The sequence below is a fragment of the Lentzea sp. NBC_00516 genome (assembly GCF_036346835.1).
Taxonomy (GTDB): Bacteria; Actinomycetota; Actinomycetes; order Mycobacteriales; family Pseudonocardiaceae; genus Lentzea; species Lentzea sokolovensis.
The window spans coordinates 4012857-4124664 of record NZ_CP107840.1 but is presented as its reverse complement, the minus strand read 5'-3'; the positions used below and the strand labels follow the sequence as shown (position 1 = coordinate 4124664).

General features: G+C 69.9%; 119 protein-coding genes and 3 pseudogenes (2 of these 122 only partly in view). 75 read left to right on the top strand and 47 right to left on the bottom strand.

Annotation, left to right across the window (positions count from 1 at the left end; genetic code table 11):
* The 4 genes in view from alaS to OG205_RS18250 are tightly spaced (at most 2 nt apart) and all read left to right on the top strand, a layout consistent with a single transcriptional unit that may run on beyond the window.
* On the top strand, positions 1–2431 hold the 3' portion of the coding sequence (gene alaS, locus OG205_RS18265) for an alanine--tRNA ligase (protein WP_330277442.1). Its footprint begins 239 nt before the window's first position; 2431 of the gene's 2670 nt are visible here — the last part of the coding sequence; the start codon falls outside the window, past its left edge; the stop codon is at positions 2429–2431.
* Positions 2418–2906 carry a Holliday junction resolvase RuvX gene (gene ruvX, locus OG205_RS18260; RefSeq protein ID WP_330277441.1) on the top strand — a complete coding sequence of 163 codons (489 nt, stop codon included), beginning with the start codon at positions 2418–2420 and terminating at the stop codon, positions 2904–2906. The genes alaS and ruvX overlap by 14 nt, the downstream gene beginning before the upstream one ends.
* Positions 2903–4132 (top strand): endolytic transglycosylase MltG, encoded by a 1230-nt coding sequence (gene mltG, locus OG205_RS18255; RefSeq protein WP_330277440.1) that lies wholly within the window; start codon positions 2903–2905, stop codon positions 4130–4132. Before ruvX ends, mltG begins: the two co-directional genes overlap by 4 nt.
* A gap of 2 nt (positions 4133–4134) precedes the next feature.
* Positions 4135–4959, top strand: a complete 825-nt coding sequence (locus OG205_RS18250; RefSeq protein WP_330277439.1) for a shikimate dehydrogenase — start codon at positions 4135–4137, stop codon at positions 4957–4959.
* 204 nt (positions 4960–5163) lie between these two features.
* Here OG205_RS18250 and OG205_RS18245 read toward each other — a convergent pair whose 3' ends face one another.
* Genes OG205_RS18245 through OG205_RS18230 form a run of 4 tightly spaced genes read right to left on the bottom strand, consistent with a single transcriptional unit; the run spans position 5164 to position 8415 of the window.
* The gene (locus OG205_RS18245; RefSeq protein WP_330277438.1) at positions 5164–5991 is read right to left on the bottom strand and encodes an SCO6745 family protein; all 828 of its coding nucleotides are present in this window, start codon (positions 5989–5991) and stop codon (positions 5164–5166) included.
* 14 nt (positions 5992–6005) lie between these two features.
* The gene (locus OG205_RS18240; RefSeq protein ID WP_319973257.1) at positions 6006–6401 is read right to left on the bottom strand and encodes a hypothetical protein; all 396 of its coding nucleotides are present in this window, start codon (positions 6399–6401) and stop codon (positions 6006–6008) included.
* On the bottom strand, positions 6398–7744 hold the full coding sequence (locus OG205_RS18235; RefSeq protein ID WP_330277437.1) for a sensor histidine kinase: 1347 nt from the start codon (positions 7742–7744) through the stop codon (positions 6398–6400). Before OG205_RS18235 ends, OG205_RS18240 begins: the two co-directional genes overlap by 4 nt.
* Positions 7741–8415: a response regulator transcription factor gene (locus OG205_RS18230; protein ID WP_330277436.1), complete on the bottom strand. Its 675-nt coding sequence runs from the start codon at positions 8413–8415 to the stop codon at positions 7741–7743. Before OG205_RS18230 ends, OG205_RS18235 begins: the two co-directional genes overlap by 4 nt.
* A gap of 57 nt (positions 8416–8472) precedes the next feature.
* Between OG205_RS18230 and OG205_RS18225 the strand changes: the two are divergent.
* Positions 8473–9009: pseudogene (locus tag OG205_RS18225) on the top strand (phosphatase PAP2 family protein); the annotation flags it as partial.
* Between the two features lie 198 nt (positions 9010–9207).
* Here OG205_RS18225 and OG205_RS18220 read toward each other — a convergent pair.
* The 3 genes from OG205_RS18220 to OG205_RS18210 are packed head-to-tail and all read right to left on the bottom strand — an operon-like array spanning position 9208 to position 11581.
* Positions 9208–9474, bottom strand: a complete 267-nt coding sequence (locus OG205_RS18220; protein ID WP_330278183.1) for an HPr family phosphocarrier protein — start codon at positions 9472–9474, stop codon at positions 9208–9210.
* Between the two features lie 29 nt (positions 9475–9503).
* Positions 9504–10829, bottom strand: a complete 1326-nt coding sequence (locus OG205_RS18215) for a PTS transporter subunit EIIC (RefSeq protein ID WP_330277435.1) — start codon at positions 10827–10829, stop codon at positions 9504–9506.
* Positions 10826–11581 carry a GntR family transcriptional regulator gene (locus OG205_RS18210; RefSeq protein ID WP_330277434.1) on the bottom strand — a complete coding sequence of 252 codons (756 nt, stop codon included), beginning with the start codon at positions 11579–11581 and terminating at the stop codon, positions 10826–10828. Before OG205_RS18210 ends, OG205_RS18215 begins: the two co-directional genes overlap by 4 nt.
* 116 nt (positions 11582–11697) lie before the next feature.
* Between OG205_RS18210 and OG205_RS18205 the strand changes: the two genes are divergently transcribed.
* The 7 genes from OG205_RS18205 to aroQ all read left to right on the top strand — a co-directional run bounded on the left by OG205_RS18205 (position 11698) and on the right by aroQ (position 16205).
* Positions 11698–11934, top strand: a complete 237-nt coding sequence (locus OG205_RS18205) for a glucose PTS transporter subunit EIIB (RefSeq protein WP_093588084.1) — start codon at positions 11698–11700, stop codon at positions 11932–11934.
* Entirely contained in the window at positions 11931–12386 is a 456-nt protein-coding gene (locus OG205_RS18200) for a PTS sugar transporter subunit IIA (protein ID WP_330277433.1), read from the top strand. The genes OG205_RS18205 and OG205_RS18200 overlap by 4 nt, the downstream gene beginning before the upstream one ends.
* Before the next feature lie 119 nt (positions 12387–12505).
* Positions 12506–12958, top strand: a complete 453-nt coding sequence (locus OG205_RS18195; protein ID WP_330277432.1) for an A24 family peptidase — start codon at positions 12506–12508, stop codon at positions 12956–12958.
* A gap of 13 nt (positions 12959–12971) precedes the next feature.
* On the top strand, positions 12972–14171 hold the full coding sequence (gene aroC, locus OG205_RS18190; RefSeq protein ID WP_330277431.1) for a chorismate synthase: 1200 nt from the start codon (positions 12972–12974) through the stop codon (positions 14169–14171).
* The gene (locus OG205_RS18185; protein ID WP_330277430.1) at positions 14168–14674 is read left to right on the top strand and encodes a shikimate kinase; all 507 of its coding nucleotides are present in this window, start codon (positions 14168–14170) and stop codon (positions 14672–14674) included. Before aroC ends, OG205_RS18185 begins: the two co-directional genes overlap by 4 nt.
* The gene (gene aroB, locus OG205_RS18180) at positions 14671–15780 is read left to right on the top strand and encodes a 3-dehydroquinate synthase (protein WP_330277429.1); all 1110 of its coding nucleotides are present in this window, start codon (positions 14671–14673) and stop codon (positions 15778–15780) included. The genes OG205_RS18185 and aroB overlap by 4 nt, the downstream gene beginning before the upstream one ends.
* Positions 15777–16205, top strand: a complete 429-nt coding sequence (aroQ, locus tag OG205_RS18175) for a type II 3-dehydroquinate dehydratase (RefSeq protein ID WP_319973247.1) — start codon at positions 15777–15779, stop codon at positions 16203–16205. Before aroB ends, aroQ begins: the two co-directional genes overlap by 4 nt.
* Here aroQ and OG205_RS18170 read toward each other — a convergent pair.
* Positions 16166–16402 carry a hypothetical protein gene (locus OG205_RS18170; RefSeq protein ID WP_330277428.1) on the bottom strand — a complete coding sequence of 79 codons (237 nt, stop codon included), beginning with the start codon at positions 16400–16402 and terminating at the stop codon, positions 16166–16168. The genes aroQ and OG205_RS18170 overlap by 40 nt on opposite strands.
* A gap of 85 nt (positions 16403–16487) precedes the next feature.
* On the bottom strand, positions 16488–17243 hold the full coding sequence (locus OG205_RS18165; RefSeq protein WP_330277427.1) for a Long-chain-fatty-acid--CoA ligase: 756 nt from the start codon (positions 17241–17243) through the stop codon (positions 16488–16490).
* 31 nt (positions 17244–17274) lie between these two features.
* On the opposite strand from OG205_RS18165, the gene OG205_RS18160 reads away from it, so the two are divergent.
* Both OG205_RS18160 and OG205_RS18155 read left to right on the top strand, forming a co-directional pair.
* On the top strand, positions 17275–17652 hold the full coding sequence (locus OG205_RS18160; protein WP_330277426.1) for a VOC family protein: 378 nt from the start codon (positions 17275–17277) through the stop codon (positions 17650–17652).
* 40 nt (positions 17653–17692) lie between these two features.
* Entirely contained in the window at positions 17693–18301 is a 609-nt protein-coding gene (locus OG205_RS18155; RefSeq protein ID WP_330277425.1) for a hypothetical protein, read from the top strand.
* Here the strand turns inward: OG205_RS18155 and OG205_RS18150 are convergent.
* Positions 18285–18695 carry a B-4DMT family transporter gene (locus tag OG205_RS18150; RefSeq protein ID WP_319973243.1) on the bottom strand — a complete coding sequence of 137 codons (411 nt, stop codon included), beginning with the start codon at positions 18693–18695 and terminating at the stop codon, positions 18285–18287. The genes OG205_RS18155 and OG205_RS18150 overlap by 17 nt on opposite strands.
* A 35-nt stretch (positions 18696–18730) precedes the next feature.
* Here OG205_RS18150 and OG205_RS18145 point away from each other — a divergent pair, with 35 nt between their 5' ends.
* The 4 genes from OG205_RS18145 to OG205_RS18130 all read left to right on the top strand — a co-directional run bounded on the left by OG205_RS18145 (position 18731) and on the right by OG205_RS18130 (position 21459).
* Entirely contained in the window at positions 18731–19807 is a 1077-nt protein-coding gene (locus tag OG205_RS18145) for a M24 family metallopeptidase (protein WP_330277424.1), read from the top strand.
* Between the two features lie 31 nt (positions 19808–19838).
* Positions 19839–20408 carry an elongation factor P gene (efp, locus tag OG205_RS18140; protein WP_330277423.1) on the top strand — a complete coding sequence of 190 codons (570 nt, stop codon included), beginning with the start codon at positions 19839–19841 and terminating at the stop codon, positions 20406–20408.
* Entirely contained in the window at positions 20408–20827 is a 420-nt protein-coding gene (gene nusB, locus OG205_RS18135) for a transcription antitermination factor NusB (RefSeq protein WP_330277422.1), read from the top strand. Before efp ends, nusB begins: the two co-directional genes overlap by 1 nt.
* A gap of 95 nt (positions 20828–20922) precedes the next feature.
* Entirely contained in the window at positions 20923–21459 is a 537-nt protein-coding gene (locus OG205_RS18130) for a hypothetical protein (RefSeq protein WP_330277421.1), read from the top strand.
* On the opposite strand, the gene OG205_RS18125 is transcribed toward OG205_RS18130, so the two are convergent.
* Entirely contained in the window at positions 21456–22097 is a 642-nt protein-coding gene (locus tag OG205_RS18125; protein ID WP_330277420.1) for an HD domain-containing protein, read from the bottom strand. The two genes, OG205_RS18130 and OG205_RS18125, sit on opposite strands and share 4 nt — an antisense overlap.
* Positions 22098–22109: 12 nt before the next feature.
* Positions 22110–22814, bottom strand: coding sequence for an SDR family oxidoreductase (locus OG205_RS18120; RefSeq protein WP_330277419.1), 705 nt, complete (start codon positions 22812–22814; stop codon positions 22110–22112).
* Positions 22815–22902: 88 nt separating this feature from the next.
* On the opposite strand from OG205_RS18120, the gene OG205_RS18115 reads away from it, so the two are divergent.
* Positions 22903–23712 (top strand): sigma-70 family RNA polymerase sigma factor, encoded by an 810-nt coding sequence (locus tag OG205_RS18115; RefSeq protein ID WP_330277418.1) that lies wholly within the window; start codon positions 22903–22905, stop codon positions 23710–23712.
* A gap of 84 nt (positions 23713–23796) precedes the next feature.
* Positions 23797–24522, top strand: coding sequence for an RNA polymerase subunit sigma-70 (locus OG205_RS18110; protein ID WP_330277417.1), 726 nt, complete (start codon positions 23797–23799; stop codon positions 24520–24522).
* Between the two features lie 82 nt (positions 24523–24604).
* Here the strand turns inward: OG205_RS18110 and bldD are convergent, their stop codons facing one another.
* Positions 24605–25093, bottom strand: coding sequence for a transcriptional regulator BldD (gene bldD / locus OG205_RS18105; RefSeq protein ID WP_030471611.1), 489 nt, complete (start codon positions 25091–25093; stop codon positions 24605–24607).
* Between the two features lie 257 nt (positions 25094–25350).
* Between bldD and pyrR the strand changes: the two genes are divergently transcribed.
* From pyrR to OG205_RS18040, 13 genes are all read left to right on the top strand, one after another.
* Entirely contained in the window at positions 25351–25923 is a 573-nt protein-coding gene (gene pyrR, locus OG205_RS18100) for a bifunctional pyr operon transcriptional regulator/uracil phosphoribosyltransferase PyrR (RefSeq protein WP_030481810.1), read from the top strand.
* The gene (locus OG205_RS18095; RefSeq protein ID WP_330277416.1) at positions 25920–26852 is read left to right on the top strand and encodes an aspartate carbamoyltransferase catalytic subunit; all 933 of its coding nucleotides are present in this window, start codon (positions 25920–25922) and stop codon (positions 26850–26852) included. The genes pyrR and OG205_RS18095 overlap by 4 nt, the downstream gene beginning before the upstream one ends.
* Complete coding sequence (locus OG205_RS18090) at positions 26849–28129, top strand: dihydroorotase (RefSeq protein ID WP_330277415.1); 1281 nt, start codon at positions 26849–26851, stop codon at positions 28127–28129. The genes OG205_RS18095 and OG205_RS18090 overlap by 4 nt, the downstream gene beginning before the upstream one ends.
* The gene (locus tag OG205_RS18085) at positions 28126–28632 is read left to right on the top strand and encodes a PH-like domain-containing protein (protein WP_330277414.1); all 507 of its coding nucleotides are present in this window, start codon (positions 28126–28128) and stop codon (positions 28630–28632) included. The genes OG205_RS18090 and OG205_RS18085 overlap by 4 nt, the downstream gene beginning before the upstream one ends.
* On the top strand, positions 28629–29741 hold the full coding sequence (carA, locus tag OG205_RS18080) for a glutamine-hydrolyzing carbamoyl-phosphate synthase small subunit (RefSeq protein ID WP_442916791.1): 1113 nt from the start codon (positions 28629–28631) through the stop codon (positions 29739–29741). Before OG205_RS18085 ends, carA begins: the two co-directional genes overlap by 4 nt.
* Positions 29741–33043, top strand: coding sequence for a carbamoyl-phosphate synthase large subunit (carB, locus tag OG205_RS18075; protein ID WP_330277412.1), 3303 nt, complete (start codon positions 29741–29743; stop codon positions 33041–33043). The genes carA and carB overlap by 1 nt, the downstream gene beginning before the upstream one ends.
* Positions 33040–33852, top strand: a complete 813-nt coding sequence (gene pyrF / locus OG205_RS18070) for an orotidine-5'-phosphate decarboxylase (RefSeq protein ID WP_330277411.1) — start codon at positions 33040–33042, stop codon at positions 33850–33852. The genes carB and pyrF overlap by 4 nt, the downstream gene beginning before the upstream one ends.
* Positions 33853–34144: 292 nt before the next feature.
* Positions 34145–34462: an integration host factor, actinobacterial type gene (mihF, locus tag OG205_RS18065; RefSeq protein WP_330278182.1), complete on the top strand. Its 318-nt coding sequence runs from the start codon at positions 34145–34147 to the stop codon at positions 34460–34462.
* Complete coding sequence (gmk, locus tag OG205_RS18060) at positions 34459–35055, top strand: guanylate kinase (protein ID WP_442916790.1); 597 nt, start codon at positions 34459–34461, stop codon at positions 35053–35055. Before mihF ends, gmk begins: the two co-directional genes overlap by 4 nt.
* 3 nt (positions 35056–35058) lie before the next feature.
* Positions 35059–35337, top strand: a complete 279-nt coding sequence (gene rpoZ, locus OG205_RS18055; RefSeq protein WP_045313812.1) for a DNA-directed RNA polymerase subunit omega — start codon at positions 35059–35061, stop codon at positions 35335–35337.
* Between the two features lie 38 nt (positions 35338–35375).
* The gene (coaBC, locus tag OG205_RS18050) at positions 35376–36584 is read left to right on the top strand and encodes a bifunctional phosphopantothenoylcysteine decarboxylase/phosphopantothenate--cysteine ligase CoaBC (protein ID WP_330278180.1); all 1209 of its coding nucleotides are present in this window, start codon (positions 35376–35378) and stop codon (positions 36582–36584) included.
* Between the two features lie 37 nt (positions 36585–36621).
* Complete coding sequence (gene metK, locus OG205_RS18045; protein WP_319973231.1) at positions 36622–37824, top strand: methionine adenosyltransferase; 1203 nt, start codon at positions 36622–36624, stop codon at positions 37822–37824.
* A 115-nt stretch (positions 37825–37939) separates the two neighbouring features.
* Entirely contained in the window at positions 37940–40804 is a 2865-nt protein-coding gene (locus tag OG205_RS18040; RefSeq protein ID WP_330277410.1) for a hypothetical protein, read from the top strand.
* On the opposite strand, the gene OG205_RS18035 is transcribed toward OG205_RS18040, so the two are convergent.
* Positions 40791–41276: a calcium-binding protein gene (locus tag OG205_RS18035; protein ID WP_330277409.1), complete on the bottom strand. Its 486-nt coding sequence runs from the start codon at positions 41274–41276 to the stop codon at positions 40791–40793. The two genes, OG205_RS18040 and OG205_RS18035, sit on opposite strands and share 14 nt — an antisense overlap.
* 113 nt (positions 41277–41389) lie before the next feature.
* Between OG205_RS18035 and OG205_RS18030 the strand changes: the two genes are divergently transcribed.
* The 4 genes and pseudogenes from OG205_RS18030 to OG205_RS46805 all read left to right on the top strand — a co-directional run.
* Positions 41390–43336 (top strand): phosphocholine-specific phospholipase C, encoded by a 1947-nt coding sequence (locus OG205_RS18030; protein ID WP_330277408.1) that lies wholly within the window; start codon positions 41390–41392, stop codon positions 43334–43336.
* A gap of 10 nt (positions 43337–43346) precedes the next feature.
* Positions 43347–44552, top strand: coding sequence for a hypothetical protein (locus OG205_RS18025; protein ID WP_330277407.1), 1206 nt, complete (start codon positions 43347–43349; stop codon positions 44550–44552).
* Positions 44553–44582: 30 nt separating this feature from the next.
* Positions 44583–44885 (top strand): annotated as a pseudogene (locus OG205_RS46810) (primosome assembly protein PriA); the annotation flags it as partial.
* Positions 44886–45662: 777 nt separating this feature from the next.
* Positions 45663–47273, top strand: a pseudogene (locus OG205_RS46805) (primosome assembly protein PriA); the annotation flags it as partial.
* 4 nt (positions 47274–47277) lie between these two features.
* Here OG205_RS46805 and OG205_RS18015 read toward each other — a convergent pair.
* Positions 47278–47745, bottom strand: a complete 468-nt coding sequence (locus OG205_RS18015; RefSeq protein WP_330277405.1) for a hypothetical protein — start codon at positions 47743–47745, stop codon at positions 47278–47280.
* Positions 47746–47810: 65 nt separating this feature from the next.
* On the opposite strand from OG205_RS18015, the gene ggt reads away from it, so the two are divergent.
* The gene (gene ggt, locus OG205_RS18010; protein ID WP_330277404.1) at positions 47811–49580 is read left to right on the top strand and encodes a gamma-glutamyltransferase; all 1770 of its coding nucleotides are present in this window, start codon (positions 47811–47813) and stop codon (positions 49578–49580) included.
* 97 nt (positions 49581–49677) lie between these two features.
* On the opposite strand, the gene OG205_RS18005 is transcribed toward ggt, so the two are convergent.
* The 3 genes from OG205_RS18005 to OG205_RS17995 are packed head-to-tail and all read right to left on the bottom strand — an operon-like array spanning position 49678 to position 52017.
* Complete coding sequence (locus OG205_RS18005; RefSeq protein WP_330277403.1) at positions 49678–50196, bottom strand: DinB family protein; 519 nt, start codon at positions 50194–50196, stop codon at positions 49678–49680.
* A 10-nt stretch (positions 50197–50206) separates the two neighbouring features.
* Positions 50207–51424: a hypothetical protein gene (locus OG205_RS18000; protein ID WP_330277402.1), complete on the bottom strand. Its 1218-nt coding sequence runs from the start codon at positions 51422–51424 to the stop codon at positions 50207–50209.
* Positions 51424–52017, bottom strand: coding sequence for an RNA polymerase sigma factor (locus OG205_RS17995; protein ID WP_442916824.1), 594 nt, complete (start codon positions 52015–52017; stop codon positions 51424–51426). The genes OG205_RS18000 and OG205_RS17995 overlap by 1 nt, the downstream gene beginning before the upstream one ends.
* A gap of 129 nt (positions 52018–52146) precedes the next feature.
* Here OG205_RS17995 and OG205_RS17990 point away from each other — a divergent pair, with 129 nt between their 5' ends.
* The 12 genes from OG205_RS17990 (at position 52147) to OG205_RS17935 (ending at position 60970) form a co-directional block, all read left to right on the top strand.
* Positions 52147–52296 carry a hypothetical protein gene (locus OG205_RS17990; protein WP_330277400.1) on the top strand — a complete coding sequence of 50 codons (150 nt, stop codon included), beginning with the start codon at positions 52147–52149 and terminating at the stop codon, positions 52294–52296.
* A gap of 46 nt (positions 52297–52342) precedes the next feature.
* A complete protein-coding gene (gene def / locus OG205_RS17985) occupies positions 52343–52891 on the top strand; it encodes a peptide deformylase (protein WP_330277399.1) in 549 nt (182 codons plus the stop codon).
* 2 nt (positions 52892–52893) lie between these two features.
* Positions 52894–53817: a methionyl-tRNA formyltransferase gene (fmt, locus tag OG205_RS17980; RefSeq protein WP_330277398.1), complete on the top strand. Its 924-nt coding sequence runs from the start codon at positions 52894–52896 to the stop codon at positions 53815–53817.
* Positions 53818–53926: 109 nt separating this feature from the next.
* Complete coding sequence (locus tag OG205_RS17975) at positions 53927–55378, top strand: RsmB/NOP family class I SAM-dependent RNA methyltransferase (RefSeq protein WP_330277397.1); 1452 nt, start codon at positions 53927–53929, stop codon at positions 55376–55378.
* A gap of 118 nt (positions 55379–55496) precedes the next feature.
* Positions 55497–55973 (top strand): AAA family ATPase, encoded by a 477-nt coding sequence (locus tag OG205_RS17970; RefSeq protein WP_330277396.1) that lies wholly within the window; start codon positions 55497–55499, stop codon positions 55971–55973.
* A complete protein-coding gene (locus OG205_RS17965; RefSeq protein WP_330277395.1) occupies positions 55970–56467 on the top strand; it encodes a flavoprotein in 498 nt (165 codons plus the stop codon). The genes OG205_RS17970 and OG205_RS17965 overlap by 4 nt, the downstream gene beginning before the upstream one ends.
* A gap of 26 nt (positions 56468–56493) precedes the next feature.
* A complete protein-coding gene (gene rpe, locus OG205_RS17960; protein ID WP_330277394.1) occupies positions 56494–57159 on the top strand; it encodes a ribulose-phosphate 3-epimerase in 666 nt (221 codons plus the stop codon).
* A gap of 14 nt (positions 57160–57173) precedes the next feature.
* Positions 57174–58157, top strand: coding sequence for a bifunctional diaminohydroxyphosphoribosylaminopyrimidine deaminase/5-amino-6-(5-phosphoribosylamino)uracil reductase RibD (gene ribD, locus OG205_RS17955; RefSeq protein WP_330278179.1), 984 nt, complete (start codon positions 57174–57176; stop codon positions 58155–58157).
* Positions 58158–58165: 8 nt separating this feature from the next.
* Positions 58166–58786, top strand: coding sequence for a riboflavin synthase (locus OG205_RS17950; protein WP_330277393.1), 621 nt, complete (start codon positions 58166–58168; stop codon positions 58784–58786).
* Complete coding sequence (locus OG205_RS17945; RefSeq protein ID WP_330277392.1) at positions 58783–60045, top strand: bifunctional 3,4-dihydroxy-2-butanone-4-phosphate synthase/GTP cyclohydrolase II; 1263 nt, start codon at positions 58783–58785, stop codon at positions 60043–60045. Before OG205_RS17950 ends, OG205_RS17945 begins: the two co-directional genes overlap by 4 nt.
* On the top strand, positions 60042–60539 hold the full coding sequence (gene ribH, locus OG205_RS17940; RefSeq protein WP_330277391.1) for a 6,7-dimethyl-8-ribityllumazine synthase: 498 nt from the start codon (positions 60042–60044) through the stop codon (positions 60537–60539). The genes OG205_RS17945 and ribH overlap by 4 nt, the downstream gene beginning before the upstream one ends.
* Positions 60539–60970 (top strand): PH domain-containing protein, encoded by a 432-nt coding sequence (locus tag OG205_RS17935; RefSeq protein ID WP_330277390.1) that lies wholly within the window; start codon positions 60539–60541, stop codon positions 60968–60970. The genes ribH and OG205_RS17935 overlap by 1 nt, the downstream gene beginning before the upstream one ends.
* On the opposite strand, the gene OG205_RS17930 is transcribed toward OG205_RS17935, so the two are convergent.
* Both OG205_RS17930 and OG205_RS17925 read right to left on the bottom strand, forming a co-directional pair.
* Entirely contained in the window at positions 60967–61392 is a 426-nt protein-coding gene (locus OG205_RS17930) for a DUF1761 domain-containing protein (protein ID WP_330277389.1), read from the bottom strand. The genes OG205_RS17935 and OG205_RS17930 overlap by 4 nt on opposite strands.
* Before the next feature lie 122 nt (positions 61393–61514).
* Positions 61515–64331, bottom strand: a complete 2817-nt coding sequence (locus OG205_RS17925; RefSeq protein WP_330277388.1) for an aconitate hydratase — start codon at positions 64329–64331, stop codon at positions 61515–61517.
* Between the two features lie 209 nt (positions 64332–64540).
* On the opposite strand from OG205_RS17925, the gene OG205_RS17920 reads away from it, so the two are divergent.
* A complete protein-coding gene (locus OG205_RS17920; protein WP_330277387.1) occupies positions 64541–65083 on the top strand; it encodes an EF-hand domain-containing protein in 543 nt (180 codons plus the stop codon).
* On the opposite strand, the gene OG205_RS17915 is transcribed toward OG205_RS17920, so the two are convergent.
* A complete protein-coding gene (locus tag OG205_RS17915) occupies positions 65080–65490 on the bottom strand; it encodes a hypothetical protein (RefSeq protein ID WP_330277386.1) in 411 nt (136 codons plus the stop codon). The two genes, OG205_RS17920 and OG205_RS17915, sit on opposite strands and share 4 nt — an antisense overlap.
* A gap of 19 nt (positions 65491–65509) precedes the next feature.
* Here OG205_RS17915 and OG205_RS17910 point away from each other — a divergent pair, with 19 nt between their 5' ends.
* The 3 genes from OG205_RS17910 to OG205_RS17900 are packed head-to-tail and all read left to right on the top strand — an operon-like array spanning position 65510 to position 69638.
* Positions 65510–66220 carry an ABC transporter ATP-binding protein gene (locus tag OG205_RS17910; RefSeq protein WP_330277385.1) on the top strand — a complete coding sequence of 237 codons (711 nt, stop codon included), beginning with the start codon at positions 65510–65512 and terminating at the stop codon, positions 66218–66220.
* Positions 66217–66849, top strand: coding sequence for a hypothetical protein (locus tag OG205_RS17905; protein WP_330277384.1), 633 nt, complete (start codon positions 66217–66219; stop codon positions 66847–66849). The genes OG205_RS17910 and OG205_RS17905 overlap by 4 nt, the downstream gene beginning before the upstream one ends.
* The gene (locus OG205_RS17900; protein WP_330277383.1) at positions 66849–69638 is read left to right on the top strand and encodes a BTAD domain-containing putative transcriptional regulator; all 2790 of its coding nucleotides are present in this window, start codon (positions 66849–66851) and stop codon (positions 69636–69638) included. The genes OG205_RS17905 and OG205_RS17900 overlap by 1 nt, the downstream gene beginning before the upstream one ends.
* On the opposite strand, the gene OG205_RS17895 is transcribed toward OG205_RS17900, so the two are convergent.
* The 3 genes from OG205_RS17895 to OG205_RS17885 all read right to left on the bottom strand — a co-directional run bounded on the left by OG205_RS17895 (position 69558) and on the right by OG205_RS17885 (position 72915).
* On the bottom strand, positions 69558–70859 hold the full coding sequence (locus tag OG205_RS17895) for an FAD-dependent monooxygenase (RefSeq protein WP_330277382.1): 1302 nt from the start codon (positions 70857–70859) through the stop codon (positions 69558–69560). The genes OG205_RS17900 and OG205_RS17895 overlap by 81 nt on opposite strands.
* Before the next feature lie 83 nt (positions 70860–70942).
* Positions 70943–72466 (bottom strand): proline-rich domain-containing protein, encoded by a 1524-nt coding sequence (locus OG205_RS17890; RefSeq protein ID WP_330277381.1) that lies wholly within the window; start codon positions 72464–72466, stop codon positions 70943–70945.
* Positions 72463–72915 carry a hypothetical protein gene (locus tag OG205_RS17885; RefSeq protein ID WP_330277380.1) on the bottom strand — a complete coding sequence of 151 codons (453 nt, stop codon included), beginning with the start codon at positions 72913–72915 and terminating at the stop codon, positions 72463–72465. Before OG205_RS17885 ends, OG205_RS17890 begins: the two co-directional genes overlap by 4 nt.
* A gap of 18 nt (positions 72916–72933) precedes the next feature.
* On the opposite strand from OG205_RS17885, the gene OG205_RS17880 reads away from it, so the two are divergent.
* From OG205_RS17880 to OG205_RS17870, 3 genes are all read left to right on the top strand, one after another.
* Positions 72934–73743 carry an SIR2 family NAD-dependent protein deacylase gene (locus OG205_RS17880; protein WP_330277379.1) on the top strand — a complete coding sequence of 270 codons (810 nt, stop codon included), beginning with the start codon at positions 72934–72936 and terminating at the stop codon, positions 73741–73743.
* A gap of 9 nt (positions 73744–73752) precedes the next feature.
* Positions 73753–75267 (top strand): class I adenylate-forming enzyme family protein, encoded by a 1515-nt coding sequence (locus OG205_RS17875; RefSeq protein ID WP_330277378.1) that lies wholly within the window; start codon positions 73753–73755, stop codon positions 75265–75267.
* Positions 75268–75411: 144 nt separating this feature from the next.
* Positions 75412–76734: an NlpC/P60 family protein gene (locus OG205_RS17870; protein ID WP_330277377.1), complete on the top strand. Its 1323-nt coding sequence runs from the start codon at positions 75412–75414 to the stop codon at positions 76732–76734.
* A 43-nt stretch (positions 76735–76777) separates the two neighbouring features.
* On the opposite strand, the gene OG205_RS17865 is transcribed toward OG205_RS17870, so the two are convergent.
* Complete coding sequence (locus OG205_RS17865) at positions 76778–77287, bottom strand: GNAT family N-acetyltransferase (protein ID WP_330277376.1); 510 nt, start codon at positions 77285–77287, stop codon at positions 76778–76780.
* 14 nt (positions 77288–77301) lie between these two features.
* On the opposite strand from OG205_RS17865, the gene OG205_RS17860 reads away from it, so the two are divergent.
* The 4 genes from OG205_RS17860 to OG205_RS17845 are packed head-to-tail and all read left to right on the top strand — an operon-like array spanning position 77302 to position 79085.
* Positions 77302–77835 carry a TetR/AcrR family transcriptional regulator gene (locus OG205_RS17860; RefSeq protein ID WP_330277375.1) on the top strand — a complete coding sequence of 178 codons (534 nt, stop codon included), beginning with the start codon at positions 77302–77304 and terminating at the stop codon, positions 77833–77835.
* The gene (locus OG205_RS17855) at positions 77832–78473 is read left to right on the top strand and encodes an epimerase (RefSeq protein ID WP_330277374.1); all 642 of its coding nucleotides are present in this window, start codon (positions 77832–77834) and stop codon (positions 78471–78473) included. The genes OG205_RS17860 and OG205_RS17855 overlap by 4 nt, the downstream gene beginning before the upstream one ends.
* Positions 78470–78859 (top strand): hypothetical protein, encoded by a 390-nt coding sequence (locus OG205_RS17850; RefSeq protein ID WP_330277373.1) that lies wholly within the window; start codon positions 78470–78472, stop codon positions 78857–78859. Before OG205_RS17855 ends, OG205_RS17850 begins: the two co-directional genes overlap by 4 nt.
* Before the next feature lie 55 nt (positions 78860–78914).
* A complete protein-coding gene (locus tag OG205_RS17845; protein WP_330277372.1) occupies positions 78915–79085 on the top strand; it encodes a hypothetical protein in 171 nt (56 codons plus the stop codon).
* Here the strand turns inward: OG205_RS17845 and OG205_RS17840 are convergent.
* From OG205_RS17840 to OG205_RS17825, 4 genes are all read right to left on the bottom strand, one after another.
* Positions 79082–79636: an isochorismatase family protein gene (locus OG205_RS17840; protein WP_330277371.1), complete on the bottom strand. Its 555-nt coding sequence runs from the start codon at positions 79634–79636 to the stop codon at positions 79082–79084. The genes OG205_RS17845 and OG205_RS17840 overlap by 4 nt on opposite strands.
* Positions 79637–79709: 73 nt before the next feature.
* Positions 79710–80612, bottom strand: a complete 903-nt coding sequence (locus tag OG205_RS17835; RefSeq protein WP_330277370.1) for a GlxA family transcriptional regulator — start codon at positions 80610–80612, stop codon at positions 79710–79712.
* Positions 80609–81157 (bottom strand): cysteine hydrolase family protein, encoded by a 549-nt coding sequence (locus OG205_RS17830; RefSeq protein WP_093588544.1) that lies wholly within the window; start codon positions 81155–81157, stop codon positions 80609–80611. Before OG205_RS17830 ends, OG205_RS17835 begins: the two co-directional genes overlap by 4 nt.
* 195 nt (positions 81158–81352) lie before the next feature.
* Positions 81353–81694: a DUF2203 domain-containing protein gene (locus OG205_RS17825; protein WP_330277369.1), complete on the bottom strand. Its 342-nt coding sequence runs from the start codon at positions 81692–81694 to the stop codon at positions 81353–81355.
* 27 nt (positions 81695–81721) lie between these two features.
* Between OG205_RS17825 and OG205_RS17820 the strand changes: the two genes are divergently transcribed.
* A complete protein-coding gene (locus OG205_RS17820) occupies positions 81722–82594 on the top strand; it encodes an aldo/keto reductase (protein ID WP_330277368.1) in 873 nt (290 codons plus the stop codon).
* Here the strand turns inward: OG205_RS17820 and OG205_RS17815 are convergent.
* A complete protein-coding gene (locus OG205_RS17815; RefSeq protein ID WP_330277367.1) occupies positions 82581–83324 on the bottom strand; it encodes an ABC transporter permease in 744 nt (247 codons plus the stop codon). The genes OG205_RS17820 and OG205_RS17815 overlap by 14 nt on opposite strands.
* Positions 83321–84229: an ATP-binding cassette domain-containing protein gene (locus tag OG205_RS17810; RefSeq protein ID WP_330277366.1), complete on the bottom strand. Its 909-nt coding sequence runs from the start codon at positions 84227–84229 to the stop codon at positions 83321–83323. Before OG205_RS17810 ends, OG205_RS17815 begins: the two co-directional genes overlap by 4 nt.
* A gap of 77 nt (positions 84230–84306) precedes the next feature.
* On the opposite strand from OG205_RS17810, the gene OG205_RS17805 reads away from it, so the two are divergent.
* The 5 genes from OG205_RS17805 to OG205_RS17785 all read left to right on the top strand — a co-directional run bounded on the left by OG205_RS17805 (position 84307) and on the right by OG205_RS17785 (position 88531).
* On the top strand, positions 84307–84990 hold the full coding sequence (locus OG205_RS17805; protein WP_330277365.1) for a TetR/AcrR family transcriptional regulator: 684 nt from the start codon (positions 84307–84309) through the stop codon (positions 84988–84990).
* Positions 84987–85517, top strand: coding sequence for a molybdenum cofactor guanylyltransferase (mobA, locus tag OG205_RS17800; protein WP_330277364.1), 531 nt, complete (start codon positions 84987–84989; stop codon positions 85515–85517). The genes OG205_RS17805 and mobA overlap by 4 nt, the downstream gene beginning before the upstream one ends.
* A gap of 61 nt (positions 85518–85578) precedes the next feature.
* Positions 85579–86628, top strand: coding sequence for an AAA family ATPase (locus OG205_RS17795; protein ID WP_319973182.1), 1050 nt, complete (start codon positions 85579–85581; stop codon positions 86626–86628).
* 59 nt (positions 86629–86687) lie between these two features.
* Entirely contained in the window at positions 86688–87569 is an 882-nt protein-coding gene (locus tag OG205_RS17790; protein ID WP_330278178.1) for a DUF58 domain-containing protein, read from the top strand.
* Positions 87566–88531 carry a VWA domain-containing protein gene (locus tag OG205_RS17785; RefSeq protein ID WP_330277363.1) on the top strand — a complete coding sequence of 322 codons (966 nt, stop codon included), beginning with the start codon at positions 87566–87568 and terminating at the stop codon, positions 88529–88531. Before OG205_RS17790 ends, OG205_RS17785 begins: the two co-directional genes overlap by 4 nt.
* Here the strand turns inward: OG205_RS17785 and OG205_RS17780 are convergent.
* Both OG205_RS17780 and OG205_RS17775 read right to left on the bottom strand, forming a co-directional pair.
* A complete protein-coding gene (locus tag OG205_RS17780; protein WP_330277362.1) occupies positions 88516–89049 on the bottom strand; it encodes a dihydrofolate reductase family protein in 534 nt (177 codons plus the stop codon). The genes OG205_RS17785 and OG205_RS17780 overlap by 16 nt on opposite strands.
* Before the next feature lie 85 nt (positions 89050–89134).
* Positions 89135–90103: an SDR family oxidoreductase gene (locus OG205_RS17775; protein WP_330277361.1), complete on the bottom strand. Its 969-nt coding sequence runs from the start codon at positions 90101–90103 to the stop codon at positions 89135–89137.
* 120 nt (positions 90104–90223) lie between these two features.
* Between OG205_RS17775 and OG205_RS17770 the strand changes: the two genes are divergently transcribed.
* A complete protein-coding gene (locus OG205_RS17770; RefSeq protein WP_330277360.1) occupies positions 90224–90787 on the top strand; it encodes a TetR/AcrR family transcriptional regulator in 564 nt (187 codons plus the stop codon).
* A gap of 45 nt (positions 90788–90832) precedes the next feature.
* Here OG205_RS17770 and OG205_RS17765 read toward each other — a convergent pair whose 3' ends face one another.
* The 7 genes from OG205_RS17765 to OG205_RS17735 all read right to left on the bottom strand — a co-directional run bounded on the left by OG205_RS17765 (position 90833) and on the right by OG205_RS17735 (position 97722).
* Complete coding sequence (locus OG205_RS17765; RefSeq protein WP_330277359.1) at positions 90833–91696, bottom strand: TAXI family TRAP transporter solute-binding subunit; 864 nt, start codon at positions 91694–91696, stop codon at positions 90833–90835.
* Positions 91693–92997, bottom strand: a complete 1305-nt coding sequence (locus OG205_RS17760; protein ID WP_330277358.1) for a sensor histidine kinase — start codon at positions 92995–92997, stop codon at positions 91693–91695. The genes OG205_RS17765 and OG205_RS17760 overlap by 4 nt, the downstream gene beginning before the upstream one ends.
* Positions 92998–93657, bottom strand: a complete 660-nt coding sequence (locus OG205_RS17755; RefSeq protein ID WP_093588014.1) for a response regulator transcription factor — start codon at positions 93655–93657, stop codon at positions 92998–93000.
* 186 nt (positions 93658–93843) lie between these two features.
* Positions 93844–94266, bottom strand: a complete 423-nt coding sequence (locus OG205_RS17750; RefSeq protein ID WP_330277357.1) for a hypothetical protein — start codon at positions 94264–94266, stop codon at positions 93844–93846.
* Position 94267: 1 nt separating this feature from the next.
* A complete protein-coding gene (locus OG205_RS17745; protein ID WP_330277356.1) occupies positions 94268–94687 on the bottom strand; it encodes a hypothetical protein in 420 nt (139 codons plus the stop codon).
* A 1-nt stretch (position 94688) separates the two neighbouring features.
* Positions 94689–95111 (bottom strand): hypothetical protein, encoded by a 423-nt coding sequence (locus tag OG205_RS17740; protein ID WP_330277355.1) that lies wholly within the window; start codon positions 95109–95111, stop codon positions 94689–94691.
* A gap of 28 nt (positions 95112–95139) precedes the next feature.
* Positions 95140–97722, bottom strand: a complete 2583-nt coding sequence (locus OG205_RS17735; protein WP_330277354.1) for an FAD-binding and (Fe-S)-binding domain-containing protein — start codon at positions 97720–97722, stop codon at positions 95140–95142.
* A 108-nt stretch (positions 97723–97830) separates the two neighbouring features.
* On the opposite strand from OG205_RS17735, the gene OG205_RS17730 reads away from it, so the two are divergent.
* The 3 genes from OG205_RS17730 to OG205_RS17720 are packed head-to-tail and all read left to right on the top strand — an operon-like array spanning position 97831 to position 100427.
* Positions 97831–98535, top strand: a complete 705-nt coding sequence (locus OG205_RS17730) for a beta-ketoacyl-ACP reductase (protein ID WP_330277353.1) — start codon at positions 97831–97833, stop codon at positions 98533–98535.
* 46 nt (positions 98536–98581) lie between these two features.
* Entirely contained in the window at positions 98582–99349 is a 768-nt protein-coding gene (fabI, locus tag OG205_RS17725) for an enoyl-ACP reductase FabI (protein WP_093588011.1), read from the top strand.
* Positions 99350–99401: 52 nt separating this feature from the next.
* Positions 99402–100427 carry a ferrochelatase gene (locus OG205_RS17720; RefSeq protein WP_330277352.1) on the top strand — a complete coding sequence of 342 codons (1026 nt, stop codon included), beginning with the start codon at positions 99402–99404 and terminating at the stop codon, positions 100425–100427.
* On the opposite strand, the gene OG205_RS17715 is transcribed toward OG205_RS17720, so the two are convergent.
* The 4 genes from OG205_RS17715 to OG205_RS17700 all read right to left on the bottom strand — a co-directional run bounded on the left by OG205_RS17715 (position 100424) and on the right by OG205_RS17700 (position 105000).
* Positions 100424–101749 carry an extracellular solute-binding protein gene (locus OG205_RS17715; RefSeq protein WP_330277351.1) on the bottom strand — a complete coding sequence of 442 codons (1326 nt, stop codon included), beginning with the start codon at positions 101747–101749 and terminating at the stop codon, positions 100424–100426. The genes OG205_RS17720 and OG205_RS17715 overlap by 4 nt on opposite strands.
* Positions 101746–103548, bottom strand: coding sequence for a vWA domain-containing protein (locus OG205_RS17710; protein WP_330277350.1), 1803 nt, complete (start codon positions 103546–103548; stop codon positions 101746–101748). The genes OG205_RS17715 and OG205_RS17710 overlap by 4 nt, the downstream gene beginning before the upstream one ends.
* Positions 103549–103716: 168 nt before the next feature.
* Positions 103717–104514, bottom strand: a complete 798-nt coding sequence (locus OG205_RS17705) for a hypothetical protein (protein ID WP_330277349.1) — start codon at positions 104512–104514, stop codon at positions 103717–103719.
* A 60-nt stretch (positions 104515–104574) separates the two neighbouring features.
* A complete protein-coding gene (locus OG205_RS17700) occupies positions 104575–105000 on the bottom strand; it encodes a hypothetical protein (protein ID WP_330277348.1) in 426 nt (141 codons plus the stop codon).
* Positions 105001–105155: 155 nt separating this feature from the next.
* Between OG205_RS17700 and OG205_RS17695 the strand changes: the two genes are divergently transcribed.
* The 3 genes from OG205_RS17695 to OG205_RS17685 are packed head-to-tail and all read left to right on the top strand — an operon-like array spanning position 105156 to position 108834.
* Positions 105156–106547, top strand: a complete 1392-nt coding sequence (locus OG205_RS17695; RefSeq protein WP_330277347.1) for a sigma 54-interacting transcriptional regulator — start codon at positions 105156–105158, stop codon at positions 106545–106547.
* Positions 106544–108472 carry a vWA domain-containing protein gene (locus OG205_RS17690; protein WP_330277346.1) on the top strand — a complete coding sequence of 643 codons (1929 nt, stop codon included), beginning with the start codon at positions 106544–106546 and terminating at the stop codon, positions 108470–108472. The genes OG205_RS17695 and OG205_RS17690 overlap by 4 nt, the downstream gene beginning before the upstream one ends.
* A gap of 2 nt (positions 108473–108474) precedes the next feature.
* On the top strand, positions 108475–108834 hold the full coding sequence (locus OG205_RS17685; protein WP_442916789.1) for a hypothetical protein: 360 nt from the start codon (positions 108475–108477) through the stop codon (positions 108832–108834).
* Here the strand turns inward: OG205_RS17685 and OG205_RS17680 are convergent.
* Together OG205_RS17680 and OG205_RS17675 are read right to left on the bottom strand one after the other, a co-directional pair.
* Entirely contained in the window at positions 108822–109313 is a 492-nt protein-coding gene (locus OG205_RS17680) for a DUF4240 domain-containing protein (protein WP_330277344.1), read from the bottom strand. The genes OG205_RS17685 and OG205_RS17680 overlap by 13 nt on opposite strands.
* Before the next feature lies 1 nt (position 109314).
* A complete protein-coding gene (locus OG205_RS17675) occupies positions 109315–109851 on the bottom strand; it encodes a DUF4240 domain-containing protein (RefSeq protein ID WP_330277343.1) in 537 nt (178 codons plus the stop codon).
* Between the two features lie 76 nt (positions 109852–109927).
* On the opposite strand from OG205_RS17675, the gene OG205_RS17670 reads away from it, so the two are divergent.
* On the top strand, positions 109928–110740 hold the full coding sequence (locus OG205_RS17670) for an SCO6745 family protein (protein ID WP_330277342.1): 813 nt from the start codon (positions 109928–109930) through the stop codon (positions 110738–110740).
* Here the strand turns inward: OG205_RS17670 and ctaD are convergent.
* Positions 110737–111808, bottom strand: the 3' portion of a protein-coding gene (ctaD, locus tag OG205_RS17665) for an aa3-type cytochrome oxidase subunit I (RefSeq protein ID WP_330277341.1). 689 nt of this gene lie beyond the right edge of the window; the window shows 1072 of its 1761 coding nt (coding positions 690–1761); its start codon lies off the right edge, out of view; it ends in the stop codon at positions 110737–110739. The two genes, OG205_RS17670 and ctaD, sit on opposite strands and share 4 nt — an antisense overlap.

The following is a 111808-nucleotide window of genomic DNA, read 5'->3' as shown; positions in this document are numbered from 1 at the left end:
CCTCACGTTCTTCCAGATGGCCGGCAACTTCTCGCTCGGCGACTACTTCAAGGAAGACGCCATCCGGCTGGCCTGGGAGCTGATCACCAACTCCCAGGACGCCGGCGGCTACGGCTTCGACCCCGAGCGCATCTGGGTCACGGTCTACGAGACCGACGACGAGGCCATCGAGCTGTGGCAGAAGGTCGCCGGCATGCCGCTGGAGCGCATCCAGCGCCGCGGCGTCGAGGACAACTTCTGGTCGATGGGCGTCCCCGGCCCGTGCGGCCCGTGCTCGGAGATCTACTACGACCGCGGCCCCGAGTACGGCAAGGAGGGCGGCCCGGTAGTCGACGAGGACAGGTACCTGGAGATCTGGAACCTCGTCTTCATGCAGAACATCCGCGGCGAGGGTGGTGCCAAGAAGGACTACCCGGTCATCGGTGAGCTGCCGTCGAAGAACATCGACACCGGCATGGGCGTCGAACGCGTCGCCTACCTGCTGCAGGGCGTCGACAACGTCTACGAGACCGACCTGGTCCGCGCCGTCATCACCAAGGCCGAGGAGCTCTCCGGCCGCAAGTACGGCGCCAACGAGGTCGACGACATCCGCTTCCGCGTGATCGCCGACCACGCCCGCAGCGGTGTGCTGCTGGTCGGCGACGGTGTCACGCCCGGCAACGAGGCCCGCGGGTACGTCCTGCGCCGTCTGCTGCGCCGCATCGTCCGTTCGTCGCGCCTTCTCGGCGTGAACGAGCCGGTGCTGCAGCAGTTCGCCGAGGTCGTCCGCGACTCGATGGGCGAGGCCTACCCCGAGCTGGTCAGCGGGTTCGCCCGCATCCAGCAGGTGCTCAAGGCCGAGGAGGACACGTTCCTGCGCACGCTCGACGCCGGTTCGCGGATCTTCGAGGGCGCTGCCGCCGAGGTGAAGTCCGACGGCCGCGCCACGCTGCCCGGTGACAAGGCCTTCCAGCTGCACGACACGTACGGCTTCCCGATCGACCTCACGCTGGAGATGGCCTCCGAGGCCGGCCTGTCCGTGGACGAGGACGGGTTCCGCAAGCTGATGGCCGAGCAGCGCGCCCGCGCCAAGGCCGACGCCGCCGGCAAGAAGACCGGCCACGGCGACCAGTCGGTGTACCGCGAGCTGCTGGAGCAGGGCCCGACCGAGTTCACCGGCTACACCGAGCTCGCCTCCGAGGCCACGCTGCGCGGCATCGTGCACAACGGCGCTCGGGTGAAGTCGGCTCGCGAGGGCGACATCGTCGAGGTCGTGCTGGACCGCACGCCGCTCTACGCCGAGTCCGGTGGCCAGGAGTCCGACGCCGGCACGATCGTCACGGCCAACGCCGAGCTGGAAGTGCTCGACGTGCAGAAGGTCGCCCGCAAGCTGTGGGTGCACCAGGTGCGCGTGAAGTCCGGTGAGGTCAGCGAGGGCGAGCACGTCGAGGCCCGCGTCGACCCGGAATGGCGCGTCGGTGCCCGCCAGGGGCACTCGGGCACGCACGTCGTGCACGCCGCCCTGCGTCACGTGCTCGGCCCGTCGGCCCTGCAGAGCGGTTCGTACAACAAGCCCGGCTACCTGCGTCTCGACTTCGCCTGGACCGGTGGCCTGTCCACCGAGGCCAAGAGCGAGATCGAAGAGGTCTCGAACCTCGCCGTGCGCAGGGACCTGCCGGTCAGCATCGTCTACACGGACATGGCCGGTGCCCAGGAGCTGGGTGCCGTCGCCCTGTTCGGCGAGACCTACGACGAGACCGTGCGCGTCATCGAGATCGGTGGCGAGTGGTCTCGTGAGCTGTGCGGTGGCACCCACGTCGAGCACTCGTCGCAGATCGGCCCGATCACCCTGCTGGGTGAGTCTTCCGTCGGTTCCGGCGTGCGCCGCCTGGAGGCCTACGTCGGCATCGAGGCCATGCGGTTCCTCGCCAAGGAACGCGCCATCGTGCAGAACCTCTCCGACATGCTCAAGGTCGGCTCCGAGGGCCTGCCCGAGCGGATCGAGTCGCTCGTCGAGCGCCTGAAGTCCGCCGAGAAGGAGCTCGAGAAGGTCCGCGCCGCCGAACTGCTGGGCAACGCCGGCGCCCTCGCCGACAAGGCTCTGGACATCCGCGGGCTGTCGCTCGTGGCCCTGGGCCTGGAGGGCGTGTCGGGCAACGACCTGCGCACCCTCGGCGGCGAGGTCCGCAACCGCCTGGGCAACAGGCCCGGTGTGGTGGCCCTGTTCTCGGTCGACGGCGACAAGGTCAGCTTCGTGGTGGCCACCACGGCCGCCGCCCGCGACCTGGGTCTCGCCGCCGGCAAGCTCGTCCCGGTGTTCGGCCCGGCCATCGCCGCCCGTGGTGGCGGCAAGCCGGACCTGGCCCAGGGCGGCGGTACCAACCCGGCCGGCGTTCCCGACGCCATCACGAACCTCACCAACGAACTGGACAAGGTGCTTGAACAGCGCTGATTCCACTGATGTCGGCGACCCGGGCCTCGGCAGGAGGCTCGGCGTCGACGTCGGATCGGTTCGCGTGGGTGTATCCCTCAGCGATCCATCGGCATTTCTGGCGACTCCGCTGGTTACCCTGCAGCGTGACGAGAAGCGCGGCTCGGACCTCACCGAGCTCGTACGTCTCGTGGCCGAACATGACGTCGTAGAGGTCGTGGTCGGCTTACCCAAGACATTGGCCGGTCGGCACGGCCCCGCAGCGGAGGCGGCGACCGCGTACGCTGCGGCCCTGGCCGGCCGCATCGCCCCGGTGCCGGTGCGCCTGAGCGACGAACGACTGACGACGGTTGTGGTGAGCCGAGTGCTGGCACAGCGCGGTGTGAAGGGCAAGAAGCAGCGTGCCGTGGTCGACCAGGCCGCCGCTGTCGAGATCCTGCAGTCTTGGCTGGACGCACGGGCACGGGTTGTGTCCGCCCGAAAGGACGAGGTGTGAGCGGCGACGATCTCGGGTTGTTCACCGACCCCGAAGTGGACGAGCGACGCCCGCTGAAGCGTGACCGCAGCCGGGACAACGCCCGTGCCAAGGCGAAGAAGCGCAAGAAGACGGTCCTGTGGCTCGTCGTGGCGCTGATTCTCGCCGTCGGCATGGGCGGTGCCTACTACGGTTACCGCGAGCTGCGCGGCATCGGCTCGTTCGACGACTTCGCCGGTACCGGTGAGGCCGACGCCATCGTCGAGGTCCAGGACGGCGACGTGGTCAGCAAGATCGCGTCGACCCTGTACGACAACGGCGTCATCGCCTCCGCGCGCGCCTTCACCGAAGCCAGCAAGACCGACGCCCGCGTGACGTCGATCCAGCCAGGCTTCTACCTGATGAAGACGAAGATGTCGGGCCAGAACGCGGTGGCCCGCATGATCGACCCGAAGACGCGCGTCCCGGCCGTCCAGGTCGTCGGTGGCCTCAAGCTCACCGACATCCAGGCCAACGGCAAGACCGTCAAGGGCATCTACTCCCTGCTGGCCGACGCGAGCTGCACGGAGAAGGACGGCGCCAAGGTGTGCCTGACCGGCGACGAGATCAAGGCCGCCGCGGAGCAGACCGACCCGGTCGCCCTCGGCGTTCCGGACTGGGCACTCGCCGACGTGAAACGTGCCGAGCCGCAGCACCGCCTCGAAGGCCTGATCATGCGCGGCGTCTACCAGGTCAAACCGGGTGTCAGCGCGGTCGAGCTGATCCGCGGCGTCGTCGTGTCCTCTGCCCAGAAGCTGCAGGGCGCCGGCATCCCCGGCGGCACCCTGAACACCGGCTTCCGTCCCTACGAGGTCCTGGTCATCGCCTCGCTGATCGAGAAGGAGGCCATCGAGAAGGACTTCTCGAAGGTCTCGCAGGTCATCTACAACCGCTTCAAGGTGAAGCCGAAGCCGATGGCCCTGCAGTTCGACTCGACCATCAACTACAAGAACAACCAGCCCCACATCCGCACGTCCGACGCGGACCGCGATGCGAACGGGCCGTACAACACCTACATCAACCAGGGTCTGACGCCGACCCCGATCGGCTCGCCGTCGCAGCAGGCGATCGCCGCCGCGATCAAGCCGGAGGGCGGCGACATCCTGTACTTCGTGAAGTGCCAGACGGACGGCACGTCGTGCTTCGCGAACACGTTCGACGAGCACAACGCGAACGACCAAAAGGCACAGAGGGACGGCGTCTACTAGTGGTGCGCAAGGCCGCGGTGATCGGTTCGCCGATCGAGCACTCCCTTTCTCCTGTGCTGCACAACGCCGCGTACGCCGCTTTGGGCCTCGACTGGGAGTACACGCGCCTGGAGTGCTCCGAGGCCGAAGTTCCCGCTCTGGTCGCCTCTCTGGGGCCGGAGTGGGTCGGCCTCTCGTGCACGATGCCCACCAAACGCGCCGCGCTGGCGTTCGCGTCCGTCGTGACCCCGCGGGCTTCGGCGGTGGGGGCGGCGAACACGTTGGTGCGCAACGGTTCCGAGTGGCACGCCGACTGCACCGATGTGGACGGCGTGGTCGGCGCGTTGCGGGAGAAGGGCTTCTCCAGCGGTTCGCACGGCCTGGTGCTCGGCGCCGGTGGCACGGCGACGGCCGCCCTGGCCGGGTTCGCCGCGCTCGGAATCACCTCCGCTTCCCTTGTAGTGCGCGATCTTTCTCGTGCGGGAGAGGCCCTGGAGACCGCGTCCAGGGTCGGCGTCACCGTCGAGGTCCTGGAACTGTCCTCTGTGGACCTAGGTATGCTGGCCGGCGCGTCGGACGTGGTGGTGTCGACGGTGCCCGCCGAGGCCACCGTGCCGCTGGCCGCCGACCTGGCCCGTGCGCCCTACGTGCTGGACGTGATCTACCACCCGTGGCCCACGCCGGTCGCCGCGGCCGTGGAGGCGTCCGGGACGCGGCTGGCCACCGGGCTGGACATGTTGCTGCACCAGGCTTTCGGACAGGTGGAGCAGTTCACCGGGAAGTCCGCGCCGCAGGACGTCATGCGGTTGGCGCTCGACGCCGCGCTGACGGCCCGCGCCCGCGCGTAACTTTCGTCTTGATCTTGGCCTGTTCGATTCCGGTGTGCGCGGGGCCCGTGGTTGCCTACGGCTGACTCGTTGGCTGCGGGCGATGTGCCACTCGGCCGGAGCCATCGCATGCCGGTGTTCCTCACCTTGGGAGGGCCGGTCGGTGGGACGCACGGCCTACGGCCGCCGTTGCGTCCCGCCTCTTTCCAGGACGATCCGTTGACGTCACTGCGATCCCGCGGCGACCAGCTTCGCGGTGATGGGGCCGAGCTCGGCGACCAGCTCGTCGAGTTCGGCGGGGGAGAGGGCGTCGTAGGGAGGCGCGGCGAGTTCGTCGGTGAGGGCCTCGATGCCTTGCTGGGTCTCGCGACCGGCGTCAGTGAAGTGGCCTTCTGCGTCGAGGAGACCGCGTTCGCGCAAACCGCCCATGACCGCGGCCAGTCGCTTCTTCGGCAGGTGGTGGATGCGCCCGAACGTCTCCGCCGGGTGGATGCCCATCGCGAGCGCGGAGAGCACGTGGGCCTCGGTGCCGCCGATCCGTGCGCCGACGAGAGCGACGATGTGCCCGTCACCGCGGTGCTCGCGCAGCAGGGTCGCGGAGTGCCACAGGCGGGCGACCGGGTCGCTGGGCACCGGAAGAGTGCGCATGGCGGCGTACATCACCCGACCTTCCAGCGGCGCGCTCGTCGCGGCCTTGGTGGTCAGGTCGGCGGCGCGCACCAATCCGGGGGAGCCGGCCAGCTGCTCGCCGAGGATCCGCCGCAGGGAGGCCGCGCTGCCCCGTTCCCGTGCGGCGACCGACGCCTCGGGCGGGATCGTCTCCCACGCGCTCGGGATGTGCCGCGCGGCCTCGCCGTCGGCGAAGTTGTAGAACGCCGCGTGCACGACCTCCGCCGGCACCCGTCCCAGCGGCGCGGCACGGCTCGCGAAGTAGCCGTCCCAGTAGGTGCGGTGGCCGAGTGCGGCCAGCTCCTCGCCGCACTCGCGAGCGAAGAAGGTCACCAGGCAGATCGGCTCCAGGAGCTCGACCATGCGACGGGCGGTGTGAGCCATGACCGACATGATGCCTACGGGCAGTTCTCGTCGGGGAGCGACTCGACTCCCGCGACCTTCGCGCGGCTCGCCAGCGCCGTGCAGTGCACCTGGAACACCGCCCACTTGGACGTCGGCGGCTCGATGCCCTCCGGCATCACGATCACGTTCAGCACGGCGACCGCCTTGTCGTTCGTGGTGGGCAGCTCGGTCACCAGGCCGAGCTTCTTCTCCTCGTCGGTGAGCCCGGCCAGCAGCACGTTCATGGCCGTCGTGATGTCGACGGTGCCGGTGTAGTCGCGGGTCCGGCGCACCAGGCCGTCCCGCTGCGGCGTCACGAGGTAGATGGTCAGCGTGTGCGACGAGACCGTCGGCGCCTCGGCCCCGGTGAGGATCGAGGTCGGGCGGATGCCGCAGGCCGTGAGGGTCACCAGGGCAAGCGCAAGGTGAAGACCGCGCCACCCGAGGGCGCGTTGGCCGCTTCGATGGTGCCGCCGTGCAGGCGTGCGTTCTCCCATGCGATCGCCAATCCCAGTCCGCTGCCCTCGGAACGGGAGCGGGCCGTGTCTGCCTTGTAGAAGCGGTCGAAGATGTGAGGCAGGGCCTCAGGCGAGATACCGGGGCCGCGGTCGGACACCTCGATCACACCCGGCCGCACGCTGACGCGCACCGGCACGCCGCCGTGCTTGAGCGCGTTGCCCACCAGGTTGGCCACGATGACGTCCAGCCGGCGGCGGTCCACCCGGCCCACCACGCCCTCGGGCAGGTAGGCCTGGACGGACGCGGCCCAGCCGCGGGCGGCCAGCGTGTCGCGGACCGCCGTGCCGATGTCCCAGTCGTCCAGTTCCAGCAGGTTGCGGCCCTCGTCGAAGCGGGAGATCTCCATCAGGTCGTTGACCAGGCGGGTGAGCTTGCGGGTCTCGGCCGACACCAGCCTGGCCGCGACGGCCGTGTCGGGCGGCAACGTGTCCGCGTCCTCGTCCAGGACGGCGGTCACGGCGTTCATCGCGGTCAGCGGCGTGCGGAGTTCGTGGGACACGTCGGCGACGAAGCGGCGGGACGCGGCCTGGGAGGCTTCCAGCTGTTCGGCGGCGCGGTTGAACGTGCGCGCCAGGTCGGCGAGTTCGTCCGAGCCGCGATCGTCGACGCGGGTGTCCAGCCGGCCGGACCCCAGTGCTCGGGCGGCGGTGCCGAGGCGGCGGACGGGACGCAGCACGCCGCGGGCGGTGAAGAGCGCGAGCCCCAGCGCCAGGGGCAGCACCAGGCTGACGCCCACCCAGGCGGCGGTCGAGAAGCTGTCGATGGCGGTCTGGGGGCCTCTCAGGTACAGCAGCGACCACACCTCCACGCCGGTCGGATTGCCGTCCGCGCGCAGCAGCGGGATGCCGATGACGACGTACGGGTCGGTCAGGTCGGTGCGGCGCTGCCAGAGGGTCGTCCTGCTCGTCTTGAGCAGCTCGCGCATCTCGGCGGGGATGAACGCCGGATCGGGACCGGTGCTGGAGCGCAGGCCCTCGTACAGCACGACCCCCGAGCCGCGCAGGTACGTGCCGAACTCGTCCAGGTCCCGCTGCGCCGGTGGCACGGTCAGCCGGGGCGCGTAGTCGCGGACGTCGTGCACGAGCGGGTTCATGAAGTTGTCCTGCGCGTCCGCGAGCAGCAACGTGCGGGCGGTCGCATAAGAGGCGCCCGCGGCTCCCACCGCGCCCAGCACCGTGAGGAGCAGGAACGCGGCCATGAGCCTCGGGCGCAGGCCGCGGAACAACGACCTCATCGTGGGCCGAAGCGGTAACCGAAGCCGCGCACGGTGTGGACGTAGCCGGGGTCGGAGGGCACGTCCTCGATCTTCGCGCGCAACCGCTGCACGCACGCGTCGACGAGCCGCGAGTCGCCGAGGTAGTCGTGCTCCCAGACGGCTTCGAGGATCTGCTGGCGGGTCAGCACGCGGCCGGGGGTGCGGGAGAGTTCGAGCAGCAGCTTCAGCTCGGTCGGGGTCAGCGCGACCTTCACGTCGTTCTTGAGCACCTGCAGGCCTGCCCGATCGATCACCAGCGAGCCGTGGCGTTCGAGGCTGGACGGCTCGGCGACGGTCCGCCGCAGCACGGCGCGGATGCGGGCCTCCAGCACGCGCGGTTCGACGGGCTTGACCACGTAGTCGTCCGCGCCCGCCTCCAGGCCCGCGACCACGTCGAAGTCGTCGCCGCGCGCGGTGAGCATGATGATCGGCACCTCGGCGTGCGTGCGCATCCGGCGGCACGTCTCGAAGCCGTCGATGCCGGGCAGCATGATGTCGAGGACCACGATGTCGGGGCGGGACTCGCGCAGTCTCTCGACGCCTTCCTCGCCCGTTCCCGCCGCCCGGACGTCGTGTCCCTGCCGGCGCAACGCCAGTCCGAGTCCTTCACGCACCGCGGGGTCGTCCTCGACCAGCAAGACCATCGCCACGAGATCCATTATCGGCAGGAGACGGCATCGGCGCCGCTTCTGTAGCGGAACCATGACATGCCGTGGACGTTCCCATGGAGCGGCGCGCGGACTCTCGAAGACATGGCCGGAAGCTTGCTGGGATTCCTCTTCACGTACTTCGCGCTGGTGTGGACGTCGTTCGGGCAGAAGGCGGAGAACGCCGCGTTGCCCGAGTTGTCGCTCCAACGCTCGTGGGCGTCCAACGTGGACATGGCGATCCTCGTCGCCGCTGTCCTCGTGATTCTCCTCGCACGCAAGAAGTCGCTGACACCGTTGCTGCTGCTCGGCGGCTCGGTGCTGGGCGCGCAGGTGCTGAAGCTCTACGTGCTGGTGCGGCCGCCGCTGGACGACGACGCCGTGCTGGTGCACAACAGCTTCCCGAGTGGACACACGACGGCCGCGGTGGCGTCGGTGATCGCGGTGACGATGGCGGTGCCCAAGCGGTTCGCGCTGGTCGTGGCGGTGCCGGGGGCGATCGGCGCGGGGGCGGTCGCGGCGGAGACGGTGTCGCTCGGCTGGCACCGGTTCAGCGACACGCTCGGCGCGGCTCTGCTGGTCTCGACGCTCGCGTTCCTGTTGCTGCGCAAGTGGACCGCGGGACTTGTCGTGCCGCCCGTGCTGGCCGTGGGCGGGGTCTGGCTGATGGTGAGCTACCCGCAGGCCACGCCGCCGACCTTGGCCGGCGTCGTGACCGCGGGTGTCGTGCTGCACTTCGGGTGGGTCGTGAGTGGTCTCGGTCATCGGGGCGACCAGGACCACTCACGACCCGGCTCACTCGTCGTGATCGGTGGTGATCAGTTCGGCGATGGCGTCCAGAGCGGCATCCGCTCCGTCCCCATCGGCGCTGAGCACCACCTCGTCACCATGCATAGCGCCCAGGGTCATGAGTCCCAGGACACTCGCCGCGTCAACGGCTTCGCCGCCGTCCTTGCTGATGGTGACCGTCACCGGTTGGTCGGCGGCGGCCTTCGCCAGCAGTGCGGCAGGCCGGGCGTGCAGTCCGACCTTGCTGGCCACGGTGACCCGTCGCTCGGCCATGATGGTTCCTCCCGGTAGAACTGGTTGTGCTACTGCTGTTCGTTCGTGGCGCGCTTCTCGCGCACCGCGGTGTCGCGCACCGCAGTCTCGCGCACGGCGGTGTCACCGCTGCTGCCGACGACACTCTCGTCGGCCTCCGGCGACTCGTCATCTTCGCGGCCGGGCGTCTTCAGGTTCCACTTCGTGATGACGAAGCGGAACAGGAAGTAGTAGATGGCCGCGTAGACGAGACCGATCGGGATGATCAGCAACGGCCTCGTCGCGATGTTGAAGTTGAGCAGGTAGTCGATCACACCCGCGGAGAAGCCGAAACCGTCGTGCACACCCAGCGCGTTGGTGATCGCCAGCGACGTGCCGGTGAGGAACGCGTGGATGACGTACAGCGGCCACGCGACGAACATGAACGCGAACTCGAGCGGCTCGGTGACACCCGTGATGAACGAGGTGAGCGCGGCCGAGCCCATGATGCCGGCGATGATCTTCTTCTGCGACGGCTTGGCGGTGTGGATGATCGCCAGCGCGGCCGCGGGGAGCGCGAACATGAAGATCGGGAAGAAGCCGCTCATGAACGTGCCGGCGGTCGGGTCGCCCGCGAAGAACCTCGGGATGTCACCGGTCTTGGTGGCGCCGTCCACCTGGTACTCGCCGAAGACCTGCCACATGAACGTGTTCGGGATGTGGTGCAGACCCAGCGGGATGAGCAGGCGGTTGATCACGCCGTAGACGCCGGCGCCGAGGATCGTGCTGCCGGAGACGGCCTCGCCGACCGCGGTCAGACCCTTGTCGAACCACGGGTAGATGAGGCCCATGACGACCGCGACCGGGATCATGACGGCCGCGACGATGATCGGCACGAAGCGACGGCCACCGAAGAACGCCAGGTACGGCGGCAGCTTGATGCGGTGGTACTTCTGCCACAGAACGGCGGAGATCAGGCCGACCACGATGCCCGTGAGCACCGAGTAGTTGATCTGCTCCTGCTTGGCGGGATCCTCGGCGAGAGGAAGCACCATCGGAGACATGGCCTTGAACACGGCCTGGGTGACGACGAAGCCGACCACGGCGGAGAGTGCGGTCGAACCGTCACCACGGCGGGCGAAGCCGATGGCCACACCCACGGCGAACAGCAACGGCAGGTTGCTGAACAGGGCGTCGCCCGCACCGCCGATGACGGCGGCGACCTTGTTCCAGCCCAGGCCGTCCTTGCCGAGCAGGTCAGGCTGACCGAAACGCAGAAGAATCGCGGCGGCGGGCAGTGAGGCGATCGGCAGCATGAGGCTGCGGCCGAATCGCTGCATACCGGCCAGGCCCTTGAACCCGCGACCGCCTGTCGCCTCTGGGGCGCTGGCGCTCATTTGGTACCTCCCTTGGCGGAGTTAGGTCCGGAACCCGGGACGGTCCGGTCCAGTTGCATGGTCACCTGGTAGAGATCGCCCCGGTACCAGGAGGTCACGTCTTCGCAGGGCCGCCCGTCGGAGCTGGCGACCCTCCTGAACACGAGGAGCGGGCTGCCCTTGCGGACGTCGAGCGCCTTCGCGGTCTCCGCGTCGGCGGTCTCGGCCCACACGGTCTGCCGCGCGTGGTCGAGCTGAATTCCGTACCGGGTCGCGATGATCTCGTAGATCGATCCGGTCAGGTCACATCGGTCGAGCTCGGGAAGCATGTGCGGGCTGTACCAGCCGGCCTCGAGCGCCAACGGTGCCCCGTCGGCCTTGCGCAGCCGCACGACGCGGTACGCGTACTCGTCGGCCTCCAGGCCCAGTGAGGCCTTCGAGCCCGGTGCCGCCTGGGCGCAGCTGATCACCTCGGTGCTGGGTTCGACCCCGCGCGCCTTCATGTCCGAGGTGAACGAGGCCAGGAAGAGCTGCAGGTCGTAGCGCCGCTTGGCGGTGAACGTCCCGCGTCCCTTGGCCCGCGTGAGCAGGCCTTCCGCGACCAGCTGGCCGACCGCGGCCCGCACGGTGATTCGAGAGACTCCGTACCGCTCGGCGAGGTCGCGCTCCGACGGAATGGGTGAGCCGGGAGCGAGTTCCTGCTCGGCCAGCCGTCGCAGGATCTCCCGCAACTGCGCGTGCTTGGGCTTGGGCCCGTCCACGATCTCGTTCACTCGACTCACCTCCCTCGTCGCTAGTGGTACTTTCCGGTCTAGACCAGTTGGTGCGGGAGAATGCTCCGCGCACCGAGCGGGTGTCAACCGCTGTTACGGGAACGAGAGGTACGAACGTGGCTGACGAGAAGGCTCAGAAGATCCTCGCCGCGCTGGGCGGACGGGACAACATCGTCGAGATCGAGCCCTGCATCACCCGTCTGCGGTGTGAGCTCGAGGACGGTTCCGTCGTGGACGAGAAGGCCCTGAAGGCGTTGGGAGCACACGGAGTCATGCGCTCCGGCAACGTCGTCCAGGTCGTCGTCGGACCCGAGGCGGACACCATCGCGTCGGACATCGAGGACCTCCTGTGAGCCTCCGCGTCGGCAGCCCGGTCGCAGGCCGGGTGGTCGCGCTCTCCGCGGTTCCGGACCAGGTCTTCGCCGAGGCGATGGTCGGCCCCGGCGTGGCCGTCGAGCCGCTTCGATCGAAGTCCGATGTGGTTTCGCCGCTCGACGGGACCATCGTGACGCTGCACCCGCACGCGTTCGTGGTCGCCAACGGTGACGGGGCGGCCATCCTGGTCCACCTCGGCATCGACACCGTGAAGCGCAAGGGCGAGGGCTTCGAGCTGCACGTCGTCAAGGGCGAGCAGGTGCAGGCCGGTCAGCGGATCGTGACGTGGGACCCGGCCGAGGTCGAGGCGGCCGGGTTCGCGCCGATCTGCCCGGTGATCGCGCTGGACGCGTCCGCCGAGGTGCTGGCCGACCTCGCGCTGGACGCCGACGTGGCGGCGAACGACACCCTGTTCGACTGGTCTCGCTGAACCGCTGTTCCGGGCGTTCTCCCAGCCCTTTCTGAGGCACCGTGAAGCCTGTGCGTGAACGGACCGTTCACGACAGGCCGAAATTTGTGCCAGGTCGTGCCGAGCAGGACCGTGGTGTCATGACCACGGTCCTGCTCGCGTCTGCGCTGGGTTCCCTGTGGACGGTCGCCGCCGTCCTGGACGCTCCACCCTCGTCGTTCCTGCTGGCCTGGTTCGGCATCGTGCTCGCCATGATCGATCTGCGGCACCACCGGTTGCCGGACGCGCTGACCCTCCCGTTGGGCGCCGCGCTGTTGCTCCTGCAGTTCCACGGGCTGGGAGCGGCGGTGCTCTCGGCGCTCGTCTTCGGTGGCGCGCATCTCGCCGTCCGGCGCTTCCGGCCCGCGCTCATGGGCGGCGGGGACGTCAAGCTCGCGTTCGGCCTCGGCGCGGTGCTCCCGCTGCCGTCCCTCTTACCTGCGGCGATCCTGTCCAGCGCGGTCACGCTCGTCGTCGCCGCGTTCAGACGCAGCCGTGCCGTGCCGCACGGACCGGGGCTGCTGGCCGCCACCTGGGCGTTGACGACGCTGTGAAAGGATTGTGAACGTGCTGCGCTGGATCACCGCTGGAGAGTCACACGGCCCCGCTCTCGTCGCCGTCCTGGAGGGCATGCCCGCCGGAGTGGAGGTGACCACCGAGGACCTGGTCGCCCAGCTCGGGCGCCGCAGGCTCGGTTTCGGTCGCTCGCCCCGCATGGGCTTCGAGCAGGACGAGGTCGAGATCCTCGGCGGCGTGCGCCACGGCAAGACCCAGGGCGGTCCGGTCGCGGTCACGATCGGCAACTCCGAGTGGCCCAAGTGGCAGACGGTCATGTCGCCGGACCCGGTCGACCCGAGCCTGCTCAAGACGACAGGCCGCAACGAGGCCCTCACCCGCCCGCGCCCCGGTCACGCCGACCTGCCGGGCATGCAGAAGTTCGGCTTCGACGAGGCCCGTCCGGTGCTGGAGCGCGCCTCCGCCAGGGAGACGGCCGCCCGCACGGCGCTGGGCACGGTTGCACGGCAGTTCCTGCAGCAGTTGCTCGGCGTGCAGATCCTCAGCCACGTGGTGTCCATCGGCAAGGCCGTGACGCCCGAGGACTCCGCGCTGCCGACGCCGGACGACCTGCCCGCGATCGACGAGTCGCCGGTGCGCTGCTTCGACGCCCGCGGCACCGACGCGATGGTCGCCGAGGTGGAGGCCGTGCAGAAGGCCGCCGACACCGTCGGTGGCGTGATCGAGGTGCTCGTCTACGGACTGCCGCCGGGCCTGGGCTCGCACGTGCACTGGGACCGCCGCCTCGACGCGCGCCTGGCCGCCGCTCTCATGGGCGTGCAGGCCATGAAGGGCGTGGAGATCGGCGACGGCTTCACCTCGGCCCAGCGCTGGGGTTCGCAGGCGCACGACGAGATCGACCGCGGCAGCGGCCCGGTCGGCGTGACGCGCCGCTCGAACCGCGCCGGTGGCCTCGAGGGCGGCATCACCAACGGCGAGATCCTGCGGGTCCGCGTGGCGATGAAGCCCATCTCGACGGTCCCGCGCGCACTGGCCACTGTGGACGTTCGCACCGGTGAGGCCGCCACCGCGATCCACCAGCGTTCGGACGTCTGCGCCGTGCCGCGCGCCGGTGTCGTGCTGGAGTCCGTGGTGGCGCTGGTGCTGGCCGAGGCCGCGCTGGAGAAGTTCGGCGGCGACTCGCTCGACGAGACGCGCCGCAACGCCCACGCGTACCTCAAGGCCCTGGAAGCCCGCTGGGAGGGCATGTGAGCCCGCGCTACGTCGTGGTCGGCCCGCCCGGCGCGGGCAAGACCACGGTCAGCGAACTGCTGGCGGCACGCCTGGGCCTGCCGTTCCGCGACGCCGACGCGGACATCGTCGCGCTGGCCGGCAAGCCCATCTCGGACATCTTCACCGACGACGGCGAGACCGTTTTCCGTGCCATGGAAGAGGAAGCGGTCGCCAAGGCGCTGGTCGAGCACGAGGGCGTGCTGGCGCTGGGCGGGGGAGCCGTGCTGTCCGCGGCGACCCGCGAGCGCCTTCAGGAGCACACCGTCGTGTTCCTGAACGTGGGCATGGCCGAGGGCGTGCGCCGCACCGGGCTGTCGTCCTCGCGGCCGTTGCTGTCCGGCATCAACCCGCGCGCCACGTTCAAGGCGCTGCTCGACGCGCGCCTGCCGCTGTACCGCGAGGTCGCGACGATCGAGGTCCTGACGGATTCACTGGACCCGGAACAGGTCACCGACGCGGTGATCGAGGGAGCTGAAGCATGACCGAGCCCGTGCGCATCCGGGTCGCCGCGGAGAAGGCCTACGACGTGGTGATCGGCCGCGGCCTGCTCGGCGACATCGTCGAGTTCCTCAAGACCACGGCGAAGATCGCGATCGTCCACCAGCCGACGCTGGCCGAGACGGCGAAGGTGCTGGTCGACGAGCTCAAGGCGGTGGGCGTCGACGCGCACCGCGTCGAGGTCCCCGACGCCGAGGACGGCAAGGACCTGGCCGTCGCCGGCTTCTGCTGGGACGTGCTGGGCAAGATCGGCCTGTCGCGCTCCGACGTCGTCGTGGGCCTGGGCGGCGGCGCGGTCACGGACCTCGCGGGCTTCGTCGCGTCCACCTGGATGCGCGGCGTGCGGCTGGTCAACATCCCGACGACGCTGCTCGGCATGGTCGACGCGGCCGTCGGCGGCAAGACCGGCATCAACACCGACGCCGGCAAGAACCTCGTCGGCACGTTCTACGAGCCGGACGCCATCTTCGTCGACCTCGCGACGCTGGAAACGCTGCCGCGCAACGAACTCATCGCCGGCATGGCCGAGATCGTGAAGGGCGGCTTCATCGCCGACCCGGTCATCCTCGACCTGATCGAGGCCGACCCCGCGCTCGCCCTCGACCCGACCGGCGAGGTGCTCGCCGAGCTGGTCCGCCGCAAGATCCAGATCAAGGCCGACGTCGTCACCACGGACCTGCGCGAGTCGAACCTGCGCGAGATCCTGAACTACGGCCACACCCTCGGCCACGCCATCGAACGCCGCGAGCGCTACCGCTGGCGTCACGGCGCCGCCATCAGCGTGGGCCTCGTCTTCGCCGCCGAACTGGCCCGCCTCACGGGCAGGCTGGACGACGAGACGGCCGACCGCCACAAGCGCGTGCTGCAGCTGCTCGGCCTGCCGACCTCCTACGACCCGGACGCCCTCCCGCAGCTCATGGAGGGCATGAAGGTCGACAAGAAGAACAAGGCGGGCGTGCTCCGCTTCGTCGTCCTCGACGGTCTCGCCAAGCCCGGCCGCCTCGAAGGCCCGGACCCGTCCCTGATCGCCGCCGCCTACTCGGCCGTCGCCGCCGAGCCGACCACCGGCTCCGGAAAGGTGCTGTTGTGAGGGTCCTCGTCCTCAACGGTCCGAACCTCGACCGCCTCGGCACCCGCGAGCCGGACGTCTACGGCCGCACCACCTACACCGACCTCGTCGACCTGTGCGTGGCCGAGGGCAAGGAACTCAACTTCGAGGTCGAGGTCCGCCAGACCGCCCACGAGGGCGAGATGGTCGCGTGGCTGCACGAGGCCGCCGACGCCTCGATCCCCGTGGTCCTCAACGGCGCCGCCTGGACGCACTACTCGATCGCGGTCCGCGACGCGTGCTCGCAGCTCACCGCGCCGCTGGTCGAGGTGCACATCTCGAACATCCACCAGCGCGAGGAGTTCCGGCACCACAGCGTCATCTCGGCCGTCGCGAGCGGCGTGATCGTGGGCCTGGGCGTCGAGGGCTACCTGCTGGCACTGCGCTGGCTGGCGCTCAAGAGGTAGCTCCAGCCCAGCAGGACCACGGCGGTGAGCGCGGTCGCGCCGAGGACGACAGGCTCGATGGTGCTCGCGCCGAGTCGCGGGCGTGCCGCGGTCGTTGTGAACTGGAGATCCCCGTTCACGTTGTGCACCTGCACGACCGCGCCTCCTCTCCGGACGTCGCCCGAGATGTTGTCGCGCGTGCGGGAGTTGTCGGTCATGACCGCCCTCGGTCCGGGATTCGCGGTGGGATGTCCAGGACGCTAGCGGCGATCTCGCTGCCAGATGCCACCAGCTGATCGTCAATCAACGAGCAATAAGTGGACATTCCGCATTCGGGTGGCGCATCCAGAGGTTCGTCTCCTCGTAGAGCCCCTGGTCGCGCTCCCGGTCGATCCTGACGAGGTCCAGCCCGCCCGCGACGACGTAGCGGCCGGTCTGCGGGAACACCATGCCCGTCCACCGCTCCCACTGCGCGACGGTGCCGGTCACGACCATCGACCGGGGCGCCGGTCCGAGGATCGTGGCGCCGAGCCGCTGGTGGGTGCGGATCCACGGGTCGAGGTGCAGGCCGTCCTCGCGGGTCCACCGCTGGAAGTCCTCCATCGGCGTCAGCGGGTAGGTCGCCTTGAGCGTCGGCCGGACCGGCACGATCACCCGCGCGAGCCCGTCGTCCGCCGCCCGTTCGCGCAGGCCGGTGAGCACCTTCCCCGCCAGCCCGCCTCCGGTGCGGTCCGTTCGCACGGTCGCGGCCACGACGCACAGGGTGTCCGGCCCGATCCCGGCCTCGTGCTCGGTGACCGCCGCGACCAGGGCACCGTCGTAGCCACCGTCGGGCAGCGTCTCGCCGTTCCAGCTCAGCGCTACCGCGGTCGCCCGCGCGAGCACCGTGTCGTCGTCATCGAGCAGCAGCACGTCGTAGCGCGGGAAGTACTCCGCCACGGCGTCGCGGTGGGTCGCCGGGATCTGGCCGCGCAGGACGAACGGTGGCCAGCCGTCCCGGAGCGAGGCCTGGGCAGGGCCCTGGAGGTCGGGCCGCCCGCCGTTCGAGACGATCTTCACGAGCCGATCGTAGGAGCCAGGGGAGCCCGGAATGCTGCATCACGTCGAACTGTGGGTGCCTGATCTCGCCCGCGCCGAGGCCACGTTCGGGTGGATCTTCACCGAACTGGGCTGGACCGAGCACCAGCGCTGGAGCGCCGGCGTCAGCTGGAAGCTCGGCGAGACCTACGTGGTGGCCGAGCGGTCCCCGGCCATGACCGGCCCGCACGACCGGATGAAGGCGGGCCTCAACCATCTCGCCCTGCACGCCGGCACCCGCGAGGACGTCGACCGGCTGACCCGGGAATCCGAGGCGCACGGGTGGAAACTCATGTTCGCGGACAGGCATCCTCACGCGGGAGGAGCGGACCACTACGCGGCGTTCCTGGAGAACGAGGACGGCTTCGAAATCGAGCTCGTGGCCGCCTGAAGACGCCTGGTAACCATCTGAACGTGTCAAGATGCTGATCGTGCCGAGACTGTGGATCGCCGCGTTCGCACTGCTCCTGGCCGGCTGTGCCACCGCGCCGGAGCCCGCGCCCGTCAGCAGCGAGACGACGACGGCCGGAGGCGAGCGGCTGTCCGATCAGGACCTGCAGGCGAAGTGGTGGACGTGGGCGGCGTCGAGTCCGGAGAACCGCAACCCCGTGGTCGACGACACCGGGCAGTGGTGCGCGGAGAACCAGCCGCAGGACGTGTGGTTCTTCGCCGGCACGTTCGGCGGCACCGTGGACCGCAGGTGCCGGGTGCCTGCCGGTCGCCCGCTCGCCGGTCCCGCGATCACCCTCGCCTCCACGGACGCGAACTGCACGACGTTCATGGCCGCGGCCAAGGGCTCGGTGACCCTCGACGGGCAGCTGATGGAACTGCGCCGGATCGCGCCGGTCGCGATCACCTACCAGGCCGCGCCCGACAACGTGGTGGGGCAGCGCGAGGGACGCGTGCCGGCGCAGGGTTGCGGACTGTGGGCGTGGATCCCGCCGCTCAATCCTGGTGAGCACGAGCTGCTGGTCAAGGGCGAGTCGGGCACCTTCAGCAGCTCTGCGCGCTACCTGCTCCTCGTCAGCTCCTCGGACTAGCCGAGTCCTTGCCGACCAGGAACCCGCCCAGCAGCATTCCCAGCCCGGCGGGCGCGAGCACGAGCAACGCCGTGAACGCCGCTCCGCCCGTCAGCGCCACCCACAGCGCCTCCTGCCCGGTCTGGTCGACCAGCAACGCCGACCCGATCACACCCAGCGCGCCCGCGAACGGGCCCGCGATCAGCGCCGCGATGAACCACTGCATGCCGCGCCCGTCCATCTCGCGCGCCGTGTCGACGGCGCCCCAGATGACCGCGGCGGCGATCAGCAGCCCGATCGCGATCGGGCGGACCGAAGAGGCTTCGGGGCTGCGCACGCCCACGGCCGCCACGCCGGTCTGCACGGCTCCGTGCAGGAGCCCCATCCACAACGCACGGACGAACCAAGGACGCATGCGGACAGCTTAGGACTGGCCGTACGCTGCGAGACATGTCGTCGTACGCCGCACGCCGAACCGCCCTCCGTCAGGAGCTCCAGGCCACGAACCTGGACGCGCTGCTCGTCACGAACCTGTTGAACGTCCGGTACCTCACGGGGTTCACCGGATCGAACGCCGCCGTCCTGATCGACGCGGCCGGCGACGACACCACGGTGTTCTGCACCGACGGCCGTTATCTCACCCAGTCGGCGAAGCAGGTGCCGGACCTGGAACGGCTGATCGACCGGCCGTGCGACACCGCGCTGGCCCAGCGCGCGAAGGGCAGGCTCGGGTTCGAGAGCCACCAGGTGACGGTCGACGGCCTGGACGAGCTGACCGCGGCCGCGGGCAAGGCGGAACTGGTGAAGTCCGGCGGCCTGGTCGAGAAGCTGCGGCTGGTCAAGGACGAGGTCGAGATCGAGGCGCTGCGGATGGCGTGCGCGGCGGCGGACCGCGCCCTCGGGGCGTTGATCGGCCACGGCGGGCTGCGTGCGGGCCGCACCGAACGCGAGGTCGCGCGCGAGTTGGAGAGCCGCATGCTCGACCACGGCGCGGAGGGCCCCTCGTTCTCCTCGATCGTGGCGTTCGGCGCGAACTCGGCCGTGCCGCACCACTCGCCGACGGACGCGACCCTGCACGTGGGCGACCTCATCAAGCTCGACTTCGGCGCACTGGTCGACGGCTACCACTCCGACATGACCCGCACGCTCGTCCTCGGCAGGCCCGCGGACTGGCAGCGCGACCTGTACGACCTGGTCGCGCGGTCGCAGGCGGCGGGCCGCAACGCGCTCACGCCGGGCGTGCGGGTGAGCGACGTCGACCACGCGTCCCGCGAGGTGATCGAGAAGGCCGGGCACGGAAACGAGTTCCTGCACGGCCTCGGCCACGGGGTCGGGCTGGAGATCCACGAGGCACCGGCGTTGTCGAAGGCGGGTGCCGGTACACTTTCGGCCGGTATGGCGGTCACCGTCGAGCCCGGCGTCTACTTGTCGGGGCGGGGCGGGGTCCGCATCGAGGACACCCTCGTGGTCCGCGAGAGCGGGCCGGAGCTCCTCACCCTGACCACGAAAGAACTCGTGGTCGTCTGACATCCCCGTCCTACACAGGAGAAATCCCACCGTGGCCACCACGAACGACCTGAAGAACGGCCTGGTGCTGAACCTCGACGGCCAGCTCTGGACCGTCACCGCGTTCCAGCACGTCAAGCCCGGCAAGGGTGGCGCCTTCGTGCGCACGACCCTCAAGCACGTGCTGACCGGGAAGGTCGTCGACAAGACCTTCAACGCGGGCACCAAGGTCGAGACCGCCACCGTGGACAAGCGCGGCATGACCTTCCTGTACAAGGAAGGCACCGACTTCATCTTCATGGACGGCGACACCTACGACCAGATCCCGGTCTCGGCCGAGACGGTCAGCGACGCCGCGAACTACCTGCTGGAGAACCAGGAGGCGATGGTCGCCACGCACGAGGGCGTCCCGCTGTTCATCGAGCTCCCGACCTCGGTCGAGCTCATCATCGAGCACACCGACCCCGGCCTGCAGGGCGACCGCTCCACCGGCGGCACCAAGCCCGCCCGCCTGGAGACCGGCGCCGAGATCCAGGTCCCGCTGTTCGTCACCACCGGCGAGAAGATCAAGGTCGACACCCGCGACGGCCGCTACCTCGGCCGCATCAGCGACAAGTCCTGATGGGTGCTCGGAGCAAGGCCCGCAAGCGCGCGGTCGACTTCCTCTACGAAGCCGACCTGCTGGGCAGCGACGCGGTGACGTTGCTGGCCTCGCGCGTCGGGTCTCCCGACGTGCCGCCGGTGAACGACTACACGGTGACGCTCGTCGAGGGCGTCACCGCACACCGGTCGCGCATCGACGACCTCATCTCGGAGCACGCCGAGGGCTGGACCCTGCAGCGCATGCCGGCGGTCGACCGCGCGATCCTGCGCCTCGGCCTGTACGAGCTGCTGTGGGCGACCGACGTGCCGGACGCGGTCGCGATCGACGAGGCCGTGGAGCTCGCCAAGGGCCTGTCCACGGACGACTCGCCGCGGTTCGTGAACGGCGTGCTTGGCCGGATCGCGGTCATCGCGGACCAGCTGCGCGCCGTTCTGTAAGTACTGCCACCGCGGGGGTCACATCAACGATGTTGATGTGACCCCCGCGGTTTTGGCATTGGACGTCATACGAGCGCTGCCCCAGGCTTCAGGTCATGAACCTGCAGACCTTCCTCGACGACGTGGCGTCGATCGTGGCCGCCTCCGACGACCAGCACGAGATCACCAAGCGGGTCGCGGACCGGCTGTCCGCGTTGCTGGACAGCGGTTACCGCCTTCCGCCCGAACTCACCCGCCCGTCGCCCGACCACCACGTCAACTACCCGCTACACCTCGCCTCCGGCTGGTGCGTCGCCGTCGTCGTGTGGGCGCCAGGTCAGCGCACGCCCGTGCACGGCCATGAGACGTGGGGCGTCGTCGGCATCTACTCCGGCGCCGAACGCGAGATCCGCTACGCCAAGCCCACCGGACCAGGTCCCCTGGTCGAGCTCGGCGAGCAGGTCTTCCGGCGCGGCGAGGTCACCGTGTGCTGCACCACCGACGACGATGTTCACTCGGTCGTGGCGGAGTCCGACGAACCGACCATCGGCATCCACGTCTACGGCGCCGACATCGGCACCATCGAACGCCGCCGCTACGACCCGGCGACCGGTGAGGTGCAGTGGTTCGCCGGCGGCTGGCACACCCCTTAGGACCGCGCCCAGCCCCGCCGCTCGCCCTCGTTGATCAGTTCCAGCGCCGCTTCCCAGAGCTTTGTCGAGCCCTCACCGATCACGGCCTTGCGCCCGCGCACGGCCTCCGCGGTCACACCGGGCGTCCGCCAGGTCCCGCCCTTCGCCATCCAGTTGAGCAGCAACGGTTGCAGCCGGTCCATGGCCTTCGCGAACCGCGCCTCGGGCGTCGACCGCGCCTCGAACTCGTCCCACAACGCCCTCAGCGCGCGCCCCGAGTCCTCGGGCAGGATGCCGAACAGCCGGTCGGCGGCGGCCTCCTCGCGTTCCTGCTGGCTCTCGCCCAGTTCGGTGTCGTAGATCGGCGTGTCACCCGCGTAGATCTCGACCAGGTCGTGCACGACCACGAGCTTCATCGTGTGGCCGACGTCGATCGGTTCGTCGGCGTACTCGGCGAGAGTCAGCACCATCAGCGCGAGGTGCCACGAGTGCTCCGCGTCGTTCTCCCGCCGGTCCGCCGCCGCGAGAGGGGAGGCGCGAAGCACGGTCTTGAGCCGGTCGACCTCGATCAGGAACGTGAGGTGCTCGCGCAGCGGTGAGTCCACACCGGACGGCAGCGGGTTCTGATCGGCGAGAAGTCCTGCGTCGGAAGGGGTCACGTTGCCGGGATTCTACCGATCGGCCAGGAACTCCTCCCACGTCCGGGCGCCGTGGTCGCCGTCCAGCGTCAGGTTCAGCCCGTCGCGGTAGGCTTTCCCCGCCTTGCCCGGCAGCGGCAACGGCACGGTGAGGCGCCGCTTGCCCGTGGTCGACAGGTAGTCCCGCACGAGCTGCCCCATCTCGTAGACCGCGGGTCCGGCGATGTCCGTGACGCGTCCGGCGGGCGAACCGAGCGCCAGCTCGACGATGCGCGCGGCCACGTCGCGAGCGTCGACCGGCTGCAGCCGCATGCCCGGCACCGGCACGATCGGCAGCTTCACCAGTCCTCGCACCATGGTCAGCGTCAGGTCGTGGAACTGGGCCGCGCGCAGGATCGTGAACCCGATGCCCGAGTCCGCGATCGCCTGCTCGCAGGCGAGCTTCGTGCGCAGCCACGCCAGCGGCACGGTGTCCGCGCCGATCACCGAGATGTAGACGAGGTGGCGGACGCCCGCGCACGCCGCGAGCAGGTTGCGGGTCGCCACGTCGTCGCCCTTCTGCCCGCCGGCCAGGTGCACCACGACCTCGGCGTCGATCGGCGGGACGTCACCGGCGAGCAGGTCGCAGGCGATGTCCCCGTGCCTGCTCAGGGTCACGACGTCCGCGCCGGTGTCGCGCAGCGACGCGACCACGTGCCTGCCGAGAGTGCCGGTGCCGCCTGTCACGAGGATCTTCATGATTACTCTCCCGAATGAGTCGTTGCCCGGTCGACCCGGCGGCGCGCGGGAACGTGACAGGGTGTGTGCCAGGCCACAGGGGGAAGTCGTGATCGCGCAGTTCGAGCAGGAGCGCACGAGGCTGCGCGCCATCGCCCACCGCATGCTCGGGTCGTTCGCCGAGGCCGACGACGCGCTGCAGGACGCCTGGCTCCGCGTCGAGCGCGCCGACACGAGCGAGATCGACAACCCGGCCGCGTGGCTCACGACCGTCGTCGGACGGGTCTGCCTGAACATGTTGCGCGACAGGCGGGAGCACGCGTTCGAGATGCCCGATCCCGTGATCGAGACGGGGGAGGAGCCCGAGCAGCAGGCCGTCGCGAAGGACCAGGTCGGGCTCGCGATGCTGATCGTGCTGGACTCGCTCAAGCCCGACGAACGGCTGGCGTTCGTGCTGCACGACCTGTTCGCCGTGCCGTTCGACGACATCGCGCTGTTGATCGACAAGACCCCGGCCACCGCGCGTCAGCTCGCGAGCAGGGCCCGCAAGCGCGTGCAGGACCGGCCGCAGCCGAACGTCGCCCTGCCCCAGCAGCGCGCGGTGGTGCGGGCGTTCCTCAGGGCGTCGAGGGAAGGCGACCTGGAAGGCCTGGTCGCGGTGCTGCACCCGGACGCCGTGCTGCGCGCGGGCGACCTGCGGATCATCGGCGGACGGACGGTCGCGGGCCGCGCGAGCCTGTTCCGCAAGTACGCCTCGATGGCGGCCGTCGAGTTCGCGGTCGTCGGCGACGAGATCGGCTTCGTCACGCGGGTGGACGGCGTGCCGTTCTCGATCATGGCGTTCACGGTGCGCGACGACCGGATCGTCGCGATCCACGTGATCCAGGACCAGAAGCAGCTCGCCGCGCTTGTTCCGTGAGCAATACCACTGCTGTCACTGGTCACATCGAGGGCCCGCCAGGTGTCTATTGGAAGTGGGCGCTCGAGGTGAAGGGGACCAACGATGATCGGGGAGTTGGACCAGGGGGACAGGCTCGCCTACCGGATGCTCGGCCGGTTCGCCGATGCGGCGGACGCGGTGAGGGAGGCGCGACGCAAGATCGAGAAGTCCGGTGAGCCGGGCTGGCTGGACACGGTCGTCGCGCGGGTGAGCCTCACGATGCTGCGCGTGCGCGCCAAGAACGGCTTCGAGATGCCGGACCCGGTCGTGAGCACGGGGCCGAACCAGGAACCCGGCCTCGGCGTGCTGACCGCACTCGACGCGCTGACCCCCGACGAACGCGTCGCCTACGTGCTGCACGACATGTTCCAGGAGCCGTTCGAGCAGGTGGCGCCGCTGATCGGCCGCACACCGCTCGGCGCGTCGCAGGTGGAGGCACGGGCGCGCAAACGGGTGGCGGGCAGACCGGTGTCCGATGTGGACCTGGCAGGGCAGCGCGAGGTCGTCGACGCGTTCATGGCGGGCAAGGACGTGCTGGACGCGGACGTGACGCTGCGCTCGGAGGAGATCTGGCTGCGGGGCGCCGGCATGGTCGCGCCCAAGACGGCGGCGATCCAGGCGGCGCCGTGCATGGAACCCGCGGTCGTCGGCGGCGAGGCCGGGCTGGTGTCGACAGTGGACGGTCAGCCGGTCGCGCTGGTGGCGTTCACGGTGCGCGAGCGGAAGATCGCGGCGATCCACGCGATCACGGACCGGGAGCACGTCCGGCGGCTGTTCTCACCCGAATGACCTGAAGAACGCACATGGCTCCCTCGAACGTCCTCAGGGCGACAAGCAGGACGTCGGGGGAGCCATGGACGGCGTGTGAAGCTCAGTCTTCCTTCGCGGGACGGGCCTCGGGAGGCAGCACACCCCAGTCGATGAGCTGCTCGGTGAGCTCGCCCGGCGTCATGTCGTAGATGATCGCGAGCGAACGCAGGTCCTCGGTGCGGATGGAGAGCACCTTGCCGTTGTAGTCACCGCGCTGCGACTGGATGGTCGCCGCGTAGCGGGCCAGCGGACCGACCTTCTCGACCGGCAGCTGCTGCAGCCGTTCGAGGTTGATCACGATCTTGGTGGCCGGCTCGGCACCGGAGGGCACGCGGCCCTCGGGCAGGAGCTCGGCGACGGGAACGCCGTAGAAGTCGGCCAGCTCGGCCAGCTTCTGCACGGTCACCGCGCGGTCACCTCGTTCGTAGGAGCCGACGACCACGGCCTTCCAGCGACCGCCGGACTTCTGCTCGACGCCGTGCAGGGACAGACCCTGCTGCTGGCGGATAGCGCGGAGCTTGGCCCCCAGCGCCTTGGCGTAGTCGCCCATGTGGCGGTTCTCCGTTCATTCGCCCCGTCAGCTGTACCGGCGTGCTGCGGGGAGGCTTCGATCGATACGCAGAGTAATGATTACTCGCCGTGGTCGGCAGGTCAAGCTGATCTCAAGGAGAGACGCGCGCCACGCCTGGCCTACCACTCGGATGGTTGACCGTCCGTAGGTGATACGGTGCAGGTCAGCCTAGTTGTCACTAGGTGTCCGACGTCCTTTAAGGACCCGTCCAGTGAGGCGGGGAAGGAGGTCCAGCCGTGGCGTCACGTCAACGTGGCGCGACGGATCCGGCCGGGGATCGCGAGATTCTCTCGGCCGGTGACGTCGCGCGCACTGTCGCCCGAATGGCCCATCAGATCATCGAGAAGACCGCACTCGATGCACCCAGCGCACCCGACGTCGTCTTGATGGGTATTCCCAGCCGGGGAGCCCCCCTCGCACGACGTCTAGCCGCTAAGATCGCCGAATTTTCCGGCCGGACGGTGCACGAGGGCACGCTCGACATCACCCTCTACCGCGACGACCTGCGCAGAGGCCCCACGCGGCCGCTGGAGGCGACGAAGCTGCCCGAGGGCGGCATCGACGACAGACTGGTCGTTCTCGTGGACGACGTGCTGTTCTCCGGCCGCACGATCCGCTCCGCCCTCGACGCGCTGCGCGACCACGGCCGGCCCCGCGCCGTCCAGCTCGCCGTGCTCGTCGACCGCGGTCACCGCGAACTGCCGATCCGAGCGGACTACGTGGGCAAGAACCTGCCGACCTCCAAGACCGAGGACGTCGTCGTGATGCTGGAAGAGTTCGACGGCCGCGACGGAGTGGTGCTGAAGTGAAGCACCTGCTCTCCACCGACGGCCTCGACCGCGACCAGGCGATCGCGATCCTCGACACCGCGGACCGGCTGAAGCAGGCGCTGCTCGGCCGCGAGGTCCGCAAGCTGCCGACGCTGCGCGGCCGCACGGTGATCACCATGTTCTACGAGAACAGCACGCGCACGCGGGTGTCGTTCGAGATCGCCGGCAAGTGGATGTCCGCGGACGTGATCAACGTCAGCAGCTCCGGTTCCAGCGTCAGCAAGGGCGAGTCGCTGCGCGACACCGCGCTGACCCTGCAGGCCGCGGGCGCCGACTGCGTGATCGTGCGTCACCCGGCATCCGGTGCCGCGCACCGGCTCGCGGGCTGGCTCAAGCACACCAACACGTCCGTGGTGAACGCCGGCGACGGCATGCACGAGCACCCCACTCAGGCGTTGCTCGACGCCGCCACGCTGCGCGACCGCCTGGGCAGCCTCGACGGCCGCCGGGTCGCGATCGTCGGTGACGTTCTGCACAGCCGCGTCGCCCGGTCGAACGTGCACCTGCTGACCACGCTCGGTGCCGAGGTCACGCTGGTCGCCCCGCCGACCCTGCTGCCCACCGGCGTCGAGAAGTGGCCGGTCACGGTCTCGCACGAGATCGACTCCGAGCTCGCGTCGCAGGACGCGGTGATGTTGCTGCGCGTGCAGGCCGAGCGGATGACCGGCGGGTTCTTCCCGAGCGCGCGCGAGTACTCGATCGCGTACGGCCTCAACGAGCGCCGCCTGAAGCTCCTTCCAGAGCACGCCGTGGTGCTGCACCCCGGCCCGATGCTGCGCGGCATGGAGATCGCCTCCGTCGTCGCCGACAGCCCGCAGGCCGCGATCACCGAGCAGGTCCGCAACGGTGTCCACGTGCGCATGGCCGTGCTGTACCACCTGCTTGCCCACGAGGAGGAAACCGCGTGAAACCCTTGCTTCTCAAGGGAGTTCGGCCCTACGGCGAGGGTGAACCGATCGACCTGCTGATCCGCGACGGCGTGATCGCAGAGGGCACGGATTCAGAAGCCGAAGTCATCGAAGGCAACGGGGCGGTCCTCCTGCCCGGTTTCGTCGACCTGCACACCCACCTGCGTGAGCCGGGCCGCGAGGACACCGAGACCATCGAAACGGGTTCCCAGGCCGCCGCGCTCGGTGGCTACACGGCCGTTTTCGCGATGGCCAACACGGATCCGGTCGCCGACAACGCCGTCATCGTCGAGCACGTCGCCCGCCGTGGTCAGGAGGTCGGCCTGGTCGACGTCCACCCGGTCGGCGCCGTCACCGTCGGGCTCAAGGGCGAGAAGCTCGCCGAGCTCGGCACGATGGCCAACAGCAAGGCCAACGTCCGGGTCTTCTCCGACGACGGTCACTGCGTGCACGACCCGTTGATCATGCGCCGCGCGCTGGAGTACTCGAAGGCGCTCAACGCCGTCATCGCCCAGCACGCAGAGGAACCGCGCCTCACGGTCGGTGCCCAGGCGCACGAGGGCGAGAACGCGTCGCGCCTCGGTCTGCAGGGCTGGCCGGCGGCGGCCGAGGAGTCGATCGTCGCCCGTGACTGCATCCTCGCGAAGCAGGTCGGCGCGAGGCTGCACGTCTGCCACGTCAGCACCACCGGCACGGCGGACGTCCTGAAGTGGGCCAAGGCCCGCGGCACCAATGTGTCCGCCGAGGTCACCCCGCACCACCTGATCCTGACCGACGACCGGCTGTCCACCTACGACCCGGTCAACAAGGTCAACCCGCCGCTGCGCACGCAGTCCGACGTGGACGCGCTGCGGCAGGCGCTCGCGGACGGCACGATCGACTGCGTCGCCACGGACCACGCCCCGCACGCGATCCAGGACAAGGACTGCGAGTGGTCGGCGGCCCGTCCGGGCATGCTCGGCCTGCAGACCGCGCTCGGCATCGTCGTCGAGACGATGGTGCGGACCGGTCTGCTGGACTGGCGCGGCGTCGCGCGGGTGATGAGCGAGAAGCCCGCCGAGATCGCCGGCCTGACCGACCAGGGCCGTCCGATCGCGGTCGGCGAGCCCGCGAACCTCGTGCTGGTCGACCCGGACGCGTCGTGGACGGTGAACGGCGCGCAGCTCGCGAGCATCGCGGGCAACACCCCGTTCGAGGGCATGGAACTGCCCGCCGCGGTGACGGCCACCATCTTGCGTGGCCGGGTGACCGCACTGGCGGGGAGGATTGCGGAATGACGCGCATTCTCCTGTCCCTGGCGGTTTTCGTCTTCTTCGCCCTGTGCGTCTACGGCATGTGGCACGGCTGGAGGCGACGCCAGCGCAAGCAGGCCGACCTGCCCGCGTTCCCCGCGACACCGGCCGCCCTGGGCGCGCCGAGGCTCGCGACCACGGGCGTCTACATCGGAACGACGAACGCGGGCAACTGGCAGGACCGCGTCCAGGTCGGGGACATCGGCTTCCGCGCGGAGGCCGCGCTGAGCCTGGTTCCGGAGGGCGTCGCCATCGAACGCGTCGGCGCGTCACCGATCTTCATCCCCGCCCAGTCCATCCGGGACGCCCGCACGGACCGCGGCCTGGCCGGGAAGGTCATGTTCAGCGAAGAGGGCCTGCTGGTGGTCCAGTGGGAGAACGAAGGCCACCTCTTCGACACCGGATTCCGCGGTGACGACAAGGACGTTTACGACGAATGGGTCGCGGCTCTGAGCCAGAACCCGATCAACACGGAGGGCAAGGCGTGACGAACGCGGCATTGGTGCTGGAAGACGGACGTGTCTTCCGCGGTGAGGCGTACGGAGCGACCGGCGTCTCGCTCGGCGAGGTCGTGTTCTCCACGGCCATGACCGGGTACCAGGAAACCCTGACCGACCCCTCCTACCACCGCCAGATCGTGGTGCAGACCGCGCCGCAGATCGGCAACACCGGCTGGAACGACGAGGACGACGAGTCCTCGAGGATCTGGGTCGCCGGCTACGTGGTCCGCGACCCGGCGCGCACGCCGTCGAACTGGCGCTCCAAGCGCGGCCTCGACGAGGAGCTGACGAACCAGGGCGTGGTCGGCATCGCGGGCCTCGACACCCGCACCCTGACCCGCCACATCCGGGAGCGGGGCGCGATGCGCGCCGGTGTGTTCTCGGGCTCCGAGCTCACCGACGACGCGTCGATGGTCGAGCAGGTCAAGGCCTCGGCGGAGATGGTGGGCGCGAACCTCGCGGTCGACGTCACCACCGACAAGCCGTACGTGGTCGAGGCCATCGGCACCAAGAAGTTCACGGTCGCGGCGCTCGACCTGGGCATCAAGTCGAACACCCCGCGGATGATGGCGGCGCGCGGCATCGAGGTGCACGTGCTGCCGCTGACCAGTTCCTTCGAGGACATCCTCAAGGTCAGCCCCGACGGCCTGTTCCTCTCGAACGGTCCGGGCGACCCGGCCACGCAGGACCACGCCATCGCGCTGACGAAGGAGGCGCTGGGCCGCAAGCTGCCGCTGTTCGGCATCTGCTTCGGCAACCAGATCCTGGGCCGCGCGGTCGGCCGCGGGACGTACAAGATGCGCTACGGCCACCGCGGCATCAACATCCCGGTCATCGACGTGACCACCGGCAAGGTCGCCATCACCTCGCAGAACCACGGGTTCGCGCTGGAGGGCAAGCCGGGCGAGGAGTTCTCCTCGGAGTTCGGCCGCGCCGTGCTGTCGCACTACTGCCCGAACGACGGCACCGTCGAGGGCGTCCGGCTGCTCGACGCGCCGGCGTTCTCCGTGCAGTACCACCCCGAGGCCGCGGCGGGCCCGCACGACGCCGCGCCCCTGTTCGACGACTTCGTGACGCTGATGAATGAGGCCCGCTGATGCCGAAGAGGACTGATCTCAAGCACATCCTGGTCATCGGCTCCGGTCCGATCGTCATCGGTCAGGCCTGCGAGTTCGACTACTCCGGCACGCAGGCGTGCCGGGTGCTGCGCGAGGAGGGCATCCGGGTCAGCCTGGTGAACTCCAACCCGGCGACGATCATGACGGACCCCGAGTTCGCCGACGCCACCTACATCGAGCCGATCACGGCCGAGTTCGTGGAGAAGGTCATCGCGCAGGAGCGCCCCGACGCGATCCTGGCGACGCTGGGCGGTCAGACGGCGCTCAACACCGCCATCGCGTTGCACGAGCGCGGGGTGCTGGAGAAGTACGACGTCGAGCTGATCGGCGCGGACATCGACGCCATCCAGCGCGGTGAGGACCGGCAGATCTTCAAGGACCTGGTGCGGGGCATCGGTTCCGAGGTCCCGCGTTCGGCCGTCTGCAAGACGATGGACGAGGTCCGCACGACCGTTGCCGACCTCGGCCTGCCGGTCGTCATCCGGCCGTCGTTCACGATGGGCGGCCTGGGTTCCGGCATGGCGTACACGCCAGAGGAACTGGAGCGCCTCGCGGCGATCGGCCTGGAGGAGTCCCCGGTCACCGAGGTGCTCATCGAGGAGAGCGTGCTCGGGTGGAAGGAGTACGAGCTCGAGCTGATGCGCGACCGCAACGACAACGTCGTCGTCATCTGCTCGATCGAGAACATCGACCCGATGGGTGTCCACACGGGTGACTCGGTGACGGTCGCGCCCGCGATGACGCTGACCGACCGCGAGTACCAGCACATGCGCGACGTCGGCATCCAGGTCATCCGCGAGGTCGGCGTCGACACCGGTGGCTGCAACATCCAGTTCGCGATCCACCCCGACACCGGCCGCATGGTCGTCATCGAGATGAACCCGCGGGTGTCGCGGTCCTCGGCGCTGGCGTCCAAGGCGACGGGCTTCCCGATCGCCAAGATCGCCGCGAAGCTCGCCATCGGCTACACGCTCGACGAGATCACCAACGACATCACGGGGGAGACCCCGGCGTCGTTCGAGCCGTCGCTCGACTACGTGGTCGTGAAGGCGCCGCGGTTCGCGTTCGAGAAGTTCCCCGGAGCGGACCCGACGCTGACGACCACGATGAAGTCGGTCGGCGAGGCCATGTCGATCGGCCGGAACTTCGTGGAGGCGCTGGGTAAGGCGCTGCGTTCGCTGGAAACGAAATCGGTCGGTTTCTGGACGCAGCCCGACCCGGAGGGCTCTACTCTGGAGTCGACTCTGAAGCAGCTGGAGCGCGGCCACGACGGCCGCCTCTACACGGTCGAGCGTGCTCTTCGTCTCGGTGCGTCCATTGAGGACGTGTACAACGCGTCGAAGATCGACCCGTGGTTCATCGAGCAGATCGCGTGGCTCGGCACGCTGCGGCAGGAGCTGCTGGACGCGCCGGTGCTCGACGAACCGTTGCTGCGCAAGGCGAAGCGTGCCGGGCTGTCCGACCGGCAGATCGCCGCGCTGCGCTCGGAGCTCGCGGGTGAAGATGGCGTGCGCACGTTGCGGCACCGTCTGGGCGTGCGTCCGGTCTACAAGACGGTCGACACGTGCGCGGCGGAGTTCAAGTCCGAGACGCCGTACCACTACTCCGCGTACGAGCTCGACCCTCAGGCCGAGACCGAGGTCGCGGAGCAGCGGGAGAAGCCGAAGGTGCTGATCCTGGGCTCCGGGCCGAACCGCATCGGCCAGGGCATCGAGTTCGACTACTCGTGCGTGCACGCGGCGATGGCGTTGCGGGCGGCCGGGTACGAGACCGTCATGGTCAACTGCAACCCGGAGACGGTGTCGACGGACTACGACACGTCGGACCGCCTGTACTTCGAACCGCTGACGTTCGAGGACGTGCTGGAGGTCGTGCACTCCGAGCAGCGCTCCGGCACCGTCGCGGGCGTGATCGTCCAGCTCGGCGGCCAGACGCCGCTGGGCCTGGCGCAGCGCCTGTCCGACGCCGGTGTGCCCGTCGTGGGCACGACGCCCGAGGCGATCCACCTCGCCGAGGACCGCGGCCAGTTCGGCAAGGTGCTGAACGAGGCCGGCCTGCCCGCGCCGAAGTTCGGCACGGCCACGTCGTTCAGCGAGGCCAAGGAGATCGCGGACGAGATCGGCTACCCGGTCCTCGTGCGCCCCTCCTACGTGCTCGGCGGGCGCGGCATGGAGATCGTGTACGACGAGGAGTCGCTGTCGGGCTACATCGCCCGCGCGACCGAGGTGACGCCCGAGCACCCGGTGCTGGTCGACCGGTTCCTCGACGACGCCATCGAGATCGACGTCGACGCGCTGTGCGACGGCGAAGAGGTGTTCATCGGTGGTGTGATGGAACACATCGAGGAAGCCGGCATCCACTCCGGCGACTCGTCGTGCGCGCTGCCGCCCATCACGCTCGGAGCCTCCGACATCGAGAACGTCCGCCGCTCCACCGAGGCCATCGCCAAGGGCATCGGCGTGAAGGGGCTCCTGAACGTCCAGTACGCGCTCAAGGACGACGTGCTGTACGTCCTGGAGGCAAACCCGCGTGCGTCGCGCACGGTGCCGTTCGTGTCCAAGGCGACGGCCGTGTCGATGGCCAAGGCCGCGTCCCGCGTCATGCTCGGCGCCACGATCGCGGAACTGCGCGTGGAGGGCATCCTGCCGGCCACCGGTGACGGTGCCCGGCTGCCCGAGCACGCGCCGGTCGCGGTGAAGGAGGCGGTCATGCAGTTCCACCGCTTCCGCACGCCCGAGGGTCACGGCGTGGACTCGTTGCTGGGCCCGGAGATGAAGTCCACCGGCGAGGTCATGGGCATCGACTCGTCGTTCGGCAAGGCGTTCGCGAAGTCGCAGACGGCCTCGTACGGCTCGCTGCCGACGTCGGGCAAGGTGTTCGTGTCCTTCGCGAACCGCGACAAGCGCGCGATGATCTTCCCGGTCAAGCGGCTCGCCGACCTCGGGTTCCAGATCCTCGCGACGTCCGGCACCGCCGAGGTGTTGAAGCGCAACGGGATCGCGTGCACCGAGGTGCGCAAGCACTTCGAGGGCGAGGGCAACGTCGTCGACATGATCCTGGCCGGCGAGATCGACATGATCTTCAACACGCCGTACGGCAACAGCGGCCCGCGCATCGACGGCTACGAGATCCGCACCGCCGCCGTGGCGAAGGACATCCCTTGTGTGACCACGATCCAGGGCGCCGCTGCGGCCGTGCACGGCATCGAGGCGCTGATCCGGGGTGACATCGGCGTCCAGCCGCTGCAGGCCCTCCAGGCCGCTTTGCGGGGTGACAAGTGACCTTCGGCGACAAACTCGCGAAAGCCGTTGAGGCGTACGGACCTCTGTGCGTCGGGATCGACCCGCACCCGAGCCTGCTGGAGGCGTGGGGCCTGTCCCCGACCGCAGAGGGCCTCGAACGGTTCGCCCTGACGGCCGTGGAGGCGTTCGGCGGCAGGGTGGCGATGGTGAAGCCGCAGGCGGCGTTCTTCGAGGCCTACGGGTCGCGTGGGGTCGCCGTGCTGGAGCGGGTGATCGCGGAGCTGCGCGGCTCGGGCACGCTGGTGCTCGTGGACGCCAAGCGCGGCGACATCGGCTCGACCATGGCCGCCTACGCGCAGGCCTATCTGGGCGACGGCTCACCGCTGGCCGGTGACGCGGTCACGGTCTCCCCGTTCCTGGGTTTCGGATCGCTGCAACCCGCGCTCGACGCGGCGCGGGCGACGGGCAGGGGCGTGTTCGTGCTCGCCCTCACCTCGAACCCCGAAGGCGCGCAGGTCCAGCGGTCGGTTGCTCCGGACGGGCGAACCGTGGCGCAGACGATCATCGATTTCGCCACCGCTCGGAATTCAGGCATTTCCCCGTGCGGCGATGTTGGTCTCGTCGTGGGCGCCACGATCGGGGAAACGGATGTAGACCTCTCCGGGTTCAACGGACCGATCCTGGCGCCCGGTTTCGGCGCTCAGGGCGGCTCCGTGGCCGATCTAAAACGGCTCTTCGGACCCGACATGCGCAACGTCTTTCCGGCTTCTTCACGAGATGTTCTCAAGCACGGCCCGGACGTGTCGTCGCTGGTCAGCGCGGTGCAGAGGGTCCAGCAGAGCCTCTGAGGAGGGGCGCGCCACGCCATTTGGGGTGTGGCGCGCTCACCAGGGCAAACATGTGTTGGTAGGGTCCACGCCACCGGCTGCCCCGCTGGTCACCGGCCTCATAGCACACCTAGAGTGGGCGATGAGTTGCCGGAGGGCGGTGATCAGGCCGCCGGAGGGTTTGGTACTACTACCACCCGCCGCAATCATGACCGCTGAAGATTTACCTGACTGGGTCACGTTGTACTCAGGCAATTGCGGTCGGTATGTTCGCGGCACCGATCCGAAAAGAATCCACACCACGGAGGAAATCGTGGCTCTTCCCCAGCTTACCGAGGAGCAGCGGGCCGCAGCGCTGGAGAAGGCTGCTGCCGCTCGTCGCGTCCGGGCTGAGCTCAAGGAGCGCCTGAAGCGTGGCGGCACGACCCTGACGGACGTGCTGAAGGCCGCCGAGAGCGATGAGATCCTTGGCAAGATGAAGGTGTCCGCGCTGCTTGAGGCCCTGCCGGGTGTCGGCAAGGTGCGTGCTCAGCAGATCATGGAGCGCCTCGAGATCGCTCCCAGCCGTCGCCTGCGCGGTCTTGGTGACCGTCAGCGCAAGGCCCTGCTCTCCGAGTTCAGCGGAGAGTGATTGGCACCGAGGCGGGAACGGGTGTTGCCCGTTCCCGCCTCACCGTCTTGTCCGGGCCGTCCGGCGTTGGCAAGTCCAGCGTTCTGACGGAGCTGCGCAGTCAGCAACCCGATATCTACTTTTCCGTCTCGGCGACCACCAGGAAGCCGAGGCCGGGCGAGGTCGACGGAGTGCACTACCACTTCGTGGACCACGAGAAGTTCCAGCAGATGGTCGAGGCGGGCGAGTTCCTGGAACACGCCGAGTTCGCCGGAAACCACTACGGAACCCCTCGCAGGCCCGTCGAAGAAGCTTTGGCCGCGGGCCGCCCCGCGCTCCTGGAGATCGAACTTCAGGGCGCGCGGCTGGTCCGCGTGGCCATGCCCGACGCCCAGCTGGTCATGCTGATGCCCCCGTCCTGGGAGCATCTGGTCGATCGGCTGACCGGCCGGGGCACCGAACACCCGGACGTCGTCGAACGCCGGCTCGCCATCGCCCGCGAGGAGCTGGCGGCCGAAAAGGAGTTCGACGAGGTCGTCGTGAACGCCGACGTGAAGTCGGCTGCGTCCGATTTGCTATCCTTGATGGTCGGACCACGAATTTCAGGAGATTGACGAGTGATCACCCACACCGAGCTCGGTCACCTGACCGGTTCTCCGGAGGGCATCACCAACCCGCCGATCGACGACCTGCTTGAGCAGGTGAGCTCGAAGTACGCGTTGGTGATCTACGCCGCGAAGCGTGCCCGCCAGATCAACGACTACTACGCGCAGCTCGGCGAGGGCCTGCTCGAGTACGTCGGCCCGCTCGTCGAGCCGGGCCCGCGTGAGAAGCCCCTCTCGATTGCTCTTCGCGAGATCCACGCGGGTCTGCTTGAGCACACCGAGGGCGAGTGACTGCGTCATCTGACGCTGGTGCCCCTGTTCGCCCCAAGATCGTTCTTGGGGTTGGCGGGGGCATCGCCGCGTACAAGGCCTGTGAGGTTTTGCGGCGGTTGACCGAATCCGGTCACTCCGTGCGGGTCATCCCCACCGAGGGCGCGCTGAAGTTCGTGGGAGCCGCCACGTTCGAGGCGCTGTCCGGTCAGGTGGTGTCGGCGGACCCGTTCGACGACGTGCACGAGGTGCCGCACGTCAAACTGGGGCAGAACGCCGACCTCGTCGTGGTCGCCCCGGCGACGGCGAACCTGATCGCGAAGGCCGCGCACGGCCTCGCGGACGATCTTCTGACGAACACCCTGCTGACCGCGCGCTGCCCGGTCCTGCTGGTGCCGGCGATGCACACCGAGATGTGGGAGCACCCCGCCACCCAGCACAACGTGCACCTGCTGCGCAGCCGTGGCGTGATCGTCGCCGAACCCGCTTCCGGCCGCCTCACCGGCAAGGACACCGGCAAGGGCCGCCTGCCCGACCCCGCCGAGATCGTCGAACTGGCCCGGCTGCTGCTGGTGCGCCGCGACGCCCTCGCGAGGACACTCGAAGGCGTGCACGTCGCGATTTCCGCCGGTGGCACGCGAGAACCACTCGATCCGGTCCGGTTCATCGGCAACCGCTCGTCCGGCAAGCAGGGCTACGCACTCGCGCGGGTGGCCGCGCAACGAGGTGCCCGAGTGACCTTGGTCGCTGGCAACACCGCGGACCTGGTCACGCCGGCCGGTGTCGACCTGGTCCGGGTGGGGTCGGCGGTGGAGCTGCGCGACGCCATGCACAAGGTGTCGGCGGACGCGGACGTGGTCGTGATGGCCGCCGCGGTGGCCGACTTCCGGCCGTTGTCGCTGACCGGACACAAGATCAAGAAGACCGACGGCGACCCCGATCCGATCGCGCTGACGAAGAACCCCGACATCCTCGTGGAGCTCGTTTCCGCACGTAGGACGGGGCAGCTGATCGTCGGGTTCGCCGCGGAGACCGGCGACGAGACGACGTCGGTGCTCGACTACGGACGGGCGAAGCTGCGGCGCAAGGGCTGCGACCTCCTGGTGCTGAACGCGGTCGGCGACGGCAAGGCGTTCGAGCAGGACGACAACGCGGGCTGGCTGCTGTCCCCGGACGGCACCGAGACGCCTATACCGCACGGCCCCAAAACACAAGTGGCGTCCGCGGTGTGGGACGCGGTTACCGTTCGCTTGACTGATTCTCAGTAGAATTTTTCCCTGTGAGCCCCTCGAACAAGGAGTGTCCGTGAGCCAGCACAGCAGCAGGCTGTTCACCAGTGAGTCGGTGACCGAGGGACACCCCGACAAGATCTGCGACGCGATCAGTGACTCGATCCTGGACGCGTTGCTGGCCAAGGACCCGCGCTCGCGCGTCGCGGTGGAGACGATGGTCACCACCGGTCAGGTCCACGTCGCGGGTGAGGTCACCACCGAGGCGTACGCGGACATCCCGACGATCGTCCGCGAGAAGATCCTGGAGATCGGGTACGACTCGTCGCAGAAGGGCTTCGACGGCAACTCCTGTGGCGTGAACGTGGCCATCGGCGCGCAGTCCCCGGACATCGCGCAGGGTGTCGACACGGCGTTCGAGAACCGCGTCGAGGGCGCCGACGACGAGATCGACAAGCAGGGCGCCGGCGACCAGGGCCTGATGTTCGGCTACGCGTGCACCGACACGCCCGAGCTCATGCCGCTGCCGATCGCGCTGGCCCACCGCCTGTCCCGCCGCCTGACCGCGGTCCGCAAGGACGGCACCGTCCCGTACCTGCGTCCGGACGGCAAGACGCAGGTCACCATCGAGTACGCGGGTGACCAGCCCGTGCGTCTCGACACGGTCGTCATCTCCACGCAGCACGCCGACGGCATCGACCTGGAGAAGCTCCTCGGCGTCGACCTGCGCGAGCACGTCGTGGCTCCCGAGATCGCCGAACTGGGCCTCGACACCTCCAGCGTCCGGCTGCTCACCAACCCGACCGGCCGCTTCGTCATCGGTGGCCCGATGGGTGACGCTGGTCTCACCGGCCGCAAGATCATCGTCGACACCTACGGCGGCATGGCCCGTCACGGTGGCGGCGCGTTCTCCGGCAAGGACCCGTCGAAGGTCGACCGCTCCGCCGCGTACGCGATGCGCTGGGTCGCCAAGAACACCGTCGCGGCGGGCCTCGCCACCCGCGTCGAGGTCCAGGTCGCCTACGCCATCGGCAAGGCCGCCCCCGTGGGCCTGTTCGTCGAGACCTTCGGCACCGAGACCGTGGACCCGTCCAAGATCCAGCAGGCCATCTCGGAGGTCTTCGACCTGCGTCCGGCCGCGATCATCCGCGACCTCGACCTGCTGCGCCCGATCTACGCCCCGACCGCCGCGTACGGCCACTTCGGCCGCACCGACGTCGACCTGCCCTGGGAGTCGACCGACCGCGCCGACGCCCTGCGCAACGCCGCCGGCGCCTGATCACCCAGCACGCCCGAACGGCCCGCTTCCACCCGGAGGCGGGCTGTTTCGCGTATTTCGGGTCTCTCGCGGGCCTCCGCAGTGAGTGGGGGACGACCAGACAGGCTTGCACGCGGTGCCGCGCCCGCTCGACGTCGAGCTGGCCCGCCCGCGCCTGGTCGACCGCCTGAGAGGCCGGTGGTGCCGCCCGGTCACGCTGGTGACCGCCGGTGCGGGCTTCGGCAAGACCACCGCGCTGGCCCAGGCGGTCCGCGCGAACCTCCTGGAACCCCGTGGCATCGACGCCTGGGTCACCTGCGGTCCCGGCCACGAGGACGCGACCCGGCTGGCCGCGGCGATCCTGGACGCCCTCGCGGCAGAACACGGATCCCAGGCCGGCGCGGCGGAGATCCTCCAGGCACTGCACCGGAAAGCCCCGCTCGACGTGTGCCTGCTGCTCGACGACGTGCACGAGGTCCCGGACGGATCGCCCGGCGCGGAGCTGCTCGCCACCCTCGCCCGCGCGTTGCCGGCCACCGCACACGTCGTCCTGTCCGGACGTGTCGTGCCGGGACTTCCGCTGGCGCGCAGGGAGGCGGCGGGGGAGGTGGCCACGATCGAGACCGCCGACCTGGCCTTCACCGACGCCGAAACGTCCGCGCTGGCCAGGAGATTCGGCCGTGAGCTCACCGAGGACCTGCACGGCTGGCCCGCGCTGATCAGGCTGTCCCTCACCGCGGGTCCGGCCGCGTCCTGGCGCTACGCCGCCGAGGAGGTGCTGAGCCGCCTGTCCGCACCGACGCGGGACACGTTGGCAGCGCTGGTGATCCTCGGAACCGCGACCGCCGCGGAGGTCGGCACCGTGGCGGGCACGGCCACCGACGTGGAACACCTCGTCCGGAGCGTTCCACTGGTCGACCGGCTCGACGACGGCCGCTACCGGGCTCACGACCTGTGGGCGAGTGTGCTGCCCACCGGCCACATGCGCGCCGAAGCCGTCGAAGTGCTGCTCCAGCGCGGCGAACTGGCAGGGGCCGGACGGGTCGCGTGCCGGGCCGGTGACTGGACGCTGCTCGCGCGCCTGGCGGTCGAGCTCGTGCGGACCACGCTGTCGGTCCTGCCCAGCGCGACGGCCAGGAGATGGCTCGATGCCGTGCCGGAACACCGGCTCCAGGAGCCGGCGTTCCTGTTGCTCACCGCCGCGGTCCGGCACGCCGACGACTTCACCGACCCGGTCATCGACTGCCTCGTCGACAGGGCGTGCGCGCAGTGGCTGGAAGCCGGTGACCACGACGGTGCGGCGGTTGCGCTGGGACAGGCCGTGATCACCGCGCACTCCCGGGGAGACCTCACCAGACTGGTCGCCGTCGCCCAACGGGCACAACGACTCGAAGCGCGGTCGCCCGTGCTGAGACTGCTCCGGCACAGCGTCGCCGCGGTGGTGGCCGAGCTCGCCGGCGACCCGGAGACCGCGCTCACCCACCTCGCCCAGGCGCCCACGAGCGAGGTGCCCCAAGCGCTTGCGGTGTCCACGACGCGGTTCCACGTGCACTGCCTCGCGTTGTGCGGGCGTGGCCAGGACGCTGCCGAAATGGCCGAACGGATGCTCACCGGCGACCTGTCCCGCCGTCACGTCGCCACAGCGCGGTGGTTCGACGGTGAACCCGTTGTGTTCCACGGAGGCAGCGAGGACGGCACCGCTCGTGACGAGTTCGTGGCGCGGGCCTTTCACGCGGTCATCGCCGCGTCGTTCGGCGAGATCACCACCGAGCCGTCCGCCGAGCAGGACAATCCGCGCGACGCGGTTCTGACGTGTGCGGCGCAAGCGGCGGCCGCCGTCACCCGCGGCGACGAGGAGCTGGCCCGCGACATCTACAAGCAGCACCTGGCCCGGTGGCCCGTGGACGTCAAGGTCGCCGAACGGCACCTGCGCCGGTTCCTGACGCTGGGCTACGTGCTCAGCGACGAACTCAGGGAACGCTGGGACAGCACCGATCTGGGCCCGTCCCACCGCAGGGCCCGCGCGGCGGGACGTGCGTTCCTGCAAGCCAGGCAAGGAGATCTCCGCGCCGACCTGCCGGCGGAACACGCCCTCTGCTTCCTGCCGCTGCCGTGGTCGGCGGAACTCGCCGCCCGCCAGGCGGCGAGAGGCAGGACGACGCTGGGCACCTGGCTGGCGGACCGCGTCGGGCCGGCCGCGCACCGCCAGTTCCGTGAGCTCGCCCGAGATCCCGGCCTCGCCGCCGGTGCGCTGAAGCTCCTGGCCACCGTGCCCGCGCCACCGGAGCACCCGATCGGCATCGAGGTCATCGGGCCGATGCGGGTCACGAGGAACGGCCTCACCGCGCAGGCGCCGGAACTGCGCCGCGCCCGTGTCCGCCAGCTGCTCGGCCTTCTCGTGGTGCGCACCGTGATCACCCGCGCGCAGGCGATCGACCTGCTGTGGCCCGGCCTGGACCCCGCGAGCGCCGCGAGAAACCTGCGCGTGACGATGACCCACCTCCGGCGGCTCCTGGAGCCGGACCGGACCGGCGGCGAGGCCAGCTACTTCCTGCGCAGCGACAGCGAGTCCCTCCGCCTGGTCCGCAGCGACCGGCTGACGGTGGATCTCTGGTCGTTCCACGAGCTGAGCGACACGGCCAGGCCGGGTGAGGCGGCCGCGTTGTGGCGAGGCGAACCGCTCCCGGACCTGACCGACCTCTGCGAGGCGGAGATCGCTCAGATCAGGGAGCGACACGTCGGCAACCTGCTGGCACTGGGCGAACTCCGGCTCGTCACCGGAGATCCGGCGCAGGCACGTCACCTCGCCGACCGGGCGCTCGAGCTGGAACCGTTCGAACCGCGAGGGCACCGGCTGGCGCTCGCCGCCGCGTTGCGCGCACGGAATCCACAAAGGACCGAGGAGGTCCGTGCGCGCGTGCTGGACTCGTTGCGGCAGCTCGGGGTGAGACCCGACCCTGCCACGGAGATCCTGTTGCGGCAGGCGGTCACACGCAGCTGACGGTGACCTCCGTCGACGCCGGGCAGAAGTCGAAGCCGAGCTGGCCGTCGCCGCGGTCGAAGTTCACGTCACCGGACAGCAGGTCCATGCCGTCGCCGCCGAGCATGTCGTCGTCGCCGGCCTCGCCGTAGACGGTGTCGTGCCCGTCGCCGCCCTGGACGTTGTCAGGGCCCCAGCCGGCGCAGACCAGGTCGTTGCCCGCGCCGCCGAAGATCGTGTCGTCGGCACCGAGCCCGAGGATGATGTCGTTGTCGCCCAGCCCGAGGATGGTGTCCGGCCCGTTGCTGCCGACGATCACGTCCGGTCCCGGCCCGCCGACGATGAATCCCGCGCCGACGATCGTGGGCACGGCGTTGTAGCAGTCCGCGGGAGTGGGTCTGTTCTGGAACTCCGGCGGCACCTCGTCGGCCTGGGCGACACCGGCGGTGCAGAGCCCGATGGCGAGCGCGGCGGCGGCAATGCGCAGTCTCATGGTCGTTTCCCCTCTTCTGTGTCTTGCCTGGGGAGAGAGTCACAACCGGCCGTTGCCCGAACGCTAACCAAAGGTTGGTTCCGCGACACCTTCCGAGGCTACAAACTCCGTTCATGTCGCTCTCTCGTCGTGGGTTCATGGCTGCCGTCGCCGCAGCCGGTGCGGGCACGCTGCTGCCACCGTCGGTGTATGCCGCGTTGGCCCGTGAGCCTCGTACGGGAGGGTTGCGCGCGATCAAGCACGTCGTGCTGTTGATGCAGGAGAACCGTTCGTTCGACCACTACTTCGGGACCCTTCGCGGCGTGCGCGGGTTCTCCGACCGCAATGCGCTGAAGGGCGTGTTCAACCAGTCGGGCGTGCTGCCGTTCCCGGTGCGTGAGGCGGCGTCCGGCCGTGACATCCAGTACATCGGTGACCTGGACCACAGCTGGAATGGCGGGCACTCGGCGTTGCGCGGCGGGTGGAACGACAACTGGGTGCCGGCGAAGACCGGGGCGACGATGGCGTTCTACACGCGCCAGGACATCCCGTTCCACTACGAGCTCGCGGACACGTTCACGCTGTGCGACGCCTACCACTGCTCGGTGCCGTCGTCGACCTCGCCGAATCGGAACTACTGGGTGTCCGGGTACACGGGCTTCGAGCCGTCCGGCGGCCGTGCGACCGGCAACGCGGCCTACAGCGAGGACACCCACACGGGGTACACGTGGAAGACGTACCCGGAACGCCTCGAGGCGGCCGGGAAGTCGTGGCGCGTGTACCAGGAGTGGGACAACTTCCAGGACAACAACCTGGAGTTCTACCTGCGGTTCAAGGAGATCGCGCGCAAGGTGCTGCCCGCCGGGTTCAAGTCGCTGGACAAGCTGTACGGGACCGGCGACCCCGCGCTGATCGGCTCGCTGGACCTCTCGAAGCTCTCCGCCGCGGAGAAGTCGCTGTACTCGCGCGGACTCCACCGGGTGAAGCCCGGCGGACTGGGGGAGACGTTCCGCGCGGACGTCGCCGCGGGCCGGTTGCCCGCCGTGTCGTACCTGGTTCCGTCCTCTGTGGACTCGGAGCACCCCGGCGCGTCGTCGCCCGCCGCCTCCGCCTCGATCACCTACCAGGTGCTGGACGCGCTGGCGTCCAACCAGGAGGTGTGGGAGTCGACGGTCCTGTTCATCACCTACGACGAGAACGACGGCTTCTACGACCACGTGCCGCCGCCGCGCCCGCCGTTGTCCGTTGCCGACGAGTACGTGGGCGACCGGCCGTTGGGGCTGGGTGCGCGCGTGCCGATGACGGTCGTCTCGCCGTGGTCCGTCGGCGGTTACGTGAACTCGCAGGTGTTCGACCACACGTCGATGACGCGGTTCCTGGAGAAGTGGACAGGGGTGCGGTCGGAGGAGATCTCGGCGTGGCGCCGGACCGTCGCCGGTGACCTGACCTCGGCGTTCGACTTCGACAAGCGCCGGACGTGGCCCGAGGTCGGCGAACCCGCCGCCGCGCCGCCCGCGACGCCGCGCTGGCGTCCCGCGCCTCCGTCCGAGCAGAAGATGCCGGAGCAGGAGCCTGGACGGCGACGTGCGCGCGCTCTGCCGTATCAACCTGACGCGTCGTTGCGCGGGTCGTCGCTGGAGATGTCGAACTCCGGATCGGCGTCCGTGCACTTCGCGCTGTACCCGTACTCGGGCCAGTTCGCGCTGCCGCAGCACTTCGACGTCACGTCGTCGGCATCGCTTGAGGTCACGGGTGATCACGACCTCGTGCTGCTGGGGCCCAACGGCTTCCGTCGTGAGTTCGCTGGGTCTTCCTCTGACCGTGCACGCGTCTCGTCGTCGGTGCGTGGATACAGCCGTGTGCTGACGTTGACGTTCGAGAACAGCGGGTCGTCACGGCTGACGTTCGTGCTGGGGCAGCGTCGTTACGTTGTGAGGCCAGGACATCGTCACGTCATCCCATGGCTGACGGTCATGAACTCCGGCTGGTACGACCTGACGGTGACCGTGGAGGAGGAGCCCCGGTTCCGCCGCCGTTTGTGCGGTCACATCGAGAACGGCCAGGAGTCGATCTCCGGATAACGTTGCCCCCGTGGAGATCAAGGGGGACGAGATCCGGCGGCGGATGATCGAGCACGACTTACTGGACCCCGGCGGGTTCGTGCTCGTCGGGGCCAAGATCACCGGTCAGCTCGACCTGTCCGACGTCGTGGCGAAGAAACCGCTGGTGCTGCGCGACTGCACGACCGAGCAGCCGGTGCTGCTCGACCGGGCGCAGTTCTCGCAGCTGGACCTGCGCGGCCTGACCGCGCCCGCCGTGCACGCGCGGGGCCTGACCGTGGACCACAACCTCGGCCTGAGCGGCGCCCGCCTGTCCGCCGCGGAGTCGATCGACGCGCTGCACATGCGCATCGGCGGCAGCGTCTATCTGGACGACGGCTTCCACGCCGCGGGTTCGGTGACGCTGAGCGGATCCCAGATCTCGGCGGTGCTGATGTGCGCCGGCGCCCGTTTCGAGGCGGGGCTCGTGCTGGTCGACCTGCGGGTCGGCGACGGGATCTTCCTGTCCCAGGGGTGCGACGTCTCGGGCGGAGGCGTCCACGCGTCGGTGCGCCTGCGCGGGACACGGGTCGACGGCCAGCTCATCTTCCGGGACGGCCGGGTCAGCTCACCGGATGTCGCGTTGGACCTGCGGCATGTGCGTGTGGGCAAGGAACTGTTCCTGCCGTTCGACGGCGTCGATGGCAAGGCACAGCTCGAAGGCCTCACCTACGAGGGCCTGCCACGAGACGCCACTGTGGACGAATGGCTCTCGTTCCTGGCGACCCGCACGCTGCGCTACTCGACGCAACCGTGGACCCAGCTCGCCGCCGCCCACCAGGCCGCCGGCCACGAACGCGACGTGCGACGGATTCGGGTGGCCCAGCAACGCGACCTGCGCCGCCGCGGCCAGCTGTCGAGGTGGGGCCGGGCCTGGCACCTGATCCGGGGCGTGACCGTCGGGCACGGCTACCGCCCGGGCCTCGCACTCGTGTGGCTGGCCGGCGTGCTCGCCGTGTCCGTGGGTGTGGTGTTGATCTCCGGCGCCGTCCGCTGCTCGACGGTGGAACAGGTCGGCTATGCCCTGAACGTGGCGACACCGCTGGTCAAGGTGGACGCCGCCCGCTGCACGGTCGACGCGGGCGCGGCCTCTGGACAGGTGGTCCTCGCGACGACGTGGCTGCTGCAGATCCTGGCCTGGGCGTTCGCGACCCTGTTCGTGGCGGGCTTCACCGGTTTGGTGAGGCGCAACGCGTGACTGTCGGGGGTGTCTGATACACCAGGAGGCATGAACGCGAAGACCGGAGCGAGAAAAGGGGAGCGGGTCCCCGCGGAGTCGCTGCCGGTCGCCCGGATCGTGGTGGACGTGCCCCTGGCCCACCTGGACCGCCCCTTCGACTACTCGGTTCCGTCCGAACTGGACGAATCCGCCGTCGCGGGCTGCCGCGTGCGGGTGAGGTTCGCGGGCCAGCTCGTCGACGGCTACCTGCTGGAGCGCGCCGAAACCTCGGAGTACGGCAAGAAACTGGCCTTCATCGAGAAGGTCGTGTCACCCGAACCGGTGCTGGCGCCCGAGATCGCCACCCTGGCCCGCGCCATCGCCGACAGGTACGCGGGCGGCATGATCGACGTGCTGCGCCTGGCCATCCCGCCCCGGCACGCCCGAGCCGAGGCTGCCGCGTCAGTGGAGCCGCCGCCGTTGCCCCAGCTTCCCGCATGGGTGGGGCAGCAGCCGGCCGACGCGGCACAGACCGGAGCCGCGCCACAGGCCGTGGTGGCCTCGCAGACCGCAGCGGACTCACATGCCGAAGCCGTGCCGCAAGCCGTGGTGGCCGCACAGCCCGGGGTTCCGCAGGCCGCAGCGGATTCACCTGCCGAAGCCGCCTCGCATCCCGAAGCCGCCTCGCATCCCGAAGGCGCCTCGCATCCCGAAGGCGGCCCTTCGACCGGAGCCGTTACCCACACCGAGGCTGTCTTGCGGGCCGAGGCTGCCCCACCGACCGAGGCCCGGCAGACCGGAGCGGGCCCGCAGCCCGAAGAGCCGCGTCCCGCAGCAGCCTCGCAGACCGAAGCCGCCGTGCACCCTGAGGCCGACTCTCCGGTCGGGGCCGCCCCTCGTTCCGAAGCTGCCCTTCAGCCCGGGGTTCCGCAGGCTGCGGGGGGCTCGCGGGCCGCCGTACCGCATCCCGAACCCGCCGCGCATCCCGAAGCGGTCCCGCCGACCGAAGCTGCCCCGCCGACCGAAGATGCCCCGCCGACCGAAGATGCCCCGCCGACCGAAGCTGCCCCGCAGACTGGAGCTGCTCCGCAGGCAGGGGTCCCGCCGACCGCAGCGGCCTCGCAGCCCGGAGCAGCCTCGTCGGCCGAAGCCGCTCCGCAGTCCGAGGCGGTGGCCGCGCGTTCGCAGCTACCGCCCGTCCCCGCCGACGCCTGGGCGCGCTATCCCCGCGGCGCCAAGTACCTGGAGGCCCTGCACGAGGGCCGGCCCGCGCACGCCGTGTGGCAGGCGCTGCCCGCCGAGGACTGGCCCGCGCGGCTGGCGGAGGCGGCCGCCGCTGTCGCGTCGTCCGGGCGTGGGGTGGCCATCGTCGTTCCCGACCACCGCGACCTCGCCCGTGTCGCGGAGGCGTGTGCTGAGCTGATCGAAGGCGTGGTGACGCTGTCGGCCGACCTCGGGCCGTCGGAGCGCTACAAGCGCTGGCTGGCCGTGCGCCGGGGTGTGGCGCGGGTCGTGGTCGGCACGCGGGCCACGGCGTTCGCGCCGGTCAAGGATCCCGGCCTGCTCGTCGTGTGGGACGACGGTGACGATCTGCACGTCGAGCAGCGGTCGCCGTATCCGAACGTGCGTGACGTGCTGGTGCAGCGCGCGCACATGACGGGGGCCGCGCTGCTCATCGGCGGGTTCGCTCGCACCGCCGAGGCGCAGTTGCTGGTCGAGACAGGCTGGGCGCACGAGATCGTGGCGTCGCGCGAGACGTTGAGGTCCGTCGCGCCGCGTGTGGTGTCCGTGGGTGACAACGAGTGGCAGGACGTCAAGGACCCTGCCGCCCGCACGGCTCGGCTGCCGTCCATCGCGTTCGACGCGGCCCGGTTCGCCCTCACCGACTCGCCGGTGCTGATCCAGGTGCCGCGCCGTGGTTACGTGCCGTCGCTCGCCTGCGGTCAGTGCCGCGGGCCTGCCCGGTGCCGCCGGTGCGCGGGGCCGCTGGCGTTGCCCGGCGGGACCGAGGACGGGCTGCCGAAGCCCGCCTACTGCCGGTGGTGCGCGGCGACGGAGGCGGCGTTCCGGTGCCCCACGTGCGGGTCGCGCAAGCTTCGCGGGCAGATCATCGGGGCCAGGCGCACGGCGGAGGAGCTCGGGCGGGCGTTTCCCGGGATCCAGGTGCGGACCAGCGGCGCGGACGAGGTGCTGACCAAGGTGCCGGGCAAGCCGTCCCTGGTCGTCGCGACGCCGGGCGCCGAACCCGTGGCCGAGGGCGGCTACGGTGCCGTGCTGCTGCTCGACGGGTGGGCGTTGCTGGGCAGGGCCGACCTCCGCGCCGCCGAGGAGGCGCTCCGGCGGTGGATGACGGCCGCGGGCCTGGTGCGGCCCGGCAACGGGCGAGTGGTCGTGATCGCGGACTCGTCACTGACTCCGGTGCAGGCCCTGGTGCGGTGGGACCCGGTGTGGCACGCCGCCACCGAACTCGCCGCGCGGACCGAGCTGGGCTTCCCGCCGGCGGTCCGGATGGCGACCGTCGACGGAACCCCGGACGCGGTGAACGCCATGCTCGACGAACTCCGGTTGCCGCCCACCGGCGAGATCCTCGGCCCGGTGCCGCTGGGCGACGACGAGACCAAGGAACGAGCACTGGTGCGGGTATCGCGCGCCGAAGGCCGTCAGCTGGCCGCCGTGCTGGCTGACGCGCAGGCCGTGCGGACGGCGCGCAAGGAACAGGAACTGGTGCGCATCAAGCTCGACCCGCTGGAGGTCCTGTAGGCGCTCAGTTCGCGAAGTGGGAGCGCAGGCCGGCGATGTGCTCGCGGATGTCCTCGTCGGTCAGCTTCTCGTACTCGAGGTACTCGCTCATGTAGGTCATGAGGTCACCGCGTTCGGGGTGCTCCTCACCCGCGATCACGTGCGCCGTCGTGCCCGCGATGCCCGCGGGGAACAGCAGGAAGCCGTCGAGGCCCGCCATCGTGTCGAAGGAGGCGTTCTTGGCCTCCCACAGGGCCCAGACGTCCTCTTCGCGGCCGCATTCGGCGAGCAGCAGGGCGGCGAGCACCAACGCCTCGCGCACGCCCCAGCCCTCCTGGTGCGCGGCGGTCTCCTCGGCCAGCAGGTGGCGCAGCAGGCCGGCGTCCTCATCGCGGCGTTCGCGCAGCAGGAGGTGCAGCGCGTCCTCGCGGTCGGCCTCGTCGAGCGGGGTGTTCGTGAAATCGGTTCGCAACTGATCAAGATCGATCGACACGCCCGCACCTTAGGCCTTCCTCAAGGGGTGTTGCCATCCGGTCACAACGGAGTAGAAGTTTCCGCATGTTGCGAACGGTTGCCGCACTGACGCTCTCCGTCGTACTGGTCGCTCCTGCCCCGGCAGGAGCGGCGGAGTCATCGCCACGCGTGCCCGAGCAGGTGGGCTGGGGAGGCGCCGTTTCGAGCGTCGACCCCGACGCGTCCCAGATCGGCATCGACGTGCTCCGCCGCGGTGGCAACGCCGTCGACGCCGCCGTCGCCACCGCCGCCGCGCTCGGCGTGACCGACCCGTTCAGCGCGGGCATCGGTGGCGGCGGGTTCTTCGTCCACTACGACGCCCGCACCGGCCGCGTGTCCACTTTGGACGGCCGGGAGACCGCGCCGCGGTCCGCGACCGACCAGCTCTTCGTGGAGAACGGCCAGCCCCTGCCGTTCGCCGAGGCGATGACCAGCGGCAAGTCCGTCGGCGTCCCCGGCACGCCCAAGACGTGGCAGCAGGCGCTGCGCAAGTGGGGCACGCTGAACCTGCGTGAGGCCATGGCGCCCGCGGAAGCGTTGGCACGGCGTGGTTTCACCGTCGACCAGACGTTCAACTCGCAGATCACGAACAACGCCGCCCGCTTCGCCGACTTCACCTCGACCCGAGACCTCTACCTGCCCGGCGGCCAGGCGCCCGCGGTCGGCAGCACGTTCCGCAACCCGCAGCTCGCCGACACCTACCGCGAGCTCGCCCGCACCGAACTGGCGTCGCTGTACGGCGGCGCGGTCGGCCGCGATCTCGTGAAGGCCGTGCAGAAGCCGCCGGTCGTGCCCGGCTCGACCCGCAACGTCCGCGCCGGCGACATGCAGCTCTCCGACCTGGTTCGCTACCAGGTCGAACGCCGCGACCCGACGCGCACCAGCTACCGCGGCCTCGACGTCTACGGCATGGCGGCGCCGTCGTCCGGCGGCACGACCGTCGGTGAGGCGCTCAACATCCTCGAGTCGACCGACCTGTCGAAGGTCTCCGACGTCGAGTACCTGCACCGCTTCATCGAGTCGACCAAGCTCTCCTTCGCCGACCGCCTGCGCTGGGTGGGCGACCCCGCCTTCTCCCGCGTGCCGACCGAGGGCCTGCTCTCGCAGAAGTTCGCCGACAGCCGCGCGTGCCTGATCAAGCCCGACGCCGTGCTGCCCGCCCCGCAGCCCGCCGCGGACCCGCGCAACCCCCAGGCCTGCCAGGCCACCGCCGGAATCTCTGCCCTGCGCGAGGACGCCGAACGCACCACGCACCTCACGACGGCCGACCGCTGGGGCAACGTCGTCGCCTACACCCTCACCATCGAGGCGGAGGGCGGCAGCGGCATCGTCGTGCCGAACCGCGGCTTCCTGCTCAACAACGAGCTCACCGACTTCGAGTTCGTCGCCCCGACCGCCGGCGTCCCGCACCCGAACCTCCCCGGCCCCGGCAAGCGCCCGCGCTCGTCGATGGCCCCGACAATCGTCCTCGACCACGGCAAGGTCGTGCTCGCCGTCGGCTCACCGGGCGGCGCCACCATCATCACCACGGTCGCCCAGATCCTGACCGCTCGCCTGGACCGCAAGATGTCCCTGCTCGACGCCGTCGCGGCCCCCCGCGCCTCCCAGCGCAACGCCGCCACCACCCCGGCGGAGGCCGCGTTCCTCGCCGCCTCGACCACCGCGGGCCTGCAGGCCATCGGGCACAGGTTCAGCCAGAACGCCGAGATCGGCGCCGCCACGGCCGTCGAACGGGCCAAGGACGGCCGCTGGCGCGCGGTCGCCGAGCCGACGCGCCGCGGAGGCGGCGCGGCCCGTGTGGTGAAGGTGGGCTGACCCCGCAGCACCAGTACGCCGAAGGGACGGGTCGCGTGACGGCCCGTCCCTTCGGCGTGGGCGGCGCTGCCGGTTCGCGCAGTGAGCGCGCGGCCGGCTACTTGTTGGTGCGTCCGTCGATGCGTTCGCGGAGCAGGTCGGCGTGGCCGTTGTGCTGCGCGTACTCCTCGATCAGGTGGATGTAGAGCCAGCGCACCGAGATCTCGCCCACCCGTTCGTGCAAGAAGATGTCGTCGAGGTCCCGCGTGGCCGCCGCCGCGCGGCACTCGGCCATCTCAGCCACGAGCTCCGCGTACTCGGCCTCGGCGCGGTCCGGATCGAGGCCCTCGAAGGCGCCGTCCCAGTCGCCCGGCACGCTGTGCCGGGCCTTCACGTCCTGGCCCGCCAGACGGACCCGGAACCACACGCGCTCCACGTCCGCGAGGTGGCGAATCAGGCCCAGCAGGCTCATGTTCGACGGCGGCGCGGAGGCCTCGGCCAGTTGCTCGCCGGTGAGTCCCGCGCAGTTGCCCAGGAACGTGGCTCGATGGCGGTCGAGCCACGCCTCCAGCATCGGGCGTTCCGCTCCGAGGAGTGGTTCGTCGGTGATGTCGACTTCAGGTGCGGTCCAGGTCATGGCTCCATGATCACTTGAGCTCGCCGTCGTAGGCGACTTCGTTGTTCTCGTCACGGACGACCACGTGCAGGCGGCCGGGATCGAGCGGATCGTCAGGCTTCTTGAGGTCTTCGCGCCCGTCCTTGAGGGGGACGTTCGCCAGGAAGAAACCGTCCGCCAGCTCGGCGGTGACGGCAGGACCGTCGCGGTCCGACACTTCGACGGATCCGGTGCAGCGGCCAAGGCGCCCGATGACGGTGTACTGCCCGACGGACAGAATCGCAGCCCCGTGGTTGATCACATCGGTCGGTGCCTGTGCGATCAGGTACGGCTCGTCGGGTTCTTCCTGCACATCGTCGATGATCGAGAAGGGCTTGGTCGCGGTTGTGCTGTAGAAGGAGCAGTACCCGAACTCGGCGTCGCCGCGGCGAGCGAGAAGCGCACCATTCCACTCCTCGAGTCCCGTAGCGATGACGGGTTCCCATTTCTCCAGTCGTTCGGCATGCACCCCGGTCTCTTCCCACGCTTTGTCCGTGCACTTGGCGAGGATGTTCACCAGTGACTTCCTGTCGGGGTCGCCGCTCTCGAAGCTCTCCTTGATGGTCGCGGAGTGCGCGCTGACCGGCGGCGTCTTCTCGGGCCGATCGTCGAAGAACAGCGTTGGCGTCGAATCGAGCACGCCCCAGATCTCGATGATGAAGAAGCTCGGCGTGACCACGCTGTCGTTGAAGGCTTCAGGGTCCAAGGCGGGCTCCACCCACGGGGGAGTGTCGACCCGGTCTCTCCTCGCGGTGGTCGTGCCCTTCGGGGGCACGCCGGCGATGATCTTGTTCGAGCGGTAGGTGATCGAACCCTCCTGCAACGCGACGGGCTTGAAGCGCTGCTCCGCGACCATGGCCCTGGAACGGGTGAGCTCGCAGAAGCGGTCGTCCGTGCCGTGCAGGACCTTGCGCAGGCCGAAGACGGCCATCTCGGTGGACTGCCAGTTCTGGTCTTCCAGCGCGGTGCGGCAGCGTGCCAGGTCCTGATCGGAGGGGGTGACGACGCGCACGTGGCCAGGGCCGACCTGGTGGCTGGACGACTGCGTGACGGCCACACCGCCCGCGATGAGGAGCGTCACCCCCGCGGCGACCGCGAGAGGTGCGCGGCTGCGGCGCGTGCGGACGGCGGCCGGTTCGGCGAAGTCCGGGCGCATGCGCTCCTTGACGTCGGCGGGGAGTTCGCGGCGGGGCGGCAGGTCGAAGGCCATCACTCCACCTCCAGGGTGTCGTAGGAGAGTTGCTTGCGCAGACGGGCACGAGCGCGGGAGATTCGGGAGCGGACGCTTCCCTCGGCGACCCCGAGGGCCTCGGCGGCGTGCGCGACGGACAGTTCGCCGAACAGCACGAGTTCCACGGCCTCACGTTCGGCGCGGGGGAGGCGTTCGACCGCCTCCAGCACCTGGCGCAGGCGGGCCTCGTGGTCGAGCGATGCCACCACGTCGTCGGCGTGGTCGCGCTGCACCTCGTTGCGCGGCACGCGGTGCAGCAGCCGGGTGAACCGCGCTTTGCGGCGGAACTCCGAACGCGCCAGGAAGCCCGCGACGGTGAACAGCCACGGCAGCGCGCTGTCCCGCACGAGCGTCATCTCTGCGCGGCGGCGCCACGCGGTCATGAACGTCGCCGACGTCAGGTCCTCCGCCGTCGACCACGACGCCGTCAGGCGGTACGCGTGGTTCCACACCGCCTCGGCGTAGCGGTCGTAGAGCTCGCTGAACGCGTGCTCGTCGCCGCGTGTCCACAGTTCGGCGTCCGACGGGGCGTCGTCGCGCACGCCGGCCGCCCCCTCCCAGATCGGTCGCATCAGCCTCATGACCTGTTGGTGTCCACCTTCCGGCCGAGTGTTGCACCCGATCTTCCTACCTCGGGCTGACACAGCCTCGATACTCCGAGCCGATGTGAGCTGACCTGCGCGAACGGCACAGTTGACCGCATGACGACGACCACTGTTACCGGCACCCAGACGGCCCACATCGACTTCCACGCGCTGCTGCGGCCCGTGCTGACGGCGCTGCGCTTCACCGGCCACTTCGTCGTGGCGCTGCTGGGCGTGATCTTCCTCGGCAGCGCGTCCGAGCACTGACCGCGCTCCTCGTAGACTGACCTCCAGTCCACACGAGGAGCATTGCGTGACCGTCCAACCCATCCGCCTGTTCGGCGACCCAGTGCTGCGCACCGCGGCCACCGAGGTCACCGACTTCGACAAGGAACTGCGCACCCTGGTCAAGGACCTGTGGGACACGATGCAGGACGCCGGCGGAGCAGGACTCGCCGCGCCTCAGCTCGGTGTTGGACTGCGCGTGTTCACGTACCACTGCGACGGTTTCGCGGGTCACCTCATCAATCCCACCTGGGACGTGGTCGGCGAGGAGATGCAGGACGGCTCCGAGGGCTGCCTGTCCATCCCCGGCATGTCGTGGGACTGCAAGCGCCACCTGCACGTGGTGGCCAAGGGCTGGAACATGCACGGAGAGCCCGTCGAGGTCGAAGGCACCGAGACGCTGGCCCGCTGCATCCAGCACGAGTCGGACCACCTCGACGGAGTGCTGTTCCTCGACCGCCTCGACGCCGACACCCGCAAGCTGGCCATGCGGGAAATCCGGCAGTCCGAGTGGTTCGACGGTACGGTCCCCACCTTGAAGCAGAGCCCGCACCCACTCTTCGGCAGGTCCAGCTGACCATGCGACTCGTGTTCGCCGGTACGCCCGAGGTCGCACTACCCTCGCTGCGCGCCCTCATCGACTCCCGCCACGACGTCATCGCCGTGGTCACCCGCCCCGACGCCCCCTCCGGCCGAGGCCGCAGGCTCGAGCGCTCCCCGGTCGGCGCGCTCGCCGACGAGCACGGCATCGAGGTCCTCACGCCGGCCAAGGCGGGGGAACCCGAGTTCCTGGATCGCCTGCGCGCGCTGGAACCCGACCTCTGCCCGGTCGTCGCCTACGGCAACCTCCTTCCCCAACGGACGCTCGACGTCCCGAAGTTCGGCTGGGTCAACCTCCACTTCTCCGTGCTGCCCGCGTGGCGCGGCGCCGCGCCGGTGCAGGCCTCCGTGCGCAACGGCGACGACATCACGGGCGCCTCGACGTTCCGCATCGTGAAGGAACTCGACGCGGGCCCGGTGTTCGGCGTGGTGACCGAGAAGGTGCGCGACCGCGACACCTCCGGCGACCTGCTGACCCGGTTGTCCCTCTCGGGAGCCGACCTGCTGCTGTCCACTGTGGACGGCATCGAGGACGGCACCCTGCGTGCCGTCGACCAGCCCGACGACGGCGTGACCTACGCCGCGAAGATCTCCGTCGAGGACGCGCGCCTCGACTTCACCACGCCCGCCACGGCCGTCGACCGCCTGGCGCGCGCCGTGACACCGGAGCCCGGCGCGTGGGCCGAGTTCCGGGGAGAACGACTCAAGCTGGGCCCCGTCACGCCGGTCGCCGACGTGACGCTCCCGGCCGGCGAGGTGCTCGTCGAGCGCAAACGCGTGCTCGTGGGCACCGCCACCACCGCCGTGGCCCTCGGTGAGGTCCAGGCGCAGGGCAAGAAGCGCATGGCCGCCACCGACTGGGCGCGCGGCGTGCGGATCGAATCAGGGGAGCGCATCGCATGACGCGCTCCAGGACGAGCTCGGCAGGCGTCGCCTGTGAGCGGCAGGACAGGAACGTGGCGCGCGTGATCCGCGGCGCCGCAGGGGAGCCAGAGACAGTGGAGTACAACGCATGACCGGCCACCCGCGAGGCGCTTCCAAGCCTTCCCGCCCGAGCAGGCCCCACCCGCCGAAGCGGCGCACCGGACCCGCCCGGCCACCCGTGGAGGACCCGGCACGCCTCGCCGCGCTGGAGACCCTGCGCGCCGTGCGGCAGCGTGACGCGTACGCGAACCTGGTGCTGCCGCAGATGCTGCGCGACCGCCGCATCACCGGCCGTGATGCCGCGCTCGCCACCGAACTCACCTACGGCGCGTCCCGGGCCCAGGGCCTGCTCGACGCCGTCATCGAGGCGTGCTCGGACCGTCCACTGTCCGAAGTGGACGGCTCGGCGCTCGACGCGTTGCGGCTGGGCACGTACCAGCTGCTGCGCACCCGGATTCCGTCCCACGCCGCGGTCGCCTCGACCGTCGACCTCGTGCGGGCCGAGCTCGGGTCCGGCGTCGCGGGCTTCGTCAACGCCGTCCTGCGCCGGGTGGCCGAGCAGGACGAGGCCGCGTGGGTCGACGAGCTCGCACCCGACCCGGACACCGACCCGATCGGCAACCTGGCTTTCACCCACGCCCACCCGCGCTGGATCGCGCAGGCGTTCGCGGAGGCCCTCGGCAGCCGCGAGGAAGCGCTGAAGCTGGCTCTCGCGGCCGACGACGCACGCCCGGCCGTGCACCTGGTGGCACGTCCCGGCGAGGTGAGCGCCGACGAGCTCGCCGCCATCACCGGCGGCGACGTGGCGCCGTACTCGCCCTACGGCGTGCACCTGGAGTCAGGCGCGGGCGACCCGGGCGATCTCGAGCCCGTCCGGGAACGCCTCGCCCACGTCCAGGACGAGGGCAGCCAGCTGTGTGCCTTGGCCCTGACGCGCGCGTCGCTCCAGGGCGGTGACAACGGGGGTACCGACGACCGCTGGCTGGACCTCTGCGCGGGCCCCGGCGGTAAGGCCGCCCTGCTGGCCGCGCTGGTCGGCATCGAGGGCGGCGAACTGATCGCCGTCGAGAAGGCACCCCACCGCGCCGAGCTCGTGCGCAAGCTCACCTCAGGCCTGCCGGTCACCGTGGAGGTGGCCGACGGCCTGGAGACCGGCTTCGTCGAAGGAGCGTTCGACCGCGTGCTGGTCGATGCGCCCTGCACCGGTCTCGGCGCGCTGCGCAGGCGCCCGGAGGCGCGGTGGAGGCGCCAGCCCACCGACGTCGGCACGCTCACGAAGCTGCAGCGAGAGCTGCTCACCGAGGCGTTGCGACTGGTGCGGCCAGGCGGCGTCGTGGCTTATGTCGTGTGCTCACCTCATCTCTCCGAGACCGTAGGGGTGGTGACGGACGTCGCGCGGCGGACCGGTGTCGAGGTGCTGGACACGCGGGAGCTCTTCCCGGGAGTTCCGGACCTCGGGGAAGGACCGCACGTTCAGCTGTGGCCCCATCTGCACGGCACCGACGCGATGTTCTGCGCGGTGCTGCGACGCCCTGTTTGAGCGCTCGTGAAGGACGCTAGCGACGGGGTCCGACAGTTCTCGGACCTCGTCGCCCGCAGACCGCACAACGGGTCCGGAGTTCACCTGTCCGGGTGACGAGCGGGGGTACGGTGTGGCAGTGGTCCTGGTGACCGGCATGTCCGGCACGGGCAAGTCGACCGCGCTCACCCTGTTGGCGCACAACGGATATCGCACGGTCGACACCGACCACGGCGACTGGATCGACCGCACCGGAGAGCCGCTGTGGCGCGAGGACCGGATCGACGAGCTGATCGCGGAACACGAACGGTCCGGTGAGCCGCTGTTCATCGCGGGCACGGTGGCGAACCAGACGGCGTTCTACGCCAGGTTCGCCGAGATCGTCCTGCTGAGCGCGCCGATCGACACCGTCCTGGAACGCGTCGCGAGCCGAACGGGCAACCCGTTCGGCAAGACGGCAGAAGAGCGGAACCGGATCATCGCGGACACGCGCGAGATCGAGCCGCTGCTGCGCGAGTCGGCCACCGTCGAGATCGACACCAGACAGCCGCTGAACGCCGTGCTCGACCAGCTCGCCGCACTGGCGGGAGCACCCGACCTAAGATCGTCCACATGACACGTGGGCTGCTCGGACTGGTCGCGTCGGGCTGCGGCGGGGTCGAAGGCTGGTTCCGCACGGAGCTCGCCGAGCCCGCCGCGCGACGGGGGTGGCGGCTGGCCATCACGTTCACCCCGGCCGTCGTCCCGTGGTTCCAGGAATCGGGGGAACTGGACGAGCTGCAGGCGCTCACCGACCTCCCGATCCGCTGGGAGCCGAGGATGCCGAGCCAGCCCAAGCCCTACCCCACGCCTGACGCGTTCATCTTCGCCCCCGCCAGCGCGAACTCGGTGGCCAAGCTGGCCCTGGGCATCGGCGACAACCAGGCGCTCACCGCGCTGAACGAGGCCATCGGCGTGGAGAACTGCAAGGTCGTCGTCCAGCCCCAGGCCAACGCGGACAAGCGCCGTCACCCGATGTGGGAGACGCACGTCACGACGCTCACCAATGCGGGTGTCGTAGTGGTCACCGACGAGCCTCCCGGCAGGCTGCTCGACCTGCTGGACACCTAGACTTCACCCTTGTGGTCCACACGCCGATGATCGCCCCCAGCATCCTGTCCGCCGACTTCGCGCGCCTCGCCGACGAGCTCGCCGCGGTGCCCACCTCGGACTGGATCCACGTCGACGTCATGGACAACCACTTCGTGCCGAACCTGACGCTCGGCCTGCCGGTGGTGAAGTCGCTGCTCAAGGTGACCGACATCCCGATCGACTGCCACCTGATGATCGACGACCCCGACCGCTGGGCCATCGGCTACGCGGAAGCGGGCGCGCACAACGTGACCGTGCACGTCGAGGCGGCCGCCGACCCCATCGCGCTGGCCAGGAACCTGAAGGCCGCGGGCAGCAAGGCGGGTCTGAGCATCAAGCCCGGCACGCCGCTGGAGCCGTACGTCGACGTGCTGAAGCACTACGACACGCTGCTGGTGATGTCGGTCGAGCCGGGCTTCGGCGGCCAGAGCTTCATGGCGGACGTGCTGGACAAGGTGCGCCAGGCCCGTCACCTCGTCGACACCGGTCACCTCAAGCTGATCGTGGAGATCGACGGTGGCATCAACGCCGACACGATCGAACAGGCCGCGGAGGCCGGCGTGGACTGCTTCGTCGCGGGATCCGCCGTGTACGACGCCGCCGACCCCGGCAAGGCAGTCGAGGCACTGCGTGCCACGGCGGCCCGCGCCCAGAACATCAGGACCACGTGACACCCGAAGACGCGATGGCGCTCGCCATCGCGGAGAGCGAGCGGGTGCGGGGCATCACCAGCCCCAACCCGCCGGTCGGCTGCGTCATCCTCGACGAGAACGGCAACGCGGCGGGGTTCGGCGGCACGCAACCCGTCGGCGGCCCGCACGCCGAGGTCATGGCGCTCAAGGCAGCCGGATCGAAGGCCCAGGGCGGCACCGCCGTGGTCACCCTCGAACCGTGTTCGCACCACGGCCGCACGCCGCCGTGCGTCGACGCGCTCATCGAAGCCGGCATCAAGCACGTCATCCACGCGGTCAGCGACCCGAACCCGAGGGCGGCGGGCGGCGCGAACCGGCTGAAGGAAGCCGGGATCACCGTCGAGAGCGGGCTCCTCGCGACCGAGGTCAGCCGCGGCCCCCTCAGGGCGTGGCTGCACTACGCGCGCACGGGCCGTCCGCACGTCACGTGGAAATACGCGGCCTCGCTCGACGGCCGGATCGCGGCGAGTGACGGCACCAGCCAGTGGATCAGCTCGGAGACCTCCCGCAAGGAGGTCCACGAGATGCGAGCGAAGCTCGACGCGATCATCGTCGGCACCGGTACGGTCCGGAAGGACGACCCCGCGCTGACGGCCAGGGACATCGATGGAATGCCGTTGCCCCGCCAGCCGTTGCCGGTGGTCGTGGGCATGAGCGACCTGCCGGTCGGAGCGAAGCTCCAGCACACCGCGCTGCACCTGCGCACGCACCACCCGGACGACGTGCTGACCGCACTCGCCGGGCAGGGGGTGGTCGACGTGCTGCTGGAAGGCGGACCGACGCTGGCCGGCGCGTTCTGGCGCGCGGGCAGGATCGACCGCGTGCTCGCCTACATCGCGCCGGTGCTGCTCGGGGACGGTCCCGCGGCGGTGCTGGGAGCGGGCGTGTCAACCATCACGGACGCTGTCCGGTTGACCGTGCAAGACGTCACCATGAGCGGGCCGGACGTGCGGATCAGCGCGGTTCCGGAAAATTAGGAGGAGCGGTGTTCACCGGGATCGTCGAGGAACTCGGCCACGTCGTAGCGACGGAGGACCTGCCGGACGCGGCACGGATCCGCATCGCCGGGCCGATCGTGACCAGCGACGCGAAGCACGGCGACTCCATCGCGGTGAACGGCGTCTGCCTCACCGTCGTTGAGGTCGGCAACGACTCCTTCACCGCCGACGTGATGCGCGAGACCCTTCTGCGCAGCAGCCTCGCGAAGGTCGCCGAGGGCGACCGGGTCAACCTGGAGCGCGCGGCCGCGGTCGGCCAGCGCCTCGGCGGCCACATCGTGCAGGGCCACGTCGACGGCACCGGCACGATTCTCGCGCGGGAGAAGGCCGAGCACTGGGAGATCGTCCACATCGGACTCCCGCCGACCTTGGCCCGTTACGTCGTGGAGAAAGGCTCCATCACGGTCGACGGAGTCTCGCTGACGGTCGTGACCGTCTCCGAGGACCAGTTCACCGTGAGCCTGATCCCGACGACCCTTGAACTCACCACGCTCGGGCGCCGCACGCCCGGCGACGTGGTGAACCTGGAGGTCGACGTGCTGGCGAAGTACGTTGAACGACTGGCGATCCCGCACCTGCGGGCCATCGCGGGCGAGGAGGCCCAGTGAGCACCGACTTCGCCGAGATCGAGCGCGCGATCAAGGACATCGCCGCCGGACGGCCCGTGGTCGTGGTCGACGACGAGGACCGCGAGAACGAGGGCGACCTGATCTTCGCCGCCGAGAAGGCGACGCCAGAACTGATCGCGTTCATGGTCCGCTACACGTCCGGGTACATCTGCGTGCCGCTGACCGAGGACGACTGCGAGCGCCTCGACCTGCCGCCGATGTTCCACACGAACCAGGACGCGCGCGGCACCGCGTACACGGTCACGGTCGACGCGCGTGAGGGTGTCAGCACCGGCATCTCGGCCGCCGACCGCGCCCGCACGATCCGGTTGCTCGCCGATCCGACCTCGAAGTCCACCGACTTCAACCGGCCTGGCCACGTCGTGCCGTTGCGCGCCAAGTCGGGCGGTGTGCTGCGCCGTCCCGGACACACCGAGGCGGCCGTCGACCTGGCGCGGATGGCCGGGTTGTCGCCCGCGGGTGTGCTCTGCGAGATCGTGTCGCAGAAGGACGAGGGCGACATGGCCCGCCGCGACGAGCTGGAGGTCTTCGCGGCCGACCACGACCTCGCGATCATCACGATCGCCGACCTCATCGCGTACCGCCGCCGGGTCGAGACCCAGGTCGCCCGCGCCGCCGAGGCCCGCATCCCGACCGCGCACGGTGTGTTCACCGCGTTCGGTTACGACAGTCTGCTCGACGGCATCGAGCACGTCGCGCTCGTGTACGGCGAGATCGGCGACGGCGAGGACGTGCTGGTGCGCGTGCACTCCGAGTGCCTCACCGGCGACGTCTTCGGCTCGCTGCGGTGCGACTGCGGCCCGCAGCTCGACGCCGCGCTGGAAGCCGTTGCGGCACAGGGCCGTGGCGTCGTGCTGTACATGCGCGGTCACGAGGGCCGTGGCATCGGCCTGATGCACAAGCTGCAGGCCTACCAGCTGCAGGACCAGGGCGCGGACACCGTGGACGCGAACCTGGTGCAGGGCCTGCCCGCCGACGCGCGCGACTACGGCACCGGCGCGCAGATCCTCGTGGACCTCGGCATCAAGTCCATGCGGCTGCTGACGAACAACCCGGCCAAGCGCGTCGGCCTGGAGGCCGGATACGGTCTGCGGGTGCTCGACCGGGTGCCGCTGCCGATCTCCCCGAACCCGGAGAACCTCCGGTACCTGCGCACCAAGCGCGACCGGATGGGCCACGAACTGCACCAGCTCGAGCAGTACGAGACCGTTGTTTCCGCTACGGAGGACCAGGAATGAGCGGCGAGGGCCGTCCGGATCAGGCCAGGCTCGACGGCAAGGGCCTGAGCGTCGCGATCGCGGCGACGCGCTGGCACACCAAGATCACCGACCAGCTCGTCGAGCGCGCCCTCAAGGCCGCCGAGGACGCCGGTTGCGTCGACACGACCGTGGTGCGCGTGGCGGGAGCGATCGAGCTTCCCGTTGTGGTGCAAGAACTCGCGCGTCACCACGACGCCGTGGTCGCGCTCGGCGTGGTCATCCGCGGTGGCACCCCGCACTTCGAGTACGTGTGCGACTCGGTGACGGACGGGCTCACGCGCGTCGCGCTGGACGAGTCGACGCCGGTCGGCAACGGCGTGCTGACGACCAACACCGAGGAGCAGGCACTGGCCCGCGCCGGCCTGCCGGACTCGGTGGAGGACAAGGGGTACGAGGCGACCGTCGCCGCGATCGACACGGCACTGGTGCTGCGCGGCCTGCGTCAGCCCTGGACCGAGCGGGGTTTCGAGTGATGACGTCCATCGTGTTGCGTCCCAAGAAGATCCGCCGCGTCGCGTGGGCGTGCGCGGTCGGTCTCGTCGTCGTGTTCACGATCGTGGGACTGTTGCTGGGTGACACCCCGACCGGCGTGATCTTCCGGACGTCCGACCAGGTCGCCATGATCGTGCTGGGCTTCCTGCTGGCGGGCGGTGTGCTGCTGCTGACCCGTCCCCGCGTCACCGCCGACGCCGAGGGTGTCGACGTGCGCAACGTCGTGACGTCCCACCACTACGACTGGAACGACGTGCTGTCGGTCAGCTTCCCGGACGGCGCCGCGTGGGCCCGGCTGGAACTGCCCGACGACGAGTACATCTCGGTGATGGCCGTGCAGGCCGTGGACCGCGATTACGCCGTTTCGTCCGTGCGCGCGTTGCGCGAGTTGCACAAGGCGGCGCGCGTCTAGACCCAGAAACCGAGGATCGCGCCCGCGAGCGTGAGTCCGACGACGTGATAGCCCGCTCCGATGGCCGCGAAGGTGATCGGGGCGGGCTTCGTCATGTCGTAGGCGCCCGTCACGAACCGGACCGGCAACGCGATGCCGACGCCCACGACGAGCCCGAGCAGGATGCCTTCCATGATGTTGTCGGTCTTCGAGGCGTGGCCGATCATCGCGGTCGCGAGCGTGATGACGAAGCAGGTGAACAGCGGGATGGCGTAGACGGCCGCGCTGGTGTTCTCCGGCGGGCTGAGGTCCCATCCCGCCGCCCGTTGCCAGGCCTTGCCGAAGGCGTACTCCGCGTACCAGACCATGCCCAGCGCGAAGTAGGCGATCGAGGCCACGATGACGGCCAACCAGTTGAGGTCGCCGAGCACGGTCAAGCTCATGAGGGGTCTCCCGCGGTGATCAGGGTGACTTGGCATCGCGGGGTGGACGTTGACCGTTACGAGTGCATTGACGACGAAAGGGCCGCTCACCCTGCGGTGAGCGGCCCTTTCGTCAGCGTTGACTAGCTGCGGACCATCTTGCGCAGCACGTACTGCATGATGCCGCCGTTGCGGTAGTAGTCGGCCTCACCGGGCGTGTCGATGCGGACGACCGCGTCGAACTCGACCTTCGAGCCGTCGGTCTTCGTGGCGACGACGTGCACCGTCGACGGCGTGGTGCCGTTGTTCAGCTCCGTGACGCCGGTGAAGTCGAACGTCTCGGTGCCGTCGAGGCCCAGTGACGACGCGGTGTCGTCCGCCGGGTACTGCAGCGGCAGCACGCCCATGCCGATGAGGTTCGAGCGGTGGATGCGCTCGTAGGACTCGGCGATGACGGCGCGGACGCCGAGCAGCGAGGTGCCCTTGGCCGCCCAGTCGCGCGACGAGCCGGAGCCGTACTCCTTGCCCGCCAGCACGACCAGCGGAACGCCGGCCTCCGCGTACGACACGGACGCGTCGTAGATGGTGGTCTGCGGCGCGCCGTCGGCCAGGAAGTCGCGGGTGAAGCCGCCCTGGACGTCGTCGAGCAGCAGGTTGCGCAGGCGGATGTTCGCGAACGTGCCGCGGATCATCACCTCGTGGTTGCCGCGGCGGGAGCCGTAGGAGTTGAAGTCCTTGCGCTCCACGCCGTGCTCGGTCAGGTACTTGCCCGCGGGCGAGTCGGCCTTGATCGAACCGGCGGGGGAGATGTGGTCCGTGGTGACCGAGTCGCCCAGCAGCGCCAGCACGCGGGCACCCGAGATGTCGGTGACCGGCTTCGGCTCCATCTCCATGCCCTCGAAGTACGGGGGCTTGCGCACGTAGGTGGACTCGCTGTCCCACTCGAACGTGTTGCCGGTCGGCGTGGGCAGCGACTGCCAGCGCTCGTCACCGGAGAACACGTTCTTGTAGCCCTTGGTGAAGCCCTCCGCGGAGATCGAGGTCGAGATGACCTCGGCGATCTCGGCCGGGGTCGGCCAGATCTCCGACAGGTACACCGGCTTGCCCTCGGGGTCGTACGCGAGCGGCTCGGTGGTGATGTCCTTGTCCATCGAACCGGCCAGCGCGTACGCCACGACCAGCGGCGGCGACGCGAGGTAGTTCATCTTGATGTCCGGGTTGATCCGGCCCTCGAAGTTGCGGTTGCCGGACAGCACCGAGACGACCGCGAGGTCGCCTTCCTGCACACCCGCCGAGATCTCGTCCTGCAGCGGGCCCGAGTTGCCGATGCAGGTGGTGCAGCCGTAGCCGACCAGGTGGAAGCCGAGCTTCTCCAGGTACGGCATGAGGCCGGCGCGCTCGTAGTAGTCCATGACGACCTTCGAGCCCGGAGCCAGGGTCGTCTTGACCCACGGCTTGCGCTCGAGACCGCGCTCGACGGCCTTCTTCGCGAGAAGGGCCGCGCCGAGCATCACGGACGGGTTCGAGGTGTTGGTGCACGACGTGATCGCGGCGATCGCCACGGCGCCGTGGTCCAGCTCGAACTCGGCACCGTCGAGGGTGACCTTGACCGGCTTCGACACGCGGCCGGTGGCGCCCTCGGCGGCGGACTGGAACACCTTCGGCGCGCCGGAGCCGTTGCCGCCCTCGTGGATGGCGGCCGGGTCGCTCGCGGGGAACGACTCGTCGACGGCCTCGTCCACACCGGACAGCTCCGGGGAGTCGGTGTGCGCGACGTAGGCGCCCAGAGCCTGGCGGAACGACTCCTTGGCGTTGGTCAGCTCGATGCGGTCCTGCGGGCGCTTCGGGCCGGCGATGGACGGCACGACCGTCGCCAGGTCCAGCTCCAGCGTCTCGGAGAACACCGGCTCACGGGACGCGTCGTGCCAGAGGCCCTGTTCCTTGGCGTAGGCCTCGACGAGCGCGATCTGCTCCTCGGTGCGGCCGGTCAGGCGCAGGTAGTCGATGGTCTCGCCGTCGATCGGGAAGATGCCGACCGTGGAGCCGAACTCCGGCGACATGTTGCCGATCGTGGCGCGGTTCGCCAGCGGCACCGCGCTGACGCCCTCGCCGTAGAACTCGACGAACTTGCCGACGACGCCCTGCTTGCGCAGCATCTCGGTGATCGTGAGCACGAGGTCGGTGGCGGTGGCGCCGGGGGGCAGCTCGCCGGACAGCTTGAAGCCCACGACGCGCGGGATCAGCATGGAGACCGGCTGGCCGAGCATCGCGGCCTCGGCCTCGATGCCGCCGACGCCCCAGCCCAGCACGCCGATGCCGTTGACCATCGTGGTGTGCGAGTCGGTGCCGACGAGGGTGTCCGGGTACGCCTGGCCGTTGCGCACCATCACGACGCGCGCGAGGTGCTCGATGTTGACCTGGTGCACGATGCCGGTGCCGGGCGGGACGACCTTGAACTCGTCGAACGCCGTCTGGCCCCAGCGCAGGAACTGGTAGCGCTCGCGGTTGCGCTCGTACTCCAGGTCGACGTTCAGCTCGAACGCGTCCGGGCGGCCGAAGATGTCGGCGATGACCGAGTGGTCGATCACGAGCTCGGCGGGCGCGAGCGGGTTCACCTTCTCGGCGTCGCCGCCGAGCTGGGTGACGGCCTCGCGCATGGTGGCGAGGTCGACGACACAGGGCACACCGGTGAAGTCCTGCATCACGACGCGGGCCGGCGTGAACTGGATCTCGGTGCTCGGCTCGGCGGCCGGGTCCCAGTTGGCGAGAGCGCGCACGTGGTCGGCGGTGATGTTCGCGCCGTCCTCGGTCCGCAGCAGGTTCTCCAGCAGGATCTTCAAGCTGAACGGCAGACGCTCGGCGCCCTCCACGGCGCTCAGCCGGAACACCTCGTACGAGGCGTCGCCGACGTTGAGCGTGCCGCGGGCGCCGAAGCTGTCCTTGCTAGCTGGTGCAGTCACGTGCAACTCCATAACTGGTGACAGCGCGGTGGTCAGTTCGGGATGGGGGAGAGTCTTCCTCACCTGGTTGACCCCTGCCCCTCGACCCCAAACAGTACGCTTGTCCTGTAAGCCGGTTCAACCCAGGTTGCCCTAAGTCACGAGGCTTCCGTGCCGACCACACCATCGAAGGAACATTTGGAGCCGATCAACCGGCTAGCGTCGAAACCATGCTGAGCGAACTCCAGAGGACGAACATCGGCACCGTCTTCGACGCCCTCGACCACGACCGCAGCGGAGTGATCACGCGCGTGGACTTCGAGGGGCTGGCGCACCGGCTCGCCTACCTGCTCGGTCACCCGCCGGGCACGGACGAGGCGCGGTCGCTGTTCGTCGGCTACGTCGGCTGGTGGGAGCAGATCCGCGGCCAGGCCGACGCGGACGCCGACGGCAAGGTCACCCGCGAGGAGTACGTCGCCGCGGTCGGCCAGGGGCTGCTGGAGGACCCGCACTACCTCGACGCGGTCGCCACCGCCGCCGGGAACCTGTTCGCCGCCGCGGACAAGGACGGCGACGGCATGCTCGACCAGTCCGAGGTGGTCGTGCTGTACGGGGTGGCCGGCATCGCGGAGGAGGTCGCCGCCGGTGCGTTCCGGAGCGTCGACCTCGACGGCGACGGCAGGATCAGCCGTGACGAGTGGCTGGCGGCCGTGCGCGGGGCCTTCGCGAGCAAGGGGCCGGAGGAGATGGGCGCGCATCTGTTCGGCAACTAGCTCAGCAGGACGATCGCGAACGCGATCAGCATCAGCACCTTCAGGCCTTCGAGCGCGATGTAGACCAGGTGTGAGCGGGACTTCGGCGGTGTCTCGCCCGCGATGACGAGCTCGGCCCTGACTTCGAGCCGGGGCCGCAGCACCGTCACCTGGACCACCAGCGTCAGCGCCAGGGCGATCAACAGAACGGTCGCGGCCATCGGGCGCGGGGCCAGTGCGAACGTGATCGCCGTGGCCGCCGCTAGCACGATCTCCGCCGAGTTCAGGGCGCGGAACACGAGCCGGCCGATGCCGAGTCCCAGTGGCAGCGTGATGCCGGGCGCGCGGAACTTCAGCGGTGCCTCGATCGAGATCGCCAGCACCATGCCGAGCCAGATGCACGCCAAAGCGAGCGGAAGCGACGTCATGGGTGGTTATCTTGGCGTGGTGCTCCTCGATCAGGTTTCCAAGCGGTACGGGCGCGGGCCCTGGGTGCTGCGCGACCTCTCTCTGGAGGTGTCCGGCCTGACCGTGCTGACCGGCGCGAACGGCACCGGGAAGTCGACGTTGCTCAAGATCGCCGCCGGGGTGCTGAAGCCGACGTCTGGACGTGTCTCGCGACCTGCTTCGATCGGTTACGTGCCCGAGCGTTTTCCCTCTGACGTCAAGATGTCCGCTTCGGCGTATTTGGCGCACATGGGACGGATCCGGCGTGCCGAGGCGAACGACGTGCTGGAACGGCTCGGTTTCGTCGGCTCGATGACGTCGCCGATGTCGGAGCTGTCCAAGGGCAACGCGCAGAAGGTCGCGCTGGCGCAGGCTTTTCTGGCCTCGGACGTGCTGGTGCTCGACGAGCCGTGGACCGGCCTCGACGCCTCGGCGGCCGCCGAACTGGTGTCGTTGCTGGAGGAACGGACGGCGCTGGTGTCCGATCACGAGGGACACCTGGCTTCCGCGACGCGCGTGGACCTCGCGGGTGGGCACGTGACGATCGATCTCAGCCGGGTTTCCGCGTTGGACGTCCTGGAAGCGTTGGAAGGCGTGCGGTCGGTGCAGGCCCGCGGGTCGTCCGTGCGGGTGGTCGTGGCGCCGGACCGCAGTGATCAGGTCCTCGCCGAGGCGTTGCGGCTCGGGTGCTCGGTGCGGAGTGTGCGGTGATCTCCCTCGTAAGGTACCTCGCCGCTGATGTCTTTCGCGGGCAACGGTATTTGGCGCCTCTGCTGGTGTTCCTCGGCGTGATGGGGATGCTGTTCTCCTCCGACGCCGGGCAGCCGCTGGAGGCGTACTCGGGGTCGTCGGCGTTGCTCTACCCGATCGCGGCGTGGATGGCCGTCGTGGTGGCGACGTCCGAGGACGTGGTGCGGCGCGAGATCACCGTCGTGTCCGCCGGTGGGTGGTCGCGGGTGCTGACGGCGGCCGCGCTGGTCTCGGTGTTGATCGCGCTGGCGATGGCACTGCTGGCGGCGGTGTGGCCGGTGGTGACGAACCCGCACCCGTACACGGCGGGCGAATTCTTTGTCGGACTCGCCGCGCATACTGGATGTGCGTTGCTGGGCGTCGGTGTGGGCCTGATGTTCGCCCGCCCCGTTTTCGACTCCATCGGGCGCACCGTGCTGGCGGTGTTCTCGGTGGTGGTGCTGACCTATCCGCTCGGGCGGGCCACTCCGCTCGGGTGGGTGCTGGACGCGCTGGGGCACAACAGGGCGTCGCTGTCCTTGCTGGGGACGGTGGCGGTCGGTGTCGCCCTGGTGGCAGCCGCGGTCGTGGCCGGGGTGCGGCGGGCCTGATGCGGGTCAACGTGCTCGGGCCGCTGCAGGTCGTGGCCGTGGACGGCGCACCGGTCGAGGTGCGCGGTAAACGGCTGCGCTGGTTGCTGATCCGGCTGGCGATGGAACCCGGCCACGTCGTGGCGGCGGACCGGCTGATCGCCGATCTGTGGCCGGACGAGCCACCGGTGGACGGTCCCGCCGCGTTGCAGTCGCTCGTGTCGCGGCTGCGGCGGTCGGTCGGTGCCGGGGTGATCTCGTCGCACGCGTCGGGGTACCGGCTGGAGGCGTCGACCGACGTCGAGGCCTTCGCACGGACGCGTGACGCGGCGTTGTGGCGCGGGGCGGCGTTCGAGGAGGCGCCGTTCGCTCTCGACGAGGCCGTACGCCTGGCGTTGCTGCGCGACGACCTCGCGGGGCTGGAGGCCTTGGCGGCCGCGCATCCGTTGCGCGAGGACGTCCAGGCCCGGTTGATGCTGGCGCTGAACGCCGCCGGACGGCGGTCGGACGCGTTGGCGGTGTTCGCGCGCGTTCGCTCGGCCTTGGCCGACGAACTGGGCGTGGATCCCGGTGAGGCGCTGGCGGCCGCCCACCTGACGGTGCTGCGCGAGCGCGTCTCGCGGGGCAACCTGCCGGCGCCGGTCGGTTCGTTCGTCGGGCGTGCCGGCGACCTGGCAGCTCTGGTGGAGCTGTTGCGGGACAACCGGCTGGTGACGCTGACCGGGTTCGGCGGCGTGGGCAAGACGCGCCTCGCGCTGACGCATGCCGCGTCGGTGCCGCAGGCGTGGTTCGTCGAGCTGGACTCGGCGGCCGAACCGCTCGCGGCGCTGGACGCCGCCCTGGGTCCGAACCCGTTGGCGGCCCCGCTGTTCTCGCGGCTCGGGTCGTCGCTGGTGGTGCTCGACAACTGCGAGCACGTCGTGGACGCGGCCGCCGCGTTGTGCGTGCGGTTGCTGGCCGAGGCGCCGGACGCGCGCGTGCTCGCGACCTCACGCGAGCCGCTGGGAATTCCGGGCGAGGTCGTGCACCCGGTGGCGCCGCTCGGCCTCGACCACGCGGTCGGGCTGTTCTCCGCACGGGTCGGCTCCGCGCTGGATCCCGGCGTCGTGCGGCGGGTTTGTGCTGCCCTGGACGGGATTCCGCTCGCGCTGGAACTCGCGGCGGCCCGCGCCCGATCGTTGTCGGCGGCGCAGCTGGAGTCGCGGGTGGACAGCCGGCTGCGGCTGCTGGACCGCGGCGCGCGGACCGGGCCGGCGCGGCACCGGACGTTGCGTGCCGTGATCGACTGGAGCTGGGAACTGCTGGACGATGCCGAACGCACGCTGCTGGCGCGGCTGGCCGTGTTCGTCGGTGGGGCGACGGCCGAGGCGGTGCATTTCGTGTGCGGGGCAGGCTCGCGCAGGGGTACCCCCGAGCTGGGAACCCCTACATCTCAACGTACTCAGGAGGTCCGACAAGATCAGGACCTCTGGGACACCGAGGACCTGCTGGCCGCGCTCGTCGAGAAGTCGCTGGTCGTTCGTTCGGGCGAGCGCTACCGGTTGCTGGAGACCGTGCGCGAGTACGCGTTGGAGCAGGGCCGAACCGATCCCGCCCGGCACGCCGCCTATTACGTCGCGCTGGCCGAGCGGAACGAACCGCTGCTGCGAGGCCCGGAGCAACTGGACGCGTTGAAGGTCTTCGACGTGGAACGGTCGAACCTCGACGCGGCGCAGGCGTGGGCTGTCCGGCACGACGTGACCGTCGCGCGGCGCATGATGGCCGCGCGCACGTGGCATTGGCTGGTGATGACCAAGCGGTTCGAGGAGATCCGCCGCTGGGCCGCGCTCACGCCGGACGACCCGCTCTCGGAGGTGCTGGCCTCGCTCGGCACGCCGGCCGCCCTCGCAGCGGCGGAGCGGTTGTGGGAGGAGGACCTCCCGACGGCGCTGTGCGCGTTGATGCTGACCAGCGGGCAGATCTGGGGTCAGACCGCGCTGGCGGAACGGCTCGAGGTGCTGGCCGGTCGGCTGGAGCGGTCGCCGGACGCGTGGATGCGCGCGTTCGCGGCGCTCGTGCGCGGGCTGGTGGCCGGTGAGTTCAGCGAGGGTTCCGCGCCGCGGGCGGAGACGGCGTACCGGGAGGCGCTGCGCGGGTTCCGGGCGGTGGGGGACCGGTGGGCCGTGGTGTTCGGGCTGTCCTGCCTGGTCATGGTGCTGATCAACCGGGGAGCGTTCGCCGAGGGCTTCCAGGCGGTCTCCGAGGCGCGGCAGGTGGCCGCCGAGCTGGGCGAGCCGGAGTCCGTGCTGGTACCGATGTCGGTGCTCATGCAGGCGGCGCGCATCAAGATCAGGATCGGTGACCTCGCCGGCGCCCGTGAGGACCTGGAACTGGTGCCGCCCTCCCCGTTCGGCCTGGACCGGGCACGGATCACGCAGGCCTACGGTGAGATGGCGTACTTCAGCGGCGACTTCGAGCAGGCCGTCACGTTGTACCGGCAGGCGCTCGACGCCACGGAGGACTCGCCCGCCAGGCAGTTCCGCGCCACCGTCCACGCCGGACTGGGACTGGCGCTGACCCGCCTCGGTCAACTCGGGGAGGCGGGCGAGCACCACGGGCACGCGCTCGACACCGTCAACAGGAGCGCTGACGGCCCGGCCCGCGCGATGGTGCTGGAGTGGTACGCGGACTGGTTGTGCGCCCAGGGCGACACACGCGGTGCGCGGGACGCCCTGGGCGAGGCGGAACGGCTACGCGGCGGTCCGAGCAGCGACCCGGCGGTGGTGCAGCTGCGTGACCGGGTTCGCGCCGAAGTAGGCGTCGATCGCTGACCGGCCGATCGCGGCGACGTACCCGTCGGGGCGCACGAGCACCGGGCCGTCGGGGAAGTCGAGCGTCACGAAGTCCGGGCCGCGCAGCAGGTCGAAGATCCGGCCCTGCTCGGTGACGCCGTCGGGCATGCGGTCGCCTACCTGCAGGCCTTCACCGTCGGTCGTCCGGTACGACAGCGAGAGCTGCAGCGTCTCGTCACTGCGCCGTTCGAACGGGTTGCCGGACATCACGAGCGCGGTCGTCATGCCCAGCAGCCACTCCGCGACGGGCTTGCGCTCGGACTCGTAGGTGTCGAGCAGCGTCTCCATCGCGAGCTTCCAGCCCAGGTTGTAGGCGTCCTGGATGCCGGTGTTCATGCCCTGCGCGCCGGCGGGAGAGTGCACGTGGGCTGCGTCGCCCGCGAGGAACACCCGGCCGGTGCGGAACCTGTCGACCATGCGGATGTTGGTGCGGTACAACGACATCCACGTCGCGTCGTGCAGGATCACGTCGTCCAGGCCGGTGCGGTCGCGGACGATCTCCCGGTACAGCTCCAGGGACGGCTCACCGTCGCCGGTCGCCTGGAACTGGAAGAGGTCGGTGCCGGGCAACGGGCAGAGGGCGAGCCACTTGTCCATGCGGCCACCCCACTGGTGCCAGTGATCGCGGTCGAGACCGGAGACCCGGACGTCGCCGATGAGCATCCGCAGGTCCTCATGGGTCTCGCCGACGAACGAGACGCCGAGTTCCTTGCGCACGAAAGACTTACCGCCGTCGCACCCGACCAGGTAGTTCGCGCGTACGGTTTCCCCACCCACCACCGCCGTCACTCCGGAGTCGTCCTGGGTGAACGACGTCAGCGGCATCCCGTACTCGACGGCCTGGGGGAGAGCCTCGCGTAGGACCTGCTCGACCCGGAACTGCGGGATGAGCATCGTGCGGGCGTAAGGGCGCTCGGTCGTGGGGTGGCGGCCCTCGTGCACGTCCCACTCGCGCAGCACCTCGCGGCCCCGGTAGGCGCGCATGGTGAGGTCGAGCCGGCCGGACGCCAGCACCGGCTCGATCACGCCCAGGTCGTGGAAGACCTCCATGCTGCGCGGCTGCAGGCCCTTGCCGCGCGAGCCGGCGAACGGCGCCGACGAAGCGTCGACGATGCGGAACGGGACGCCGCGCCGGGAGAGGTCGAGCGCCAGGGTGAGGCCGGTCGGGCCGGCACCGATGATCAGAACCTGAATGTCCATGAGCAGAGATTCGGCCTGCGAACTGCCACGGCCCTGTCACCGCGCTGTTGCGGGTGACAGGGCCGTGTCTGACCAGCGAATACTTACTTCTTGAGCAGCTCGATCAGCGCGTCGACGTCCTTCGGCTCGAAGCCACGGAACAGCGTGAGCGCCAGCTCGTAGTACGAGCGGACCGGGCTGACGTACCACTTGCCGTCGACCTCGGTCGAGACGACGCCGACGCCGGACTTCATGACCGACCCGGCCACCCGGCCGATGACGTCGATCGCCTCGGCGGGGATCTGCTTGCCGCCCTGCTGCTTCAGCAGCTGCGTGATCTCGCTCGCGCACAGCTTCTGCGAGCCCTGGCCGGGCACGTCGGCCGCGTAGCAGTCACCCTCGCGGGTGATCGTCATGGTCTCGCCCTCCGCGGTGATCGACAGCTTCTTGACCGTGACCTGCTTGCCGCCGGTCACGTCCTTGACGTCGGTCTCCAGCGCGTTGAGCTTGGCGCCGGTCGGCTTCTGCTTGCCGGCCTCGGCCAGCAGCAACGGGCCGAGGTCCTGCAGCACACCGGCCTCGTCGGGCGGCAGCAGCGCGATGACCTTCGTCAGGTCGCTGTCCAGCGCAGCGTTCACCATCTGCTTCGCGGCGTCCTCCGCCGAGCTCGCGCCCTGCGCCGCGATGCCCTGCGCCGGCCACTTCTTCTTGTCCTCCTCCAGGACCGCGTTGGCGATCGTGTAGAAGGCGCTCGGGTACCACTTGTCGCCGACCTTGATCGACGCGATGCCGATCGGCATACCGCGCTTCTTCACCTCGGCGGTGATGTCGACGGTCTCGGACTTCGACGTGGTCGTGCTGAACTCGGTGCCGAGCGCGTCCACGAGCTTGTCGGTGAGCGGGATCTTCGACGCGTCCGAGGTGATCGTGATCTTGCCCTCGACCAGCTTGTTGATGGTGAGGTGGTCGTTGATCTTCTCGGCGGCCGCCTCGTCGAACTTGATGTTCTCGCTCTTGAACTCGACGCCGGTCAGCTTGTTCGGGTCGGCTTCTGGCTTGAGGATCTCGAGACGCTTCATCTCCTTCGTCATCGAGTCCATGTAGTCCTTGGACAGCGCGGCCTCGGCGGGTGCCAGCGACGCCATGATGCCGACGACGTCACCGCTGCCCAGCTGCTCGATGAGGTTCTTCGCCGCGACGGCCGGGGTGTCCTGACCCGCGTTCGTGCCGGGGTCGGCCTTCTTCAGCGCGAAGAACGTGACGCCGCCGCCGATCAGCAGCAGCACCGCGACGACGGCCGTGACGACCAGGCCGGTGCGCTTCTTCTTCGGCGGCTCGCCGCCCATCGGCGCGTAGCCGAACGGCTGCTGCTCGAAGCCCTGCTGCGGAAAGCCCTGCGGGCCCGTCTGCGGGTAACCCTGCTGCGGGTAGCCCTGCTGGGGATAACCCTGCGGCCCGGTCTGCGGCGGCTGCGGGAATCCCTGCGGCCCGGTCTGGGGGTAGCCGCCCTGCTGCGGGTATCCACCCGGCTGCTGCGGCTGCTGCGGGTAGCCGCCCTGCTGCGGCTGCTGGCCGTACGGGTTGTTCTGCGGCTGCCACTGGCCGCCGCCGCCACCTGGGTAGCTCACGGTTTTCCTCCCGGAGTAATCACTGCGCTGCGCCTGTTGGAGGTGAGCACCGTGATCGCCCCCACGATCGTCAGTACGGCACCGGCAAGTGTCGTTATTGGTCCGGAGATGCTGATTCCGACCAAAGCACCCTTGCTGTCCCCTTGGACTGTGGCTAGTAGGGCCACGGTTCCCCCGATCGTGCCAAAGACAAGGCCGACGCACGCGGCAAACCGTGGAAATCGGACTACGTAGAGACCAATCGCGACCATGGCCAGTGGCGTTAGCCCCACCCAGATCGACGTCACGACGGTGCCCGCCACCCCGTCCAACCCGGCGAGATCACGGAGCGAGAGCACTTCGTAACTGTCCCTCGTGGTCGATCCGGATTTCAGCCACGGCAAGAACGTCCCGGTGATGGTGGTGACCAAGCCCACTGCCGCGATCGCGGCTCCCACAGCGCTGCGCACGGGGACTAGTGTGAACCGATGGCCTCGGAGGCGTGCGCAGCGGCACGGGCGCTGGTCGCGTCCGCCCACCGGATCACGGTGCTGACCGGGGCCGGAGTCTCCACGGATTCGGGCATCCCCGACTTCCGCGGCCCGGACGGGCTGTGGACGCGCGACGCCGACGCCGGGCTCGGGGCGACGCTGGACGACTACCTCTCCGACCCCGCGGTGCGCAGGCGCTCCTGGCGGGCGAAGCTCGACAGTCCCGTGTGGACCGCGAAGCCGAACGCCGCGCACCGGGCGTTGGTGGAACTGGAACGGTCCGGCCGGTTGCGCACCGTGGTCACGCAGAACATCGACGGCCTGCACCAGAAGGCGGGCTCCGACGCGCATCGCGTGCTGGAGTTGCACGGCACGTTGCACGCCACCGTGTGCCTGGGATGCGGTGCCACGGGCCCGATGCGGGACGCGTTGAAGCGCGTCGCCGAGGGCGAGCAGGAGCCGGACTGCCCGCGCTGCCGGGGAATCCTCAAGTCCGCCACGGTCTCGTTCGGGCAGGAACTCGACGGCGAGGTGCTGCGCCGCGCCCGCCTCGCCGCCCTGGACTGCGATGTGCTGCTGGTGGCGGGAACATCGCTCTCCGTGCAGCCCGCCGCGGGCCTCGTGCCGCTGGCGGCCAAAGCCGGTGCCCAGGTCATCATCTGCAACGCCGAACCCACGCCGTACGACTCCGTGGCGGCCGTTGTGCTGCACGAACCCGTCGCCGACGTGCTTCCCGATCTCAGTTCCGTTCCTCCATCCGGGGGAGGCAAATTCTCGTCCTGGGGAGATCCGAGCACCTGGTCGTAGGGTCGCTTCATGCGCGTACCGCTGATCACCACGGACTTCCTGGACCGCGCGTCGTTCGCGTTCGGAGCGACGACGGCGGCCATCGACGAACCGGACCAGCCCGCGAAGCCGGTCGCGACGACGACGTACGCCGAGATGGCGACCCGTGTGCGCGCGTGGCAGGCCGGGTTCGACGCACTGGGCGTCGGCGAGGGCGAACGGGTCGCCGTCGTCAGCCACAACTCCGCGCGGATGCTGGAACTGCTGCACGCGCTTCCCGGCAGCGGGCGCATCTGCGTGCCGGTGAACTTCCGCCTGCGCCTTGACGAGGTGAAGTACATCGTCGAGCACAGCGGCGCGTCGGCGTTGTTCGTCGACCCCGAGCTGGAACTGGACGACGTCGTGGCGCGCCACCGGTTCACGCTCGGCGAGGAGTCCGAGTCGCTGCTTCGGTTCGATGTGGAGCCACGGCCGTGGAGCGCGCCCTCGGAGGACGCGACAGCCACCATCAACTACACGTCCGGAACGACCGCGCGCCCCAAGGGTGTGCAGCTGACGCACCGCAACATCTGGCTGAACGCGGTCACGTTCGCCATGCACACCCGTGCGTGGGAGGGCGACGTGTACATGCACGTGCTGCCGATGTTCCACTGCAACGGCTGGGGAATGCCGTTCGGACTCGCGGGCCTCGGTGTGCCGCAGGTGGTGCTGCGCAAGGTCGATGGCGCCGAGATCCTGCGCCGTGTGCGCGACCACGGCGTCACGCTCATGTGTGGCGCACCGGCCGTGTGGAACGCCGTGCTGGACGCAGCGCAGACGTGGGACGGCGAGATCCCCGGCCGTGACACCGTACGGATCGTGTGTGCCGGTGCGCCGCCGCCCTCGCGCACGATCCAGCGGGTGACCGAGGAACTCGGCTGGGAGTTCCTGCAGATCTACGGCCTCACCGAGACGGCGCCGCTGCTCACCTTCAACCGGGCCCAGCCGGGTCCGGAGGGTGAGGAGAAGGCGAAGAAGCAGTCACGGGCGGGCGCGCCGGCCCTGGGCGCGCAGCTGCGGATCTCCGAGAACGGCGAGGTGCTCGCGCGGTCGAACGTGGTCATGGAGGGCTACTGGGAGAACCCGGAGTCCACCGCGGACGCGATCGAGGACGGCTGGTTCCGCACCGGCGACGGCGGCTACTTCGACGACGACGGCCACCTGACGATCTCCGACCGCAAGAAGGACGTGATCATCACCGGCGGCGAGAACGTCTCGTCCATCGAGGTCGAGGACTGCCTGTTCTCGCACCCAGCCGTCGCCGAGGTCGCGGTCATCGGCGTGCCCCACGAGAAGTGGGGTGAAACGATCAAGGCGCTCGTCGTGCTCTCCGGTGAGGTCACCGAGGCGGAGCTGATCAAGCACTGCAAGGAGCGACTCGCCGGGTACAAGGCGCCGACGTCGATCGAGTTCCGCGACTCGATCCCGCGCACGGCGACCGGCAAGATCCAGAAGTTCAAGCTCCGCGAGCCGTACTGGGCAGGCAGGGACCGCGGCGTCAACTAGTCCATACCGGCGACACGCCAGACTTCGATCGTCCCAAAAGGACCACCGACCGTGTTCCACTGTGACACGTGTGGTTGACGGTGCGTTAGTTCCTGATGCGCCGGATGCGTCTGATTGGTCTAATGCGGTTGGAGGTGATGTCCCGTGTTGACACGACTCTCCGCCGTGGTCGCGGTGTTGATGACGGCCGTCCTCACGGGGACGGCCGCTGCCGTGCCGCCTCCTCCGCCGAACCCCAGTGACTCGGAGATCTCGGCGTCACGGGCAGAGGCGGACGCGAAGGCGGCCCGCGTCGGCGAGCTGACCGGGCGGCTCACGCAGGCGGAGTCACGCCTGCAGGAGCTGCTCGACGAGGTCTCGTACAAACGCGAGCTCGCCAACAAGGCCCGGGTGGACCTGGAAACGGCGATCTCGGAGGCCGAGACCGCCCGCCGTGAGGCTTCGGCCGCCCGTGTCGAGGCCGACGCGGCCTCCAAGGCCGTGGAGAAGAGCCGCCTCGAACTGGACGAGTTCGCGGCCGCCTCCTACGCGCAGGGCACGACCGTCGGGTCGTTCTCCGCGTACATCGGCGCCAAGTCGCCGGAGGACCTGCTGGCCCGTGCCCAGATGCTGGAGGCGGTGTCCGCGTCCAGCCTGAACCGGCTCGACCAGGTGACCCGCGACCAGGGCACGGCCGCGAACCTCGACTCCGCCGCCCGTGCCGCGCTGCAGAAGGCGGAGGCGAAGCAGGCCGCCGCCGACGAGGCCAAGAAGGTCGCCGAGCAGGCCCAGCAGGTGGCCGTGGACGCGCACTCGGCGCAGGCAGCGGCGACCGAGGAGCTGCAGTCCAACAAGGACGCCGTCGAGCGTGAGCTCGCCTCGGCGCGAGGTGCCGTCAACGGGCTGGAAGCGCAACGCCAGCAGTACGACCAGTGGACCGAGGCCAAGAAGCGCGAGGACGAGGAGAACGCCCGCAGGGCCGCCGCGGCAGCCGCTGCCGCTGCCGCCGCCGCTCCGCAGGCTCAGGCTCAGGCACCTCGCCCGGCAGCCTCGGCGCCCGCGCCGTCCGGCAACCGCGTGCAGACCGTGATCAACCGGGCGTTGGCTCAGCGCGGTGTCATCTACGCGTGGGGCGGCGGGAACCACTACGGCCCGACGTACGGCGTGCGCGACGGCGGCGTCGCCGACTCGTACGGCGACTACCGCAAGATCGGCTTCGACTGCTCGGGCCTGATGATGTACGCCTTCGCGGGCGCTGGCGTGTACCTGCCGCACTACAGCGGCTACCAGTACAACTCCGGCCGCAAGGTGCCGTTGTCGCAGATGGCCCCCGGCGACATGATCTTCTGGGGCCCTGGCGGCGGCACGCACGTGGCGTTGTACCTGGGCGGCGGGATGATGGTGGAGGCGCCGCATTCCGGTGCCGTGGTGCGGATCTCCCCCGTGCGGTACGGCGGGATCATGCCGTACGTGACTCGCATGCTGTGATCGGATCGGTGGCCCGCCGGGAGCGGGCCACCGTATCTGTCGCTCAGAGGTCACGTGCCCAGAGTTGGCCGGTCACGTCGTGGCCGAAGCTGTGCTGGGGTGTTTCCTCGACCAGTTCGAACCCGTGCGCCTCGTAGATCTTCCTGGCGGACGCGAGGCCGGCGACCGTCCACAACACCATGCGTTCGTAGCCCGCTTTCTGGGCGAACTCGATGCACGTGCTGACGAGTTTGTTGCCCGCGCCGTGGCCACGCGCGTTCGGATGCACGAGCAGCACGCGCAACTTCGCCGTCGTGTCGTCCTCACGAACGCAGAGCACGCATCCGATGCGTTGGCCGTCGAGTTCGGCGATCCACGCACCCTCTCTCGCGGGGTCGTGGTCGTCCGCGTAGTCGCCGACGATCTTGGCGACCAACGCCTCGAACGAGGTGTCCCAGGCGAGTTCGGACGCGTAGAGCTCGCCGTGTGCCTGGACCACCCAGCCGAGGTCACCGGGCCGGCCGAGCGGGCGGATCAGCATGGTCGCCTCCACTGACACGACTGTTTCAGTCATGCCAAGATACTGCCATGCCGTCCGCCCGGGAGACCGAACTGCTCGAAGCCGCCTACCGGTACGTGCTCACCCACGGCCTCGCGGACGTGTCGCTGCGGCCGTTGGCGGCGGCCATCGGATCGAGCACACGCGTGCTGCTCTACCTGTTCGGCAGCAAGGAAGGCCTGGTCAGGGCTCTGCTGGCGCGGGCGCGTGCCGACGAACTGGAGCTGCTCGCCGACATCGGCACCGGTCCCGGCGTCGTCGCGCGGCTGTGGGAGTGGCTGTCCGCGCCCGCGCACCGGCCGTTGCTGACGTTGTGGCTGGAGGCCTACGCGCGTTCTCTCGTGGAGCCTGACGGGCCGTGGGCGGGCTTCGCGCGTGCGACTGTGGAGGACTGGCTGGAGGTGTTGCGCGCCGCTCAGCCCGAGGACGTGCGCGACACCGCTGCCGGACTGGCGTCGCGCACGCGTGACCTCGCGTTGCTGCGGGGCGCGTTGCTCGACCTGCTCGCGACGGGGGACGGCGAGCGCGTCACCGCGGCGGTGGGGGCTAGTTTTGCCGGGTGAAGATCGTGGTGTTCGGTGCGTCCGGAATGGTCGGTCAGGGCGCGTTGCGGGAGTGCCTGCTCGACCCGGTCGTCGACTCCGTGGTCACGGTCGGGCGCTCGCCGTCGGCCGTGGCGGATCCCAAGCTGCGGCACGTGGTGCACGCCGACTTCGGTGACCTGTCGCCGATCGCGGCGGACCTGGCCGACGCCGATGCGTGCTTCTACTGCATGGGCGTGACGTCCGCGGGTCTGAGCGAGGCCGAGTACACGCCCGTGACGCACGACTACGCGGTTGAGGCCGCACGCGTCGTCGGCGGCACCTATGTGTACGTGTCCGGTGAGGGCGCCGACGCCGAGAGCAAGACGATGTGGGCGCGGGTGAAGGGACGCACGGAGAACGAGCTGCTGGCGCTGGACCGGCCGGTGTTCGTGGTGCGACCGGGCTTCATCCAGCCACGGCACGGGATCACGTCGCGCACCCGCATCTACCGCTACGTCTACTCGTGGTCCTCGTGGCTCATGCCGGTGCTGAAGAAGGTGGCGCCGAAGTTCGTCACGAGCACCGACGAGCTCGGACGCGCGATGGTGGCGCTGGCCAAGGGCGCTCAGGCGGCGCGGGTGCTGCGCAGCGACGAGATCAACCGGATCGCGGGATGACGCTCGAGGAGGCCATCCGCGAGTACCAGGAGGACGGCTACGAGGTCACGCACGTCGTGGAGTCCGTGTGCGGCGGGTGCGGCGAGAAGTCGTTCCACGTCCAGATGACCGAGGACCAGGCGCTGCGCCGGACCTGCCTCGGCTGCGGCCTCGCGGAGTTCATCGCCGACTCCGAGGAGCACTGGGACGACGAGGACGCGGAGGAGTGCGAGTGCACCTGCGGCGGCGAGGAGTTCGCCGCCGCGCTCGGGTCGTCGTGCCGCCCGGACGGCGAGGTGCGCTGGCTGACCGTCGGGCTGCGCTGCCTGAAGTGCGGGCTCTGTGGCGTGTACGAGGACTGGAAGATCGACTACATGCCGAGCAGGCACCTCATCACGCAGGCCTGACCGCGTCCCGAGTTGGAGATGCCGGTGTCGGACCTCGTCGTTACGATCGGGTGCCATGGGCGATTTCAAGATCGGCGACACCGTTCAGATCACCGGCACGACGATGACGGGCAACGTCGGCACCGTCGTCCACTTCGACGACGAGCGCGGGAAGATCCTCGTGCGCATCAGTGCCGACACGCAGAACTACTTCCCGGCCGGTGAGCTGAAGAAGTTCTCCGCCTAGGACTCGAACGCGTCCTCGGTCTTCACGACGCCCGCGGTGCGGCCCGGCGCCGTGTGGTTCTCCCAGTACAGGTTCGTGTGCGCGATGACCTTGTCCGGGGTGGGCGCGCCGTACTCCGACAGGTCCTCGGTCGTGTGCGCGTCGCTGACCAGCAGAGCGTCGTAGCCGCGCACCACGGCGCCGTGCAGGGTCGAGCGGATGCACTCGTCGGTCTGCGCGCCGGACACCACGAGGCTGCCGATTCCCTTGCCCGCCAGCACTTCCTCGAGGTCCGTCGCCTCGAACGAGTCGGCGTAGGTCTTGTGCACCACGGGTTCGCCGTCGGCGACCTTGAGCTCGGGCACGAACTGCCAGCCGTCGGACTCCTTGGGCATGTGCTCGGCGTTGCTGTGCTGCACCCACACGACGTCGACACCGGCCGCGCGCGCCTTGCCGACGAGGGCGGCGACGTTGGCGACGACCTCGTCGCGGTTGTGGGCGTGGTTCACCACGCCGTTCTGGACATCGATCACGAGCAACGCGGTGCCGGGGCGGTTCGCCAGAGTCGTCACGCGGCCAGCTTAGGCCGCTTCCGATGGCGTGCAAGGGTGTTCCGTCGACTGTGGACGGCCGCACGCGTGCGGCTCAGCGGGAACGCAGCCGCCGCAACATCCGGGCGTCCTCGAAACCGACGTTGCGCGCGGCGGTCTCGACCGTGGCGCCTTGACTGATCAGGTGTTCGGCCCGTTCGACGCGCAACGCCTGCTGGTACTTCAACGGCGTCATGCCCGTCGCACGGCCGAACAACCGCGTCACGGTCCGTTCGCTGCAACCGGCGTGGACGGCGAGGTCCGCGAGCGAGAGACGGTCGGCGAGGCGTGACTCGATGACGTCCTGAACGCGGTGCACGGTCTCGTTGATGTGCGAGCGGTGCCGCAGCAGCACGCTGGCTTGCTGGTCGTCACCGTTCCTGCGCGCGTAGATGACCATCGTGCGTGCGATCGCGGCGGCGACCGTGGGCCCGTGGCGTACGGCGACCAGATGCAACGCGAGGTCGATGCCGCTCGCGATGCCCGCGGACGTCACGACCCTGTTGTCCTCCACGAACAAGACGTCACGCACGACGTGTGCTGCGGGATAGCGCCGTGCGAGTTCCTCCTGCAGTTCGTGATGTGTGGTGCAACGCCGTCCGTCGAGCAAACCGGCGCGCCCCAACGCATCCGCGCCGGCACACACACTCGCCACCGTGCCGCCGTTGGCGTGGTGCGCGCGCACCCACGCCAACGCGCGTTCGCTCAGATGTCCGGTGCCCACGATCTTCGGCGACCGCCACCCCGGCACGAACACGAGGTCGTCCACCTCAAGAGAGGGCAACTCACGTGACGCGCCCAGCGGCACGCCCTGATGGCTGGGCACGGTGTCCATGTCGCCGACGTAGGACAGCGCGTACCCGTCCACCAGGTCGGCGGCGCTGGAGAACACCTGCGCCGGCCCCGCGAGGTCGAGCAGGTGCAGTCCAGGAACGAGCAGGAAGACGACTCTGGTCACGATCCGGTCAGCGTAGCGACATCCGAGATCCGCGCGAACCGGCCCGCCAGCACGTACTCGGTCCGCTCGATGATCTCCTCGACCCCGAGCACCTTCCCGGTCCGCCAGTGCGGCAACGGCGTAGTGGCGGTCGCGTCCGTCACGAAGGTCATGTCGAACCCGAGATCCGACCCGACCCGCGTGGTCGTCTCGCAACACTGCTCGGTCCGGATGCCGCTGATCAGCAACTCCCGCACCCCCCGCGTCGTCAGCGTCTGCTGCAGGTTCGTCGTGGTGAACGCGTTGTGCGCGGTCTTGGTCAGCACCGGCTCGTCGTCGAGGGGCTTGAGCCCGTCGATCAGCCGCACGTGACCCAGCGCGGGGTCGAACACGTCGCCGGAGCCGGGCTCGGAGTGCAGCACCCACACCACCAGGTCACCGGCGTCGCGGCTCAGGTCGACCAGCTGGTTCACCTTGCCGACGACGTCCGGGTTGGACACCTCGGCCCAGTTGGGGCGCTGACGGAACGACTCCTGCACGTCGATGACGATCAATGCTCGCTTCATGACCACCAGCCTGGTCGGCGCGGGCACCGGGCACGAGGCACGACCCGGCCGAGGAGCGGACGGATCCGGTCACCGCGCGAAGATCGGGTTGTGGACGTTCACGTGCTGGCCGGCGATCCCGCAGACCCCCACCTGGGCGCGCACAGACGGTGCCCAGATCGACGTGCTGCTGCTCGCGGGTCTCCTCGCTCCTGGTCAGAGAGGGCGGCGGCCCGCGAACCCCAGGTCCGTCCGGTGGTACCAGACCAGTTCGCGGTCGCCTTCGAGCCAGCACAGCAGCACCGGCACGCCGTCCATCTCCGACGGGAAGTCCACCAGCAGTGGCGCGAAGCCCTTCAGCTCCGCCCCGGTCGCCTGCACGGTCTCCATCAGCTCGTCCAGCCGGGCCTGCGCGGCCTTGAACTCCGGCAACCCGCCCAGCGAGGACCCGCCGACGGCGAGTTCGGCGGCGTCGGCCCGCAGGCGCACGATCTCGTCCAGCGACGGCAGCAGGCGTTCGAGTTCGGTCCTGGCTTCGGCGAGGGTGAACAGTGGCACGGCGCCAAGGCTGGCACAGTGGCGGGAATGACGTGGCGACTGGGTGACCTCACCGTGAACCGGATCGGGTTCGGCGCGATGCGGCTGCCGCAGCGGGGGACGGCGTTCGACCGCCGGGCCGAGCCGCGCGACCGCGGGCAGGCGATCGAGGTGCTGCGCAGGGCCGTCGAGCTCGGGGTCAACCACGTCGACACGGCCGCCTTCTACTTCTCCGCCACGCGGTCGGCGAACGAGCTGATCAACAGCGCGCTCTCGCCGTACCCGGAGGACCTGGTGATCGTCACCAAGGTCGGGCCCGGCCGCACGCCGCAGGGGGAGTGGCTGCCGCTCGCGACGCCGCGGCAGCTGCGGGGACAGGTCGAGGAGAACCTGCGGCAGCTCGGCCGCGACCACCTCGACGTGGTCAACCTGCGGGTGAGCGGGCTGGACGACGTCAGCGCGCACTTCGAGCAGCTCGCGGCGCTCCGGCAGGACGGGCTGATCCGGCACCTCGGGCTGTCCAACGTCAAGCCGCACCACCTCGACCAGGCGCAGCGGATCGCGCCCGTGGTGTGCGTGCAGAACTCCTACGGGCTCGGGCACCACCCCGAGCAGGACGACTTCGTCGGCGTCTGCGGGGAGCGGGGCGTCGCGTACGTGCCGTTCTTCGCGCTCACCGGCGCCAACCAGGAGGCCGGCACGTCGGCCGACGACGACGTGGTCACCGAGATCGCGCACGCCCGCAACGTCTCGCCCGCGCAGATCCGGCTGGCGTGGACGCTCGCGAGAGGCCCGCACGTGCTGGTCATCCCGGGCACGGGCGACCCGGAGCACCTGCGGCAGAACGTCGAGGCGGGACGGCTGAGCCTCACCACGGATGAGCTCACCCGCCTCGACGCCGCGCACCTCAACGGGAGCTGATCCGCCGGAACAGCCAGGTGGCCCACCCGAAGGCCACGACCAGCAGGCCGCCCGACCACGCCAGTGCGAGCCAGCCCGACGACACGGGCTGGTCGGTCAGCAGAGCGCGGACGGTCTCGATGACCGGCGTGATCGGCTGGTGTTCGCTGACGGCGCGCAGCCAGGTCGGCATCGTCGCCACCGGCACGAACGCGCTGCTCAGGTACGGGATGAACAGCATGAAGAAGCCGAGCAGGCTGGCCGACTCGACGGTGCGCGCGATCACCCCGAAGCCCGCCGCGAGCCATGACAGCGCCAGTACGTAGAGCAGCAGCACGCCCATCGCCAGGATCCAGGAACCCAGCGACGCGGTCGGCCGGAAGCCCATCAACAAAGCCACCAGCACCACCGCGAACGTCGCCAGGGCGTTGCGGGCGACCGACGCGACGACGTGGCCGGTCAGCACGGTGAAACCGCTCATCGGCATCGAGCGGAACCGGTCGACCACGCCCTTCTTCATGTCGTCGGCCACGGACATCGCGGTGGACGTGGCGCCGTAGCCGGTGCACAGCACGAGGATGCCGGGAACCACGTAGTCCACATAGGACTGCGTCGAGCTGATCGCGCCGCCGAACACGTAGACGAACAACGCCATCATCAGCACCGGCAGCACGACCGCCATGATCAGGGTGTCGAGGTTGCGGCGGCTCAGCCGGATGCCGCGGCCGATCATCGTCAGCGAGACGGTCATGCCGCCACCGCCGTCAAGGTGGTGAAGACGTCGTCCAGGGTCGGGCGGTGCGCGGACACCCGCGACACGCTCACCCGCGCCGCCAGCAACTCGTCCAGCACGTGGTGCAGATGAACGGCACTGCCGTCGGACGGCACGCTCAGCGTCAGTCCGTCGGCCACTCCACCGGCCACGGCCTGCGCTCGCAACGCGTCCTCGGCACACGAGAAGGTCAGGTCCAGGCGGGTGCCGCCGACCGAGTTCTTCAACGCGTCCGCGGTGCCGTCCGCGACGACGCCTCCGTTGTGCAGCACCACGATCCGGTCGGCGAGGCGGTCGGCCTCCTCCAGGTACTGGGTGGTGAGGAAGATCGTCACGCCGTCGCGCACCAGGTCGCCGATCGCGTCCCACATCGTCGTGCGGCTGACCGGGTCGAGGCCGGTGGTCGGCTCGTCCAGGAACAGCAGCCGCGGCCGTGCCACCAGGCTCATCGCGAGGTCCAGGCGCCGGCGCATGCCGCCGGAGTAGGTGCGCACCCGCCGGTCCGCCGCGTCGAGCAGGTCGAACCGCTCCAGCAACGCGACAGCCCTCGCACGGGCCGCGGGCCGGGTGAAACGGCGCAGCCGGGCGATCATGACCAGGTTCTCCCGGCCGGTCTGCTCCTCGTCCACCGCCGCGTACTGGCCGGTCAGGCTGATCACGCCGCGCACGGCCGCGCCCTCCCGCTCCACGTCGAACCCGCACACGCGGGCCGCGCCGCCATCGGGCCTGGTCAGCGTGCTCAGGATGCGGATCGCGGTGGTCTTGCCCGCGCCGTTGGGCCCGAGCAACGCGAGCACGGATCCTTCCGCGACCTTCAGGTCCAGGCCGTTCAACACGGTGTTCGAGCCGTATCTCTTCGTCAGACCCTCTGTCTCGACGATCATGGAACCCCCTTTTATGCGTACCTAATACGCAAAACCTAAATGAGCGTATGGCATACGCATCTGTTTGACTAGAGGGCATGAAGAGGGGGCGCAAGCCGACCATCGACGCCGCCGACATCACGCGGGCCGCCATCGCGGTCGCGGACGCCGAGGGGCTCGCCGCCGTGTCGATGGCCCGCGTCGCGCAGGAGATGGGCAACGCGACGATGGCGCTCTATCGGCACGTGAAGAGCAAGGACGAGCTCCTCACGCTGATGGGCGACGCCGCGATGGACGACCCGCCCCCGTTGCCGGACGGCGACTGGCGCGACCAGCTCGGGTTCTGGGCGAAAGCGGTGCTCAAGACCATCCGCAAGCGCCAGTGGGTCCTGCAGATCCCGATCAGTGGCCCGCCGCTCGGCCCGAGGAACCTCGCCTGGTTCGACAGCGCGCTCGGCGCGCTCGACGGCACGCCGCTGGAGGCGGGGGAGAAGGTCGGCGTCGTGATGGGCCTGATCACGTTCGTGCACGGGGAGGCGCGCCTGACCGCCACGCTGACCCAGGGCTACGGGGACAACCCCGCGGCGTTCAGTGACGAGTACGGACGCAAGCTGCGCGAGATCGTCGACCCGCGCAAGATGCCCGCGCTCGCCAAGATCATCGCGGCCGGTGTGTTCGACGTGGACGATCTCTACGACGCCGAGGACGTGGCGGCGGAGTTCGACTTCGGCCTGCACCTGTTCCTGGAGGGCGTCGCGACGCACATCGGAGGCAGGGCATGACGTACGCGGTGATCATCCTCACCGGCGGCATGGGCGAACGGCTCGGTGGCGTCGACAAGGCCGCACTGTCCTATCGAGACGCGACGCTGCTCGACCACGTCCTGTCCGTTGTGGACGACGCGAGTCAGAAAGTCGTTGTGGGCCCGGAGAAGGACCTGCCCGGCGTCATCTGGGCACGCGAGGACCCGCCCGGCGGAGGACCGCTCGCCGGACTGGCCGCCGGACTGGCGAAGATCACCGAGGAGTGGGTCGCGGTGCTCGCCGTCGACCAGCCAGGCCTCACGAAGGACACCATCGCGAGGCTGCGCGGCGCGGGACGCAACGCCGTGCTCTCCGACGACCGCGTGCAGTGGCTGATCGGCTTCTGGAACGTCGCTGAGCTGCGCGAAGCCCTCCCCGAAGATCCACGGAATCTGCCGTTGCGCAAGACTCTGCTGGTGCTCGACCCCGTCGAAGTGTCCGCTTTGCCCGGTGAGGCTCAGGACGTCGACACACCCGCCGACCTGGACACCCTTCACAGCGGTTGAACAGGCGAAGGGTAAGACTGTTCCACAATCGGTAAACCCTGTTCCGCATGGAGGCCCGCACGTGACCGAGCCCGCCGCCGAGGCAACGCCGAACGCATCGGCGCCCGTCACCCCGGCTCGTGACGCCCAGCTGCTCGAACGCACTGTGTTCGAGGTGAAGCGGGTCATCGTCGGCCAGGACCGGCTCGTCGAGCGGATGCTCGTGGGTCTGCTGGCCAAGGGCCATCTGCTGCTCGAAGGTGTGCCGGGCGTCGCGAAGACGCTCGCCGTGGAGACGTTCGCCCGCGTGGTCGGCGGCTCGTTCTCCCGCGTGCAGTTCACGCCCGACCTGGTGCCCGCCGACATCCTCGGCACCCGCATCTACCGCCAGTCCACCGAGACGTTCGACGTCGAGCTCGGACCCGTCGTCGCGAACTTCGTGCTCGCCGACGAGATCAACCGCGCGCCCGCCAAGGTGCAGTCGGCGATGCTCGAGGTCATGGCCGAGCGGCACGTGTCCATCGGTGGCCGCACGTTCCCGATGCCGAACCCGTTCCTGGTGCTGGCGACGCAGAACCCGATCGAGAACGAGGGCGTGTACCCGCTGCCGGAGGCGCAGCGCGACCGGTTCCTGTTCAAGATCCAGGTCGAGTACCCGACCGCCGAGGAAGAGCGCGAGATCGTCTACCGCATGGGCGTCGAGGCGCCCACGCCGAACCAGGTCCTCTCCCCGGAGGAGCTGGTGCGCCTGCAGGGCGTCGCGTCGCGCGTCTTCGTCCACCACGCGCTCGTCGACTACGTGGTGCGCCTGGTGATCGCGACTCGCGCGCCCGGCGAGCACGGCCTCACCGACGTCGCCGGCTGGGTCGCCTACGGCGCCTCGCCGCGTGCGTCGCTCGGCATCATCGCCGCCGCACGTGGCCTCGCGCTCGTGCGCGGCCGTGACTACGTGCTGCCGCAGGACGTCGTGGACGTCGTCCCGGACGTGCTGCGCCACCGTCTCGTGCTCTCCTACGACGCGCTGGCCGACGGCGTGCCGCTCGACCACATCATCACCCGCGTGCTGCAGATCGTGCCGTTGCCGCAGGTGTCGGCCCGTCCGCAGCAGCCGGTTCCGGCTGGTAGGCAGTGAGCGACAAAGAGACCGCCGAGCGCCCGTCGTGGGCGCCTCCGATCCTGCGCGGCGTCAAGATGGAAGCCGCGCTGCGCATGCTGGAACTCGAGGTCCGGCGCCGTCTCGACGGTCTGCTGCAGGGCAACCACCTCGGCCTCGTGCCGGGGCCGGGCTCCGAGCCGGGCGAGGCGCGCACCTACCAGCCCGGTGACGACGTGCGCCGGATGGACTGGGCGGTCACGGCCCGCACGACGATCCCGCACATCCGGGAGACGGTCGCGGACCGCGAGCTGGAGACGTGGATGGCGATCGACCTGTCGCCGTCGCTCGACTTCGGCACCGCCGCCTGCGAGAAGCGCGATCTGGCCATCGCCGCGACCGCCGCGGTCGCGCACCTGACGCGCGGCGGTGGCAACCGGATCGGCGCCGCCGTCTCGACGGGTGCCGAGAACGTCCGCATCCCGGCCCGCGGTGGCCTGGCGCACGCGCGCGGCATGATCCGCAAGATCGCCGAGATCGACCGGGCGCCCGAGGGCACGCGCGGCGACCTGGCGGCGTTGCTGGAACAACTGCGCCGCCCGCCTCGCCGGCGCGGCCTGATCGTGGTGGTCTCCGACTTCCTCGGCGGCATGGAGTGGCAACGGCCGTTGCGCGCCTTGTCCGCGCGTCACGACATCGTGGCCATCGAGGTCGTCGACCCGCGTGACGTCGACCTGCCCGAGGTCGGCACCGTGGTGCTGTCCGACCCGGAGAGCGGCCGGCAGCGCGAGGTGACCGCGTCCGCGTTGCTGCGCAAGGAGTTCGGCGCCGCTGCCGCGGAACACCGGGGCGAGGTGGCGGCGGGCCTGCGCCGTGCGGGCGCCGGGCACCTGGTGCTGCGGACGGACTCGGACTGGATCGCGGACACGGTTCGTTTCGTGGTGGCGCGCAAGCGTCGCTGGTCTGGGGGTGTCGCATGAGCTTCTCGAACTTCGTCGCCCCGTGGTGGTTCCTGCTGCTGCTCGCGGTCGGGCTGCTCACCGCCGGATACGTGGTGGCGCAACGGGTCCGGCGCAAGCGGGTGCTGCGGTTCACGAACCTGGAACTGCTGGAGAAGGTCGCGCCCAAGCGGGAACGCTGGTCGCGGCACGTCCCGGCGGCGTTCCTGCTGGCCGCGCTCGCGTTGCTGACGGTCGCGCTGGCCGGTCCGACGTCCGAGCAGCGGGTCCCGCGCAACCGGGCGACCGTGATGCTGGTGGTCGACGTGTCGCTGTCGATGAAGGCCACGGACGTCAAGCCGTCCCGGCTGGAGGCCGCGCAGGTGGCCGCCAAGTCGTTCGCCGAGGGCCTCACTCCGGGCATCAACCTCGGCCTGATCTCGTTCGCCGGCTCGGCCACCGTGCTGGTCGCGCCGACGACGGACCGTGCCGCCGTCACGCAGTCGATCGACGGACTCAAGCTCGCCCAGTCGACCGCCACGGGTGACGCGCTGGTGGCCGCGATGGCGTCGATCGACTCGTTCGGCAAGGTCGTCGGCGGCGCCGAGGGCCCGCCGCCCGCCCGCATCGTGCTGATGACGGACGGCAAGGAGACCGTCGGGACGAGGAAAGCCTTCGACGCGGCCGAGGACGCGAAGAAGGCCGGGACCCCGATCTCCACGATCTCGTTCGGCACCGAGGACGGCGTGGTCGACATCGAGGGACGGCAGCAGTCCGTGCCCGTCGACGACGACTCGATGAAGGAGATCGCGAAGATCTCCGGCGGCGAGTTCTTCAAGGCCGCGTCCGCCGAGGAACTGCGCCGCGTCTACGACACGCTCGGCGAGCAGATCGGCTACGAGAAGAAACAGGCCGACGCCTCGAAGCCGTGGCTGCTGCTCGGCACGATGACGGCCATGTTCGCGGCCGCCGCTGCTTTGTTGCTGGGTCAGCGCCTGCCGTAGGTGAGCAGTACGACTCCGTTGTCGAACGCCCTGGTGCCCTTGAGTGCCAGGGCGTTCGGCTTCTGGAAGAACGGCGTGCCGCCGCCGATCGCGGCCGGGTTGACGTAGAGCCGGATCTCGTCGACCAGGTTGTGCTCGAAGAACGTCTGGAGCAGCTCGTTGCCGCCGACCATGCTGTCGCCTTCGAGCTTTCGGATCTCGTCCGGAACGACCTCGGTGCGGGTCTCGGTGTTCCAGTCGGTGAACCGCCGCGTGCGCGAGTAGACGATCTTGGGCATGTCCCGCCAGATCGGGGCGAAGTCGAGCATCGCCCGCGGCCAGCCGGGGTTGTCCTCGGCGTGCGGCCACGCCTGCAGCATCAGCTCGTGGTTGCGGCGGCCGTTGAGGAACCTGCTCATCTTCGCCAGTTCGGCGTTGACGTGGCTGTGCAGCTCGTCGCTCATGTGGTGCCAGCCGATGTCGTGATCGGGGTCTTCGAAGAACCCGTCCAGCGAGACCGAGGCCATCGTGATGATCATTGTGGGTTCCTCGATCGTCGAGCACGTGAAGCGGTGTTCCAGTATCGCGCTGTCGCGGCGCCCGGCACGAGCGATGAGACGTGGGTCAGCTTTGGCTGTGCGCGCGCGTTCCGTGGTGTGGCGACCAGATCTCCTCGGCGCGAGCGCTGGCTTGCGGGGTGAAGTAGTCGCCGGTCTCGAGGTCCTCCAGCAACGTCCTGTGCTTCGGCGACCAGTTCAGGAGGGCCTGTGTGTGCTCGCTGGAGACGGGTACGTCGAGGGAGAAGAACCTTGCCAAGAAAGGGTGTCCGAGGTGCTCGGCGGCCTGTTCGAGGGTGAGCGGGACGCTGGGGACGCCGAGGATGCGCGCGATCTGCCCGGCGATGCTCTTGATCGTCACGGCGCTTTCGCCAACGGCGTGAAGCACGCTTCCGGCGGGAGCTTTCTCCAACGCCAGGCGGAAGAGACTGGCGGCGTCCGAGCGGTGGACTGCCGGCCACCGGTTGGCGCCGTCCCCGATGTAGGCCGAGACACCCGCCCTGCGCGCGGCGGCGATGAGAGCAGGGATGAACCCGTGGTCGCCTGGGCCGTGAACGGTCGGCGCGAGTCGCACGACACTGGCTCGCACCCCCTGATCCGCGAAGCTCAGGCACGCCCGCTCGCCCGCCACACGAACGGCGACGACCGAGTCGGGATCCGGTGCCTCCTTCTCGGTGCTGACCCGGCCACCCGGCATCACCAACGTGCCTGACGTGATGACCAACGGCTTACCGGACCCGGCAAGGCCCTGACCAAGCGCCTCGATCGCGCCGCAGTCGCGACGGGCGAGCGCGTCCGGATCGGCGTAGTCGCCGCCGTAGGCCATGTGCAGGACACCATCGGCGGCGTCGGCGCCGTTGCGCAGGCTGTCGAGGTCGTCCAGGGAGCCGTGGTGAGAGGTGGCGCCCAGTGCCTCCAGCCGGGTGGCGGACGCGTCCGAGCGTGCCAGACCGATGACGGTGTGGCCCGCCTCGATGAGTTCGGTGACGACGGTGGGGCCGGTCTGACCGGAACCGCCGGTGACGAAGACTCGCATGGCACTCCTGTTTATGTCAGTGACTGGCGCTACTTGGTGACAGTCACTGACGCTACACGTTACGTCAGTGACTGGCGCAACGTGGCGCCAGTCACTGACATGACCCGGTAGGCTCAGGGCATGCCGAGAAGCGGACTGGAAGCGCGCCGCCGCCTTCAGCAGGCGGCCCTGGAGCTGTTCCAGGAACGTGGTTTCGATCGGACGACCACGGCTGAGATCGCGGCCCGTGCCGGCGTCAACGAGCGCACCTACTTCCGGCACTTCGCAGACAAGCGTGAGGTCCTGTTCGACGGTGAGGACGATCTGCGCGCGTCTCTGGCGCAGGCGGTGGCCGAGGCGCCAGAGGGTCTGCAGCCGTTCGAGATCCTGCTCTGCGCCTTCCGGAGAACCGGCCGGGCACTCGAGGCCAACCGCTCGTTCGCGGAGCCGCGATTCGCGGTCATCGCCGCCACACCGGCGCTACGCGAACGCGAGCTGGCCAAGCACGCGTCGCTCGCCGACGTCGTGGCGGAGGCGCTGCGGCAGCGCGCCGTCCCCGACCGGCTGGCCGCGCTCGCGGCTCAGACCGGCTGGGCCGCCTACCGCCAGGCGGTCCAAGCCTGGACGAACGACCCCGGACAGGGCTTGGACGCGCACCTCGCTCAAGCCTTCGACGATCTGCGCACCCTCTCCGCGACCGGTTGACCGCGAGGGGGCAGCTTCGGCATCGCTCCTGGCGAGGAGGGGATGTCATCCGTGCAACCTCCGGTATTCCGCCGCGGCACCGGGATGCAGCGGCACCTTGCCCGTGTCGATCAGACTGCGCACGTCGAGGTACTGCGTGCCGAGCGCCTGTTCCGGCACCAGTTCGGCGGCCCTGCCCACCAGCAGCCGCACGACGGCGCTCGCGTGCTCGGCGGTGAGGTCCGGCCGGCACACCAGCAGGTTCGGCGTGCCGATCGTGGGGACGTCGACGGGGGAGCCGTAGACGCCCATGCGGACGTCCACTCGTTCGTAGACCTTGCCGTGGTCCTGACGCAGCTTCGGCAGAAAGCCGTCCAGCGGCAGGAGCCTGATCCCGCTGGCCTTGTCGAGTTCGGGGGTCGGGACGCCGCCGGACCACAGCAGGGCCGCGATCTCGCCCGCCTTGAGGGCGTCGACCGCGTTGCGCAACGGGTAGTGCGCCTCCTGAACGCCCAGCGCGAGCCGTGAACCCTGCAGAGCGGCACCGGATCCGTCCGCGCCCAGCGACACGGGCTTGCCGATCAGGTCGGCGGCGGTCGTGTACGGCGAGGACTTCAGGACCACCAGCTGCAGGTAGTTCTCGTAGACGCGGCCCAGCGCGACGAGGCCGGGTTCCAGGTGGGCGCTGTCGCTCAACGACAGGCCGATGTCGGCTGTGCCTTCGCGCAGGTGCCTGAGGTTGTCGGCGCTGCCACCGGTCTGGATCGGCGTGATGGTCAGCGGGCTGGGGGAGAGGCGTGAGATCAGCGCGGCGAAGTCGTTGTAGAAACCGCCGGGCTCGCCGCCGGCGATCCTGATGGTGCCGTCGGGTTCCGAGGAACCACAGGCGGTCACCGCGAGCATGCCCAGCAGTAGCGTCCGGCGCCTCACAGCAGCGGCTCCTTCGGCAGTTCCACCGTCACGACCAGGCCGTTGTCGGTGTGCAGCTTCAGCTTTCCGTCGTGCGCGGTGACGATGCGTTCCGCGATCGCCAGTCCCAGACCTGTGCCTCGCCGGGTGTCGTCGCCGCGCCAGAACCGTTCGGTGGCGTGCTTGATGTCCTTTTTGGACAGGCCGGGTCCGTTGTCCCGTACGGTCAGGGTGGCGCGGTCGCACACCACGGTGATCTCCGAGCCGCCGTACTTGATGGCGTTGTCCAGCACCACGTCCAGCACCTGCGCGAGGTCCGACACCGCGCAGCGCACCAGTCCGGGTGCCCGGTCGTCGACGGTGATCGTGACGCCGTCCGCCTGAGCTGCCGCACGCCACGCGTCGACCCGGTCGTGTGCCACGACCTGAAGATCGGCGAGTTCGGGTTCGACGCCTCCGGCCGCGCGTTCGGTGGCGGTGCTTTCGGCGTTGGCGAGAGCCAGAAGCCCGTCCAGCAACGACTCCAGGCGTTCGACCTCGGTCAGCAGCGATCCGTTGGAGGGCAACATGTCGACGCGCAACCGCAGTGCCGCCATCGGGTTGCGCAGCTGGTGCGAGGCGTCGGCGATCAGTCGTCGTTGCTGGTCGGCGGCCTCGGCGACGGCGTCGGACATGCGGTTGAACGACTCCGACAGCGCCCGCAGTTCGGCCGGTCCGGCGGTGTCGGCGACGTGCGTGCGCCGTTGGCCCTCGGCGACCGCTCGCACACCCCGGTCGAGTTCCTTCAAAGGCCTGAGCAGCCACCGTGACACGACAAGAGCCAGCAGCACGCACGCGCACGCCGCCAGCAACGCCCCGGCCAGCACGATCGCCCACCGCCGTGCCACGTCGAGCGCGGCCACGCGGGTCGACGCCCGCAGCACCACGGCGCCCGCGACCTTCGTGCCGATGCCGACCGGGCGGGCGAACAGGACGTCGCCGCCGCTCCACGGCAGCACCGTCGGAACGGGCGCGGCCGGCTGGTTGCGCAGGGCCGCGTCGATCTGCGCGGACACGTCACCGGCCGTCATGCCCGACTCCACGACGGGCGTGCCGGACGCGTCGACGACCACGATCTCCTCGCCGTAGACCTCGGCGTACCGCTCCGCCTCGGACACCACGACGTCGACGGGCAGCGTGGCGAAGCGGTCCAGGTCGGCGGTGCGGCTGATCACGAACTGCTGGGTGCGTTCGGAGGCAGTGCTCATCAGCAACGGGAACGCGAACGCCGTCACGGCCGAGAGCGAGAACAGCAGCAGCACCAACAGAAGCCGTTGCCGCATCTATTCACCGAGCCGGTAGCCGAAACCGCGGATCGTGTGCAGCAGCCCCGGCCGGTCGAGCTTGGCGCGCAACTGCGTGAGGTGCACGTCGAGCGTGCGCGACACCGCGACGAACGCGTTGCCCCACACCTCGTCCATCAGCTGCTGCCGGCTCACCGCCGTGCCGGGGCGTCGCGCGAGCACCGCCAGCACGTCGAACTCCTTGGTGGTCAACGAGATCTCACGCCCGCCGACCACGACCTGACGGCTCTGCAGGTCGATCTCCACGTCGGACACCCGCACGACGTCCTCGGGCTCCTGCGACCGGGCCGCGCTGCGCCGTGCCACCGCGTCGATGCGCGCCAGCAGTTCGGCCAGCCGCACCGGCTTGACCAGGTAGTCGTCCGCGCCGAGCCGGAGCCCTCGCACCACCGTGCGTTCGTCACCGCGGGCGGTCAGCACGAGCACCGGCACCGGGTCGATCTTGCGGAGCTTGCGCAGCACCTCCAGGCCGTCCTGGTCGGGCAGGCCGAGGTCGAGCAGCACCACGTCCGCGTCGCGATGGGCGATCAGCGCGTCGGCACCCCTGCGCACGCGGGAAGGCCGGTGGCCGTTCGCCCGCAGCGCTTCCACCAGGGCGTCGGCGACACCGTCGTCGTCTTCGACCAACAGCACCCGCATGGAAGCAGTATCAGCCATGAAGTCTGTTTCGTGTGCGTGGCGACGCGCCTAAGGGACGGTTAAGTTGCCCGCGGGGTGGGCGGAGGTTGCCGTACGTTCGGATGCACGGGACGTAGTTGTTCCATCACAACAGGTTCTGAGGGAACGGAGGGCGGTCTTGCGGCGACCGCCCTCCGCCTTCCGTTCCTAGCAGCGTTCGTCAGTCGACCCGTGGGCGCTGTAGCCGGATCCGAACACGTCGCCCGCCGCGTAGGTGCAGACGCTCAGCGTGTTCGCGCCGTACGACCACAGCTCCTGCTTGGTGCCGTCGTGGCCCGCGTAGTCGACCGCGCCGTCACTGGTGCGCGTCCAGATGCCCGCCCGGATGTGGTTGGACGGGTGCTTGGCCTTCCACGCGTCCCAGATGTAGACGTACGCCCAGTTCTTGTTGCAGCCCTTGAACTGCTTGAGCGACGCCACGGTCTCGGAACCGTGCTTGAGGTACTTCGTCGACCCGATCTGCGTGACCCCGCTGGAGCACTTGGGGTTCGTCTCGGCGTGCGCGGCGCCGGTGAACGTCATCGCGATGGCCGCGGCCGCGAGTGCGGTGGCACTGATCTTCTTCAGCATGTCAGCAACGCTCCTCGGTCTCGACGCCGCCACCGTAGGACGCCGCCTGGATTGAGCCGTAACCCTTGGTGCACTTGGTCAGCGTGTCCGTGCCGTAGGACCACAGCTCCTGCTTGTTCTCGGCCCGGTTGTAGCCGCTCGGGAACTCGGCGCCGCGGACCTGGACACCGGCGAAGATGCTGTAGGTCCGGTGGCTGGCGCGCCACGCGTCCCAGACGTAGATGTAGCCCCAGTTCTTGCCGCAGCCCTTGAACTGCTTGACCGAGGCGATGGTCGTGCTGCCGCTCTTGATGTACTTGGTGGCGCCCATCTGCGTGACCCCGCTGGAGCACGACGGGTTCGTCTCGGCGTGCGCGGCGCCGGTGAACGTCATGGCGATGGCCGCGGCCGCGAGGGCGGCGGCGCTGATCTTCTTCAGCACGTCAGCACCGCTCCTCGGTCAGGCCGGAGTACGAGTACGACGACGAGATCACCGAACCGTAGCCACGGGTGCAGACCGACAGCGTGTTCGAGCCGTTCGACCAGGCCTCCTGGCCGCCCTCGCCAGGGCCGCTGTAGCCCAGCGGGCCCTCGCTGGTGCGGGTGTAGATGCCCGCGGCGGCGCGGAACTTGCTGCCGTGCTTGGACTTCCAGGAGTCCCAGACGTAGGTGTAGCCCCAGTTCTTGTTGCAGCCCTTGAACTGCTTGACCGAGGCGACGGTCTCGGAGCCCGCCTTGATGTACTTCGTGGCCCCGATCTGCGTGACGCTGCCGCAGTACGGGTTCGTCTCGGCCTGGGCCGGTCCGGCGAATGTGACGGCGATCGCCGCCGCCGCCAGCACGGCGGCCCCAATCCTCTTCTGCATGCGCACGACGATGGCCGGGCGCGGTTAGTCAGCGGTAAATCACACCCAGCCTGGCCGCGAGCGCGCTGGCCAGGTGGACCGGTTCGCGTTCGGTGGTGTGGCGGATCTGCGTGCGGCAGCTGAAGCCGTCCGCGATCACCAGCGCGTCCTCGTTGTCGCGCAACGCCGGCAGCAGGTCCTGTTCGGCGCAGGCGATCGAGACGTCGTAGTGCCCCTTCTCGAAACCGAAGTTCCCGGCCAGTCCGCAGCAGCCCTCGACGATCTTCGGCTTCAGCCCGGCCCTGGCCATCGCCTCGCGGTCCGGGTCGAACCCGAGTTCCGCGTACTGGTGGCAGTGCGTCTGCACGACGGCCTCGCGGGCGCCGTCGAGTTCGGGCAGCTTCGGCGCGACGTGCTCGGCGAACGTCCGGGTGGCCCGCGCCAGCGCCTGGACGGACGGCTCCTGCGACAGCTTCGGGGCCTCGATCCTCAGGAACGCCGTGCAGCTCGGTTCCAGGCCGATCACCGGGACGCCCTGGCTCGTCCACGGGTGCAGCGCCCGTGCGGTGCGTTCGATCACCCGGCGCGCCTTGGAGAGTTGCCCCGTCGAGTGCCGCGTCAGTCCACAGCAGACGTTCGCGGACGGCACCTCGACGCGGTTTCCCAGATGCGCCAGCACGTTCGCGGCGTCGAGACCGACGCCCGGTTCGAAGTGGTTCGTGAACGTGTCGGGGAACAGCAGCACCGGATCGCCCTTGCCGATCGGGTGCAGCTGGCGCACGAGGCGGGTGGTCTGCGTCGGCAGCTCCCGTTCCGGCGTGATCCCGGCGAACCGGCCGAACTTCGCGGTGAACCTGTTGATCAGCCCGTACTTCAGCCACGTCGGCAGCCAGCCCATGGCGTAGTGGGCAAGCGGCCGGAGTCGCCCCTTGTAGTGCTCGTGCAGGAACTCCGCCTTGTAGCTCGCCATGTCGACGTCGACCGGGCAGTCGCGTTTGCAGCCCTTGCAGCCCAGACAGAGGTCCAGGGCCTCCGCGACCTCGGGCGACCTCCAGCCGTCCTTGATCACGTCGCCGTTGAGCATCTCGAACAGCAGATGCGCACGGCCTCGCGTGGAGTGCTTCTCTTCCTTGGTGACGCGATAGCTCGGGCACATCACGCCGCCCTTGGTGTTGAGGCACTTGCCGACGCCGACGCACCGCCGCGTGTCGCTCGCGAACTCCGCGCGGGTCGGGATCCTCGGTGGCGCTACCAGGATCCGCAGGTCGTCGTCGAGCTTCAGCGGCTCCACGATCCGGCCGGGGTTGAGCAGGTTCCCGGGGTCGAAAGCGTGCTTGAACTGGCGGAACGCCCTGATCGCCTCCGGTGGGTACATGCGGCTGAGCAGCTCGGACCGCGCCTGCCCGTCGCCGTGCTCGCCCGACAGGCTGCCGCCGTGGCGGACGACCAGGTCGGCGGCGTCCTGCAGGAACTCGCGGTAGCCGTGCGCGAGGTCGAAGTCGATGCGGACGTGGATGCACCCCTCGCCGTAGTGGCCGTAGGTGATGCCGCGGCGGCCGTACCCGGTCAGCAGCTGGTCGAACTCGCGCAGGTAGGCGCCGAGGCGCTCCGGCGGGACGGCCGCGTCCTCCCAGCCGGACCAGGCCTCGCTGCCGTCGGCCATGCGGGTGGCGAGTCCGGCGCCGTCCTCGCGGATCCGCCAGAGCGCCCGCTGCTGCGCCGGATCGTGGATGATCATCGAGTTCCTGGTGATCCTGGCGACGCGTTCGGGGTCGTCCTCGACCTCGACGAACAGCCAGCTGCGGCCTTCCGGCAGGTCGGGGCGGGTGCGGACGCTGTGCACCAGCGACTCGTTCAGCCCCTCGATCGCGAGCGCGTTCTCGATCTGGGTGACCTGGTCGGCGGCCTCGTAGGTGTCCGCGAAGCCCAGCACGACCAGGACGCGGCGCTCGGGCCTGCGCACGAGCTTCAGTTCCGCGCCCAGCAGCACGACACAGGTGCCCTCGGTGCCGACGAGCTGTTGCGTGAGCGTCGGGGCGTCCAGCGCGTAGCCGCTGACCCTGCGGCTGAGCTGGGGAAACCACGCCGGGTCGTGGTCCGGCAGGGCGAGCAGAGGCGGGTTCGTCGTGTCGAACGTGCGGCCGTCGGCGGTCAGCACCTGGAGGTTCGTGACGTTCTCGCTGGTCTTGCCCCACCTCACCGAGTGCGCGCCGCACGCGTTGTTGCCGATCATCCCGCCGATCGTGCAACGGGAGTGCGTCGACGGGTCCGGGCCGAAGAGGTGGTCGCCGGCCTGTGCGTTGATCTTGTCGAGCACGGCACCCGGCTGGGCGAACGCGCGGTCCCCGGAGATCTCGAACGCGGTCAGGTACCGGCTGAAGTCGATCACCAGGCCGGTGCCGCACGCGTTGCCCGCGATGGACGTTCCCGCGCCACGGCTGGTGATCGGCACCCGGTGCTCGGCCGCCAGCCCGACGGCCGCGACCACCGCGTCCGTCGTGCGTGGACGGACGACCACCCGCGGCACGTGCCGGTAGTTCGACGCGTCCGCCGAGTACAGGGCCCGGCTGGCCGGGTCGTCGAGCACGTCGCCGTCCACATCGCGCCGGAGCTGATCGAGAAAGGCCCGCATCACCCGATCATGCCCGCATTGATGTGACATGCCTCCGCCGATGCCGGTCTACCTGCCGGTAGCCGATAACCTCACCCGGTCAACCAGCAGCGATTCTCAGGAGAGCTAGTGAGTCGGTCCGTTCTGGTCACCGGAGGCAACCGCGGCATCGGCCTCGCCATCGCGCAGGCGTTCGCGGCGCAGGGCGACAAGGTCGCGGTGACGCACCGCGGGTCCGGCGCTCCCGAAGGCCTGCTCGGCGTGAAGTGCGACGTGACGAACTCGGCGGAGATCGACGCCGCGTTCACCGAGGTCGAGGCCGCGCACGGTCCCGTCGAGGTGCTCGTCTGCAACGCGGGCATGACGCAGGACACGCTGCTGCTGCGCATGAGCGAGGAGCAGTTCACCCAGGTCGTCGACGCGAACCTGACCGGCGCGTTCCGGTTCGCCCAGCGCGCCTCCCGCGGCATGCTGCGCAAGAAGTTCGGCCGCATCGTCTTCATCTCGTCGGTCGTGGGCCTCACCGGCGGCGCCGGCCAGGTCAACTACGCCGCCTCCAAGGCCGGCATGGTCGGCATGGCGCGCTCGATCGCGCTGGAGCTCGGCTCGCGCAACATCACCGCGAACGTCATCGCGCCCGGCTTCATCACCACGGACATGACGGCGGACCTGCCAGAGGCCGTCCGCGAGGCAGCGCTCAAGCAGATCCCGGCCGGCCGTTACGGTGCGGCCGACGAGATCGCGCGCGCCGTCACGTTCCTCGCCGCGAACGAGGCGGGCTACATCAACGGTGCCGTGCTGCCGGTCGACGGCGGCCTCGGCATGGGCCACTGAGCTTTCTCCACTACTGCTGTCTCGTACTGCGAAAGGGTTGGATCAAGTGACCGGACTGCTCGAAGGCAAGCGACTGCTGATCACCGGTGTCATCACCGACGCGTCGATCGCCTTCCACGTCGCACGCGTCGCCCAGGAGCAGGGCGCCGAGGTCGTGCTGACCGGGTTCGGCCGGATGAGCCTCGTGACGCGCATCGCCCAGCGCCTGCCCAAGCCCGCGCCCGTCGTCGAGCTCGACGTGCAGAACCAGGAACACCTCGACACGCTCGCCGACCGCGTGCGTGAGCACGTCGACGGCCTCGACGGTGTCGTGCACGCCATCGGCTTCGCCCCGCAGAGCTGCCTCGGCGCACCGTTCATGGACGCGCCGTGGGAGGACGTCTCCGTCGCGATGCACGTCTCCGCGTACTCGTACAAGGCGCTCGTGCAGGCCACTCGCCCGTTGCTCTCGCACGGCGCGTCGGTCGTCGGTCTCGACTTCGACGCCCGCCAGGCGTGGCCCGCCTACAACTGGATGGGCGCGGCGAAGGCGGCGTTCGAGTCGATCAACCGCTACATGGCGCGCGACCTCGGCCCGGACGGCATCCGCGTGAACCTGATCTCCGCCGGCCCGGTGCGCACGATGGCCGCGAAGTCCATCCCGGGCTTCGGCGAGCTCGAGAAGATGTGGGGCGAGAAGGCTCCGCTCTCGTGGGACGTCGACGACCCCACGCCGGTCGCGAAGTCCGTCTGCGGCCTGCTGTCCGACTGGTTCCCTGCCACCACGGGATCGATGGTCTTCGTCGACGGCGGCGTGCACTTCCTCGGTCTCTGATGTCACATCTGTTCGTCATGTGAGGCGATCGGGCGTCTGATTGGATGGAGCGGTGAGTTTCGACGCGCTGCTCTGGCTGTCTTTCGGAGGACCGGAAGGTCCTGAGGACGTCCGTCCCTTCCTGGAGAACGTGGTTCGCGGACGTGGCGTGCCGCCGGAGCGGCTGGACGAGGTCGAGGCCCATTACCAGCACTTCGGCGGCGTGTCGCCGATCAACCGCCTGAACCTCGAAGCCATCGAGGCCGTGCGGGCCACCGGTTTCGAGCTGCCGATCTACTTCGGCAACCGCAACTGGCACCCGATGGCCGAGGACGTCGTCGCGCAGATGAAGGCCGACGGCATCAAGCGCGCGCTGGTGTTCCCGACGAGCGCGTACGGCGGCTACTCCGCTTGCCGCCAGTACGACGAGGACATCGTGCGCGCGCTGCAGGCCGTGCCGGACGGCCCCGAACTCGTGAAGCTGCGCCAGTTCTTCGACCACCCGCTGTTCATCTCGTCCTTCGCCGACGGCATCCGCGCCGCCGCCGCGTCCCTGAACGGCTCGTACCGGCTGGTCTTCACCGCGCACTCGGTGCCGGTGTCCGCCGACAAGGCCGCCGGGCCGCCCGCGGAGGGCGGCTACCGCTACTCGCGTCAGATCGTCGAGGCCTCGCGGCTCGTGGCCGCGGAGCTGGGCATCACCGAGTACGACGTCGTGTGGCAGTCGCGTTCGGGCCCGCCGCAGATCCCGTGGCTGGAGCCGGACGTCGTCGACCACATCGACGCCCTGCACGCCAAGGGCGTCACCGGGGTCGTCGTGTGCCCGATCGGATTCGTGTCCGACCACCTCGAAGTCGTGTGGGACCTCGACACCGAGGCCCGCGACCGTGCCGCGGAGCTGGGCATGGAGTTCGCCCGCGCCGCCACTCCGAACGCGGACCCGCGTTTCGCCGAACTCGTCGTGGAGCTCGTCGCCGAGCACACTGCCGATGCTCCCGTGCGGAAGCTGTCGTCGTTCACGGTGGCCGGCTGCACGGTGAACGGTGCGCCGTGCGCGCCGCTGTGCTGCGAACCGGCGAAGAGGCCCGCGCGCGCCTAGCGCCCTTGCAGGGCCGCGGTCAGCGCCTCCTCGGCGTTGCCGGGTAAGGCGCCGTCGTGGTCGAGGGCGTAGCGGACGATCGTGCGGAACTCGTCGCTGAAGCGTGAGTAGTACGGGGTGAGCGGCCGCAGTCGCGCGTCCTCGATCGCCTTCAGCAGTGTGCGTGCGTAGGGGTGTTCGGTGGCGACCCGGCTGTCCTGGTAGACGATGCCGCGGGTGGCGGCGAGGCCTCCGCGCTCGAAGAGGAGTTGCTGGCTGCGCGGGCCGGTGAGGAACTCGATGAGGGCCTGGGCGGCGCGGGGTTTGGCGGACTTGGCGGAGATCGCGAGGTTTTGACCGCCCAGCACGCTCGGGCCGGGCAGCTGCGCCACCTCGAAGTCGATGGCGGGGCGGCCTGCGGACTCGCCGCGGTTGCCCTGCAGCGTGCGGTGGGCCACGGGCCAGTTGCGCATGAAGACGACCTTGCCGTCGCGGAACGCCTGGGTGGTCAGCTGCTCGTTCTGCGCGCGGGATTCGGGCAGCACCACGGGTTTCTCGCCCTTGAGGCCGTCGGCGAGCCAGCGCAGGGCACGGCGGGTGCGCTCGGAGTCGATCACGACCTTGCCGCTCTCGTCGACGACGTCGCCCTTCTCCGCCCAGATCAGCTCCAGGGCGTTCACGGTGAGGCCCTCGTAGTCGAGGAACTGACCCGCGTAGCCGGCGGTGAGCCGGGCGTCCTGCGCGGCCCGCAGCGCTCGGGTCGAGGTGTCGGCGATGTCGTCGAGGCCGAGAGGTTCGTCCTGGACCAGGTCCTTGCGGTAGAAGAGCAGGCCCGCGTCCGTGTTGAACGGCAACGCCCACAGCACGCCCTGGTAGCGGCAGCTCTCCAGCGGACGCCGCAGGAACCCGCTGGTGTCCACGGTGGACAGCGGGCGCAGGTAGCCGGACTGGGCGAACTCGGCGGTCCAGGTGACGTCGAGGTTGAAGACGTCCGCGTTGTCGGCCTTCTCCCTGGCCCGCGCGACCATCTCGCTGCGCTGGCCGTCCGCCTCCGTGGGCAGCTCGATGATCTCCGCGGGTTGTTCGGGGTGCTCGGCGTTCCACTGGTTGATCAACGCGCGCCGCTGGCCGCCGTCGCTCTGGTCGCGGCCGCTGAGCACGACGAGCTTGCCCTTCTCCCAGTCGGTCGACTCGCGGAAGAGCGGTTGCACCCCGCTGGTGAACAGGATCGTCAGCACGATGCCGACGGCCACGCCCATCGCGAGCCACGACCGGTTCGCCCACACCACGCCGGGCGGGCCCAGCCTCGGCAGAGCCGCCCACGTGCGCCGCACCCATCTCATCCGGCACCTCCCCACACCCGGCGGAACAACGCCGCCAGGTCGTCGCCGAGCGTGTCCGTGGTCGAGTCACGGCACTCACCGCCGGCCGCGTCCGTGATCGCGGTCAGCGCGTGGGCCGCACAGCTGGCCTCGCCGACGGCGATCACGAACACCCGGATCCCCTTCTGCCGCACCGCGTTCACCACGTCCTGCCGGGTCTGCGGACTCGTCGTGTCCTCGCCGTCGGTCAACGCGATCACCGCGCTGACGTGGTCCGCGTCGTTCACCCCGACCCGGTCGAGGCTGTCGAGGATCGCCTGGTGCAGTGGCGTGCCACCGGTCGGCCGCACGGCGTTCAGCGCGGCGGTGGTGGCCTCCTTGTCGCGCCTGCCGAGGGAGATGAGCGGCCGGACCTCAGTGTCGTTGAACACGGACAGGCCGTACGTGTCCTTGGCACCCATCTGCGTAAGGGCCTTGCGGACACCTTCGACCGCCACGTCGAACCGCTTCTCGCCGGTGGCCGTCTGCTCGGCCATCGAGCCGGACGCGTCGAGCGTGAGCCAGACGCGTCCGTCCCTCTTGGCCTGTTCGTACTTCTTCAGGAACGCGGTCTGGGCCTCCTCGCCGGGTGCGGCCTCGGCGCGGTCGAGCGCCAGGCCGGCCTTCACCCCGTACTCCTCGCGGAACTCGGCCCCCGCGGCCTGCCGGGCGGGTCGCAGCCCGGCGGTGTTGAGCGCCGTCATGCCCTCCTGCGTGCCGAGCCACGCCTGGAACGCCTTCGCCGGCGCGCGGGCGGCGAAGTTCGACACGTCCGGGGCGTCCCACTCGACGAGGTTCAGCGGGTAGTCGGCGCGGTAGGTGTCCGACGGGTACAGCGCGGTCAGGCACGGCTTCTGCGCACAGCCCGTCCTGTTGTACCGCAACAGGACCTGCTCGGTCGTGATCATCGCGGCACCCGGCTGCGGCCGGTCGGTCTCCGTGACCCTGCGCTCGACGACGGCCGGTTCGAGCGTCTCGTACAACGCCACCGTGGCGAGCCTGCCATCGATCGCCATCAGCGGGTTCGGCCTGCCGATCGTGATCTCGTTCTTGCCGACCTTGGTCATCAGCTCGCCCCACGTCTCCGGGGAGCCGGAGACGACGTCCTGCGCGATCGGCGTGGGCACCGCGAGCACGACGGGCGAGAACGCGACCGAGTCGCCCGGCGTGATGCGCACCGCCGACCCGATGCCACCGGTGCGGCGCACCACCTCGTTCGTCTCCGTGGTCGAGTCCGGCAGCCACACGTCCGGGTGCGGCCCGATCTCCCGCAGTTCCGGCGACGACCAGGAGGACCGCAGCGCGATCGCACCCCGGTTGCCCGGCGCCGCGAACACGTAGAGCCGCGACGTGCGGCACCCGTGGTTCTCCGCGGCCGTGTGCTGCTCGAACTTCCGCGCCACCTCGCCGATCGCGGGCAACGCGTCCTGCGACGTCAGGACCCGCACCTCGGTCGGTTGTGGACAGCCGAGCAGCAGCACCCGCCCGTACGCGATCAGGGGCGGCGCCGCGAGCGCGATCAGCCCCGCCGCGACCACCAGCACGGCCGTGAACACCACCCAGCGCAACCGGATCCGTTTGACCAACTGGTTCAGGCGGTCGATCGCGGACGCGGACAGCACGAGGAGCGTGGCGCCGATGCCGTAGAGCACCCACGACTGCCAGGTCGAGAGCGCCCCGGTGGCCGTCTCCGAGAGCAGGTGCCCGGCTACCGCGGTGAGCATGAGGGCGCCCGCGTACCTGGGCGCTGTGCTCGACCGGCGCTGGTCGACGTCCTCCATCCGGCGTTCCTCCCCGTTCGGCACCCTATGTCGGGGCACCGACAGTTCTGGGGGAGTTGCCCGCCAGGGCGGGGTTGCCGGAGGAGAACCACTCGTTTGGATCAGTGCATGTCCAGGTCCGGCGTTCAGCGTGCCTGCGGACAGCCGTCACCAGCTCGTCACCTGACGTCAGTGCCGACCGGCTCCGCTGTCCGCCAGCACGCGCACGGCCTCGTCGACCGCCGCGCACCGTGCGCGGCGCACGGCTTCCGACACCGGCCGCAGCGCCTCGGTGCGCGCGGTCATCGCCGACGCCGACATCGCGCCGCCGGGGGAGTCGGAGCTCGCCACGGACACGATCGCGGCCACCTCGGCGGCCCGTTGCAGCACTCGCAGCGAGCGGGGCGGCATCGCGTCCGGCCAGGGCAGCGTGGAGTTCTCCGCAGCCAGGTCGGTGATCTCCTTGCGCACGTTCGGGCGGTGCTTGGCCACGTCGAGCGACGCCAGGGCCGCCGTCGCCTCGCGCAGCGCCGCGCCCAGGCCGTGCTCGGCCTCGCCGATCGGGATGTGCTCCAGGCCGTTGGACGACGGCAGGTCGAACACCGTCCAGCGCATCACGCCGTCCGCCACGATCTTCGGCACGAGCCCGATGTGCACGGACGGCACCACCAGGGCCTCGCCGGACCTCAGCGCGCAATTCGAGAGCTGGCCTTTGCCGCCCAGGCCTCGCACGTCGCCCGGTACTGGTAGCACCAGCCGGGCGGAGGTCGCGCCGGCGCGCCGCAGGGCGGCCAGCAGCAGAGCGGGCCCCACGGGGGCCTCGTCGGGACCGGGGAGGTCGAGCGCCGTGGCGGTGCCGTCGTCGTCGGCCACCACCTCGTGCTGCTCGGCCCACATGTGCAGGGCGTCGAGGACGTCGTCGGCGGCGGCTAGACCGTGCAGCCATCCCGACGTCCACACGACCAGCGTGGCACTTGCACAGGACACCCGACGAGATTACGTGGCCCAGCCCCGGGAGCCCCACCCGGTGTGCCCGATCCGAGACGACTAATTGGCCGGACCGATGTGCTTTTCGAGGAGGGTGCGGAACGACGCGGTGTCCTCATCGGACGCGAAAGCCCGGTGCGGCACGGAAAGCGACGCCGCGCCCTCGTCGAGCGTCTCCAGCACGAAGCCCTGCCGCGTCTCGGTCCAGCCTGGCAGCTCCTGCCAGACGATCTCCTCGCGCACGGTGTGGCCCACGGCCATCCGGAACGACTGCTCGTCGGCGCTGCCGACCACGGTCCGGCTGATCATCTCGTCTGACGAGAAGCGCCACCACACGGCGACCGGCTCCATGAACCCGATGACCAGCGCGCACACCAGGCCGAAGAGCGCCACGAAGAGCGTGTCGTCGAAGCCGAACAGCAGCACCAGCGAGAACACCGCGAGCACGAGCGCGAACCACGGCGCCCATCTGAACATCGGCACCATCGCGCGCAGGCTGGCCCGCCAGTCCGCCGGTGAAGGGGCCCATTTGAAATCAACGCTGTCACTCATGTCGTCCCGCATTCTGGCGCACGAGCCCGGCCCGCGCCTGGAGTTGCTCCACATCGACGGGTCCCGATTCGGTGCGTAGCGTCGTCTGCGTGACCCAGAACCTGGCCCGCACGGCGGGCGAACTGCGCGCCGCCGGGCATCTGCCGCGCGGCGTCAAGACCGAGATCAGGGAGAACCTCCTCGCGGCCCTGCGCGAAGGACGCAACCCGTGGCCCGGCATCGTCGGTTTCGACCGCACGGTGCTCCCGCAGCTGGAGCGCGCCCTGCTGGCCGGCCACGACGTCGTCCTGCTCGGCGAACGCGGGCAGGGCAAGACCCGCCTGCTGCGCACCATCGTGACGTTGCTCGACGAGTGGACGCCCGTCATCGAGGGCTCCGAGCTGGGCGAACACCCGCTCGACCCGATCACGCCCGAGTCGAAGAGGCGGGCGGCCGAGCTCGGCGACGACCTGCCGGTGGTGTGGCGGCACCGCGACGAGCGCTACGCGGAGAAGCTCGCGACGCCCGACACGTCCGTCGGCGACCTGGTCGGCGACGTCGACCCCGTGAAGGTCGCGGAAGGCCGTTCGCTCGGCGACCCGGAGACGATCCACTACGGCATGCTCCCGCGCGCCCACCGCGGCATCATCGCCATCAACGAGCTGCCCGACCTGGCGGAACGCATCCAGGTCTCGCTGCTCAACGTCATGGAGGAGCGCGACATCCAGGTCCGCGGCTACACGCTGCGGCTGCCGCTGGACGTGCTGCTCGTGGCGACCGCGAACCCGGAGGACTACACGAACCGCGGCCGCATCATCACGCCGCTGAAGGACCGCTTCGGCGCCGAGGTGCGCACGCACTACCCGTTGGAGATCGACGCCGAGGTCGACCTGGTCCGCCAGGAGGCCGATCTCGTCGCCGAGGTGGGCGACCACCTGCTGGAGATCATCGCCCGGTTCGTCCGGAACCTGCGCGAGTCGTCGTCGATCGACCAGCGCTCGGGCGTCTCCGCCCGGTTCGCGGTCGCGGCGGCGGAGACCGTCGCGGCGTCGGCACTGCGCCGGTCCGCGCTGATCGGCGAGACCCCGGCCATCGCCCGCCCGGTCGACCTCGCGTCGGTGCCGGACGTGCTGCGCGGCAAGCTCGAGTTCGAGGCGGGGGAGGAGGGCCGCGAGGACGAGGTCCTGGTCCACCTGCTGCGTCGCTCGATCGCCGACACCGCCCGCGCCCGCCTGGCCGGTCTGAACCTGCGCGCGCTGGCCGAGGTCGTCTCGGACGGCCACCCCGTCGCGACCGGCGACCGGGTGCACGCCGGCGACCTGCTGGCGGCGTTGCCGGAGCTGCCGATCCTGCACGAGGTGGCGGCCCGCATGGGCGCCGGCCCGAAGGACCCCGTCGGCCGCATCGCCTCGGCCGTGGAACTGGCCCTGGAGTCGCTGTACCTGACCCGCCACCTGTCGAAGGACGACTCCTCCGACGACGACCGATCGGTGTACGGATGAGATACCGCTACGGACGCTGGGGCGGCGGCGCCGATCCGCTGGCGCCCCCGGTGGACCTCCGCGCGGCCGTGGACGAACTCGGCCGCGAGATCATGGAGGGCGCCTCACCGGCGTCCGCCCTGCGCGAACTGCTGCGCCGCGGCGTCGACGGCACCCGCGGCCTCGACGACATGACGTCACGCCTGTGGCAGCGCCGCTCGTCGATCCAACGGCGGCACCGCCTGGACGGCACGCTGACCGAGGTCAGGCAGCTGCTGGACAAGGCGGTCGAGGCCGAGCGTCGCGCGCTGTTCCCGGACCCGTCCGACGACGCGCGCTTCCGCGAGGCCCAGCTCGACGCCCTGCCGGCGGGCACCGCCGCGGCCGTGCAGGAGCTCTCCTCCTACGACTGGCGTTCCGAGGAGGCCCGCGAGGCGTTCGAGCAGATCCGCGACCTGCTCGGCCGCGAACTGCTGGACCAGCGCTTCCAGGGCATCAAGGAAGCGATGTCCAACGTGGACGCCGAGGACGTCAAGCGCATCCAGCGCATGCTCGGCGACCTCAACTCGTTGCTGGAGGCGCACGCGTCCGGCTCCCCGGACACACCGCGCATGTTCGACGACTTCATGCGCAAGCACGGCGAGTTCTTCCCGGAGAAGCCCCGCAACGTCGACGAGCTCATCGACGCGCTGGCCGCCCGTTCGGCGGCCGCGCAACGCATGATGAACTCGATGACCGACGCCCAGCGTGCCGAGCTGTCAGCGTTGTCCCAGCAGGCCTTCGGTGGTATCGGCTCCTCTCTGTCCACTCTGGACTCGCTGCTGCAACGCCTGCGCCCGGGCGAGGACTGGACGTCGTCCTCCCGCTTCCGCGGCCAGGACCCGCTGGGCCTGGGCGAGGGCGCGCAGGCCATGGCGGACCTCGCCGAACTCGACGCCCTGGCCGAGCAGCTCTCGCAGTCGTATCCGGGCGCACGCCTGGAGGACATCGACCTAGAAGCCCTGGAACGCCAGCTCGGCGAGTCGGCCTCGGTCGACGCCCGTCGCCTGGCAGAGCTGGAAAAGGCGCTGCGCCAGCAGAACATCGTGGAACGCGCCCCGGACGGCTCGTTGCGCCTGACGCCCAAAGCGTTGCGGCGCCTGGGCGAAACAGCCCTGCGCGGCGTCGTCGACCAGCTGCGGTCGTCGCAGGGTTCCCGCGAGACCACCTCGGCCGGCGCCGCGGGCGAACTGATCGGCTCGACCAGACCCTGGCAGTTCGGCGACACCGAACCCTGGGACGTGCCACGAACCCTGCGCAACTCCGTGCTGCGCTCCGGCTCGATGTCCCTCGACGTCGTGGACCTGGAAGTGTCCGAGACCGAACACCGCACCCGTGCGGCTGTCGCGTTGTGCGTGGACACCTCCTGGTCGATGGTGCAGGACGGCCGTTGGGTGCCGATGAAACGCACGGCCCTCGCCCTGCATCACCTCGTGCGCACCCGTTTCCGGACGGACGCTCTGCAACTGGTGACCTTCGGGCGTTACGCCGAGGCCGTGGACATCGGTCAGCTGACCGCGCTGGAAGGCGTGTGGGAGCAGGGCACGAACCTGCACCACGCCCTGTTGCTGGCAGGACGCCACGTCCGTCGCCATCCCGACGCACAGCCAGTGGTGCTCGTCGTGACCGATGGTGAGCCCACGGCGCACCTGGAGCCCGAGGGTGACGCGGAGTTCAACTACCCGCCGCTGCCCCGGACGCTGGCCAAGACGTTGAACGAGGTCGACGCGCTGGCTCGGCTCGGCGCGACGATCTCGGTGTTCAAGCTGGGCGACGACCCCCGGCTGGCCGCCTTCGTCGACATCGTGGCCCGGCGGGGCGGTGGGCGTGTGGTGTCGGCGGACGAGGAAGGGCTTGGGGCCGCTGTGGTCAGCGACTACCTGAAGTCTCGGCGCCGGCGTGGTTGATGGTGCGTCGGTTCCTCCTTGCCGTTGTGCTGAGCGGCGTGCCGTCGACCGTGCACGCACTGGTGGCGGGTGACGACCTGTTGCGCGCCACCAGAGCCGCCGGGTCGTTGGTCGGCGGCGGTGTTCGTTCGGGCGTTGTCGCGCACCTGGCCGTGTCTGCGTTCTGGACGTTCGTGCTGACACGGCTTCGGGTGCGCGGTGTGGTCGGTGGGGCGGTGGCCGGGTTGGTGATCGCCGCCCTCGACCTGGAGGTCATCGGGCGCCACAACGCGCAGATCCGTGCACTGCCCAGGATTCCGCAGTGGCTGGATCACGTGGCGTTCGGTGTGCTCGTCGCCCGGCCACCCGTTCAGTGCAGGTAGAGCGCGGACAGGCGCGGGAAGAAACGCCGGAGCGCCTGCTCGTCGTCGAACTCGAACTCCCAGGAGATCTTCGGGAGTCTGGGCGACGCCGGGGGATGGACGCCTGTCACCTCCTTGTAGGCGACGAACGTGATGTACGTGGCCTCTTCGCACTCGTAGCCGAGCCACGACGGCCGCAGTTCGTCGGCCAGCGTGTCCGGTGAGGCGAGGGCCGCCTCGAAGACGGCCTGGCCACGGGTGAGCAGCCAGCCGCGGAAGTAGTCGAAACCGTCGTCGGTACAGCCTCCCTTCATGAGGTCCGCGGCCGCCCAGAGGCGGTGCCGGTACGAGTCGTCCATCAGGCGTGAGAAGGACCGGTGCGCGGCCAGGAGTTCCGCGGCGGGCAGGCCGGTGGCCAGTGACGAGGCGCGGGCGGCCACCTCGCAGCAGGTCTCGGCACCGGCACGCGCGGTGGAGATCAGCTGCCAGAAGCCGGGCACCTCACGACTCGTAGAGCGCGGCCAGGCGGGGTAAGCGGACGGCCAGTTCGGCGCTGTCGTCGAAGTCGAAGTCCCAGTCCGGGTCGAGATCGGGGTAGCGGATCCGGAAGGCGTCCTGCGGCAACTGCATGCCGGTGGCCTTGATGTGGGCGTTCCAGGCGATCGACAGGGCCGACTCGCACTCGAACTCCATGCCGGACTCGGCGGCCTCCACGACGGCCGGCAGGGACGCCAGCGAGTCGGGGGAGGCGATGACGGCGGTGTAGGTGTCCTCGCCCTGGGTGAGGAGCCAGCCGCGGAAGTAGTCGAAGCCGTCGTCCGAGCAGCCGCCGTTGATCAGGTAGGCCGCCGCCCACAGCGGGTTCTGGTACGACGCGGCGAGCAGATCCCACAGGACCTGTTGCGTCGCAACGATCTCCGCGGGCGGCCTGGCGGCCAGCAGGGCGGAGGCGGCGTCGGCCACCGCTTCGCCGTCGGACGGGTCGGAGACGCTCGCGCGGGCGTCGGCGATGAGCTTCCAGAAGGTGTTCGGGTCCACGTCGAGAAGCTTGGCAGAGGGGTCCGACAATTTTTGGCGCCTGACTTACGAGCCGGAACGTTCTAGGTTGGGAGGCATGATCAGGAACCTGTTTCGTTCGCTCGAGGCCGTGCACGGAATGATCTACTTCGCCCCCGAGGCGGAGACCCGGTACGCGAGTGTCGGGCTCGACCGGCCCGGCGGGTACTTCGCGTCACGGGCGGCGGCGCTGGGAGCGGTGGGGGCCGAGGTCGTGATCGCGACCTTCTACAACTTCAACCCCGAGATCGTGCGGGCGCGCATTCCCCAGGCGTGGGAGAAGGTCACGCCGGAGCGCCTGCTCGAACTGCGGTGGGAGGCGGCGGACGAGGCGCTCGCGAAGGCCCTGCCGGACGACCTGAAGGAGATCACCGAACTGGCGAAGCGCGCTGCCGAGCGGTCGAAGGAGATGCTGAGCGGCCGCACGTTGTTCGCCGCGCACGCGCGCCTGCCGTGGCCGGACGAGCCCCGTCTGCAGCTGTTCCACGCCCAGACGTTGTTGCGCGAGTTCCGCGGCGACGGGCACCTCGCGGCCCTTCTCCGGCACAACATCACCGGCATCGAGGCGTTGGTGCTGCACGTCGCGACGGGCGACTACCCGGCCGACGTGCTGCGCAAGACGCGTGCGTGGTCGGAAGAGCAGTGGGCGGCGACGGTCGCGGACCTGCAGAAGCGCGGGCTCGTCGGCGAGGACCAGCTGCTCACCGAGCAGGGACGTGAGCTGCGGCAGGGCATCGAGGACGACACGGACCGCATGGCCGCGCCGGCCTACGACGTCCTCTCCGACCAGGAGAAGCAGCGGTTCGTCGAGCTGGCCGCGCCGCTGAGCAAGGCCGTGGTCGACGCCGGGATGATCCCCGGACGCCGCTAGTCGGTCCCGTCGCGTTCGGTGGAAGCGAGCGCCTTCTCGGTGGCCTCGTCCTTACCTGCCCGGTGTTTGCCGGGATGGGTCAGCGAGAAGTGCGCCTCGTCCCGCATCCGTTCGACCATGTGCGGGTAGTGCAGCTCGAACGCCGGACGCTCGGAGCGGATCCGCGGCAGCTCCTTGAAGTTGTGCCGCGGCGGGGGAGACGTCGTGGCCCACTCCAGCGAGTTGCCGTAGCCCCACGGGTCGTCCTGCGGGGCCGGGTCGCCGTAGCGGTAGGAACGGAAGACGTTCCACACGAACGGAAGCACGGACGCGCCGAGCAGGAACGAGCTGATCGTGGAGATCGTGTTCAGCGTCGTGAAGCCGTCGGACGGGAGGTAGTCGGCGTAGCGGCGCGGCATGCCCTCGTTGCCCAGCCAGTGCTGCACGAGGAACGTGCCGTGGAACCCGATGAACGTCGTCCAGAAGTGCAGCTTGCCCAACGGCTCGTTGAGCATCCGCCCGGTCATCTTCGGGAACCAGAAGTAGATGCCGGCGTACGTGGCGAACACGATCGTGCCGAACAGCACGTAGTGGAAGTGCGCCACCACGAAGTACGTGTCGGACACGTGGAAGTCCACCGGCGGCGACGCGAGCAGCACGCCGGTCAGGCCGCCGAACAGGAACGTCACGAGGAAGCCGACCGAGAACAGCATCGGCGTCTCGAACGTCAGCTGGCCCCTCCACATCGTGCCGATCCAGTTGAAGAACTTGATGCCCGTCGGCACCGCGATCAGGAACGTCATCAGCGCGAAGAACGGCAGCAGCACCGCGCCCGTGGCGTACATGTGGTGCGCCCACACGGCCACGGACAGCATCGCGATCGCGAGGGTCGCGAACACCAGGCCCTTGTAGCCGAACAGCGGTTTGCGGCTGAAGACGGGGAAGACCTCGGTCACGATCCCGAAGAACGGCAGCGCGACGATGTACACCTCGGGATGGCCGAAGAACCAGAACAGGTGCTGCCACAGGATCACGCCGCCGTTGGCCGGGTCGAACACGTGCGCCCCGAGGTGCCGGTCCGCCGCCAGG

Coding starts and splice junctions, on each gene's coding strand:
- OG205_RS18110 (WP_330277417.1), top strand. CDS start 23,797: ATGATCGGGGAGTTGGACCAGGGGGACAGGCTCGCCTACCGGATGCTC.
- OG205_RS18170 (WP_330277428.1), bottom strand. CDS start 16,402: ATGACCGACAACTCCCGCACGCGCGACAACATCTCGGGCGACGTCCGG.
- OG205_RS17790 (WP_330278178.1), top strand. CDS start 86,688: ATGGAAGCCGCGCTGCGCATGCTGGAACTCGAGGTCCGGCGCCGTCTC.
- OG205_RS17810 (WP_330277366.1), bottom strand. CDS start 84,229: ATGATCGTCGAGACAGAGGGTCTGACGAAGAGATACGGCTCGAACACC.
- OG205_RS17755 (WP_093588014.1), bottom strand. CDS start 93,657: ATGCGGGTGCTGTTGGTCGAAGACGACGACGGTGTCGCCGACGCCCTG.
- OG205_RS17880 (WP_330277379.1), top strand. CDS start 72,934: ATGGCCTCGGAGGCGTGCGCAGCGGCACGGGCGCTGGTCGCGTCCGCC.
- OG205_RS17975 (WP_330277397.1), top strand. CDS start 53,927: ATGACCGGCCACCCGCGAGGCGCTTCCAAGCCTTCCCGCCCGAGCAGG.
- aroB (WP_330277429.1), top strand. CDS start 14,671: ATGACCGAGCCCGTGCGCATCCGGGTCGCCGCGGAGAAGGCCTACGAC.
- OG205_RS17995 (WP_442916824.1), bottom strand. CDS start 52,017: ATGCGACCGATCTGGGAGGGGGCGGCCGGCGTGCGCGACGACGCCCCG.
- OG205_RS17775 (WP_330277361.1), bottom strand. CDS start 90,103: ATGCGAGTCTTCGTCACCGGCGGTTCCGGTCAGACCGGCCCCACCGTC.
- OG205_RS17820 (WP_330277368.1), top strand. CDS start 81,722: ATGACGTGGCGACTGGGTGACCTCACCGTGAACCGGATCGGGTTCGGC.
- OG205_RS17990 (WP_330277400.1), top strand. CDS start 52,147: ATGACGACGACCACTGTTACCGGCACCCAGACGGCCCACATCGACTTC.
- OG205_RS18150 (WP_319973243.1), bottom strand. CDS start 18,695: ATGCGTCCTTGGTTCGTCCGTGCGTTGTGGATGGGGCTCCTGCACGGA.
- mobA (WP_330277364.1), top strand. CDS start 84,987: ATGACGTACGCGGTGATCATCCTCACCGGCGGCATGGGCGAACGGCTC.
- OG205_RS17760 (WP_330277358.1), bottom strand. CDS start 92,997: ATGCGGCAACGGCTTCTGTTGGTGCTGCTGCTGTTCTCGCTCTCGGCC.
- OG205_RS17670 (WP_330277342.1), top strand. CDS start 109,928: ATGATCAGGAACCTGTTTCGTTCGCTCGAGGCCGTGCACGGAATGATC.
- ribH (WP_330277391.1), top strand. CDS start 60,042: ATGAGCGGCGAGGGCCGTCCGGATCAGGCCAGGCTCGACGGCAAGGGC.
- OG205_RS17895 (WP_330277382.1), bottom strand. CDS start 70,859: ATGGACATTCAGGTTCTGATCATCGGTGCCGGCCCGACCGGCCTCACC.
- OG205_RS18000 (WP_330277402.1), bottom strand. CDS start 51,424: ATGGCCTTCGACCTGCCGCCCCGCCGCGAACTCCCCGCCGACGTCAAG.
- OG205_RS17875 (WP_330277378.1), top strand. CDS start 73,753: ATGCGCGTACCGCTGATCACCACGGACTTCCTGGACCGCGCGTCGTTC.
- rpe (WP_330277394.1), top strand. CDS start 56,494: ATGATCGCCCCCAGCATCCTGTCCGCCGACTTCGCGCGCCTCGCCGAC.
- OG205_RS17770 (WP_330277360.1), top strand. CDS start 90,224: ATGCCGAGAAGCGGACTGGAAGCGCGCCGCCGCCTTCAGCAGGCGGCC.
- bldD (WP_030471611.1), bottom strand. CDS start 25,093: ATGGGCGACTACGCCAAGGCGCTGGGGGCCAAGCTCCGCGCTATCCGC.
- OG205_RS17845 (WP_330277372.1), top strand. CDS start 78,915: ATGGGCGATTTCAAGATCGGCGACACCGTTCAGATCACCGGCACGACG.
- OG205_RS18195 (WP_330277432.1), top strand. CDS start 12,506: ATGACCACGGTCCTGCTCGCGTCTGCGCTGGGTTCCCTGTGGACGGTC.
- OG205_RS18235 (WP_330277437.1), bottom strand. CDS start 7,744: ATGAGGTCGTTGTTCCGCGGCCTGCGCCCGAGGCTCATGGCCGCGTTC.
- ggt (WP_330277404.1), top strand. CDS start 47,811: ATGTTGCGAACGGTTGCCGCACTGACGCTCTCCGTCGTACTGGTCGCT.
- OG205_RS18145 (WP_330277424.1), top strand. CDS start 18,731: ATGTCGTCGTACGCCGCACGCCGAACCGCCCTCCGTCAGGAGCTCCAG.
- OG205_RS17740 (WP_330277355.1), bottom strand. CDS start 95,111: ATGCAGAAGAGGATTGGGGCCGCCGTGCTGGCGGCGGCGGCGATCGCC.
- OG205_RS17815 (WP_330277367.1), bottom strand. CDS start 83,324: ATGACCGTCTCGCTGACGATGATCGGCCGCGGCATCCGGCTGAGCCGC.
- ribD (WP_330278179.1), top strand. CDS start 57,174: ATGGCGCTCGCCATCGCGGAGAGCGAGCGGGTGCGGGGCATCACCAGC.
- OG205_RS17865 (WP_330277376.1), bottom strand. CDS start 77,287: ATGACTGAAACAGTCGTGTCAGTGGAGGCGACCATGCTGATCCGCCCG.
- OG205_RS17830 (WP_093588544.1), bottom strand. CDS start 81,157: ATGAAGCGAGCATTGATCGTCATCGACGTGCAGGAGTCGTTCCGTCAG.
- OG205_RS17785 (WP_330277363.1), top strand. CDS start 87,566: ATGAGCTTCTCGAACTTCGTCGCCCCGTGGTGGTTCCTGCTGCTGCTC.
- OG205_RS17900 (WP_330277383.1), top strand. CDS start 66,849: ATGCGGGTCAACGTGCTCGGGCCGCTGCAGGTCGTGGCCGTGGACGGC.
- OG205_RS17860 (WP_330277375.1), top strand. CDS start 77,302: ATGCCGTCCGCCCGGGAGACCGAACTGCTCGAAGCCGCCTACCGGTAC.
- OG205_RS18160 (WP_330277426.1), top strand. CDS start 17,275: ATGCTGCATCACGTCGAACTGTGGGTGCCTGATCTCGCCCGCGCCGAG.
- carB (WP_330277412.1), top strand. CDS start 29,741: ATGCCGAAGAGGACTGATCTCAAGCACATCCTGGTCATCGGCTCCGGT.
- OG205_RS18245 (WP_330277438.1), bottom strand. CDS start 5,991: ATGGCTCACACCGCCCGTCGCATGGTCGAGCTCCTGGAGCCGATCTGC.
- OG205_RS18035 (WP_330277409.1), bottom strand. CDS start 41,276: ATGAGACTGCGCATTGCCGCCGCCGCGCTCGCCATCGGGCTCTGCACC.
- OG205_RS18220 (WP_330278183.1), bottom strand. CDS start 9,474: ATGGCCGAGCGACGGGTCACCGTGGCCAGCAAGGTCGGACTGCACGCC.
- OG205_RS17750 (WP_330277357.1), bottom strand. CDS start 94,266: ATGCTGAAGAAGATCAGTGCCACCGCACTCGCGGCCGCGGCCATCGCG.
- OG205_RS17965 (WP_330277395.1), top strand. CDS start 55,970: ATGACACGTGGGCTGCTCGGACTGGTCGCGTCGGGCTGCGGCGGGGTC.
- OG205_RS17805 (WP_330277365.1), top strand. CDS start 84,307: ATGAAGAGGGGGCGCAAGCCGACCATCGACGCCGCCGACATCACGCGG.
- OG205_RS17700 (WP_330277348.1), bottom strand. CDS start 105,000: ATGGTGCCGATGTTCAGATGGGCGCCGTGGTTCGCGCTCGTGCTCGCG.
- nusB (WP_330277422.1), top strand. CDS start 20,408: ATGGGTGCTCGGAGCAAGGCCCGCAAGCGCGCGGTCGACTTCCTCTAC.
- OG205_RS18085 (WP_330277414.1), top strand. CDS start 28,126: ATGACGCGCATTCTCCTGTCCCTGGCGGTTTTCGTCTTCTTCGCCCTG.
- OG205_RS18130 (WP_330277421.1), top strand. CDS start 20,923: ATGAACCTGCAGACCTTCCTCGACGACGTGGCGTCGATCGTGGCCGCC.
- OG205_RS18005 (WP_330277403.1), bottom strand. CDS start 50,196: ATGACCTGGACCGCACCTGAAGTCGACATCACCGACGAACCACTCCTC.
- OG205_RS17850 (WP_330277373.1), top strand. CDS start 78,470: ATGACGCTCGAGGAGGCCATCCGCGAGTACCAGGAGGACGGCTACGAG.
- OG205_RS17915 (WP_330277386.1), bottom strand. CDS start 65,490: ATGACGTCGCTTCCGCTCGCTTTGGCGTGCATCTGGCTCGGCATGGTG.
- OG205_RS17735 (WP_330277354.1), bottom strand. CDS start 97,722: ATGCGGGCCTTTCTCGATCAGCTCCGGCGCGATGTGGACGGCGACGTG.
- fmt (WP_330277398.1), top strand. CDS start 52,894: ATGCGACTCGTGTTCGCCGGTACGCCCGAGGTCGCACTACCCTCGCTG.
- OG205_RS18120 (WP_330277419.1), bottom strand. CDS start 22,814: ATGAAGATCCTCGTGACAGGCGGCACCGGCACTCTCGGCAGGCACGTG.
- OG205_RS17710 (WP_330277350.1), bottom strand. CDS start 103,548: ATGGAGGACGTCGACCAGCGCCGGTCGAGCACAGCGCCCAGGTACGCG.
- OG205_RS17930 (WP_330277389.1), bottom strand. CDS start 61,392: ATGAGCTTGACCGTGCTCGGCGACCTCAACTGGTTGGCCGTCATCGTG.
- OG205_RS17935 (WP_330277390.1), top strand. CDS start 60,539: ATGACGTCCATCGTGTTGCGTCCCAAGAAGATCCGCCGCGTCGCGTGG.
- OG205_RS17780 (WP_330277362.1), bottom strand. CDS start 89,049: ATGATCATCACGATGGCCTCGGTCTCGCTGGACGGGTTCTTCGAAGAC.
- OG205_RS17920 (WP_330277387.1), top strand. CDS start 64,541: ATGCTGAGCGAACTCCAGAGGACGAACATCGGCACCGTCTTCGACGCC.
- OG205_RS18030 (WP_330277408.1), top strand. CDS start 41,390: ATGTCGCTCTCTCGTCGTGGGTTCATGGCTGCCGTCGCCGCAGCCGGT.
- OG205_RS18215 (WP_330277435.1), bottom strand. CDS start 10,829: ATGAGCGCCAGCGCCCCAGAGGCGACAGGCGGTCGCGGGTTCAAGGGC.
- OG205_RS17715 (WP_330277351.1), bottom strand. CDS start 101,749: ATGAGATGGGTGCGGCGCACGTGGGCGGCTCTGCCGAGGCTGGGCCCG.
- OG205_RS17690 (WP_330277346.1), top strand. CDS start 106,544: ATGAGATACCGCTACGGACGCTGGGGCGGCGGCGCCGATCCGCTGGCG.